Origin of the sequence: Fastidiosibacter lacustris (assembly GCF_003428155.1) — a bacterium.
GTDB lineage: Bacteria > Pseudomonadota > Gammaproteobacteria > Francisellales > Francisellaceae > Caedibacter > Caedibacter lacustris.
In genome coordinates, this window is record NZ_QLIR01000004.1 from 1 (window position 1) to 115343 (window position 115343).

A 115343-nucleotide genomic window follows, 5' to 3' on the forward strand; every position below is an offset into this window, starting at 1 on the left:
TTCATTGGTTATTTTGTGCAAATAACCGTGTTTATCATATTGATACCTCATCACAGTATCACTGCTGTTGTAAGGCGCTTGAACCGTAGCGGGAATAAAATGCTGATCATTCAGATACGTATAACGCGATTGTCTTGTATTGCTTTTATCAGCAGCGTTTACGGTGCTTATGTTTAACAGTCTGTTATGATTGTCATACTCAAACGAGGTGACTAAGCCATTGACTTCATTAGTGATCAATTGAGGCAGTTCAGCTTCAGTAAACTGATAGCTGATCTTCAAAGCATTATCCTCGGTGCATTGCTGGACGAAAAAAAGGTTATTAGGGCAAGTATTCCCATAAGCGTATACTAAGGGAGACAGTAAAGACGATAGAATAAGGAGAGAGATTATTGAGCTTTTTTTAACCATTTTTAACTCTTAAAGTCAGTTTAGGCACTGTTAGCAATAATATGAGGTTATGCCTAAGTAAGGTAGTGTTTTCAAGTAAAAAAATATTGCATTATGTGTGGTGTGGAAATAACAATGCAGCTACTTTTTGTTACTACAAATACTTTGATCAGTTTGTTATCTGACCATTAGAATATAAATTGTAAATTTAGACTTAGTGCTATTCTATCGTATAGAAGCGGTAATATGGTTGATTTTAGCTTGATAAAACAACAACAAAAACTGTTGTATGCATACAAACTCAATTCGATTAAAAATATAATGTTGCCGTTTCAATCAACTTAATTATGGGGAGAGATCAGATCAAAAGCAATGTGTCGCAACGTGTCAAAAAAGAGATGAGCATTTTGAAGCATTTAGAATAAATTCTTAGAAAAAATGAAGGAATAGAATAAAACCCAGATTAATGGTAGTAGGTTAGGGGGATGGTATCAATGACTTACCGTGATTTAAAAGTTTTAAAAAATAGAAATCTTGCAGAAGAATACAATAAAATCTGCATAATAATAAGTCAATCTTCCTGGTTAAATGAATTTATTACTGTATTAAGAGCAGAAGGATGGCAAATTAAAGCAGTTTATACAGACGTTTATGCTTCAATAATGCATAACGATAAGGAAATACTATGTTATCCACTACATAAAGCACTGTGTGACATTGATAAAACACAGGTAAATTATGTTTTTAGTATTGTGAATCCAATTATCTTGCCTCAACGTATTTTACAAAAATCAATTTGTGTGAACTTTCATCCTGCATTGTTACCAAAATATGCTGGAGTATGTCCTGTAAATTGGGCAATTTTTCAGTCTGAAAAAACACATGGTTATACATGGCACTTTTGCAGTGAGAAAATCGATCAAGGTGCAATATTATTTCAATCAAAAATACCTGTATTGCCAAATGATAATGCAAAAAAACTTATGTTAAGGTGCTACAAAAAAGCTGTTGATGAGTTTTCTCACGTTTTGGAAATACTACTAGATTCTAAGTTTTGTCTTAGAGAAACAGATTCGATTGAGTATTATGGATATAATAGAAAGCCAAATTTTTTATTAACAGATTTTGAAGATTATGCAAGTTGCAAAAGACTATTAAATGCATCTGAATCAATGGATTCCTATAACGATTTTGGTGTTGTCAAAATACTTTTGGGCAAACACTTTTATATTCTTGATGTGCTGAATAAGGCTTTCAATACATCCAAGCAAGCCGATGATAGTATAATTTATTGGAATGGACAGAAATATTATGCGCAACTGCGGTCCCTCTATGGTGATTCTGTGATTGAAAATGCGGTCTTGTCTCACATAGAAAGCATATATATACAAAATTATTTTACCCATGTTGATAAGCTTGGAAAATACGAATATTATTGGCTGGGTCTTTTAAGAAATTTTATGAGCCCTAAGTTGTTTTCGTATGTTAATTATGCCTATAAGAATGTCAATAATCGATTATCTTTTCAATGTGATTTCTTGAATGAAATTGATTTACCTTATAATAAAAAAGAACTTATTTTTGCTTTATGGTGTTGTATTATTTTAAAAATCACAAATTACCAAACAAGCACAATTTGGTTAACCCATAACTATGCAATAAATGAAAAGTTACAACCATTGTTTTACCCTTATATTCCTTTTTTGTTAAAGGAGGTTGAACACACTAGTATCTTGGAATTTATTCAGTTTTTTATAGAGAAAAAAAATAAAATACGAGATAAATATTTTTTTCTGACAGATTTATTCGCAAGAGATTTTGTACTAAAAGAGGAAAAGGAGCAGTTTTCAAGCTTTTCATTTAGCTTTTCGTATGCAAATAGCATTGCATGTCAAAATCATCCTGTAATTTTTTATTATGACCAAAATAATAATATGATGTACGTTGATTGTTTTTTACCTGAGAATAGCTTTCTAATAAAAGCTTTAGCACAGTTTGAAACATACTTTAACATACTAACTTCATATCATTTGAATTCGAAGTTAAATGAAATTTCGTTGAATAACAGGGTAAAAACGCAAGCTTTTGATATGAATAGGGTCTTGATGCAAAATACTAAATACCAAAAGCGACTTGAGCAATTGGTTAAAGATAATGCATATGCTCAACCAAATCATACTATTGTTGTACAAAATGATCAGCAATATACCTATAAAACGTTAGTGAACGATGTCTTACATTTGTCACAAGCTTTGTCTTTCTATATCCCAGCTTCAACAATTATTGGTTTAATTGTTCCACGAGGTTACGTTTTTATCAAAAATATGTTAGCTATTTTGGAAAATAAGTCTGCCTATTTACCGATTTTCCATGAAATGGATGAAGCTGTCATGCTTGATTTGATGCTCGAAATTGGCACGTATGGGTTTATCACGGATCGCATGGTTGAGGATGATAGAGTTGCATCCAAAATTAAAATAGATTCAAACTGCTTTTTTTATATTTTTAAGCAAAAAGAAAAAGTACGGTATTTATCTGATAACGTAGCATACGTGATGTTTACTTCTGGTTCCACAGGCAAACCAAAAGGGATTCCAATTAAACATTCTAATATTATTAATTTATGTGAAACAGATTTTATTAGAGGGATTACAAAAAATAAAAAAGTGATGCATAACAGCCAGGTTTCATTTGATGCAGCTACGTTTGAGATTTGGGGTTCTTTGTTAAACACATCAACTATTTACATTTTGGAAAACTGTTATTTAATGAGAGAAAAGGCTTACGTTTTTGATTTTTGTAAGAAGTATTCTATTAATACAATGTGGATGAGCACAAAGCTGTTTGAGTCTTATTTAACAGACATGGCATTATTATCACGGAGCGAGCTTGAATATTTGGTGTATGGCGGTGAAAGTTGTAATGTTAGCTTAATAAAAAAATTCAGTTCATCTTGCCCATTAAAGTTGATCCATGTATATGGTCCAACAGAGAATACCGTATTTAGTACTATACATGAATGGAAACATGACGATGAGAGCTTTTATAATGACTATCCAAATATAGGCAAGCCCTTGAAAAATGTTGAAGTTGAGGTTTATGATAAATATTTCAATACAATGCCTTACTACGTTCCTGAGAAGTTGTTTTTGTCTGGTTTAAGCCTTTTTGAAGGTTATCTCAACGCCCCTAATACAACGATTTCTTCCCAAGATAATAGAGCTGTTTACAACTCAGGAGACATTTGTTACCTAGATGGGAAAGGAGATTTACACATCATTGGTCGTGATGACAAACTCGTTAAATTAAATGGTTATCGTATTGAATTGCGTCATGTGGAAAGTATTTTAGCAATTAACCCTGCTGTTACATCCTGTAAAGCTGAAGTGTTCAAGATGGATAATGGTCAGCAGTACTTGGTAGCTTTTATCATTAGTGACAATATTAATCAGGATGAATATGAGAAGAGTATTCGCCATACATTACCAAAGTATATGATCCCAAGCTATTACTTATATTTGGATAAGTGGCCATTAACAAGAAATGGTAAGCTAGATAGAAAAGCATTAGTCGAACGTTTTAATACTCATATCACCCAGTATCATGAACAAAAGTTAATTTGTTCAAATACTCTTAGCTTAGATAATATAATTACATTATTTCAAAAAGTTTTACCTAGTAAACATATTGCCTTAGATGGTGATTTTTTTGACTTGGGTGGAGATTCTTTATCTTTAGTCTATTTAAAGACTGAAGTAAAAAAAAGCTTTGATTTTGATTTGTCATTAGTGCAATTTTTAGAAGCTCCAACTCCTAGGGGATTGTATGGTTTATTAACGGATGAAAACAGTACTTCAAATTACAACGTAACGGATTATATATTAAAACGGTTTAATGAATACAAAAAAGAAATTGATGAGTCTGTAGTAACCGATTCGTTTGACATGGAGGTAAGTTGCAAAAACATTCTTCTTACAGGAGCGACTGGATTTTTAGGAAGCGAGGTCTTGCGATATTTGTGTCAATATAAGAAAAATACACAAGTATATTGTTTGATAAGAGCAAAAGGTCAAGCATTTGACGTAAGAGTAAATGAATTGTTGCAAAGTTTGAAGCTTGATCAAGTAAATTTCAGTAATATTCATTTTATCAATGGTGACCTTGAAAAGTTTCAATTTGGACTTTCAGACGACGATTACCATAATTTGGCTTGCAAGGTAACCTCAATTATTCACTGTGCTTGCCACGTTCACCATTTATATAGCTATAAACAACTTGAGCAAGCCAACGTTTTTTCAACGCTAGAATTGATCAAGTTTGCATTTTTAGGGGTAAGGAAAATGATTGTTTACACATCTTCAATATCCGCAGTTGTGCCAAAAGATGTGTCGCAAACGATTTATGAAAAAGTTTATACAGACATCCATGATTTAGCTTTAGCCAATGGCTATAATCAGACAAAATACGTTAGTGAGCTGCTACTAAATTATGCTCATCAAAAAGGGATGGCATGCATTATTGTTAGACCTGGCTGGATTGTTGGTAATAGCCAAAGTGGTTATTTTATAACAGAAAACGATCATTATTCTATGATACTTCGTTCAGTATTAAGTTTTGGTTATGCGCCAGAATTGAATTTCAATATCAACTTTATACCTGTTGATACATTGTCAGAATTGCTAGTTAAACTAGCAAATCAAGGAAAAGAAAATAACAAAAAAATGCAGATTATGAACCTTAAAAATAGCAAACCTCTAGCATGGCAAAGGTTGTTGAAGTTTTTAAATATGAAAAAAAGAAAAGTTATTTATGATACAGGTCAATGGTATCAAACACTGTTAAATACAGACGAAAAATCACCGCTATTTGTTTTAAAATCACTTTATGAATCAGCAGACAAATTAAGGTTACTGTCAAAGTATCATATTATGAAAATCGATACGACTACATGTAAAGATTGGATGCGTCAATGTGGTATAACATTCCCAAGACTAGGAAGTAAAATCATGATGAATTTATTTCAGGCAATTGTTCCAGAATCAACGAATACGCCAAAACCTTTTATGTTGACAAACTGGTGGCAAATTATAGGTGATTTTTTAAATACAGCAAAAATAAAGGTGATAAAAATACTCAGGAAAAACAAAATAATTTCTATTGTTGGTCCCTTGATTCTCACGTCATTATTGATATATATTTTTGATTTTTTAAGCATAGTCATTTTAGAGTAAAAATTACTTGAATGCTAAGCTTGTAAGTTTAAAGGAGATGTGATTTGGATAAACAAGATAAAGAATTAAACGTTATAGTAAATCAATATGGAATAATAGAATGTATTGATAGCAAATGTGGAAGTAGCTCAAATTTTACTGCTTTTGTAGGTAAAAGTTATAATGAAGTTTTTAAAAAAACACATCTATTTGGTTTGGATATAGACATCAAGGATATAGTACGACTTGATTGGAAATCGAGGAATAATGATATTGAATGCAAAAGGCATTATATAGTAGTAGTTAATAACCGTGATCACGGTATCGTAAAATATAAGTTAATTAATATAGATGAAATTTTATATACAGCTGAAATGGTAATTAAAGCTAAGACTCATGAGTTAGAAAGTATTATTGATATGATACCAGGAATCCTTTATTGGAAAGATGGAAGGGGAACCTACATAAAAACAAATAACTCTATACTTGCTGGTGGCATTAAAGTTAAAGATTTGCTTGGAAAAAATGACAAAGAGATTTGGTCAGAAAAAGCAGAAGAACTCAGTCAGCATGATAATCAAATTATGATGGGCATAGTTGAAGAAAAAGTGTTAGAAGAGTCTACAGTAGAAAATGGAGAAATTAAATATTATATTGCACATAAGAAGCCATACAAAGACCATAATAACAAAATAATTGGCATTATTGGCTTATCGATAGATATAACAGAACGCAAAAAACTTGAAGCTGAGACCATCCGCCAAAAAAATCAACTTGAAAAAAAGTTAGAATATCAAAAGAACTATTTTAAAGCTTATGGATACGATTATGTGGACGCACTTAAAAAAATCTCCGATGCACTTGAGAATATTGAAAAACGACTAATGAGACTTGATATGCCAACTGGGGTACGTAGTGAACTCAATGATGAGTTTTATAATATTAATGAAAGTTTATCTGACATATACTCGCTTTATCAAAAAATAAATACATCAATATTAGATCAAGAACGCAATAATGATGATCTAGAAAAAAATCAAATGCCACTTCACTTAGAACATTTAGTTGAAACGGAAGTCGATTTAGCAAAGGCTTGCATTAGTGCTGAATTTGATGTGAATGTCTCGTTTGATATGGATGAAAAATCCAAACAAAAGCTTTATGTCGATTATAAAAAAGTCAGGCACATTATCCGCACTTTATTTGCCAATTACACAAAAGCCATAGATAGAGACAGTAGAAAAAAAGACATTCGTTTAACTATCACTGCCGAAGATGGTATGAAAGATAAATTGTATGTTACTTTTGAATTTGATGGCAATATGCCCTTTCTAGAATTAGAAGACGGTAATATTCGCGCAGAGCATCTTGTCTATAAATCTCAAAGCCATATCGCCACAGATAAACATAACTTTGCTTATGATCTTTCCTTAGCCAAGTATTATGCTGACTTGCTCTGTGATGGCGAAGAATTGAATGATTCATTATTTGAAGGACCAAGCTTTTCGTTTACCTTACCGTTTCGCAAAGTCGAAAACGATGGCAACGCTAAAGTATTTAAGCCTGTGTTGATTGAATGATGAATCTAATAACAGAAGCAGCAACAAATTATTTTACTCTCTGAACTTCTAACTAAAATCAAATGCACTCTTGACCGCAAATTTAAAGGCGGTGATGATGACATAACAAAGAAAGAGCGACTGTTTTTTGGTTAGTCGTTTTCTCTAAATTGGGATTTAGCTAGTATTAAGCACTAGCTTCTATAGCGGCTTTTAGCTATGATGCACACGTTTTCATCATCAAAAAGGTATAGAATATGTTTAAAAAGCTTGCTGTTTTTTTCTCACTACTTATGGTTGCTTTAAGCGGCTTTCAACTTGCAGAGGCCAAACGCTTTGGAGGTGGATCAAGCCACGGCTATAGTCGTTCAGCACCAACGCAAACACATAATAATGCGACTCATACCAATGCAACTCAGAAACAAACAGGTATGGGCACTTTTGGTAAAATCCTAACAGCACTTGGGCTTGGCGCTTTATTTGCTTGGTTGTTTAGCGCGCATGGTATGACAGGTTTACTCATTGTTATTGCACTTATTGCATTAGTTGTTTTCATCATGCGCAGAAAAGCGATGCAGCACCAAATTAATCATAAATCCAATAGTAATTTTCAATATCAGCAGCCTTCCTCACTGCATTCAGTAGCAAATGCTTTTACCCAGCATGAAAATGTAACAACTCAAAGCGCAATGTCATCGAATACGATTCAAAATGGTCAACTTCCTGATGGCACACCTGAAACGGTGTTTAACCATCAAGCTTTAAATTTATTTAACCAGCTACAATCATTAAACAATAAGACTGGGCTTGAAAAGATTAAAAGCTACATCACTGAAGACTTATATAAAAGTGTAATTAATGATATTCAAAGCAATGAAGAGCTTGCCGAATTTAAAGATGTTAGCTGCAAAGTTATTGATTGTGACCGACAAGGCGATCAATGGATTGCAAGTGTCATGTTTGTTGGACAAGTTAAGGAAAATAGTTCAGGTGATTGGCAAAATTTTGAAGAAATATGGCACTTTACACGCGAAGATGGAGAGCACTTATGGCAAGTTGCAGGGGTGCAGCAGTTCTAAACTTGTCAGTTAGCCTTGCAATTCAAAAACAGCTTTGTATAATGCCAAAACTCTATATCCCCATTGCGAATCATTCAATTCATTCACGACAGGGATCAAAAAAATAAAATAAAAAGGATACTCAAAATGGCAATTGAAAGAACACTTTCTATTATTAAACCTGATGCTGTAGCTAAAAACGTTATCGGTGAAATATACTCTCGCTTTGAGAAAGCTGGCTTAAAAGTGATTGCAGCTAAAATGAAGCAACTATCTAGCAAAGAAGCAAGTGAGTTTTATGCCGTACACAAAGCACGACCTTTCTATAATGACTTAGTTAAATTTATGACTTCAGGTCCTGTTATGATTCAAGTGTTAGAAGGTCATAATGCAATCCTTAAAAACCGTGAATTAATGGGTGCCACGAATCCTAAAGAAGCAGCTCCTGGTACAATTCGCGCTGATTTTGCTGATAGTATTGACGCCAATGCAGTGCATGGTTCAGATGCAGCTGAAACAGCCGCTGTAGAAATTGCATTTTTCTTTAGTGGTTTAGAAGTTTATCCACGTTAACCACTTAACAGAATAAGTTATAAGATCTCAGCCAACCAAATCAGGTAAAATAAGCTTACCTTTTACAAAAGGCGGACACCATAAAAATTGAGTTGATATTATCTTTGAGAATTTAAATAAACCATCTATGATCCCGTCCTCTTCTCCTATCATTCGTGCAAATTGCACTTCAAAGGGATAAAAATCTTGTGCAAAGCAAGAAAATATCAATCCTCCATTCAATTGATCGTTAATCCAAGGCATTGACCGGCGCCACATAAAGGCTTCCGGTTCAAAACTCTCTTGTGCTGTACGCTTAATATGTGCTAATGGCTTATTGTTTTCAAACTCTCGGTTATCATCTAAGCTTCTACCAATAAGCTCTTCTTTTGCATGCTGACTTGCTTTATCTAGCCAATCGAAATCATGGAGCCACTTTTGTATCACCCAACAGCTACTACCATCAATAAATTTATCGTCTGATTGAATAATAGCCGTATTAAACTGATCATCACCTTGCGGATTTTCTGTTCCATCCTCAAAACCAGATAAATCATGATTAACCAACTTGCCATTTTGCTCATGCGTCAAATAAGTACAAGCTCTTGCAATGTCACTACATACAAAAGCATCTTGCAGTATTTTTATAAAACGCCTTGCGCTATGTGTTAGCACACCTTGATCATTATCTCTTAACCAAAGCACTAAATCGCAATCTGCTTTTGGGGTTAGCTTTTGTGCTTTTAGTGTTGGCGTATATGGGTGGTAAGGCGTATTTACTTGCAATAAAGCCATCACTTTGCCACCCAACCCTAAAATTGTTGAATCCCCATCAACAAGTTGCAGCAAGCTTTGCAGTACTTGTTTGAGTTTATTTTTATGGGTTAACCTGAAAAACAAATAAATCGCTGACTTTGGTAGCTCTTTTAAAATGCCAGATTGGTACTTTATTGTATTCACTTTTTACTCACTCCATCTTTTAGCACGTTCAACTGCTTTATGCCAATCATATAAATAGTGACTACGCTTTTGTTCATCTAGCTTATTGTTAAACTCCTGATCAACTGACCATAAGCTTTTAAGCTCATCAATCCCTGACCAATAACCAACAGCAAGTCCAGCCAGATAGGCTACACCTAACGCTGTTGTTTCCAGTACTTTTGGTCGGATCACTTTAGCATTCATCATATCTGCTTGAAATTGCATTAAGAAACTATTCGCTACTGCACCACCATCAACACGCATTTCAGTAATATTCATTCCTGTATCTGCCATTTTTGCATTAGCAATATCTGTGACTTGATAAACAATGCTCTCTAACGCTGCTCTTGTAATATGTGCTTTTGAACTGCCTCGCGTTAAGCCTAGTATACTGCCACGAGCAAATTGATCCCAATGTGGCGCACCTAAGCCCACCATTGCTGGAACAAGATATACCCCACCATTATCTTCAACAGATAGTGCTAATTTCTCGCTATCACTGGCGTGTTGCAAAATGCCTAGTTCATCTCTTAACCACTGAATGACTGCACCTCCCATAAACACACTACCCTCTAAGGCATAAGTTGTCTGTCCATTTAGCTGCCATGCAATTGTAGTTAGTAAATTGTTATTTGAAATAGCAGGTTTACTGCCTGTATTCATCATCATAAAGCAACCTGTGCCATATGTGGTTTTAAGCATTCCTGGATCGGTACACATCTGACCGAAAAGTGCAGCTTGTTGGTCACCTGCTACCCCTGCAATCGGAATCTTAGTCGCAAAAAGTGTCGTTGCAGTTTGTGAATAAATTTCGCTAGATGATCTTACCTCTGGCAACATACTTCTAGGAACATCAAATAAAGCTAATAAATCATCATCCCAGTCATTGCTATGAATGTTATATAACATCGTTCTACTGGCATTAGTGGCATCGGTTGCATGGACCCTTAAATTGGTAAATTTTGCCATCAGCCAACTATCCACCGTACCAAAGCAAAGCTTGCCTTGCTTGGCTTTCTCGCGCGCACCTTCTACATTATCTAAAATCCATTTCACTTTGGATGCGCTAAAATAAGCATCAACAACCAGTCCTGTTTTTTCTTGTATCATTTTTGCAAACCCATCTGTCTTGAGCTTATTACAAAATTCTGACGTGCGGCGATCTTGCCAGACAATAGCGTTATATATTGGCTTGCCTGTCTCACGTTCCCAAACAACGGTTGTCTCACGCTGATTTGTAATCCCGATTGCTGCAATATTTTTACCATTTATTCCTGCATTGGCGATTGCTGTTGCAGCTACTGCTGCTTGTGTACTCCAAATCTCCCTTGGATCATGTTCAACCCAGCTTGGCTTTGGGTAAATCTGTCTAAACTCTTGTTGTGCTATTTCAACAACTTGTCCCATTTGATCGAAAATAATTGCTCTTGAACTAGTTGTTCCTTGATCTAGAGTTAGAATATATTGTGACATTTCGCCTCCTTAGTGATATACATCCCGACATTATCATATACTTGATAACCATCGTTTTACAAATTTTATTGCTTGAAACTGTATGTGCTTGTAGGAGGTAGCTATCTCTGTTCTTCTTTAATAAAAAGTAAAATAATCAAAGCTAGAACAATACTGCCAGGCAACATACTAAATGCGATTTCATAGCTTTGAATACTATAGTTTGCACCAGAAACACCCGGCTGTGTGTAATCTAAAATCATACCGACCAATCCTTCAAATGTACCACCAAATATTGGTTCACCTGTGTTGATCAATGCCACTGCGGTTGCCATTACCCATAACGGATTGACCTTACGCCCTACGACAAACACCAACGTAAAAGCACTAGTGACAACTCCATACAAAATACAGCACACAATTAGCTGCCATACGCTTAAATGTAAATATAAAATTGCTAACAATGACAACAATCCAAGCACGGTACACCACATCATGATTGGTACACAGCGTATTTTAACTGAAAGCTTTCCCATGATTGGCGCACCGATCCCCATACCAATAAAAATACAGGATATAAAATAACTTGCCTGAGTTATCGTTAAATCATACTTTTGAACAAAAAAGCTATTCCCCCATAAACTACCAAACGCATCAATCGTCGTAAAAATAAGTCCTGAATATGTCATTAATAATCAATTATTATGCGACATGATCACACGTTTAATCATGTGTATAATACTTTTTTGCTCTGCTTTTGACTGAATTTCCTCTTCAACGTTCACAGGTCCCTGCTTAGAATCATCACGTACAACAAACCAATAGATAATTGCAAATATAACACCAATAATAGCACAACAGTACAACCCTTGTTGCCATCCAACGGCATTAAATAACGCAGATAATGGCGCTTGTCCTACTACCGCACCTGTCATTGCCGCCGTTAATAACAAACTACTGGCAACTGAAAACCCTTTTTCATCAAACCATGTAGCCGCAGCTTTCATGTAACTTACTGTAGCAAACGCGACTCCAATTCCCATCATCGTACGTCCTATAAAGGCAAAAACGATGTGAGTTGAGGCTGCAAACAATAAAATACCAAATGCACTTACGAGCAATGACACAGTACTAATGCTTCTACAGCCAAAGCGATCTAATAACAAACCTGCAAAAGGTTGTACCAGCAAAACACAATACAAAAACATGGCTGACAAGAAACCCATTTGCGCCGAGTTAAGGTCAAAATGAATTTTAATGTCACCTGCAATCAAGCTCGGAAAGACTAAAGCAATGTACTTATAGAACAACAAAAATGAACTCAAAACAATAACAATCCACGCATATCCTTTCATTTTTTTGACATTTCTGGCTACTAAATATGATTTTAACTGGCATCATAGCAGTCATACTTAATGAGTACAGTTTGTTTTTATAATTGTTATTAACTTTTTATGTTTTTACACTACGCTTTTTGGCAAGGCAAACGATAAATGAAGTGTTTAAATGAAAAAAATAAACTTCTTTCTCTAAAATAAACTCCTTGGTTTAGCATGAGGCGTTGTTTCTTAAACCGAACATATAAGTCACATTTAAACGGCTTTAATATGCCAATATGGGCAAAAATCATGCTTGACAATAACAATCATTCGTTCAATAGTTGCATGAAATTAATAATATTTAAGGGTAATTAATGAAAGAGATAATTCAAACCAATCAAGCGCCACAAGCGATTGGCCCATATGTTCAAGCAGTGAAAATCAAAGATTTTATCTATACATCAGGTCAAATTCCGTTAAAGGCTAATGGTACATTGGTTGAGGGTGATATAAAAGTACAAACTCAACAGGCGATGCAAAACTTAAAAGCGATACTTGAGGCTTCAGGAAGTAGCATGACTAAGATTATTAAGACGACGTGTTTTATCGCTGATATGAATGATTTTGCTGCATTTAACGAAGTGTATGCCACTTTTTTTGCAGGCATAACTCCACCTGCACGCTCTTGTGTTGAAGTAGCCAGATTACCGAAAGATGTGTTGATTGAGGTTGAAGCGATCGCAATAAGTTGACAAAAATAAACTTGATTAAAATATAAACAAAACTTATAAGAATGGTAAATTTCTCACAAAGATTTAGTTAAAATCCTACAGAAATTCTTTTTGTTTTAAAACATAATGACATCCAAGCAATGGATGGCTGTCTTAATGGATGAAGAAAGAAAAGGATAGCCCCCCCCGCACGGATGAATTAATTAGGATAAGGATATCCTGAAAAGAAAGCCCGTGATTTTGATTGTTCACTGATTGCCCAATTGATATGTTCGATGAGTAGTTTGTTTTCAGAATATTTATTTTTTGCGCTAATTAAAATCCTTAAAATTTCTTCGCTAAAAGGGGCATTACCAAGGGCTGTGTAAATATTTCTAAGCCATGCTTGATAACCAATTCTATGAATAGCAGAACCTTTAGTTTTGTTAAAAAAAGTTGTTTCTGACCAATTTGCAAGATCAAGGAGTTTACTATTATCCAGTTGATGTCTAGGTTGAAAGTCTGCTTCGGTTGTTACAGCTGCCTTTTTATTGATTGGGCATACCAGTTGACAATCATCACAGCCATAAATACGGTTGCCTATGGCTTTGCGAAATTGTATTGGGATTATCCCTTTATTTTCAATTGTTAAATAGGAGATACATTTTTTTGCATCAATTATCCGTCCATCAATTATGGCATGAGTTGGGCAAGCTTTAATACAAGCTTGGCATTTCCCGCATTGATCATATGCTTTAGGATAAGAAAAAGAACTAAAATCTAAATTAGAATAGATGCAGCCTAAAAAAAAGAACGAGCCATCTTTCTCATTCAATAGGTTGCTGTTTTTACCAATCCAGCCAAGTCCTGCCTTTTCAGCTAAAGGTTTTTCCAATACTGGAGCACTATCTGTAAACACGCGAGCATGATGTGAAGGAAACAAATTTGTGATAAACTCACTAAGCTTATCGAGTTTTTTACGTAATACTTTATGATAGTCGCGACCATGAGCATAGACAGAGATAGCAGCAACTTCATTGGCAGTTATGAATTTTTGACGAATATTCTTAAAATGATAAGGGGCTGGCAGATAATTTAAGCGTACGGTAATGACACTCTTGGTGCCTTCAACGAGTTCTTGTGGTGTGTAGCGTTTGCTACCATGCTTTACCATATAGTCAAGGTCAGCATGGAAACCTTTTTCAACCCATTCTTGATATTTAGGAATGTAGTCTGATAGATCACAATTTGTAGCACTAATATCAGAAAAGCCAAGTTCATCAAGTGCGTGGTGCTTAATCTTATTCCACTCTTTCAAGCTTAGTTTTTGTACGTTCAATTTTTAGCACTCAAATTTTGCCCGCTATGGCAACGCACGTTCTATTTTAAGACAGATTTTCAAGCGCTTTAAACTACGAATGACGCGCGCAAGATGGACACGATCCGTTATTTCAATAATAGTTTCAACAATACCACATTGTTGATCGGATTCTAGGATGTTAAAGTTTAGGATATGTGCATTTTGATGAGCAATATTGGCAGTGACTTTAGCAATAGCGCCATGTACGTTTTGGATGTTAATAAAAAGTTTGGCAGAAAAATTATGTTTAATTCCCTTCCTCCAATCGGTTTCGATTAACTCATGAGTCTTAGTAGCTTTGTTGAGCTCGGAACATTTGTTTCTATGTATAGCTAACCCCTTATCCAAAGTAAGTAGACCAGTAATAGGGTCATCTGGAATGGGAGTACAGCAGGTGGCAAGCTGGCAGATATTTTTCTCATCAATAAGCATCTTGCACGAGATATCCTTATTAATGCCAATTCCATCGAGGTTAATTTTTTCCTCAATAAGGTCAATAAAGGTATTGGCAGAGAAATGCACTTGCCCAATAGCAACGTAAAGTTCAGTAGTGCTTGGAAAATTAAATTTGGTCAAAGCTTCTTGCATTAACTCTCCAGAGATACTGTTTAAGTTAATGTGCCTTTTTAATAAAGCTTGGCTGAGAATTTGTTGACCAATGCGTACAAGTTCATCATGTTCATAGCGTTTGAGTGCATGTTTAATCGCATGTTTTGCGCGTGCTGTGGTGATGAAAGTTAGCCATGAGGGATTGGGGTGTGCTGCTGGTGAAGTAATGATTTCCACCGTATCACCATGCGTCAATACATAGCTTAAAGGTGTAAGACGGCGATTAACTTTAGCTGCAATGCAATGATTACCAATATCGGTATGAATATGATAAGCAAAGTCGATACAAGTTGCGTTTATTGGCAGTTCTATGATTTCACCATTTGGCGTAAAAACATATACTTCGTCAGGAAATAAATCAAGTTTAACACTTTCAATAAAATCAGTTGATTTAGTGACATGTTGTTGAAGATCAGAAAGCTTATCTAGCCATTTTTGAGCGCTATCATGACTTAATGATTTTGCTTTATAAATCCAATGCGCAGCAACCCCTTTTTCAGCTGTATCGTCCATTATTTTGGTTTTGATTTGCACCTCAATCGGTACCCCATAAGGTCCAAATACAGTAGTGTGAAGCGATTGGTAACCATTAGCTTTTGGGGTAGCAATGTAATCTTTAAAGCGTCCAGGAATAGGACGAAAGATTTCATGGATGGCACCAAGGATCGAATAACATTCGCGGCGACTAGGTGCAATAACTTTATAGGCATAGATGTCCATAATTTCTGAGAAAGACATTTCACGATCACGCATTTTTCGATAAATGCTGTATAAGCGTTTTTTGCGTCCATTTACTAAGTTTTCATTTTCAATTAAGCCTACTAAGTGGTGTTGAAGTCGTTCTAGGATTTTACGAAACAAGCGGTCACGATGCTTTTGTGCTTGGAGTACTTTTGCTTTTAGTGTTTTATAGCGATAGGGGTAGGTGGCTTCAAATGCAAGTTCTTCAAAACTGTTTTTGAAGTGATGCATACCAAGTCTATGTGCGATAGGAGCGTATATCTCTAGAGTTTCTAAAGCAATGCGTCGGCGTTTGTCAGGTCTAAGTGGCGCAAGAGTGGTCATATTATGTAAGCGATCAGCAAGCTTGATTAAGATAACACGAATATCTTTTACCATTGCCAATATCATCTTGCGGAAATTCTCAGCTTGCTGCTCAGCTTTAGAGGTAAATTCAATTTTGCTTAATTTAGTAACGCCTTCAATAAGCTGTGCGGTCTTATCACCATAGCGTATGGCAATATCTTTTGCCTGAATTTCAGTATCTTCAATTACATCGTGTAGAAGAGAGGCGATGATGGTTTCACAATCAAGGCGCATTCCAGCAAGCACACATGCAACTGCCAACGGATGGGTAAAATAAGGTTCGCCAGAGTTTCTAACCTGTGATTCATGTGCATCCGCGCCAAATAAAAAGGCATCAACAACAAGCGCACGCTGTTTTGGTGTTAAATAACTGTGTATGACTTTATTGAGTTTATAAAACAAAAACATGTTACTCATCGTGCAGCTGTTTTTAATATGTTCAGTATATCGGTAATTTAAAGAAAGCCCTACACTTGCCTTTGCAAATTCGAGGGAATTTGATTTTATAGCATAAAAAACCTGGTAAAATTTATCAATTTGTATAGAATTACTCAGTTTTCAATGCAGATAACTATTTTAAGTCTATACTCACTAGCAAAGATTAAAGTGTTTTTATATTTTGGGGTTAATGCAATGGTTTTTGCACAAAGGTGAGATGTGGGGTTAATCAGCTTTGGAAGATAAAGCTACACAATTAAGGAGTAACTAACAAATGTTAATTTTAACAAGAAAAATAGGCGAGACGGTCATGATTGGGGACGAGGTGACGGTGACTGTTCTTGGTATAAAAGGCAATCAGGTTCGTTTGGGCATCAATGCACCTAAAGATGTCTCTGTTCATAGAGAAGAAATTTTTGTTCGTATAAAAGGAGAACATTCTTTTGGAGACTCAGAAAACTGAGTTTTAGCTTATGAAAAATATCTAAATTAAGCGCTTGACATCAAAGGGTCAAGCCGCTAAATTGTTGCAGTACCGCGGAGAGATGGCCGAGAGGCTGAAGGCGCTCCCCTGCTAAGGGAGTATGGGGACCAAAAACTCCATCGGGGGTTCGAATCCCCCTCTCTCCGCCATATTAAATTTTTTAAATATCTTTCAATTCCTTTCCTTTTAAATTAAAGCGATACAGTAACAAAATAACAGAAAAATTCAAATCCCTATACCGTTAAAATACCGTAGAATGTTTTATGCCCTATTACACACTATAGAACACTAAATGACCCTTGGCTTTCAGAGTATGTATACCTTTCCAGTTGAAAGTTCATGTTTTCATGGCACCAAACAGTGTTTCAATCTCCAAACGTCTGCGGTATTGATTAATTGGTGCTTTGCTAGAGCTGTTAGAAACTAATGATAAGTAACCTCTCCAGGGGCTAATTTACGTGCACAAACATGTGCCTTACAGTCAGGATAAATAATCCTAAAACAATGTACGATGGGCATTCTAAAGTGTGACAAATATCGCTAAAACATTGTTTCAGTAGCTCTTAAAGTTCCTTTGTGTATTTCATGTTCATTTTCATTTAAGTTTTAGCGAAACAAAAATGATATGAACGTGCCTTAAAATAAAGACTTTTAGCAACTATTGTCTTGTAGTGTAAATAAAAACGTACCAGTATTTGTTCTTTCCTCTTAAATACGGTATATTGCCACACAGTAAATAAGTTGATATTTAAGTCTAAAAAATCATGGTTCCTGTTATTGCAATTGTTGGACGCCCAAACGTCGGGAAGTCTACACTTTTTAACGCCTTAACGCACACTCGCGATGCCCTTGTTTATGACATGCCAGGGGTAACTCGTGACCGCCAATATGGTCAAGCAGTGTTTGATGATCATCCTTATATTGTAATCGACACAGGTGGTCTTTCGGATAATGATAGTGGCGTTGATGGCTCTATGGCTGAACAATCTATACGAGCAATAGAAGAAGCCGATCTTGTGTATTTTATTGTGGATGCGCAAGCAGGTTTAACAGCAGGTGACTTATATATCGCTAAACTGTTGCGTACGCGTGGAAAACCAAGTGTGTTGGTAGTTAACAAAACAGATGGTTTGCAAGAAGAGGTTGCAGCAAGCGAGTTTTACAGTCTTGGCTTTGAGCAACTTTTTACAATTGCCGCAAGTCATCGCCGAGGAGTCTCTCAACTTCTCACCGAAACACTGCTACCACTATGCCAAACTACTTTAAACGACTCAACCCATGCCGAAGGTGAAGCCAACAAGCGTGGCATCCGTTTTGCTTTGATTGGACGCCCAAACGTTGGCAAATCTACTCTAACAAATAGAATGTTAGGCGAGGATCGAGTAATTGTTTATGACATGCCAGGAACCACTATCGATAGTGTTTACATCCCTTTCTCTCGTCATGACGAAGACTATACCATTATTGACACAGCGGGTATTCGTCGCAAGGGAAGAGTACATAAAACGTTAGAGAAATTCTCCGTAGTCAAAACCTTACAAGCAATTAAAGATTCAAACGTTATTATTCTTCTTATTGATGCCAAAGAAGGATTAACTGATCAGGACATGCACTTGATGGGTTTTACATTAAATGCTGGAAGAGCTATGGTCATTGCAGTCAATAAATGGGACGGGATGAGTCAAATCGAGAAGGATAGTCTCAAAGAAGAAATCAATCGTCGTTTGATTTTTCTCAAAGACTATGTAGATATTCATTTCATTTCTGCTTTGCATGGGACAAACGTTGGACATTTATTTACTTCTCTTAAAAATGCTTATAAAAGTGCTACCAAGAAAATCTCCACACCAGAGCTAACCCAAGTACTTAAGCTTGCCACTCAAGATCATGTGCCACCAATATCAGGGAAGTCTCGCATTAAACTCAAATATGCACACATGGGTGGGCACAACCCCCCGGTTATTGTTATTCATGGGAATCAAGTTGATCATCTACCCAATTCATACAAACGTTATTTAGAAAAGTTTTTCCGCGAGGCATGTTCACTTGTTGGCACACCAATTACATTTGAGTTTAAGCAGTCTGAAAATCCTTTTGAACCGACTAAGCACATAAAATTAACACCACTTCAGCGCTATAAAGAAAAGCAAAGCTATAAAAAGAAAGCACAAGGAAAGCGTGCTAACAAAACCAGTAAAACTCAACCAAGAAAGTAAGATTCATGCAACTAAAAGTTAGTAAAAGGCATAATTTAAATAATGATGTGACCATTCAGTTAAATGGTGCTAAAAATGCTTTACTGCATCTATTGTTTGCAAGCCTTTTGCCAAATGCTAAAACAGTTTTTAATAATGTCCCAACCAGTCTAAATGACTATCTTGCAGTTTGTGATATTTTAAAGGTTATTGGTGCTAAAGTTTACGAACAAAGTAATACTTCAGTGGAAATTACTCCACCAGAAAAGCTCAGTGAAATTAAGGTTTCTACGGATTACACCAGACGTACTAGAACTTCACTGATGTTGTTAGGTGCTCTTGCCAAAAAAGTAAGTAAGCTCATTATCGGTTACCCTGGTGGATGCTCATTTAGCGATCAGCGTCCATTTGACATTCACTTACAAGGTTTTGAAGCATTAGGTGCAAAAGTCTATCATGACGAGTACCATATTGCGATTGAGTATGACACAGACAAAAACACTGAATATAAACTTCGTTACCCATCAGTTGGAGCAAGCATAAACCTTATGTTATATGCAGCAATAGGGAGTGCTGAAGTTATTTTACACAATATTGCTTTAGAGCCAGAAGTCATTGAAGTAGCAAGTTTTATAAACCAATGTGGTGGCTGGGTTAGAATTGATCACAATACAAGATCAATGCATATCAAGGGCGTTGTAGAATTAATTGGTGTTAATTTTCGCATTATGTATGATCGCATCCAAACCATGACCTATGCAGCTTTGGCTTATTTACATGAGGTTGACGTTTGTATTGAAGGCATTGATACCAAAGAATATATTGATAAGCCACTTAGAATCTTAAATGAAATGGGAGCGCATTGGCGTTTTGACCCTGCCAAACAACAGATTTACTTTTGTGGGAAAATTAGTAAACTCAAGCCTATTAAAGTTACTGCCATGCCTTATCCTGAATTCCCAACAGATATGCAGCCAATCTTCTCAGTCATGTGCATTAAAGCCAATGGCCCATCCGAAATCACTGATACTGTATATCCGGAGCGCGTTAAGTACGTACAAGAATTAGAGCGACTTGGTTTTCCCATTAGCTGTTACAACAACACTATTCAAATTAATCCCAACAAAAGCTATCGATTGCATGCTACAACCATGAAGAGTTATGATCTTAGAGCTGGTATGGCAGTGATCATGGCTGCATCTCTTCTAGATCAAGTGTGTACTATTACGTCAGCCCAACAAGTTTTCAGGGGATATCAAAACTTATTGGAAAACATGACCAACTTCATGCACATTAGCATCGATGATAACTAAGCTAAGGACATCATGATTTCGTTGAAGCCATACAATACTTATCATATTGATTCTCGTGCTAAATATGTCTATTTCCCAAATACTATTGATGAGATTATTCAAATTTATCAACAACACTTAAAGGTAATTGTTCTTGGCAATGGTAGCAACGTTATTCTTAGCCAATCCAATTACTTTGATATTGCTTTTATTATCTTGCAAAACAATTTCAATGGCATTAAAACAACAAGTGATGGGATTTATGCCAAAGCAGGCAATTTACTCAAAGAGTTATCAATATATGCTTACGAACATAACTTAGGCGGGATGGAAACTTTCTTTGACATACCTGCAAGTGTGGGTGGGGCTATGATTATGAATACTGGCGCCTATGGTGATGAAATATATGATCATCTGGTTTACGTTGACGTTTTGGATATTAGCACAACACAAATAAAACGCTATTACAAGCCTGATATTCATTATGGCTATCGTTTTTCTATGTTTAGATCTTTAAATGTCGTGATTTTGGGTGCATGTTTTAAACTACTTACCAAAGATTCTTCTGCAATCAAAGCTAAAATGGATGATATTCTTAAGCAGCGTCAAGCGAAACTGCCAATAGAACCTAGTGCTGGTAGTGTTTTTAAGCGCCCACCATATCACATTACGGTTGGTGAAATGGTCGAAAAAATTGGCTTAAAAGGCTACCAAATCGGTGGTGCACAGATTTCCAATAAGCACGGCGGTGTGATTATTAATGTAGGAGAAGCGACTGGTATGGACATCCTCAAACTTATTAATGCAATTAAATATGCCGTTTCTACACACTACAATATTAAATTAGAACTAGAGCAAGTTGTGATTTAGACATAAAACCTCATTACAATAAATTATAACTAAATTTTGCTCTCTTATATCGAACTGTCGCTATTCTACACAAAATGTCAACAGTTGGCATGTTAAATGACAGGTAACAACGGTAAAAACAATGCTTAAAAATAAGCAACATTTTGTCCTTTTTCAATTTCTCACCTTTAAATTTAGATAGAATACAATAATAATTCTGCATGAAAATTCAAAATAATTATTTGAAATAAATAAAGGTTAATCATATGAATGATATTAAAAAAATACAAGATGAAATCAATCAAGTAGTGCACTTTCACCATAAAAAGACATACAGCAAGGATGAGGTCATCACCGGTAGTGCCTTGGTGCAGTTTAATACTTTGTGTGATAATTTAATCAAAGCAGAAAATGACTTAGAGAAAATTAAAGCGTTATACAAGGAATATTATAATAAAACAAAAGGTACCTCATCCTTTTTGACTGTGAATCCCGAATCAGAAATTAGTAAGGCTATTTTAAAAATTACGGTTGATATTGCCGACAAATTTAAGGTTTCGCCTTTATCGTTACTTTTGCCTAATACGCAAATACACTTTGTTTCTGACGATCTGTATAATATAGAGGATAAAAAGAATTGGGATGAATATGTTTCTTATAAAGGATATAAAAATTCTTTACAAACACTTATCGCATTTTATCAACAGCATTTTTATGGTGCGGACAATTTAGTAGACGTTGACAACATAATAAGTTTCCCTATTAAGAATTTGAAACAAGTATATGAGTATAAAGAAACCTATGATCCGAAAAGGATTACAGTTAATTCAGATTTTCTTGAGCGTATTTTGAACTCGAACTCTTTAATCAGAGAAGCGTATAATTTAGAAAACGAGATAAAAGAAGTAGAGGAAAGTGGGCATTCTTTAAAAGCAGAGCTTATTAAACTTGCAAATGCTTTATTTGATAATGGTGTAAATGGTAGATATGGTTCAGAAGGGTATGCAGGAGTTGGTGCATCGATTGCAATTGGCGAATTTAGAGGAAAGTGGGAGAGTTATTATAAGGACGATTTTTTAAATTTAATAAGCATTGGAACTGGTGAAAATAGGCAGGCGATGGAAAAACTTGTAACGCAAATACGCCAACTTGATGATGGTAGTTGTGTTGATTTAAAATCAAAAGCGCTCAAGGCAGTTATTAAAGAATTAGAATCTATTTTAGATAAAGAGTTTATAGAAACAAAAGATTCTAAAAGGAATGAGGAGACGTTAAAAAAAATTAATAATCGATATAAAGAAATAACAGCGGAAATAGGAAAACTACAAAATGAAGGAAAAATAAAAACAATAGACGCCCTTCCCTTGGATCTTACATGCTTTTTCCAAAATGGAAAATTAATAATGAAGTCTGTTTATGACAATGCGGAAAGTATTAATATTTCTGACTTAGAAACTATATTGCAGCAAGTTTCTGATATATCTGTTGATGAAATGAATCAAGAAGATATATTTGGCAATATATTGTTGTACCCAAAACATTTTTTAGCTATTTGGAATAGGTTGAGTGATGAGTCGAAACAGGCAATCCAGAAGCATATAAAAGAAGATGAAAATATATATAAAGCGATTGCTAATCAAATAAACGATCCACATACCACTGATGACCTAAAAGAAAGATTATTAAATATAACTATAAACGTTCTTACTAAAGATGGAGATAGTTTTTACAAGATTTATAGCAATTTAGATGGTAGTAATAAAAACAATTATTTCGAAGCTGTCAAGACCAAACTACCTTCCATAACTAATACTGGAGATGACTTTAAAAATATTTATAAACTTTTAGATACTTTCTTTTGGAAATCAGAACGAAACAGCTATTTTGAGGCTGTTAAGACCAAACTACCTTCCATAACTAATACTGGAGATGACTTTAAAAATATTTATGATCTTTTAGATACTTTCTTTTGGAAATCAGAGCGAAACAGCTATTTTGAGGCTGCTAAGACCAAACTACCCTCCATAACTAATACTGGGGATGACTTTAAAAAAATTTATGATCTTTTAGATACTTTCTTCTCGAAATCAGAGCTGATTAGTTATTTTCAAACTACTAAATGTAGGTTACTTTCTATAACCAATACTGGAGACGACTTTAAAAAAATTTATAATACCTTATCTGAGGGTATAGATTTATCTAATATCTTTAATGGTCAGCTGCCTACCAGTGATAGAAATCGTTATTTTAATGCTGTTAACAATAACTTAGCATCTATAACTAATACAAGAAATGACTTTGAGGATATTTATAAACTTTTAGATAGCTTTCTTTTCCATAGCTATAGAAACAACTATGTCGATGCCATTAAAGATAAACTGCCATCGCTAACTAAGACAAGGTTTGACTTTTGCCGCTTTTATGAAACATTGGATATTAGGTATAGGAACAACTATGTCAACGCTATTAAAGATAAATTGCCATCGCTAACTAAGACCAGGATCGACTGTTATAACATTTATAGTACTTTAGAGGCTGAGTATAGGAAAGAGTATCTTCGCACCTTAACCTTAACTACACTGAAAGATAGTAATTGGTTTGAAAGTGTTCTACAGGATATAGAGTTGCTAGATAAGAAAACAGCTTTATTGGAGTCTTTGTGTAATAAGTCGTCTCAAAATGTGAAGAAAGTATTTGGCTATGGTGGTACAAATATTCAGTTTAATGGTCAGGTTTATAAAGTTACAGATGAAGTTGCAGAAACATTAAATCAAGATTTTTTAAACCTTGTTAAAAACAAAGACGTCAGTTATGAGGCATTTCAGGGTTGTCTAAGGGTTCGTTTAAAGGAGTGCGCAAGCAATCAATGTACACTTAAGTCATACGTTTTGAGATCCTCGGCAGATGAAATGCTGTATCAGGCTCTTGAAAGAGACGAAAATCAACATAATCCAATGAATAGCTATCTTCGTGTAAGCTAAGAGAATTAGTTTGCGTTTGGGTTCCGTGAACCAATTTTTTTACCGTAACTATATCAAACTTCCAGCAATTTCGTACCCTGCTCCAGGAAAATAAAGCTTAAGGTGATCTAGAAAACATTATCGTAGTGTGGTAGACATTATTACTCAAACCTATCAGGAATTTATAATCAAGGAAAAAATTATGAAACTGTATTTAGTTCAGTTAGGTTTTTATGATGACAGATATAGTGTATAAAATTCATATTAATAAATTTGACAATAATATTAGTCAATATTATTGTTGCCCTCCAATAGAGTTAAATCAGAAGGTTCAAAAAAATGCCTATTAGGCATAGTTTTTTTTATCTTCCAACATTTAATGGCGGTTGCTTTACTCCTATCAGGATATGCATTAAAAAAATCACGAATATAAGTCATGTATTTAAACTGAGGAGAAATGTTTTCATTTTTCATATTTACCAATTGATGATACATAGCAATCGCTTCTTTATAGGTTTTAATCCCCTTATTTTCTTTCATCCAAGCATTAAAACGAATATTGTATTTAAAAGCTGGAATATATTTTGCAAAAAAACCTCTTTCCCGGAAACCTATTTTAAAATTAGGAGAAATGATTGCTTCTAATTTTAAAGGAAAATCACCGGCTATTTTATTTGTCTTTCGTCTTATATCTAGTACCTTCCCTGTTTGTGCAAAATGTTTTAAAACATATTCTAATTCAAGTTTGGAAAGATTCGTATAAGGAATATTTGCCTGCTTACAAAATTCAATCAATTCCACTTTATGATAATAAATTCCTTCTTGAAACATTTTATTCCTTCCAATTACCACATTCTACTTGTATTTCCATTCTAATTTATACAATTTTAATTTTCAAGGAAAAAGCTCTGAAGGAAAAAGCTCTGTTTGATAGGCATTAGCAATCATGTCGAAGCCATAACGAAAATAGCTAAACTCTTTTTACACTATCTTGGCGTCTTTGTATTCACCAACTTTATGAACCGACACAACGCCGACAGTAAGCAGTGCCATTAACTTTGAAATCTTATTGAAGTCGTTCAAATGCGTATCTTCAAAATTAAAACCTCTGCCTTTAAGTGCCTGAAAAAGATTCTCGATTTTTCAGTGCATTTAGAGTTACTTTTATACGGTAGCATTTCCCAAAACAGTGGGATAGCCAAGGCAAGAAAAACTATCTATTTCTCAAAAAGTGAACTAATGCATAATACTGTAATTGGTCTTTATCTCAACCGAATTGAATGGGGTCGGACATATAAAATGATAAAGTAAAACACTACCTAGATTTCTTTTTCAGATGATTGTTATGCACATACAGTATTATTGGATTTGAGAAGAAGGTTTCATTACTTTGCGTTTTGCCAAAAATAGTGATCTTGTTTTTGCCTGGGTATTCTGGTCGTGGTATGTTCCATGTGTTGTTTTGATAGATTGCATAAAATTGGTTGTCATTAATGGTGACATAAACTTGATCGTTTTTAGATAAAGTTGGAGTGGTAGTTAAAGGGATAATGGGATTAAAGTTATGAATGTGAGCATTATCTTCTGGGGATATGACAGTAATGTTGATGGTTTTAAGGCTTTCATGATCTTCTTGTTTTGGTTTATCTATTAATATAGAGCTTGTCCTAAGCTCAATATCATTCATTTTATTTTTATTGTCACCTTTGCTACTGTTTTTTGAGGGCTTTTGGGGAGAGATAATGTTTAAATCATCAGTAAAAACCGTATGGTGTGGTTGGTCTTCAGTAGGCGGGGAGTTTGAGAAAACAACATTGCCACCGCTGTCGTGCCATTGATAGATTTCACCATGACTTAAAATGCTGAAAAAAAGCAAAAATAGCATAAAAAAATACTGGTAAAATCTGTGTTTCTTCGTATATACTTGCACCCGTCTTAACTGCTTAAGTTATTCAAATCCGGTGCATACAATTATAGGAAAAAAAATCGATGAAAAAAAGTTGATTTTTAAAAACTAAACCCCTATGATTGGTCCCAGCACGCTGGAGGGGTTCCCGAGCGGCCAAAGGGATCAGACTGTAAATCTGACGGCTCAGCCTTCGCAGGTTCGAATCCTGCCCCCTCCACCACGAATTTCTTCCCATTTGCGGGTGTAGTTCAATGGTAGAACTTCGGCCTTCCAAGCCGATAGTGTGGGTTCGATTCCCATCACCCGCTCCAAAGGGATTTGTAAGGTGTATAGTTAATTAAATTAAAAAATATTGAAGCTCGCATAGCTCAGTCGGTAGAGCACTCCCTTGGTAAGGGAGAGGTCACCAGTTCAAGTCTGGTTGTGAGCACCATGTTGGGTTTGTTAATAAAACGTTGGAGTAAATAATGGCTAAAGAAAAATTTGAACGTAAAAAGCCGCACTTGAATGTTGGTACAATTGGTCATGTTGATCATGGTAAAACAACATTGACCGCTGCGATCACAAAAGTGCTTGCAGATGCTTATGGTGGTCAAGCTAAAGCATTTGATGAAATCGATAATGCTCCAGAAGAAAAAGCACGTGGTATTACTATTTCAACTTCTCACGTTGAATACGAAACACCAAACCGTCACTATGCACACGTAGACTGTCCAGGTCACGCAGACTATGTTAAAAACATGATCACTGGTGCCGCTCAGATGGACGGTGCAATTTTAGTATGTTCAGCTGCTGATGGTCCAATGCCACAAACACGTGAGCACATTTTGTTATCACGCCAAGTAGGTGTGCCATACATCGTTGTATTTTTGAATAAGTGCGATATGGTCGATGACGAAGAATTGCTTGAGCTAGTTGAGATGGAAGTGCGTGAGCTTTTAGATCAATATGAATTTCCAGGTGATGCGACGCCAATCATTAAAGGTTCTGCAACGGGTGCTTTGGCTGGTGAGAAGAAGTGGGTTGATGCTATTCTTGAGTTAGGCAAAACACTTGATGAATACATTCCTGAGCCTCAACGTGAAACAGATAAGCCATTCTTGTTACCGATTGAAGATGTGTTCTCGATTTCTGGTCGTGGTACCGTGGTGACTGGTCGTGTTGAGCGCGGTATTGTTAAGGTTGGTGATGCGGTAGAAATCGTTGGTATTAAGTCAACTCAAACTACTACTGTAACTGGTGTTGAAATGTTCCGTAAGCTTCTTGATGAAGGTAAAGCGGGTGAAAACGTTGGTATCTTGATTCGTGGGATCAAGCGTGAAGAAGTTGAGCGTGGTCAAGTTTTATGTAAACCAGGTTCAATTACACCGCATACTAAATTTGAAGCTGAAGTGTATGTTCTATCTAAGGAAGAAGGTGGGCGTCATACGCCATTCTTCAAGGGTTATAGACCACAGTTCTATTTCCGTACAACTGATGTAACGGGTTCTTGTGAATTGCCAGAAGGAGTTGAGATGGTCATGCCTGGTGATAACATCAAGATGACTGTTACGTTGATCAATTCTATCGCGATGGAAGAAGGCTTGCGCTTTGCTATCCGTGAAGGTGGTCGTACAGTAGGTGCGGGTGTTGTGGCTAAAATTCTTGCCTAATATCAACACTTCAAAGGTCTTGTAGGTCAGTAGTTCAATTGGTAGAGCAGCGGTCTCCAAAACCGCAAGTTGGGGGTTCGAGTCCCTCCTGGCCTGCCAAATAAATTGACTTGAACGGCGTGTTAATCTGTGTTAAGATTGCACGCCGTTTTTGTTTGTAGTAAAAGATGAGACGATTAAATGAAGGATCCCGTAACGAAAAAAGTGTGGACAACCACGACAAAAAAAGCTGGTTTGCGTGAGATTAGCAGTACTGCAAATAAGTTATTGTGGTTGATAATGATTGTTATTGCCGCAATCATCGTTTTTTCGAGTATGTATTTCTCGCTATTCAAGGATTCATCAGCGTTGATGGCAGTGCTTATTATCGTTGGTATAGTCGTGCTGTTGGTGATTGCTAAGCAGACAAATCAAGGTGCAAAGGGTTGGCAATTTTTGCTTGAAGCACGCTTAGAGATGCGAAAAGTTGTGTGGCCAACGCGTCAAGAGACAATTAACTCGACGTTGGTGGTGCTGGTTATTGTTGCCATTGCTTCCATTATTATTTATTTTGTTGGGTTGCTGTTTATGCGCCTGATCCAAACAGTTTTAAGTTAAGAGGTTATTATGTCTGCTGATGATAAAGATTTTCACAGTGAAAATGCCGAGATGAATAAATCGCAAGCGATTAACGAAACTTCAGCAAAAAATGCTATTGACTCAAAAAAAAGATGGTATGTGATTCAGGCGTATTCAGGATATGAAAAGCGTGTTAAAGCTCAGATTGAAGAACGTATTAAATTGGAAGGTTTAGATCATTTTTTTGGCAAGATATTAGTGCCAACTGAAGAAGTGGTTGAGATGAAAGCTGGCCAAAAGCGCAAAAGTGAGCGTAAGTTTTTCCCAGGTTATGTCTTGATTCAGATGGAAATGAGTGAACAAGCATGGCAGTTGGTGCGTAGAACTCCAAGAGTCAGTGGCTTTATAGGAGGTACAAGTGAGCGTCCAATGCCAATTAGTGATAAAGAAGCAGAAAGAATCTTGGGTTCACTTAAGGTAGGTGCAGATAAGACAGCGCCAAAACCAAGGACAACTTTTCAAGTTGGTCAGGTTGTGCGTGTGCTTGAAGGCCCATTTGCTGATTTTACAGGTGTTGTCGAGGAAATTAATTACGAGAAATCGCGTGTACACGTTGCAGTTTCTATTTTTGGGCGTCCAACGCCTGTTGAGCTTGAGTTTTCTCAAGTAGAGAAAGATGCTTAAACGGTTTGCTGTTTAAGTTTTAGGTGTCTAGCAGTTAGTTAGATGTGAGTAACGGGGAGCTATTAAAAATAGCGTTATACCCAAAAAGGAGTAAATAATGGCTAAGAAAGTGCAGGCTTATATTAAGCTTCAAGTTAAAGCTGGACAGGCAAACCCAAGTCCACCGATTGGACCGGCGTTAGGTCAGCATGGTGTTAACATTATGGAGTTTTGTAAGGCGTTTAATGCGCAAACACAGAAGATGGAGCAAGGTGCGCCAGTGCCTGTTGTTATTACTGTATATAGCGATAGAAGTTTTACATTCACTATGAAAACACCCCCTGCTTCATTCTTGCTGAAGAAAGCAGCAAAAATTAAATCTGGCAGCTCTAAGCCCTCTAAAGAAGTTGTTGGTACAGTGACTCGTGAACAATTAGAAGAAATTGCTAAAACAAAAGAACCCGACTTAACGGCAGCAAATATGGATGCTGCTGTTAGAACGATCGCAGGATCTGCGCGCAGTATGGGGCTTAAAGTTGAGGGGGTTGTGAGTAATGGCTAAGTTATCAAAAAGAATGAAAGGTTTATCTGAAAAAGTAAATAGATTACAGGTTTATCCTGTAACTGAAGCCTTTAAGCTTTTGAAAGACCTTTCAAAAGTTAAATTTAGAGAGTCAATTGATGTTGCTGTTAATTTAGGTGTTGATCCACGTAAATCAGATCAAGTTGTGCGCGGTGCTTCTGTGTTACCAAACGGTACTGGTAAGGTTGTGCGTGTTGCGGTATTTACTCAAGGTGATAACGTAACAAAAGCAACTGAAGTAGGTGCTGATGTTGTTGGCATGGATGATTTGGCAGCTGAAGTTAAAAAAGGCAATATAGATTTTGACGTTGTAATCGCTACCCCTGATGCGATGCGTGTTGTTGGTCAGTTGGGTCAAATCTTGGGACCTAAGGGTTTAATGCCTAACCCTAAGGTTGGCACTGTAACAACTGATGTAGCGCAAGCGGTTAAAGATGCAAAAGCAGGTCAGGTACGTTACCGCGTTGATAAAGCTGGTATTATTCACACCACCATTGGTAAGGCTGACTTTGCACCACAAGCGTTACAGCAAAACTTAGAAACGCTTTTAACTGACTTGAAAAAGCTAAAGCCAGCAAATGCAAAAGGCGTGTACATCAAAAAAGTGACAGTTTCTAGTACAATGGGTCCTGGTCTTATGCTTGACATGAGCACAATTGAGGTTTAAGATAAGCAGCCTTTTTCTCATCAGGCAGAATGTATGCGTGTGCAGAAGCTTTGCTTGAATATTAAGTTTCTTTGGGTCAACTGCTTAATATCTATTGAGTTAGTGATGTCAAAGACCGTAGGTGTAACTGAAAGGTTGCTTAATTTCCTACGCAGACGGTGAATGTGACCTAAAAGAGAAATTTTTATTTGGTTTCAAACATCGTATTAAATAACGTAGACAAAAACAAGAGGATTAGCTAATGGCGCTAAAGCTTGAAGATAAGAAAGCGATTGTGGCAGAAGTTGCTGAACAAGCATCCTTGGCATTGTCTGCAGCGGTGGCTGATTACCGTGGTTTGACTGTGAATCAAATGAGTGATTTACGTAAGCAAGCTCGTGAATCAGGTGTTTATTTAAAAGTTGTTCGCAATAATTTAGCAAGAATCGCGATCAAAGGAACTGAGTTTGAGTGCATGAGCAATGCACTTGTGGGTCCTTTGGTTTTGGCTTTCTCGAAAGAAGAGCCAGGTGCGGCTGCTAAATTATTCAAAAATTTTATGAAGAACAATAAAACTTTTGAAGTGAAGAACTTAGCAATGGGTGGCGAATTATTCGGCGCCAACAAGTTGGAAGAAATGTCTAAGCTTCCAAGTCGCAACGATGCACTTGCATTGTTGTGCAATGTATTGCAAGCACCTGTTACCAAGTTTGTGCGTACGCTTAATGAAATTCCAGCGCAAGCTGTTCGCGTATTTGCTGCTGTTGGTGATGCAAAATAACCACTTTTCGTTTTTGAAATAAATTATTTAATAGGAGTTATATAATGGCTATTACTAAAGAAGACATTCTAAATGCAGTTGCTGAAATGAGCGTTATGGATGTTTGTGAGTTAGTTAAAATGATGGAAGAGAAATTTGGTGTTTCTGCTCAAGCTGCTATTGCAGTTGCAGCTCCAGTTGCAGGCGAAGCTGCTGCTGTTGAAGAGAAAACTGAGTTTGACGTTGTTTTAGTTGATGCAGGTGCTAATAAAGTTGGTGCGATTAAAGCAGTTCGCGCAGCAACTGGTTTAGGCTTGAAAGAAGCAAAAGACGCAGTTGAAGGCGTTCCTTTTACAATCAAAGAAGGTGCTTCTAAGGCAGATGCTGAAGCACTTAAAAAGCAGCTTGAAGAAGCTGGTGCTAAGGTTGAGCTTAAGTAATTTTTCGATTACATTAAGTTAAAGCAAAAGGCTAACAGGTATATTTTACTTGTTGGCCTTTTCTGCTATGTGATAAATATGATTTGTGGCTGAATCTGTGGTCGCAGATAAATAAAGTTTTTTCAAACTTTTGGCATGGTTTAGTGGTTAAAATGAATGTGATCAGAGGAAGTGCCTGATGCCGTACTCATACGCTGAGAAGAAAAGAATCCGTAAAGAATTTGGGAATCTTCCTAATATTCTAGATGTTCCATATTTGCTTGCCATTCAAGTAAATTCATACAAAGAATTTTTACAACAAGAAGTTAAGCCGCAAGTGCGTAAAAATATTGGCTTAGAAGCAGCGTTTAAATCTGTTTTTCCGATTGCTAGCGCTTCTGGCTATTCCGAACTTCATTATGTAAGCTACCGTTTAGGTGAATCTACATTTGATGAAAATGAGTGTAGCATTCGAGGGGTAACTTATGCTGCACCCTTGCGTGTAAAATTACGATTGGTTGTTTACGATAAAGATGCACCGGTAGATAGTAAGGCGGTGAAAGATGTTCGTGAACAGGAAGTTTACATGGGTGAAATTCCGCTTATGACGGAAAATGGGACCTTTATCATCAATGGTACTGAGCGTGTTGTGGTGTCTCAGTTGCACCGCTCACCAGGGGTATTTTTTGATCACGATAAAGGCAAGACCCATTCCTCAGGTAAGATATTGCATTCAGCACGTGTTATTCCATATCGTGGTTCATGGCTAGACTTTGAGTTTGACCCAAAAGACTTGCTTTATGTGCGTATAGATAGACGTCGTAAGTTACCAGCAACAGTTTTGTTAAAGGCTTTGGGTTATACTAACGAAGCATTATTAAAGATTTTTTATGAGCCAGTTGACTTTGAAGTCCAGGATGGTGTGTTAATGATGACGTTTGACCCTAATTCATTAAAAGGCACAACGGCATCGTTTGATATTTTAGACCAAGACAATAAGGTGCTCGTTTCTGAAGGCAAGCGCATCACAGCGCGTCATACTAAGGTCATGAAAGAGCAAGGGCTTGACCGAATGGAAGTCCCTGTTTCTTACGTAATTGGCAAAGTATTATATGGTCGTATTGTAGATGAAACTTCAGGTGAGTTGTTGGCTGAAGCAAACGAAGAAATTACTCCGGTATTGTTAGACAAATTGTCTGATCGTGGTGTTAATAAATTCCAAACGCTCAACACCAATGATTTAGATCGTGGGGCTTATATTGCCGATACATTGCGTAGTGATATTTGTCGCAATCGTGATGAAGCGCTTGTTGAAATTTACCGTATGATGCGCCCAGGTGAACCCCCAACAAAAGAATCTGCTGAAAACTTATTTCAAGGTTTATTCTTTTCTGAAGAGCGTTATGATTTATCAGCAGTTGGTCGGATGAAATTTAACAATCGTTTGGGACGTAAATCCGACAAAGGTGAAGGGATATTAAGCAAAGAAGATATTATCGACGTTGTAAAAACCTTGATTGATATTCGAGATGGTCGTGGTGAAGTTGATGATATCGACCACCTAGGTAATCGTCGTATTCGTGCGGTAGGTGAGATGACTGAAAATCAATTTAGGGTAGGCTTGGTGCGTGTTGAGCGTTCCGTGCGTGAGCGTTTATCTTTAGTTGATCGTGAGAGTGCAATGCCACAAGATCTGGTCAATGCTAAACCAATTACCGCCGCGATTAAAGAATTCTTTGGTTCGGGTGCGTTATCACAATTTATGGATCAAGATAACCCGCTATCAGAAGTTACGCATAAACGTCGTATATCTGCATTGGGCCCTGGTGGTTTATCAAGAGATCGCGCTGGTTTTGAAGTGCGTGACGTACACACTACACATTATGGTCGTTTGTGTCCAATTGAAACGCCAGAAGGTCCAAACATTGGTTTGATTAATTCTTTAGCGTGTTATGCGCGTACCAACCATTATGGTTTCTTAGAAGCCCCATATCGTAAAGTAATGGATGGTGTTGCAACGGATGAAATTGAATACTTGTCTGCAATTGATGAAGGCAATTATGTGATTGCGCAAGCATCTGCTTCAATGGATGACAAAGGCCGTTTAACAGATGAGCTTATTCAATGTCGCTCAAAAGGTGAGGCAATTTTTACAACAGCAGATCAAGTACAATATATGGATGTATCTGCCAAACAAATGGTATCCGTGGCGGCAGCGCTTATCCCATTTTTAGAACACGATGATGCTAACCGTGCACTCATGGGATCAAACATGCAACGCCAAGCTGTACCTACATTAAAAGCTGAAAAGCCACTCGTTGGTACTGGAATGGAGCGTATCGTTGCAAGTGATTCAGGTACTTGTATTGTTGCTAAACGCTCAGGTGTTGTTGATTCAGTAGATGGTGGTCGTATCGTTGTTTGTGTGAACAATGATGAAATTGGTGAAAGTGATTCTGTCGTTGATATTTATAATTTGACCAAATTCCGTCGTTCTAATAAAAATACGTGTATTAACCAGCGCCCAATTGTAGAACCTGGTGATGTAATCAGAAAAGGTGATATCTTAGCAGATGGTTCTTCAACGGATATGGGCGAATTAGCACTAGGTCAAAACCTACTCGTTGCATTTATGCCTTGGAATGGTTTTAACTTTGAAGATTCTATTCTTTTATCTGAGCGTGTTGTAGAGGATGATCGTTATACTTCTATTCATATCGAAGAGTTAACTTGTATTGCACGTGACACTAAGCTTGGGGCAGAAGAAATTACAGCCGATATTCCAAATGTAAGTGAGTATGCACTTAATAAACTTGATGCCTCAGGTATTATTCATATTGGTGCAAACGTTGTTCCAGGGGATATTTTGGTTGCTAAAATTACACCCAAAGCAGAGCAACAGTTAACTCCTGAAGAGAAGTTATTACGCGCTATTTTTGGTGAGAAGGCTTCTGATGTTAAAGATAGTTCATTGAGAATGCCAACTGGCATGTACGGTACGATTATTAATGTGCAAGTCTTCACTCGTGATGGTGTCGAAAAAGATGCACGTTCAGTTGAAATTGAAAAAGAGGAACTGGTACGCATTCGTAAAGACTTGCGTGACGAATATCGTATTGTTGAAGGTGCTGTACGCTCTTATCTATTTGAACAGTTAAGTGGTAAAAAAGCATTAGCTGGTCCAAATAACTTAAGGCGTGGTCAAGAAATCACAAAAGAATATTTGAAAACCATTGAGTTTATGCAATGGTTAGATCTTCGTGTTGAAGATGAAGCGACAACCGAAGCTATCGCTCGTTGTAAAGCGCAAATTGAACAGGCTCGCAAAGATTTTGAGGTAAAGTTTGAAGTTAAGCGGAAAAAGCTAACTCAAGGAGATGATCTATCGCCTGGAGTACTTAAAATTGTTAAGGTGTTTGTTGCCGTTAAACGTCGTATTCAGCCAGGTGACAAGATGGCAGGGCGTCATGGTAACAAAGGTGTAGTATCTCGTATTCTACCTATTGAAGATATGCCATACCTTGCAGATGGCACGCCAATGGATATCGTTCTAAATCCGTTAGGTGTTCCTTCTCGTATGAATATTGGTCAGGTGCTGGAAACACATATGGGGTTAGCTGCACGTTCTCTAGGACACAAAATAAGTGATGCGTTAGAAGCTAGCCAAAAAGTACAAGATATCCGCAAAGTTTTAGAGGAAGTCTACAACACCATTGGTCATAAAAAAGTGGATTTCAAGCAATTAGATGATGATCAAATCGTTGAGATGGCATATAACTTAAAAGCAGGTGTACCTATTGCAACGCCTGTGTTTGATGGTGCAAAAGAGAAAGACATCAAAGATCTTTTAAAACTTTGCGATATCAACGAAAGCGGTCAGATGCAGCTATTTGACGGTCGTACTGGTTTGGCATTTGATCGACCTGTAACCGTGGGATACATGTACATGCTGAAACTAGATCACTTAGTAGACGATAAGATGCACGCACGTTCGACAGGTTCGTATAGTCTGGTAACACAACAGCCGCTAGGTGGTAAAGCCCAGTTTGGTGGTCAGCGTTTTGGTGAGATGGAGGTGTGGGCGCTACAAGCGTATGGTGCAGCATATACATTGCGTGAAATGTTAACCGTGAAGTCAGATGATGTGAATGGTCGTACCAAGATGTATAAGAACATCGTTGATGGTAATTTCAGGATGGATGCAAGTATTCCAGAATCGTTTAACGTACTAATGAAAGAAGTACGTGCATTAGCTATCGATATTGATCTTGAGTCTGACTTGAATAATTAATCTTATTGAGTCGCAATTCATTAAATCGTTGCAGAAAGCATCTCTGTAACATGTAATCAAACTTTGCAAAGAATAGGAGTAGAAGCCTTGAAAAACTTACTAGGCGGTATGAAACAGCAAGGTAAAGATTTAGAGTTTGACCGTATTCGAGTCGCTCTTGCTTCCCCTGAAATGATCCATTCATGGTCATATGGTGAAGTGAAAAAGCCAGAAACAATTAATTATCGTACTTTTAAGCCAGAAAGAGATGGTTTATTTTGTGCTAAAATTTTTGGTCCAATTAAGGATTATGAATGTTTGTGTGGCAAATATAAGCGTTTAAAGCATCGCGGGATTATCTGTGAAAAGTGTGGCGTTGAAGTAACGCAAGCGCGTGTACGACGTGACAGAATGGGGCATATTGACCTTGCTTGTCCAGTGGCACACATATGGTATTTGAAGTCATTACCATCTCGTATAGGGTTACTGTTGGATATGACCTTGCGTGATATTGAGCGCATTTTATATTTTGAAGCCTATGCCGTAACAGATCCTGGGATGACACCATTTGAAAAAGGTCAGCTGCTAAATGAAGAAACGTATTTGGATGCCTTAGAAGAGTACGGTGATGAATTTGAAGCACAAATGGGTGCCGAAGCGATTCAAAAACTATTGATGGATACAGACTTAAATCATGAGATTGAAGTGATTCGAGAAGAGATTCCAACAACAAACTCAGAAACCAAGCTTAAGAAACTCACTAAGCGTTTAAAATTATTAGAATCATTCCGTGATTCGGGTAATAAGCCTGAGTGGATGATTATGACGGTTTTACCAGTATTACCCCCTGATTTACGTCCATTGGTGCCACTTGATGGTGGACGTTTTGCAACCTCAGACTTAAACGACTTATATCGTCGTGTCATTAACCGTAACAATCGTTTAAAACGTTTATTAGAGTTAAGTGCACCTGATATTATCGTTAGAAACGAAAAACGTATGTTACAAGAAGCGGTGGACGCGCTATTAGATAATGGGCGCAGAGGGCGCGCAGTTACCGGTTCAAATAAGCGTGCGCTTAAATCACTTGCTGATATGATTAAAGGTAAGCAAGGCCGTTTCCGTCAAAACCTTCTTGGTAAACGTGTAGACTACTCTGGTCGCTCTGTGATTACAGTGGGACCAACTTTGCGGTTGCACCAATGTGGTTTGCCAAAGAAAATGGCATTAGAATTATTTAAGCCATTTATTTATTCTAAACTTGAACACTATGGTCATGCGTCAACAATTAAAGCAGCCAAAAAAATGGTTGAGCGGGAAGAAGCTTTAGTTTGGGATATTTTGGAAGAAGTGATTCGTGAGCATCCGGTGCTTCTAAACCGTGCGCCAACTTTGCATAGATTAGGTATTCAAGCATTTGAACCGACACTGATCGAGGGTAAAGCAATTCAGTTACATCCATTAGTGTGTACGGCATTTAATGCAGACTTTGACGGGGATCAAATGGCAGTTCACGTGCCATTAACGTTAGAAGCTCAGCTTGAAGCGCGTGTGCTGATGATGTCAACCAATAACATTTTGTCTCCTGCTAGTGGTACGCCTGTGATTGCACCAACACAAGATATTGTGCTTGGTCTTTATTACATCACACGTGAGCGGGTAAATGCCAAAGGTGAAGGTAAATTATTTGCTGATCTATTGCACGTTCAGCGTGCATATGATGCGGCAGTGGTTGATGTGCATGCTAAAATAAAGGTGCGTTTGAATCATAAAGTATTGCTTGAATCTGGCAAATATATCGATGAAAAGGGTGTCGTGGAAACAACCGTAGGACGTGCACTATTATCCAGTATTTTACCAGAAGGTTTGCCATTTTCGTTGATTAATCAATCTTTAACTAAGAAGGTAATTGCCAAAATTATTGATCAGTGTTATCGTCGTTTAGGCACAAAGGCAACAGTTATTTTTGCTGACCAGCTAATGTATGCTGGTTATAAGTACTCAACGAAATCAGGCATTTCGATTGGGATCGATGATATGATCATTCCTGATGCCAAAGAAATGATCCTCACTGAAGCAGAAAGTCAAGTCAAAGAAATTTCTGAGCAGTATGCCAGTGGTTTAGTGACTGCGGGTGAGCGTTATAATAAGGTTATCGATATTTGGTCGCGTGCTAATGAAAAAGTTGCTAAGTCGATGATGGAAGTGATCGCAAAAGAAAAAGTCCAGGATAAAGTAGGAAATGAAGTTGAACAAGAGTCTTTCAACTCTGTATATATGATGGCAGATTCAGGTGCAAGGGGCTCTGCAGCTCAAATTAGACAGCTTGCAGGGATGCGTGGGCTCATGGCAAAACCAGATGGTTCCATTATTGAAACGCCAATTACTGCAAACTTCCGTGAAGGTTTGTCAGTATTGCAATACTTTACTTCAACCCACGGTGCGCGTAAAGGGCTTGCCGATACAGCATTAAAAACAGCAAACTCAGGGTACTTGACACGTCGTTTGGTTGATGTCGCTCAAGATTTGGTTATCGTTGAAGAAGATTGTGGTACAAACAAGGGTCTGACAGTATCAGCGCTGATTGAAGGAGGAGACGTTGTTGTTCCATTGGGGGAACGTTTATTAGGTCGAGTCAATGCAGAGGATATTTATAACCCAGGTGAAGATGAAGTCTTGGTTGAAGCTGGCACCTTGCTTGATGAAAAAACTGTAGAATTGATTGAGCAACATGGCGTCGATCAAGTCGTTATTCGCTCATCTATTACTTGTGAAACTCGTCGTGGTTTATGTGCTAAATGCTATGGTAGAGATTTGGCAAGAGGTCACTTGGTCAATATGGGTGAATCTGTTGGTGTTGTAGCGGCACAATCCATCGGTGAACCAGGAACGCAGTTGACGATGCGTACCTTCCATATTGGAGGTGCGGCATCTCAAGATACGGCTGAAAATAATGTTCAGATCAAGAATGGTGGCAGAATCAAGTTCAACAACATTAAAACAGTTAAGAATCGTGAAGGTAACCATGTGGTGGTGTCACGCTCAGGTGAAATCGGTATTATCGATAAGTTTGGTCGTGAGCGCGAAAAATATAAAGTGCCATACGGTGCAGTGTTACCAGTCAATGATGACACTCAAGTAAAAGCTGGTGCTATCGTTGCAACCTGGGATCCACATACCCATCCCGTTGTTGCCGAGGTTGCAGGTCATATCAATTTCGTTGACTTTATTGATGGTGTGACCATGAAGCATCAAGCGGATGAAATGACTGGTTTGTCTAGTATTGTTATTACATCTGATTCACAGAAGAGTGGTAATAGAGATATAAGACCACTTGTACGCTTGATCAATGAGGTTGGTGAGGAGCTATGCTTTCCTAATACCAATATTCCTGCAAGTTATTTTATGCCGATTGGTGCGATTTTAAATATTGAAAATGGCACGCAAATTGAAGTGGGTGATGTTATTGCACGTATTCCACAAGAAGGCTCAAAAAACAAGGATATTACCGGAGGTCTTCCACGCGTAGCTGACTTGTTTGAAGCTCGCCGTCCAAAAGATGCCGCTATTTTGGCAGAAGTTTCTGGAGTGGTGAGTTTTGGTAAAGAAACAAAAGGCAAGCGTCGCTTGATTATTTTGCCTGAAGAAGGTGAGCCAATTGAGATTATGATTCCTAAATGGCGTCATATTAACGTATTTGAAGGTGAGCATGTTTCACAAGGGGAAATTATCTGTGATGGTCCGTTTGATCCGCATGAAATCCTACGCTTGAAAGGTGTACATGCGCTTGCTGAATATATTATCAATGAAATTCAAGAAGTTTATCGCTTACAAGGTGTGGGCATTAATGATAAGCATATTGAAACCGTTACCCGTCAAATGTTGCGTAAGGTAAACATCCTCGCCTCAGGAGATAGTAAATTTGTTGATGGTGAACCGGTTGAGCTTGTGCAAGTACTGGAAGAAAATGATAAGCTTCTTGCAGAAGGCAAGCTTGTAGCAGTTTATGAGCCTATTTTATTAGGCATCACGAAAGCTTCATTGTCAACGGAGTCATTCTTATCAGCAGCATCTTTCCAAGAAACAACACGTGTCTTAACAGAAGCTTCGGTGAGTGGTCAGCAAGACTATTTACGTGGCTTAAAAGAAAATGTTCTCATCGGTCGTTTGATTCCATCTGGAACAGGACTTGCTTATCACCAAGAGCGTAAGCGTAAGCACATCGAAGAAATGGAAACATTGGAATCAGGACCATCTATGGATGAGTTGGAAATGGCACTAAGTGCTGCGTTAAATGCAGATAACGAGGAAAACAGCGTTGACTTGGAGGATCTGTTTGTCATAAGTGACGATGATTTTAATGTAGCCGAGTCAGAAGATGATGAAGATGATGAATAAGTGGGTACATTAAAATAACTGTGTAAATTTTTTCGTAGGTTATAATGGGTACAATGTATAATCTACGAATGAAAGATGAAACAGGAACAACAAACTGAAGTACTAGGATAAGGACTTGATTTTACTATCAAATCAAATGCTGATTTATCAAACTTGTTTAAATCTGCTTTTCTATTAAAGCAATTAACAAAAGGATTAGTTTAACCTGCTTTACAGGCTGAAATAAAAGATTATCTAATCTGAATTAAATGCTTACATTTTAATATGGGATAGATAATAGTAAAGAAAGGACAAATAGGGATGTGGAAAAAATTATTTTTGGACAACGTTAGCGTTTTTAAGTAGCCCCTAAAAAGGGAGAGCCGCGGTAATGTAGCTCTCTTATCCAACTAACATTTAATTTCAAGGAGAAAAAATGAATACGATTACTCATTTTGTAACGAGCATAAGTATTTTTAATCAGTCACAACCTATTGAAATTCACAAGGAGTAGTGTCCCATGATTCGTAAGTTCTTATTCAACTGTCTTTTGGTCCTGACTGGCATCATAGTCCTGCTGGGAGGTATTTTCTCACTATATGCTCATAATACTGACGAGGTTGACGCTGATCCTGCCTTGGTTTTGACCAATAAGGGTGCTGTACGGGGCGTCATCCGCAATGGTGTGCGGGAGTTTAAGGGTATCCCCTATGCCAGACCTCCAGTTGGTGATTTGCGTTGGGCTATGCCGCAACCTGCAGAGGCGTGGAGTGGCGTACTGGATGTCTCTCAATATAAGAGCATCTGTCCGCAGGTTGAGCGCTATGGCATCCCCGAATCCAGTGAGAATGAGGATTGCTTATATATCAATGTCACAGCGCCTTACAAGGAAGCATCGGATCTGTCCCGTAAGCGCCCAGTAATCGTCTGGCTGCATGGCGGGGCGTTTGTGGGCGGATCAAGTACCCTCTATCCGCTGGATTATATGTCTAAGAGCGGTGACGTGGTCATGGTTTCGATGAACTACCGGATCGGCGTGTTCGGATTTATGGCTCATCCCTCCTTAGAGGCGGATCACAACGGCGGTTACGGTCTAGAGGATCAGCGCGCTGCGCTGCGCTGGGTGAAGGCGAATATCGCTGCCTTCGGAGGAGACCCTGATAACGTGACAATCGCCGGCGAATCGGCCGGCGGTGCTGGCGTCTGTATGCACATCCTAGCGCCAGATGAAACCTCCGGCTTATTCCACAAGGCTATTATTGAGAGTGCCGGCTGCGCTACCCCACTGCCGAGTGTCGAGGACGCCAACAAGATTGGTCTGCAGGTAGCCCAACAGGTTGGCTGTACGGATGAGGCAACAGCACTGTCTTGTTTGCGCAACAAGCCGGTCAAGGATCTTCTCAACGGGGCGGTGAAAGTTTCGGGCTCGAATATCCTTACTTATATGCCGATCATCGGTACCAAAACGAACCCGCTACCAGGGGCGGAGGCATTCCCTGCAGGCAAGTTCGTCAAGGTGCCTGTGATGTATGGTGGCACGCGTGATGAGTTGCGTCTGTACGTTGCCTATGCCATGCAGGCTGGGCAAAGCATTACGGCAGATAACTACGCCGAACTATTGAAACAGACCTATGGCGACAAAACCGACGCTATTGTGAAACAGTATCCGGCAAGCAATTATTCCTCGGTTGCTTCTGCGCTGGGCACTGTTTGGTCAGATTTCCGCCCGGATGTTGGTATCAATCACTGTATCTACCTGGAAAGTGCTAAGTTGATGCGCAAGTTCGTACCAGTTTATCAGTTCGTGTTTGCCGATCGCACCGCACCGCCGGTAACAACCAATCCCGGTTTCGAGATGGGCGCGGTCCACTCTTCCGAACTGATCTATCAATTCCCTCATTACGATAACACTCGTATGCTTGCAGGTCCCAATCTCTCACCCACCTCGCAAAAGCTCTCTGAACAGATGGTAGCCTACTTCACGAGCTTTGCCAGAACTGGTAAACCAAGCGCACAGGACGCACCGGTCTGGGGTATTTTTGATCGAGAAGACAGGGTCATGAACTTCGAACCGGGCAAGCTTGGTTATTTCAATTCAGGTGTTTCGCACCACTGTGAGTTTTGGAAGACTCAGTATCCGTCTATCCTAACCCAGTGATATTCTGTACGGGGTGGAATTGGAGGCATCGTCTGTCTGTACGCATAAGGATGAGCGATTTATCAGGTTTTAAAGAATTGGAAAACTCCTAATGAACAAATCAATTACGAGTTTTTTTGGATTTGAATTTGCTTTATCCTCATTTCTAGCCATGCTCAACAAAATAATATGTTATGACAGAAAAGTAGTGATTAGATTTTGCTTAATGACAACATATAGCTCAAAATAAGCATACTTTAAACGAAAAAAATAAGTGATTTTATGCTTGTAACAAATGAAGATATAGCTATGAAAAAGCATAAGGACTTGTATTCAAGACGTGAAGAATTATTGAACACGTTAACTCATGCGATTGGAGCAGGATTTAGTATCATTGCACTTATTTTGATGATCTTGCGTGCAGCAGATACGGGGTACATGGTCAATGTCATAGCAGTTACTATTTTTGGCTTAACGCTTATTTCAATGTATGCTGCATCAAGCTTATATCATGGTATTACTCATCCAAAATGGAAAAAAGTGTTACGAAAAGTTGATCATTTAAATATTTATTTACTTATTGCTGGTACTTATACTCCTATTGCACTTATCGCTTTATCAGGCGTTAATAGTTGGTTGATTCTTGCTATTTTATGGGGATCTGTGATTGCTGGTTTTATTTATAAAATATTATTTTTTGGTGATGGTTGGTTATCTACTGCGTTATATGTCATTATGGGCTGGACGGCACTAGGATTTATTGTGCAGATTGTAGAAGCATTACCAGGCGGTTGTCTCATGTGGATTGTGCTAGGAGGGGCGTTATATACCAGTGGCGTTGTCTTTTATATGCTGGATGAAAAAATTGAGTTTTGTCACTTCTTGTGGCATTTATTCGTTTTTGCTGGCAGTCTAGCCCATTTTTTTGCAATCTATTTATACGTTGCTAGGATGGACTAGAAATCGGAAATAAAGTACTTTTATCTGCGTAAGTGATATCAAAAATGAACAACATTAATCTAAAAAACAATATGAAAAAACAGGATAACAAGCATAATATCAGTGCGATGATTTTAGCAGCAGGGCGTGGGCGTAGAATGCAATCACTTACGGATCATACCCCTAAGCCCTTAATAGAAGTAAATGGCAAGGCATTGATTGAGCATCAAATAGAAAATTTGGCTGATACGGGTATAAGCCGTATCATTATCAACGTTGCGTATCTTTCTGAACTGATTGTTAAGCGCATTGGCTTTGGTGAGCGTTGGGGTATTACAATTCGGTATTTGTATGAACCACTGGGTGCTTATGATACAGGTGGTGGGATTATACGGGCATTACCTTGGTTAAGCGATCCTTTTATCGTTGTAAATGCAGATATAATAAGCAATTACAACTTTCATTCAATAGTGGAACATAGTAAATTGATGAGTGAATTAGCACATTTAGTGCTTGTGCCTAATCCAGTGCATAATCTAAAAGGAGATTTTTGTTTAACAAGCGACAAGAAAATTATAGTGATTAATGATAATTGCCAAAGTTACACTTATACGGGTATTAGTGTGTATAAAAAAGCATTATTTAAAGGTATCCCTGTCGGTTCTAAAATTTCTTTACCACGGATTTGGCAATCTTTTATTAAACAAAAGCTAATTAGTGGGGAATTATTTCATGCGAATTGGTGTGACGTAGGAACTCCTGAGCGTTGGCAAGAAATCAACCGTGCCTAGATCTTGGTGCTTGTAAAGATTGTGTTTTTCAAGCCGATAAAAAGGGTGATAACAATAAACAATAAGCTCAGGAATAAAATTGGCAAAAGACCATATTTCATCCAGGGGGTATTGCCTTGTATGGCTTCGATATTACCCTTTAATACTGCTTGCTTGTTTCTTGGTAAGCTTACAATAGTTTGACCTTTTGGGTTAATGATTGAAGTGACACCATTGTTGGTTGCTTGAATAACAAAGCGACCTGTTTCAATAGCGCGCATTTGTGAAATCTCTTCATGTTGCCAAGGTGCCAGCGAATCACCAAACCAAGCGTCATCACTGATAACGGTGATTAAGTCAGCATTTTGTAATTGTGCACGTACTTCAGAGGGATAAGCGATTTCATAACAGATAAACAAAGCAATGCTGACGCCATTCATATTTAATAGCGGTTGTACTTTAGCACCTTTAGTAAAACTAGACATAGGAATGTTGAAATAAGCCATAAATGGCTCAAGAAAATAAGAAAAAGGATAATATTCTCCAAAGGGAACCAAATGACGTTTATGGTAGTAACCAGAACCTAAACCATAAACAAATGCTGAGTTAAAGTATTGATCTTTGTGATTAAGTGCCACGGTTCCAACTAAGATTGCACTTTCTTGATTTTTTCCTAAATCATTAATTTGTGCTAAAAAAGGCTCAATAAAAGGTTTGAAGGTTGGAATAGCGTTTTCTGGCCAAAAGACTAAGTCTGCAGGGTTGTTACGAGTTATTTTGTAGTAATGATCGATAATTGTTTGTAACATGCTTGGATCCCATTTTTGATCCTGAATATAATTGCCTTGAATAATGGTGACAGTTTTATCAATGCCATCACTATGTGTCCATTTTATTTGCCTGAAACCCAAGGCACTAATAAAGCACAGCGTAATAAGCAACAACATGCTGATAACGGTTTTAAAATGACGTAGATTTAACAAAATTTCTGTTAAACAAAGTGACATAAAACATACAATAAATCCTACTAAGAAGACACTTCCAACTGGTGCAAAAGCTGAAAAAATGGTATGGGTTTGTGAGTAGCCTAATAAGACCCAAGGGAAGCCAGTAAATAAGTAGGTACGTAACAACTCAAGTAGAAACCAGCAAACTGGGAGAATCAACAGGCGATAACTCAAGTGTTTATTATTTAGTTTGCCAAAACAATAGCCAAAAATAAGGAAAAAAGTGCTTAAAAATAGAATAAATATCGTCGTTAAGCTGATACTCAAGAAAATCGATTGACTAAAGGCATAAATGCTCACATAGACCCAAGATATACTGGTACTAAAAAATCCCACACCATAGCAGTAACCTAACCATAACTGTTTTTTTATTGTTTTCTCTTGAGCAATGAGATAAAAAAAACCTACGAGTGAGACGAATGCAAGGCTGGCAATTCCAATAGGTGAAAAGGATAAGGTTAGAATTGCGCCACACAAAAGAGCTGAGAAATTAATCAGAAATAAGCGCATGTGAATTAAGCATTGTTTTTGCGTATAACATGCAAGGTACGTACACGACGTTTATCAGCAGCAGTAACACGGAAGGTAAAATCACCAAATACGATTTCTTCGCCAACATCAGGTAAATGCTCAAGTTGATTGATTACTAAACCACCGATTGTGTCAACTTCATTATCATCAATCGCACAGTCAAAATAATCATTGAAATCTTCGATTTCAGTAAGTGCATCAACACTAAATTCATTATCATTAATTCGCGTGATTTGTGTATTTTCTTCATCAAATTCATCTTCAATGTTGCCAACGATTTCTTCAAGAATATCCTCAATAGTGACTAGCCCCGAAATAACGCCATATTCATCAACAACGATTGCAAGGTGATTATGGCTTGATTTAAACTCTCGCAATAGTGAATCCAATTTTTTGCTTTCAGGTACAAAGATAGCAGGGCGCAGTGCTGATTTTAATTGCTCAAGGCTTAAGTCTGTGTATTGAACGACAATTTTTAATAAATCTTTTGTATGTAGGATCCCCAAGACATCTTCACGATTTTCCGAAAAAAGTGGTAAGCGTGTGTGGCTTGAATTAATGACAGTTTGGATAATTTCTTTACTTGTCATCCCCGCATGAATTGTTGCCATTTGCGTGCGTGGAATCATAATATTACCCACTGAAGAGGAAGCAACATTTAAAACCCCTTTAATCATATCGCGTGAATCTGTATCAATCGTACCTTTTTTAACAGCAAGATTAACAAGACCAAGAAAATCGGAAGGGCTATGTGGCATTAAGATAGTAGCAGCAATTTTTTCTAACCAGGTTTGCCCCTGTCCTAAGTTTTCATTCTTTGTCTGTTTTTCGTCCATTGTCCATTATTTCTCAACATAAGGATTATCAATACCAAGCTGTGCTAACAAAGAAATTTCAAGGTTCTCCATTTTGTCAGCATCGGCCTTTTCAATGTGGTCATAGCCGAGTAAATGCAGTATGCCATGTATTAATATATGACACCAGTGATGATCGAGCAATTTACTCTGCTGTGTTGCTTCACTTTCTAAAACAATAGGGCAAATAATTAAATCCCCTAGAAAACTCTCCATATCTGCCTCTTGTGGTAAGCCTGGTGGCTGTTCAAAAGGAAAAGATAAGATATTCGTAGGCTTATCTTTATGGCGATAGGTACGATTGAAATACTGCATATCGTCCGTATTGACAATCTGTATGCTGATCATAGCTTGTTTAATATCAAGTGTATTAAGTACAACTTTGCACCAAACAGATAGTGTTCTTTCATCTGGGACGTTTAAACTATCAGGGTTATTAATATCCAGTATCAGCATTGTTCTAGTAATCTTGGCTATGGCTTTGCTCATAGAAATCATATGCAGCAACAACCCGTTGCACAATTGGGTGACGCACAACGTCCGCAGTTTCAAAGAAGGTCATACTAATCCCTTCAACTCCTGCTAAGACTTCAATTGCATGACGAAGCCCTGTAGTAATCCCCTTGGGCAAGTCTACTTGCGTGATGTCGCCTGTGACGATTGCAGTTGAGTTAAATCCAATGCGTGTTAGGAACATTTTCATTTGTTCTTTGGTCGTGTTTTGGCTTTCATCTAAAATGATGAATGAATCATTGATTGTGCGCCCACGCATGTAGGCTAAAGGTGCAATTTCAATAACTTGTTTTTCGATTAATTTGGTTACCCGCTCAACACCCATCAAATCATATAAAGCATCATACATAGGACGCAAATAAGGGTCTACTTTTTGTGCCAAATCGCCTGGTAGAAACCCAAGCTTTTCCCCAGCTTCAACTGCAGGGCGAACAAGTACCAAGCGCTTAACTAGTCCTTTTTCAAAAGCAGCAACAGCACAAGCCATTGCAAGGTAGGTTTTACCGGTTCCAGCCGGTCCTATGCCAAAATTAATATCATTTTCATGAATACGCTTTAAATAACGTTCTTGATTTATTGTGCGAGGATTGATCGGACGTGGACCAATCATAACAATAAACTCAGGAATAAATTTTTCTTTTTTGTCGTTTGGATTGCTCTTTGACATTTCATTTAATGCAATATTAAGTTCTTTGTTATTAAGTTCAAAATTTAGATCGTTAACCAGCTTTTGATATATCTCTTCTAAAAATGCTTTAGCGTCTTTAACGGCTGTTTTGGGTCCGACGATGCGAAAATTATTGCCTCGTTGGATAATTTCAACTGCTAAGTATTTTTCAATTAAATGTAAATTTTCATTTAGATTGCCACAAAGCTTTACCAGCATTTGGGCGCTATCTGGCTCAAGTTCGAATTGTATGGTTCTCATGAAGTTAAATTATCTCTCCGCGTAGTGAGTGTGGCAGGGCTTCAACGATTTTAACATCAATTAATTGTCCAATTAAACTAGAATCACCAGCAAAGTTAACGATACGATTATTCTCTGTGCGCCCGGCAAGGATGTGTCGATCTTTCTTAGATATCCCTTCAACTAAAATGCGCTGAGTTGCCCCAACCATTTGACGGCTGATAATCATTGCATTGTGATTTAATTGATCTTGTAAACGCTTTAGACGTCCTTTTTTAATTTCCAGTGGAGTATCGTCTAACAAGTTAGCAGCGGGTGTGCCAGGGCGTTTGCTATAAATAAAGCTAAATGACTGATCAAAGTGAACATCTTTAACCAAATCCATTAATTTTTCAAAATCTTCTTCAGTTTCACCAGGAAAGCCAACAATAAAATCAGATGAAATCGTGATATCTGGACGCACTTTTCTAAGCTTACGGATTTTTTGTTTAAACTCTAGAATCGTATGATTACGTTTCATAGCGGCTAAGATACGATCAGAACCATGCTGAACTGGCAGATGTAAATGGTTGGCAAGTTGTGGTACTTCAGCATAAGCATTGATGAGATTATCCGAAAATTCAACAGGATGAGAAGTTGTGAAACGAATGCGTTCAACACCATCAATATCGGCAATAAAATGAATAAGAAGTGCAAGATCTGCGGTGTCACCCGAGGACATTTTACCAAGGTAATGATTCACATTTTGACCTAAAAGTGTAATTTCTTTAACCCCTTGTTCGGCAAGAATGGCGCATTCAGCTAATACATCTTCAAACGGGCGGTTTACCTCAGGACCACGTGTATAAGGTACAACACAATATGAACAGTACTTGTCACAGCCTTCCATTATTGAAACAAAGGCCTTAGCACCTTCTGCTCTAGGTGCAGGAAGGTGATCAAACTTTTCAATTTCAGGAAAGGAAATATCAACTTGTGCAGTTTGCGTGATTTGTTTTTGTTTAATGAGCTCAGGCAAACGGTGAATGGTTTGTGGCCCAAAAACAATATCAACAAATGGTGCCCGCTTAATAATATTTTCACCTTCTTGTGAAGCAACACAGCCGCCTACGCCAATCACAAGGTTAGGATTTTTGTTTTTCAGGTATTTCCAGCGACCTAGTTCGTGAAAAACCTTTTCCTGTGCTTTTTCGCGAATTGAACAAGTGTTGATCAAGATAATATCTGCTTTACTGTAATCATCTGTTTTTGTTGTATTAAAGTGTTCACTTAGTACTTCATTCATGCGTGATGAATCATATTCATTCATCTGGCAACCCAGTGTTTTAATAAAAACTTTTTTATTCTGCTTTATTTCAAGTGCAGGTGTTTCAATCACAGTTGCTGTCATAGTTATTACCTAAGGTTTATTGAATTTCTTTTTTTTTGCGTATGTATCTTTATCTTTTCAATGGTAAGTAAGCATATGGAGATAACCTACGTCATACCATCTATTAAGAATAAAGAATACCAAGGCTAAAAACTGGCATTAGGGTAACGGGTTTTACAAAAAAATGCTAGTAAAATGTACAGCCATTCATAGGCTGTGTGCAATGCAATAAGTTAGTGAAAAATATTTTTTCTTAGTGCTTGACAAGGGTATCAAAGACCAATAGAATGCGCTCCAGTTTTGAGATGAAATTCAAAAAACAGTAAAATTTTCCTTGTCCCCATCGTCTAGAGGCCTAGGACATCGCCCTTTCACGGCGGTAACAGGGGTTCGAATCCCCTTGGGGACGCCAAATTTACTCTCGACCAATCACTTCAAATTATCCTTTCTCTTGTTAAGAGAGAAGTTCACAGAGTCTAGGTGGAAAAATTGGTTTTGAAAGTATAGTTGGGCATGGCACAAAGTTTTGGGTAATATTACCGTTTCATAAATATGAATATTTAATCTGACACTCAGTTATATTCCATTTGATATCTACTACCAACCCTCTTTTGTCAGGATGGTTATAAATTTCTAAGTGAGCATTATTATGCTCTACAATTTCTTTAACGATAGATAAACCTAAGCCAAATCCTGGTAAATTATGACTTCTTGCTTGATCCATACGAAAAAATGGATCACATAGTTTCTCTATGAATTGTGGATCTACACCTGGTCCTTCATCTGTAAACCTTACACAAAGCACATTTTCGTTTGGTATCTTTGTTACTATAACTGTTACACCATTTGCATACTTAATTGCATTGTCAATAAGGTTTTGAACAGCTCGCTTAAATGCTTTTCTTTGTAAAGGAAGTACGACAGAAGTAAATTCAGACTCAAATTTAACGTTAAAAAAATTAATTTGATACTCATGACAAGTTGCATCGATAAAATTGACTAACTCAACAAGTTGAGTTTTTTCAATTTTATGTGCCTTTTCATTGTACACATTCATTTGGTTAAGCAAATATTCCATATCCGCATAATATTTCAGTAATTCTTGATGATAGACTTCCGGAATAGAGTTTTGCATATAAAGTTTTGCTTTTGTCAGTGGAGTTTTTAAATCATGTGACAACGCTGCTAAAGTATGAACAGCTTCATCTAACATCGTTTGTACTTTATCACTTACTTGTACCATAAGATCTGCTGTATCTTGCATAAAGAAAGGAGTAAATAGTGAATGTTTCTTTACTTTTAAACCTAAATTTTCAGCTAATTTTTGCATTTTGATATATGGTTTTAATAGCTTTTGAGTATAAGCAAAATAAATTGGAATCATGAAAGCGATAAATAATAATGAAACAACAAGTAGAAGATATAAGTAAATTCTATTTGTGTTTTCAACAACAAAATCAACGCAAAAGTCTATATCTTGATAACAAATCGACACCCCATTTTTTCCATATCCATATTCTGACTTTGGTAAAAGTTCTTGTATCCTTTTACGAACTTCTCGATAAGTTTGTGACTTATAGCCTTGCTGTAGCTCAGCTATGTTAAGCATTAGTTTTTTACTAAATATACCATTATCGGATAAATTATATTTTATGTAATCTGGCCAGGTATTAAGATATGATGATTGCTTATTTTCTGCATTAGGTAAGGCATTATAATGTAAATTGAATACGGCATTCGTTAATGAATAAATCGTTTGAGAATATCTGTTATCGTAGTAGTTAAAATATGAAATAATAATAAAAGTCGCATTGAGCAATAAAAAAACAATAAATAACTTGGGGATAATCCAGAAGTAAATCTTTGTTTTAACTTTTATTTTCATCGTAGGTATTTTGCCTTAAAATTGTGTCTGAGTAATGCACATCAGCAACCATAATATATCCAACTCCATGAATTGTTTTTATGATTTTGGGGTTAGCCGTGTCTTTTTCTACCTTTTTCCTGAGTCTACCAATAACAACGTCAACTGCGCGATCACAACCGTCATACTCACGATTATAAATTGCTCTTGTCACGTCATCCCGGGAAATAATATTTCGATTATTTTCTATTAGTATTTTAAGTAAGTCATACTCAGAATTCGACAGTTCAATACTAATGCCATTTTGATCTATTAATACGCGGTCAAAGAAGTCTAAAACTAAATTTTCAAAGTGTATATATCTTTTGTTAGAAGCATCTTTATAGTCAACAGAATATGTTCTCAATGCGCTTTTAATTTGCGCAAGTAACACCTCTGCATTAAACGGCTTAGTAATATATTGACACGCTCCAAATTCATATGAAAGTATCTTTTTCGTATCGCTATCAATCGCTGTGAGCATTATGATTGGGATATTGTGTTGACTGCGAATTTGACGGCAGATATCAATTCCATTACCATCAGGCAACATTACATCAAGAATAATAATATCAGGTATTTTTTTTAATAAAATTGATAATGCTTCTGATAAACTCTTTGCTGTATCAACAAGGTAGGCGTTGTTGATCAGTAAATTTTTTAATAACGTTATCATTTCATTATCATCATCAACTATAAGCACATTTTTTTTAGCAATTTTTGTTAACTCATTTAACTTATCTAGCATAGTAATTTGCCTTCTTTTTTCCAAATCTTATTTACATCTGATACCTATTGCAAATCGTTTTATGGGTTTTATAACACAGAAATTTATACTGATTTTGAGCGAATTGAATTGCAAACGATAGTATTCCTCTTATCAAAATTTAATCGGTGAAAAACATATAAAACTCAATGTCAGCAAGTTTGCAAAATGATTCACAATATTTATATAACATATCTATGACAGCAAACTCAATATTGCTAGTCACTTTAATACAATTGGATACATATTAATAAATAATGCCAGAATAATTATTCTTGATGTTCTAATATTACATTCCCTAACTTAGGCTTGTATGTTTTCATAAGAAACACGTACAGGCTTTAAATCATGTTGCTTAAGAAGTTGTTTAATTTCTTTAAGTAGTTTTTCCTTTTGTTCTTCTTTTGAAATATCAAGACGAATTTCACCTGTTTTATGATTAATACTGGTGTTATATGCATGTAACTCATTAGCAATTTCAGGTGTACTAAAAAGAACTTTACCTAGCGCAACATAGGCTTTATGTGAAACGTTTTCACTGGTTGCCGAAGTAAAAACAATGTTGAGTTGATTCTTAGCTGAGCACGCTAAAGTGAAACTAGCTGCCAACATAAGCGATGTGAACGTAATAGTTTTTTTCATAATGGATTTCCTTTTGGTGAGATAAAGGCATAATTCGGTAGAATTATAAATGCATAATTATCTAATAGCATCCATTTTTGGTATTCAAGATATAAGGTGATTAAATATATAGGTATGGATTTACATAACACAGCTAACTGTATTTTTGCTTAATATCATCAAGGTGTCTGAAAGTCTGCCAAAAGATTGTAGTCTTGAAATTAATCTAATAAAGTAAATTTTAGAAAATCACAAGAGATACAAATATCGAGTTTTAAAGGTTAATAGGTGAAGAATATGCCAGATGTTTATATTCAGAATTTAACAAAACGGAAAGAGACACAAGAAGTAGCATTAAAGACTTTACGGAAAAATGGTATAGATGTTCAACTAAATGGTAGCGAAGTAACGTCTATAAGCGTTATTAATAAAGCTAAAATGAAAAATCATTGCTTTGTTTTTGAGGAAAGTTTATTGCAAGATTCATTTTTTATTAGACTTTTAAAGGAGTTGATCAACTGTGGTATTAATTGTGCATTACAAGTGGGAGACTTTATTTACGAATACGTTTTGAAGCCATTTAGGCGTGAGGAAAACAATAAGGTAAGTGACCCTGTTGAGAATAAAAACAATCAAAATGAATGGGAAACTTTGTCTAAAGCTAATTCAATAATCAACTTAGAAGAAATTGAAGCAAGTGAGGTCAATAGTAAGATTGAAGTAAATAAGGTGAATAACGAAGACGATGAGTTTTGCATTATTAATAAAACTGATTGCGAAGGTATGAATAAAGAATTCTCAATTAAAAAATCTGAAGTGAATAGCTTTGAAGATACGTTAACAAGTAAAGTAAATCTTGCTAAATTTATTAAAGATAAAATATTAGGGCATTTACCTCAAACTGTTCGTAATGGAGGTCTTGGTGGTGGATTTGAAAGAGGAACAATATTAATAAAGGGGTTAACTCAGCAAGAAGCTTGTGCAATATATGAGTTTCTTAAGCCTAATGGAGCAGCAGCTTCATACCAACGTTTATCGACACATGGCGATTTGGTTTGGGGGGTGGACTTAGATCAAAATCAGTATATCTTAACCAAAGATGGTCGTAAGTTTAGACATCTCTTATTTTCTATGCCACAACCATATGAAGGAGAGATTCATGATGCCAGTGAAGCACCTATACTAGAAAAAGTTCAACATTATGTCACAGATTCAGAGTATAAAGATAAGCCTTTTTATATTCGGCTTAAACCAGAGTCCTATGGAATGAATGATGTATTGAGCATAATAGGACATTCTGTAGGTTACCTTCATACCAGAATATTTTCAGGTTATAAGCAAAAGCCTGGTTATTATGGTGAAGGTGAAAAGAGTAAAAATGGTGAGTTTGTAATTGACCTTAGAAACCCAGCAAAACAGGAAATGATTGAGCCTATATTTAATAAAAATAAAAGTAATTTAAAAGTACAGAATCTAGATATAAAAAATAGTTAAATCATTTAGGAATTAATTTATAAAGTGTGATGAAAGCCACACTACAGAACATTAGTGCCTCATTATAATAATTAAAAGGGGTGGAGCTATGCCAGATCATCAAGAATTACTAAATCAGCTAGAAGAGATAAAAAGTAAGACACTACTTATCGAGATTTCAAAGGATAGAGGGAATCTTAGCTTATTGCAACGTTATGTTGATTCCCGACGTTTAGAAAAAGATCGTGATGCACGAGGTAATTTTAATGACTATCTTCAAACGAAAATAGCAAAAGGGGAATTACAGCTATATAAAGAAAATGGTAGTTTGGTCGTTAAAGAGAAAAATGCTCAGCCCTCTTCTTTAGAAGCTTATCCATACCAAAACGGTGAACTTGTTGTTGCTAATATTTGTAATGTACAGATAGGTTTAGATCCTGAACACCCTTCTTCAGAGTATGATGAGGAAAACATAGACATTGCCGATGGAGATTTTTCTGGTAGTACATTTTCAAGTGTTTATTTTTATCCTGGTTGGAAACAAGAGTGGCAAGTAGATAAAAACGAATATCGTATTGATACTCAAACTCAAAGTAGCCTTCAAAATGTAGTATTACGTGATTGCCTTTTTGATAAGGTTACCTTTAAAAATGTAGATTTGAGTAAAGTTGATTTTCGTGGTACAAAATTGAAAAATTGTTCTTTTTATGGTTATGAACGAAATAGCCGATTATTAGATCATTTATATCTAGATTATTATGATCCACAATTTGTACATAAGCTTGGTATATTTACAATCAAACAGGAAGCATCACTAAAATGGTATAGTGAGCATGAGCAAATTGAAAATAAGTTCAAAAAAGAGCTAAATCAGAAAGTTCAAACCTTAGAAAGTGAACAGGCAAAAAATAAGAGCTTTTGGGATAAGGCTGCCAATAAATTCGTAGGTATATTTTGGGAAACTGAAGAAAACCGAAAATTCAAGGAGAAAATAAAACACGAAACACAAGAAATTGAAAAACAAAAACAAATAGCATTGCACGCACATGAGCAAAAGTTACTAATTAATTTAAAGGAGAGAGTACAGTCTGATCCATGTTATATCCCTATGGACACTAAAGTTGTTAACAGTAAAAAGGTGTTATTAAAAGCGACAAAAGAAGATTTGCAATCTTATGTAAATGCTTGTAAACATTCTGAATCAGTTATCCCTTTAAACAATTTTATTTTGGAGCAGCACAAAGAGAAGTCTAACGGTAATCCTTTAGGTGGTTCGCAGGAAAAGTTGACTTATCACGCTAATTTTAGTGATGAAAACTTGGTTATTGAAAATATGGACTTTTCTGGTCTTGATCTTTCTGGTGTGATTTTCGCTAAAGTGACATTTAAAAATTGCAAGTTTGATCATGCTAATTTAAGTGCAAGTTGTTTTGAAGGGGTAAAATTTGATGGTGATAATTCATTTAAAGATGCCACATTGAATGATGCTAATTTAATTGGAGCTCGAGCTATCAATGGTGCAAAAGTCGATTTTGAAAATGTCAAAATGATTAGAGCACGTATGATGAAAAGTGAATTCCAGGGTAGTAATTTTAATGGCGCTATAGCTTATGCTGCTGATTTCACCCATGCGAATATTGATAAAGCAACTTTAGATAAAATAAATTTGAATTATGGTGATCTTGAGCATGCTAATTTAAGAGCTGTGACAGCTCGTTTACAAGCACAATTTAAAAACGCAAATTTGACTCATGCGATATTAGATCGTGGTAAGTTTGATCGTGCTAACTTTAAAAATGCAGTTATGCGATATACGCATGCTGTTCATACTGTGTTTGATGGTGCAAACATGCCAAACGTCAATGCAGAAAACGGTAATTTTTCTTATGCTCACCTAAACAAAATAAAGGGCAAGAATATCAACTTTATGGATACGAAGTTGATTTATGCCTCTCTGCATGATAGCGATCTAGAAAATGTCAAATTTAATAAAAACACTCTTCTGTTAGGAGTAGATCTAAAAGATGCAATAGGTGCAGAAGGTTTACGTGAGTTGCTAAGGGAACAAGAAAAGATTCAAAAGCGATTTTTGGGTAGAAGTCGTTATGCAATATGCCAAAATAATGAAGATGGGAGCAATGATCGTTATACATGCCAAAAGCTTGGTGCAGCAGTATTATCTACTGTTTTGGCAGGGGGGAGTGCTTATTCATTTGCAGGAATATTTGCAGGTCTATCAGCAGGAGCACTTGCTGGCTATATTAGTCAAACTGGTTTAGAGCGGATTAAAGAATCTTATTTCAAAGAAAGAGGGTACATCGACAATATTTTGGGTGATAAATTGGCAGAGCTAGGTGCAATTGCCTGTGCAGCAGGTGTGAATAGTTTAGATAAGGCGGTGATCACGTTGCCTTTGGCCGTTGCATTGTGTACTGGTATAAGTATATTGTCACCAGGTGCGAATATGGCTTGGCTTGTAGGAGGGGGTGCTGCTCTGTATACAGGTGCAAACTTATATACAGGGCAACAAGAAGGAAATCGGTTTAAGTATCTTATCAGTAAAGGGTTAACTTGGTTAGGAGGTGCTGCAACCTTTGTTGGGCTAAGCTCAATGGGTAATTGGTTTAACCAAGTGTCAAATATGATATATTATGGGGCAATTTATGGCGCTGTGAGTGGAGCATATAAGGCTTATCAACGATTGTTTAATGAAGAAAACATCACCCCTGAACAGATATATTGTGAATCTCGGGATCAGTTAGAACAAGTTAAAGGAAAGATTCAAGGAACAGGGCAAATATGGTCTAATACACGTGAATTTGTGCTGCAAAAGTTCTATGAATGGAAGCGCACGTTAATCATTGGATTGGCTGCGTTGTTAGCAATTTTAGCAACACCATTACTTGGAGAGTTGATAGGTGTAGCTATTGCAACTAATGTCTTAATTGGTTTGGCATTAGTAACAGCAACATTGGCGATAGGATATTTATTTTTTTATGATTCATTGTTTTTCTCAAACTTAAAAACAAAATTGATAAATCTTACAACAGATAAGCCAGATAATGAAAAGCATTTTGATATTGAGCAAGAGCAAGATACAAAAGATAAAAATCCTGGGAAAAATAATTCCTTAGAGATTCAAAATTCAAGTGAAAAAGGGAATAGTTTAAACGTTATACAATTACCAAAAACATCTAACCTGCCAGTTCAAGAAACAAAACAAAATATAAGTTTTACTGAAGGAAACTTGATATTTAATAATGAAAATACTCAGTCAGCAGGATTAAATAAAGAGCTTTAGCTAGGCTGAATTTGTATTGTTCAAAACTAACTAAAATTTACTATTCGTAAAGTCTATTTATTTAAGGCATAAATATTAAGCAGATTGTGTCATTTGAGTGTGTTTGATTTGAACATAAATAGTACTTAACTAGACATCTATTAACATTTCAGTACATTTTATACAGTGATAAGAATTTTTTTTATTTAGATAATGTCATCCAAGCTTAATTTTGAGTCCAATGAGTTAGTTCAGTAAAGATTTCTCTAGCTAAATTCTTGATTAATAATCTATCAAGCTAAAGATGAGAAGAGATAGAAAGAAAATAAGGAGTACTGAGCGGAGCATTGTAAGTTTTCTATTGTTTGTCTTACTGATCAGCTATTGCAGCTCAAATTCTTCTTAAGGAATTATCTTGCAGCAGACCATATCGATGTCTAGCTCATGGGGGATAGAGAGTTGGTTAAAAATAATATCTTAATAGTGGGGGTTGATAAATATTATGTTAATCAATTAAGTCATCATTTAAAAAATTGCCAAATTATTAAATGTAACAATGTTTTACAACTAGATAAGTTTTTGATAACTCAAAAAGTTGATCTATTAGTTGTTTCAAGTGTTATCAATGGAGCATTGACTAATACATTATGCTATGAAGTTTACCAAAGCCGATCTGAGCTGCCTATTATTGTGATTAGCGATAAGTCAGATATTCAGTTAGAGGTAATGTTTTACCAATCTGGTATTATAGATTACGTTGACAAGGGAACAGATATAAAGATTGTATCAGCAAAAATAAGTGCAATATTGAGAATCCTCAACAACAAAGATGAAAAATATAAGCATATTTTTTTTAATGATATTTGTTTGGATATAGATCAAAAATGCCTAATTGATGTGAGAAAACATCCTCATAAACTTTCTTTGTCTGAGTTTTTAGCATTAAGTTTTTTTCTAAAACAGTCAAATAAAATTGTCTCAAGAGATGAGCTTTCTTGGTGTGTATATGATCGACCATATGATGGTATGGATCGAACGATTGATGTATTAATTAGCAAGCTTAGAAAAAAGTTGAGTATAGCAACAACTAATGGTTCGTTGATTAAAACGGTTAATAGAGCGGGTTATATGTTTTGTGCAGATAATCATTCTGATCGGTAATCCAATTTCTGTATTAATAAACAATAAGTTATATTAAAACATAAATTGTAAGCTTGACATACAGACTGTTACCTTATAAAGAATGACATGAATTACTTCCTATGGTTTAATTTTGGACATCTTTAAGTTAAAGATGTTTTGCAAAAATGGGGAATAAATTGAAAATGTTCATATTGAGCGTTCCATAGCTCATATTTGTTAATCTATCAGCATGTTGATAAATTTAAAAGCATAAGAAGTTGATGCAGGTTGTGCGCTTCTGATGTGTAAGGTCATGCAAAGTTTTAGAAATCTTTTTTGCCACTAATAATATAAGCCTTATACAGGCTTATGGATGGGTTTGTCTATGTCAAAAAGATTAAATGGGGAGTGTCTACATGGAATAATATTAAAGAGTTTTTATGGGGTAATCGCCAATCAATTTGTCCGATAAAAGTGCTAAATATTGTGACCTAAAATTAAATCCTGTAATTTTGTCTCAAAGCATCAGGTTAAATACTTAATGCTGTAGTAAACAATAAAAAAGCAATAAACAACAAAAAATCAAACCAACGTAATAAACAACAAAAAAGGAGAAAAAATATGAAGAAAATAAATACATCAGCAAAACAAAAAGGGTTTTCATTAATTGAGTTGATGGTAGTGCTCGTTATTATTGGGGTGTTAACAGCGATTGTGATTTCACAGTTTGCTAAAGCCGCGCAAAAAAACCGTATTCAAGAAACCACAGCTTTAATAGGTACCATTCAATCAACTATCCATGATGTGACTCAAATGAATTTGGGTATGGCGATCGATGACACCCTTCTTATCCGTAGTGATCGGATTGCCAAGAAATATATTAATAAAGCTGGAAACGAGATCGTTACCCCATTTGGAGGGCGACTCGAAGTTAATGGTGTTGCTGGAGGAACACAGTACACTATTGTATTTAATAGCATGTCTAAGCAATCATGTGATTCATTAGCAACTGCAGCAAGTATGTCTGATGCGCTTAGTGTTCAAGTTGGAAGTCAAACACCTTTAATGACACCGATTGCAGCTACTGCTATTGCTACTGATTGCGACCATGAGACTGGTCCGGATTATCCGTTGACACTGACATTCAAACGCTAATGTAGTTCCACATGAGTGTGTTTACTAAATAACTATTAAAAAATAACTTTAATAACACTATGTGTAACACCCTCTTTGACCTTGTTTTGTCAAAGGGAAGGTAAAAAACAAAAAATCAACTTAATATTTTTGTGTTTATTGCTAAAAAAATAATAGAAATTATAAGTTAGGAAAAACCAAATGTATATATTCTCAAAAAAACTAAATTGCGTCCGCGTAAGGCATAAAGAGCAAGGCTATATCTTAATTTCATTAATGGCATCATTAGTAATTTTGGGTCTTATTGCAATTAGTGAATATATGCAATTGGTCAAAAAGCAACAGCTTGAGAGAGCCGAGACTGCTGCCAACAATATTATACACATTGCTTACACAATTGGTGATGCGATTTATGAGCCAATGGCGATGATTCAAATGTCTTCAACAACTTCAGAGCAAGATAATTACAAGAAACAGGCAAATGATATTAAGGAAGCATGGAAAAAGGAGAGTCGAATGATAAATGGTGAAATAACTTTAAAACAATTTTATCAGACAGATAACTTATCCGCTGTATGCGGGATAACACATCCCCCTGTCTCATCAAACATAACATTTCCATCTTGTCTTGAAGCGAATAAGCCTCATAATAGATTTAGCCAAAATAATGGTAATTTCTTTTGTCAATGTACAAGTCAACAGATTGAAAAATTTCCATTCCTTAACATGGATGGAAATGTTTTCATGCAGCCAATAGGTCTGGCTAATAATGAAACACCGAAATCCGTGTTATTACGTGTGCCTTATCCTGAGCGTGGCGGTAAAGTGGACACAGGACTCGCTCTAAGAATGATAGCGTATTTAAAGAAAAACCTAATTCACACGCCAGGGTCTAAGTTTGCAATTTGTGCAGGGAAATTAAAAAAAACAGGGATGACGCGTACTGAGTTTAGGTGTAAGGATGATATTGAATCAAATGATGTACTTGATCCTAGTGTTGTCGATCAGTTTATTTATATCGATATTGCAAGAAGGTAAAAACAATATGAATAAGAAAATTAATTATAAGCTAAAGTGTTTTATTAGCTTCCCAGTACTTTTATGCACGGCTATGTTGCCTTATCAACTTGCTGTGGCAAATAAATTAGCAGTAGATGATCACTTTAAGCTGTTAAACCCTTATTGTATTTCAGATAAAGCTTGTGCTGATGCTGATCTTACGAAAACACATGGTATGGCTAAGATTTCTTCTGATGATGAATATAATGGTTTTGCACTCATTGTGGCTGACAATTTATTAGATCAGACGTTTTCTAGCAAACAGGTATATCAGATTTTTAGCCAAGAAAACAATGATTATGCCATAAGTATTAATCTAGACGATAAAACAGTTGCGATTGCTAAAACACAAAAAGAAGCTGATTTACTAGCAATGTGCCCAAGACAATTATTTTATGCCGAACAAGGGCAAACTTTAAAACAGACAGTTGAACGATGGGCCTCTTATCAAGGTATTAAAGTGATATGGGAAGCATCTGTTGATTATAAGCTTGCCGCTTCGGCACAGTTTGAGGGACAACTGTTAGCAAAAAATGGAGCATTAAACAATTTGCTAAAAGCATTTGAAGATGCTGATCATCCACTGGAAGCACAGTTAAAGACAAATAACGTTTTGCTAATTAAAGCAAAATCATATTCTGCAAACATGGTCGTCATGCAAAAGTAGTTAAGGTTGTGGATAATGAAAAACAATAAAAAGATATTACGTGTGTTGCTGTTGAGTAGCTTGATGCTATCGATGGCTGGTTGTAGCACTGCTATATATAAAACTGTTGATGAAAATGCAGATGCGAATATTGAGAAAACTAAGGCAATGATGTCAAACTTGAAAAAGCCAAAATCAGAGAGTTTTGTGACGATTAGTGATGAGCCTTACGTTCAAGGAGATTTAATTGATATTCAAGCACAAAACGCCTTGCCTGAAATATTTCAACGGTCATTTGCTTATAACAATACAGCAACAGGAGTAACACTTGAAACGCTGATAGCAAAAATACAGCGAATTACTCAATCTAAGGTTGTTTTTTCGGAAGGTGCTATTGAGTATATTTCTCAGCGAGAACATCTAGCGATGCCAGAGTCTGATATGCTAAAAAAAGAGCAGGTAGCGTATGAGATGTCGGATATTCATGATGTGATGATTCATTGTGACTATGATGGCAATATTGCCGGATTTTTAGATTACTTTGCTTTTAAGCTTGGCATTTTTTGGAAGTATGATCAAAGTAGAAATACAGTTGAATTTTTTAGAATGGAAACAAAGACATTCCATGTTGATATTTTGACTGACAAGATTAAGACAACAGCGAAAGTCGGTAGTAACTCCAATACAGGGGTTAATCAATCTGCATCACTTCAAACTGAAAACCAAGCAGAATATGACAATCCTTGGGCAGCAGTGATTAAAACTATTAAATCTATTATTGGTAAATTGGGTACTGTGGATGAAAACTCGACACTTAACCTAATCACGGTAAAGACAACGCCACTATTAATGCGTCAAGTATCTCAGTATTTAGAAGAAATTAACCGTACAGCCAGAAAGAAAGTAGTGATTAGACTAGATGTCTATGATGTAGATCAGAAAAATTCTTCTGGTTATGGTTTTAATTGGGATGCTGTATATAAAGCAACAAGTGGTAAAATTTCTTGGAACACTCCGACATTAACTGATAACATTACTGGAATTAGTAATTATGGTACCCTAACAGGTGCTATTTCTTCAGGACCTTGGAGTGATTCGAAATTAATTATCAACGCTTTGCAAACGATTGGTAAAACAACACACGTGACAGGAACAACGCTTTATACGGTTAGTGGTCGTCCTGTGCCTATTCAAGTATCAACGACAACGGCTTATATTAAAAAAGTGGATGTTGTGGTCACGGCAAGTGGCAGTGGACCAGGAGCTGTGCAACGATCAGTAACGCCTGGTGAATACACTGAAGGTTATGAAATCAAAGTCTTGCCGATTGTTGTCAAAGGCAATGAAGTACTGGTTGATTTAAGTGTTAATTTAACGAATTTGGTACGTATGGATGAATCACAAGTTCCTGTGGATGGTAGTACACAGCCACAGACGATTAAATTGCCGTCAATACGTAATAAAAGTTTTATGCAATCTGTGCCGCTAAAGTCCGGACAAACCGTGATTTTGGCTGGTTTTGAAGACACTAAAGATAACGCACAAACCGATAGCATTGGACCTAAAAGTACTTGGATGTTAGGTGGTTCACAAGCAGCTATAAACAACTCGACGATTACCGTTATTGTTGTAACGCCTTATTTAATACGTTAGGGGCTATGGAGAAGTTAATATGATCATTCATATAAATAATAACCATTATTTGATAGGACTGACGTGGCTGATGCTTGAAACAGAAAGTGCAATGATGCAAGAGTTTGAGCGTATGCATTGTGATGGCTTTCTTGTCGATACTAAGCGCGGAATTGCTGCGGGGGTGTCGCCTGATTTATCTTTAAACAAAAATGATGTAATTGGTGCTATATCACTTGCTGCTGTGGTAAGTGAGTTATCAAAAGATGCTATTTATGTTTTCCCTTTGGCGAGTAAAAGTGGCGAATATACAGGAAAATATTGGTTGTGTTCTATTAAAAATGGCATTGTTTTGCCAACAGCATTACTTCCCGTTACTAAAGAAATAGAGTCTAAGATCTCTACTGTTAACCAATCACACGACCATATTCAACTATCAGGGGATATGATCGTTGATGAGGGGTCTTTGCATAGATTTTTGTTATATTTAGAGAAAGTTTTTTCATCAAATATATTTAGGCAAGTTTTACATTGTGATAAGGATAGTAGTGCCTTTTTTATCAATAAAATAGAATCAGATTTTGGAATTGACAGAACAGCTATTAAAAAAAGCTCTTTAACTGAACTGCTTCTTAATGTGCCAGATCAACAACGATTTTGTATTAAACCATTGCTTAAAAATATTAAAAAGATAGCGCCAAAAAAAGGCACTGCTAATAAAAAAAGTCTTCCTATGTCACGGCGTAAGCTGATTGGATATGGAGTTTTATTATTATCATTGATGGTAGGTGGTTACATGTATTTTTTTAATGATTCGCCTTCCCAGCTTTCAGCTATAAAAGGAGAAGATAAGATTAAAAAGCAGCAAGAAAAAGAAGAATTTTTTAACAAAATAAATAGTGAAATTAACAATAAGAATGCATATCCACTTATTATTAAATTTATTAATGCTATTAGCAATTTGCCTGTTTCTATTTTACAGTGGCATATCCAGAAAGTTTATTATGATGCTAGTGTATCGGATACTGTTGATGCTACTTATGTTTTATCTAGTAAAGATCATATTGTTTCACTGACTCAAGCGTCATTTAACAGTATTCAATCATTGCAAGTAGCCTCAGTAACCGCTATAGCTGATAATATAACCAGTGCTCGTTTTAAGTTTATTTCTGATAAAAATACTTCAAAAGATCAATCAACGTTTAACTTAAACAGTGCGGGACCCAAAGGTCATTATCGTTTTGATAAATTTATTGAAGAACTAAAACTCAGGGGGATGAACTTTAACTTGGCAAAAGCTCAGGTGTTGTCTTATGAGCTTCGCAAACACCCATTAACCATTTTAGGTCAGGGAATGCGGGAGCTTTTGTCGATAGCAGCAATGGCAAAAGAGCTTAATACATTTGTTTTAGTAAGTGTTGAAATACAAAATCATCAAAATACACCCATATCATGGGTTGTTAAAGGAGAGGTATATGAAGCATAGAATGATACGCTGTGCGTTGTTTTTTGTTGCACTAAACTCGGCAGTAGCAATGGCTTATACACAAACAAATTCATCGCAAACGTATGCAATTGATTCAACACAGGAATATTATAAGAGTATTCAAGCGCAAGATCATTTGCATGCACAGATTGAACAGCAAGCACTTGAGAATAAAGCCATGCAGCAAAAGATAGATAGTTATAAATTGCAAAGGCAGCTTGCTGCCATTGGCAAATCGAAAGCATCATTAAGTGGAGCTTCGGCTAAGCAAGGTGACTATAGTATTGAAGTTGCTGAAGTATCAAAAGAAGATGGCATTTGGGAAGCAGTGATTTGGTATCATGCCAAAAAACATGAGCTTAAGGTTGGTGATATGCTGGAGGGTCGTTATAAAGTCGCTTCAATTAATGCCAATAAAGTGATACTCCTTGATGCTACAAGTCTTGATAAAGAGAGATACTTGACGATTGATGTTGGCTAAATTTAGTTAGGATGTAAAAGTATTTATGAGTAGCAAATATCAAACAGTAGGCGATATTTACGGCAATATCTATCAGCCACAAAGTACCGGTGCGTATAAGCATATTGGTTCACTAAATGAGTTAGACTTTAGTATTCAAAAAGTAATTAGTGAGTCGATTAGAAAAGAACAATACGTTTTTGCTAAGGCACTCAAAGATGGTCGTCAAGAGATTATCGTAGCCTTTATTTCAACAGACGTACCTGAAGCACGCTATGAACATATTAAAAAACAAGTAAAGAGTTACGTTAAAGGCGATATACCGATTGTTGTCCAGCCAGTTTCCCCCCTATTGTTAGATGATGTTATTGCGTTAGCATCAGAAGATGAAATTGATACAGGCATTTTAAGTGAATTTTATAACATTGTGAAAGAGGCGGTAGACAACCATGCCTCAGATATCCATATTGAAGCAACTGCCACAAAGGTTGAATTAAAGCATCGCATTAATGGTTTGGTATATTTACATAAAGAATATGATGCGGATGTGATGCTTAAGGTGCTTCGTGCTATTTATAACACCAAAGGACATTATGGTACAGTTGATAAACAACTAGATTTATACAATAAAGCACAGCAAGCAGTAATTGATCAAAATATTGCTGGCATGGTATATCGACTAAGGTTCCAAAGTACTCCTTTATATCCTTATGGTTATAATGTTGTTATGCGTGTATTATCGATGGGTAAAAAACAAAGCCAAACGATAAATTCATTAGGTTATTCCTCTCAACAAGTTGAATTAATAGATAAAGCCTTGACTGCACCGGAAGGAGTGATTATTTTTTCTGGTGAAACTGGTTCGGGGAAAAGTACCTCTTTGTCAGTGGTATTGAAATTAATGGTTGATCGCAGTCGTCGACAGAAAAAAATCCTTACAATCGAGTCACCTCCTGAGTATATTATTGATGGTGCTTGCCAAATTCCTGTTCATGAAACGGCAGATGATACAAGTCAGATGACATTAGAAAAGTTTAATCATACTTTTAAAGCAGCAATGCGGCTTGATCCTGATGTTATTATGGCAGGAGAAATTCGTGATCGCTCATCTGCGGCATTGTTGCAACAGGCAGTGCAATCGGGGCATAAGGTGCTAACAACATTACATGCGCAAAATGCTTTTTTATGTATTGATCGTTTAATGGGAATTGGTATTGATAGAGATGTTTTATTATCACCTAAATTTTTATCGCTGATTGTTCACCAAACCCTTATTCCAATTGTATGTCCTCGGTGTGCTTGGAGTTATGATAAATATCAATCCATATATCCTGATTGTCAGATATTGCAAAGGTTGCAAAATATTAATCGCTATTATGGTAATGATGACCATCGGTTAGCCGATGTGCATTTTGCCAACCCAGATGGATGTATTCACTGTGATCATAAAGCGGCGATTGGTCGCGAGGTGGTGGCTGAAATATTAGCACCAACGGAGAAAATATTAGAAAAAATTAATTTAGGTAAGCATCAACAAGCAAGAGAAATATGGCATCAAAATGGTGGTAAAACGATTAGCTACCATGCCTTTGAAAAAGTGTTATCAGGTTTGCTTTGCCCTGTTATTTATGAGTATAAAATGGGTCGCTTAGATCAGTTGGAGGGGGTTTTATGATAATATCTTCATTAAAATCAATGATTTTACGCTTGCGTGGAGTGCGTGAAAGTAAAAAGCAGGATACCTCCAAAAAGTACAATATGTTAATGGTTTTTGTTTTACGTCTATTTTTTTCTAACCGTGTGCGTGCATCATTGTATCAAAATATTATTTTGGTGATGAGTAACAGCAGCTTGAGTATCTATGGAACACTGGTGGCATTAAAGGAAAAATATCAATATTATCGATCATTTAACAATAAAGTTTTGGCAACAATTTTACAAGATTGGATTACTAAAATTGAATACGATGGTATGACGTTTGATGAAGCGATTAAGCCTTATATTCCAGAAAATGAACATATGATGATTAAGGCAAACTTTGATAATCCGATCAATGCGCTTGATTATGCTAGCTCACTCACTCAAAAGTTTGCCTTGTTAGCCAAGAAAATTGCCATCGGTATGATTATGCCAACAATTTCAATATTAGTTTTAATTGGTGTTATTGTTGGTTGTTCATTAAAGGTAATTCCGATGTTATTGGAATCGTTACCAAAAGAGAACTTATCAGGAAACATAGCAGATTTTATTGCGTTAAACGATTATATTACAGGTCATACTTGGCATATTATTTTGCTTGCTATTGTACTTTTTATTATGCTTCCTATTATTGTTAAGCGTTGGACTTTTAATATACGTTACCATTTGTTTGATAAATTATGGGGATTTGCTGAGTATAAAAGAATACAGGCAACAAGTGTCCTTATTTCCTTAGCATCATTACTTAGCTCAGGAAAGAGCTTTAACATGGCATTTATGTTAATTGAAAATAACTGCTCTCATTACTTAAAGCAATATATTAGCAAGATTAGATTGATGATGTCACAAGATGGAGTTTCTGCTGGACGTGCTTTAGCAAGTGTTAACCTTTTTAACAACAATACATCATTGCTTTTGGATATTTACACCGATACAGGTGCAATTGAACAAGGGTTACTTGCATTAAGTGAGCGTGTATTGGAAACGGAGATTGAAGCAATTGTAACAAAAATGAAGATGATTGGTTTTATTATCTTAAGTTTATCAATGAGCTATATTGGCTTTTTTTATTTCTCAGTTGCTACTTTGTCAGACAGCATGAAATAAATTAGATTTTGGATACAAAACGGAATGCACGCTAACGCTTGGTCTAGGCATTAAATTGACTGTTTAGAGGGTATACAAATAACAAATTTGTTGTCCTTTCTAAGGAGTTTCATTTTTTGCATAATTGTACATTTTACCGACTTTCGTTTGCATGATGGTACTATAGTCTGAAGCATATATTCCATCTTTTCGCTCATTCTTACTCCATTGACCGATAATTGTCTTTAATTGTTGTTGTCCATTTGGCGTGTTTGTCCATATTTCAGCAATAGGAGTATCAAACCACTTGATTGCATAGTTTTTAAATATCCAAGAATTTTTAAGGTTATCCTTTAACCACTCTTGCCACCGTGAGTGTTTTATCCATCGTTGTCCCTCTATTGTGGTAATCCAGATACTACCAGCTTTTGAAGATAGAAAATTAGCAAACTCTGAATCGAAATACCAGTTTGAGAAGTCATGGTTATCCATGATGATAACATAATCAAAAATTAAACGCTGTAATTCCGCACTTTGCTTTATTGCTTGTAAACCTACATCTTTATTTAACCAATTGATGAAAATTGGTTTCATTCTACCATTCCTATCCGATTGCCATAGTTTGCCTTGTGGAGTTTGTAGCCACTTAATTCCAGTTTCAGTGGCTAACCAGACACCCCCCACATAAGATGATAAAAACTGATCTAAGTCGGAATCGTACCACCAGCCAGATATGTGATTAGCATTTTCTACTTTTTGAAGAAAAACTTTCTCCATTTTGTTTGCTATATCATGTGCTTGATTGAGATTCTCTTTATGAATAAGAGATTTTGCAATGGTATAACCATTTTTGTTTCCTTGGAAAAAATGTAAGTAATCCTGACCTTCAGAAAACTCTAACCACTTAAGTCCAGATGGCGTTAATAACCATTTAATTCCAGATTCTGTATACAGCCAGGTATTTCCTGCTTTGGTGCTTAATAGTTTATCTATAGGGGATTGAAAACTGGTAAAAGAATAAGCAATACCTTGAAGGATATTTGCCGCCATAACAGAAATAGTCAGTACAGCAGGTATTGTTAATACATATTTAAATCCATTTTCATTAGTGGGAGTGCTTTTCTCTGGGAGCGGTTCTTTCGCCTTTGGGTTATTATTGGCTCCGGCATTAGCAACCGTCTCTTCTGTCTTCACGGAATCAATGTTGCGACCAAGAACAATAACGATCGCAGTTAGTGTTGTATAGGCAAAAAGACTCGATATGCCGGGCCAGCTAAAATTATTTGTTAAGGTTAGTATTTTGTTATCTGAAAGGGAATTTGCTGCAAGTAACATTGCTTGCTCACCTTGAGGACTAAGCACCCAAGCTTGTGCATTGTCTGTGCTCAACCATTGACGAACAATGGATGAATCCGACTGAAGCCAATTTTTCCCTTCATTTGATGCTAACCAGGTTTTACCTTTATTTGACTTTAACCATAATAAACCTTGATCACTTGATAGCAACTCACTCACGTTTTCTTCACGGTAAATGGCATTTTGGATTTTGTCGTAAAATTTTTTATCTATGATTTGTTCATACGGATCATTAAATTGACTTGTAATATTTAGGTTATTTTCAATGTCAGCTTGTTGTAAGTTTTTAGGATTGGCTATTACAACTTCAATAACCGTTTGCTGTGAATGTATAGAAGGAATGGTTATGATATTTTCAGTAACTTGTTGTGGATTTGTAGATTGAGAGGTTCTGATATCTTCAGAGTCTATGTGCTGTGGAGTTAGAGGTGAGACGTTTAGCTCGTTTTCAGCCACTGGTTGCTCTAGATTAATAGAGTTCTCTAACTCGTTTTCAATTTGAATATTGGGTTGTTCCTCTGTTTGTGCATAGCTTAGGTTAACGTTACTTATGAATACAGCAAGAAGATAAACGATAATTTTTTTAGAAATCACTTTTGATTGAGTTTTATTGATTTGAACATTACTTCGTCGTGTAATATTTTCTAATTCCATATTTATTTACTCCTTAAGTTTAATCAACCAATTCCTTTCCGATAGTATTCAAAACATGTTATTACTCATCGCAAATCTGTAAAACTATCTGGGACAAGTTAGTTAACTTCATTATGAACACAAGTTGATTATCAAAACCAAATGATAAAAAATCACTGGTTTTTGTTGTATAAGAGTATAAATATGAAACAACTATTGAATGTTTTTAAAGATCTTGATTTATATGTGAAACAGACAGCATGACGTAGAGAATGCACGAAATGTTATTGTTGAACATTAACATAGGCAATCCATTGCCTATGTTAAATGTATTTTTTTACTGTTTACTTTATTGCAGCTGAGTATTATAGGTTTTTCCTGCTAGAGTACGCTGCAACACAACACAATCAGAACTGTAAACTTTCTGTATGAAGTGACGATTATCTTCTTGTCCACACCCTTTACTGTTCAACAAATCTTGAAATTGTTTTTTGCCAGCATCCTTTTGCACCCATTCTTTAGCAGCACTGCTATTAAGCCATGTTATAGCAGTGTTTTCCCATAGCCACGTATTATAAGCATTCTGGGTTAGCCATTCTCCCCATTTACTTGTTTTCATCCATTGTTGACCTACTTCTGTTGCTAGCCATACACCACCTGCTTTTGAGAGTATAAACTTAGAAAAGTCTGAGTGAGCATACCAGTTTTTAGAATCGCTATTATCCATTATATTCACATAACCAAGGATAAAATCTTGCAAGATACTTTCATTTTTAATCGATTGTAAGCCTGCATTTGTATTGAGCCAATTGATAAAAACTTTACGCATTTCACCTTGCTCATTAACTTGCCATTCTTTACCTTCATAACTTTTTAGCCACTCTATACCTGTATCACTAGCTAGCCATAAACCACCTAAATAAGATGATAAGAATTGATCTAAATCAGAAGCATACCAATACCCTGCTATCGTATTTGCATTTTTGACCTTTTCAAGTAACACTTTTTCCATTTTTTTTGCTACTTGATCGATTGCATTAAGGTTTTTGCTATGAATAATATCCCTTGCAATACTATGGCCATTTTTATTTCCTTCCAAAAAGCTAAGCCTGTCTTGCCCTTCTGAAGATTCTAACCATTTAAGACCGCTAGGACTTAATAGCCATTGAACACCTGATTCTGTATACAGCCAAGCTTGCCCTGCTTTGGTAATTAATACTTTATCTAAAGGAGATTGAAAACTAGTAGAAGAGTTAATAGCCCATTGCCCTATATTTGCAGTTGCCAGCCCAACAATAGCTAGAGCTGTTGTAGTGACAGCTCTGTTTGCTACGTTTTTGTAACCGACTATGCCTGCGCCTATAACTACTGCATGTACACCAATATTTGTAAAACTTGGCCATTCAAGACGATTGTGATAGGTCAATTGTTTATTGTCTGAAAGAGACTGGACTTTTAAAAAGAGTGTTTCTTCTCCTTCAGGAGTTAATGCCCAGCTTTTTGCATCTTCAGTATTAAGCCACTCATTTACAATAGACGAGTCTGATCGAAACCAGTTTTGTCCAACGTGACTTGTTAGCCAGTTTTTTCCTTCTGTTGACCTTAACCATAAAAAGCCTTTATCGCTTGATAATAAGTTATCCAATGTGTTCTTATGGTAAGACTCTTGTGTTATTTTTTTATCAAGATCGCGATCTAACGCTGTATTATGCAACGTATAATTTGTTGGGATCTGGATATCTGTATTGTCAGTTATATTTTCCGCATAGCTTACATTGGTAACACCTACCAGCCCTGCTAGCAAACAAATAAACGAGGTTTTTATAGAATATTTCAATTGATTTTTCTCCTTTTTAGTTTCAAGGCTTTGTTTTATACATTTTATTGTCATGTGATTAACTCCTTATTATTGTTGGTTGATTAATTGAATAAGAATTTACTTAAAAATATATTTCCGCACGATTAAAATTTAAGGTTTCTATATTTTATTTTTAATATATCGATGCAATTTGATGATCATAAATTATACAAAACATAGATCACTTTAAAAAATTAAAAAGAGGCAGTAAAGGTTATGCTAAAACTTCCATTAAACTTTTCATTCTGACTGCTTGGTATAATAGAGTCATTACCATCACCTTTGATATAAACCTCAAAACCTATAACACCTTTATTCTGACTAATTGTGATATCACGACCAACACCATCATTTTCACATATTGGTTGTTGTAAATTGACCTCTATACACATTTTATATTGGATAGTACATGCAGGGCACGCCCCACCTGTATTTACAGCAGATAGAATACAATTTCCTTGTTGATCTTTATTATTACATTGAAGTGAAGCTGTAAGCTTATCAGTATTATCCCAATTGACCTTTCCTGATAGTTTGTCAGACTCAAATCTTGGAAGACGATTATTTTTATCAAGCTTAAGTTGTGGGACTGTCAAATTTGTATTTAGCATATCAAGTTTGACTGTTGGGCTGTTAGTTATATCAAGCTGTAAGTCAAACTGAAGGTTTTGTGGTGTAGGTGTTGTGGCAAAACAAGAAAGTGTTACCAGTAAACCCATTAAAAAAGTTGTTACTTGTCTTATCATTACTTTCACCTAAATTAGGACTAAAAATTAACCGAAACTGTGCAAATAAGTTGACCACGATATTGACCCTGTGGATACGCAGTGCCGCTTTTTTGCTTGACCAAAAGCAAGAGATTAAACTTTTGGTTTGGTACTTGAGGGGGGAGGCGTACAGGTGCAGTACCTAATGCTTGTGCCGTGCCATTTATACAAAGATAACTTTCTGGGATAATTTGTTGTGAAGTTGTAGAACCACTTAATGTCATCATGCCTTTATTACATTTTATTGTGTACTGTGGGTTAGCAATGTTACTCAAGAATCCTACTTCTTGAGATTTCCCTGCATATATATAATCATGATTATTATTAATCCCTGTTATGCCTGAGAGCACCGAACTAACGTCATTCCTAAATACGATATCATTAGCATTAACCTCAATAGAAAACCAAGGCTTTACCACAAGGGTGGCGTCAATTTCAACCTCGACATTTTCTCCGGTACTTGAGGCAAAGCTGATCACACTATATAAAGCAAGTAGTAAGGAGGACAAAAATTTTAACATAACTATTCCTTCTCTAATTAAAAGATGCCGTTAACAAAAGGATAACCTTACTCTTATAAGTGCCCGGTTTTGCGTGTTTGACTGTATTTTCATCTGCACTTAAATTAACGTTAATCTCATTGGACTGTTGTGTTATAGCAATAGGTTGTTCTTGTCCGATTGTTGTAACCAATTGTTGATTTATTTTTAACTGAAACGGAATTGTGTTACTTCCATCTCTTTCATCTTGTAAAACACAAGAACTATTCGATTGTGTACAGCTTTTAAGTTTTACTTTAATATTATTTGCATTGGTAGCATAGGGAATGGTTACTATTGCGCCATAATCATTACCAAAATGATTATTCTTAGTTAGTGTGGCTTGGTAATTTGCTTGTCCTGTTAGTTTGATATAAGGGTCAAAGTTAAGTGTTATATTCAAGTTATTATTAATGGGAATATCTATATCATTTCTTATTGACCGCGGTGTTTTTGGATCATATTGAGTAAGCCAATATACCCCCTGTATATTAACACTACCTGTACAATTTGAAATACCAATTGTATCAGCAAGATTAATGCTATCAAATGTGAAACTCAACTGCCTAATACGATATCTATCAGAAGATTTGATATTAAAACGAAAAGGACTGCTTGTTGATGAAGGAATGGAGGAATTGTTAAGATGGAAATTATTTCTATCCCCTGCCACAGTAACAGAGCCTTTCAAGCTAATACTATTAGTGCACTGTAAAGTAAAAGGCGATACAATATAGTTTACATTATCTCTGTTACAGTAGTAGTTGAAATAGCCACAATAGTAAGTGAAGTTACCAGTTAATGTTTTTCCTATCGCTCCAGTTAAATCAATTCCACTAACATTAAAATTTAATTTATTGTTAGCGATCAAATTATTTGTAAAGTCAATGTTGTTAATCAATCCCCTTGATGATTTAATCGTTTTATTAGCTAAATCTACCTTAAAAGTTAAATCAGTTGTCTCTGCATAACTAAGTGTAATTGAGATATATCCAATTAAAATTGTTAACCATTTTTTCATTTTATACCCCTTCACATTTTAGCGTGCCAACCCAATACCCAGGCTGTGCATTTTTAATTTCTGTTGCATCAAAGTTATAAATACAGCTTTGATCGTTTGTTGTAATTTTTAATGTGGGTTTTGTTTTACTAATACTTACAACAAAAAAGCCAGACTCATCGCTATAGCTTGTAGTTTCCACATGGTTTTGCACTTTGGCATGTGCAATAGGATTGCCCTTACTATCAATAATTTGTCCAATGACATCAATGATTGGGAAAGCTTCGCGTGTCATATAGTAAACAGAGCCAGGATATAGGCTTACGAATTCACTTTTATCTGAGTATTGCAATAACTGTGCTTCATCGGGATGATCGCTTAAAGAAACGCTATATTGCTTGTAATGAGGTAATGAGATAAAGTTATCCCCTTTGTAAATCGGATAACGTACCCCATTGATTTGTGTGGACATTTTATGCTTTTTATCTTCCGTATCTAAATGAATAACCACACCTGATTTGCTACGGTGATCGTTATGAGCTGTGATGCTTTGAGGTGTTAAGCTTATGCCACCATATAAGCTACCAGAAGCACCATAATTTTCTTGATTGTTTTGACTAACCACTGATGTTGATAAATCACCTTGCATGTAATCCGATTTAACACTAGTCGAGAATAGACCATTAACATAGTCTTTACGATAATCTACATTGGCATTTACATACCGTATATAAGGATGATCTAAGTTTGGTCTAAAGCTTAGACCATTAGAGACTTGCTTATCTGTTGGTGAATAGCGTAGATAATCACTTAATGTATTACCATTGCCAAAAGTATAAGAAATATTGAGCATAAAGGCGTAGTTGTTTTGTTTATCTTCATTGCCTGAGAAAGTTTTGTTGTAACTAACAGAAGCACTAACATTCCAGTTGTTCCGATAATACAAATTATGAAAATAAGATGTACTTAGGCTATCTCTGCTGTTATGAAAACTATAGCTATAAGTGGCAGAAATTGAACCAAGTTTAATTGGGCTTAAGTTTAAGTAAGATGAAATACCTATCCTATTATAACGTGATTTAAATGGGCTATATGGGTTGTCACTTTTACTGTTGGTGTTATACCAAACGTTGGTAGAAAAATAGTTAAACCACATATTGGATAGCTGCAAGTTATAGCCATAATTTAAGCGTGAATCTAGCGCAACAGTTTGAGTAATTTGTGTATTTAACGGTAAATAAACTTCCGTATCCCATTCACCAAGGGCTAAATTATCAACACCATAGCCCCCAAAATTCATGACTGTTTGTTTGTTTATTACGCTAGCAAAGTTACCACCAAGGTAAGGAGCTTTAATTGCTGAATTTTGATCTTTAGCAACCATTCCTAACCAAAGTCGGTAATTCCTATTATTATCGTGCAACTTTCCTAATGATGAAGGTTTATTAATCATGGCGGTTTCTGTATTAACCACTTGACCACCTTGGGTAATTTCAATTTGAATCGGATAAATACCATCAGGAAAGCTCTCAGTTTGTAATATATGATTACCCGCACTAAAATTTTGTACCGAAATTAACCGCCCATCTTTATAAACGTTGACAACTGAATTTGCGTTAATAAATAAAGGAATAGGAATCAGGGATGCTTTTTGCGAAGATAAAGATAGGTTATCTGAACTACCTAATTCCGCAATAATACCTTTTCCATTAAAAGCATAATTTAAATTATAAGTATTCTGTCCACTGTAAAAATTGGCATTATTAAAATAGCCTAACCGTGAATATAGCTTTTCTTGATCATATTGCCAATAAACGTTATTAATACGAATATCTTTTTGGTAACGACTTTGTTGTAAAAAAACACTACTATTTAGGTGATTTCGTCCAAAACCAGTCACATTATCCAACTCTAAATAGTAGTTTGTATCTCGTCGATCTGCATAATCAAAGTTAAATCGATAGCCTAAAAAAGAGCTAATATGACTAACATTTGGTGCACTGAGATATTTATAACTTTGTTGAGATTGATAGTTAAATGCTTCACTGGGTAACCATAATTTTAAGCGCATACTGTTTAAATCTAATTGGATCATAAAAAAAGGCACATCAGCTTGGCAAAGCCCATTTTTTTCCCACTCTGGCAGACACTCAATAATTTGATTTGGATCAACGCCTTGACTAAATAGTTCATTTAGAATCTTTCGAGCGTTGTCTTTTAATTCAATTTTACTATGTTGAAATACCTCGACAACATCTAAAAAAACCTTACTACCACGCAAACTAATGATATGTTGCCCTAATTCAATACCCAAAAGAGAGACTTCAACTTCAATGGCATCAGATAATTGTGGTATAAAATCTTCAGGAATACTCTCTAACCCTTCAACACCTGGTTTAAGTTTTGGATCAGTTGCAATGGATGAAATAGCTTCTATTGGCATACAGAGCAAATTCATCCACAAAAGTGGTAAAAGCTTTTTTAGCTTTTTTGATTTCATAAATAATACCTAAATTTCATCGTAGCATTTAACTGGAATAATTTGACTTTGTCTGATCTTTATATAACTAAATTCTTCGTGATCTCATTCTCGATATGACAAGAATGAGATTAAAAACTTACTTTAATTTAACTGGACGGTTGAGTTATCAAGACCGACCATACTTGAGATGCTGGCACTTTTCTTCATGTTAAGAAAAGTTTTCTTTCTAAACGGATTCCCATGAAGTGTTTAGACTTATCGTGAAAATCCCGCCAGCGGCAGTATTCAGCTTCGCATGGCAAGTGATTTGCCATAATAATTCTTAGCGTAGGATAAAGTTCTACACTTTAATTATTAATTAAACTAAAAGGTTGCTTCAATCTTAAAGTCAAAGTTGCCTTCATACTTTCCTTCTTGGTATTTATTAGTTCCATCACCGTAAATTACTTTTAAGTCTTTCGCCCCCCCCCCTGGTGTTAAGGATTTAAAATTTATTTTTGAAGTAGGGCTCTTAATTTCATTGCCACCTATTTCGAACGTTACTGGCATTTCTTCACCGTGACCACTCGTAGTATTTTTGATTACATATTCATTACTACTACTATTTGTTGGTCCAGAAGTAATAGAAATGCCAATCTCCCCTGTACTGCTATCAGTCCACTCTAAGAAGTCAGTAATAATAGACTCTTGTTTGTTGGTTGACATAGCCGCTCTTTTTGGTGCACTTGTAGACTTAGTTGTTGAAAGTTTTAAAACGTCTTGTAGTGTTTTCGGACCTACTTCTGTGCTAACTATAATTTGTACTGTATCAGTTACAGTAGCAGCATAGGAAGCCACAATACCGCCCAATAAGCTTGCCATTACGGTTGTAGCTAAAATTTTTTTACTTTTTATCATTACATACTCCTTTTTTGGTTGTTGACTTGAGTTTCAATTACTAATTGGCTTAAATTTGTGTCGAAATAGGTTCTTAGAAGTAAATAATTTGTAACCTTTCCTAGCTCAATCTAAACAAGAAATAATTAAATCATTTAGCTATTCGCATTTTTATTTTTGTCTTTTTTTGTAAATTTAGGTTTAACTTTTTACTTTTTGGTTACGCAAGGAAATAGCGCTGTTTTTGGGTATTCTTACCATTTTCAAAAACTTGAATTTCAATGTTCTCTTTAAGAAAGGATGTATCTATGACACGATTTTTTTGTGGATAAACTTTATATTTTTGTTCAAACACACCTTGTTGGTTACAATATGAATGATTGACAGTAACACCGCCTGTTTTCAATGAGTCATTTGTTTTACATTTTGCTTTAACTTCTGTTTCAATAACGGCATTACCATTGTTATAAATATAAATAGCCTCATCTTTTTGCGAAACGGTTGTTTTGTAAAAGGCGTTTTGTGGTTGAACGGCTAAAATACTGGAAAAACCTATCGTAATTCCTACACCTGCGGATATTCCGTCATTATCTGCAAGTTCTTTATCTGAAAGCGCAAAACCATCTTCTTTTTTTGGTGCAACAGGTGTCATATTGACACGATAATAAGAAACCTCATCTTTATTTCTGCCTTTTGGATAGTAAAAACGAATATTTTTTGACTGTCCAGGTGGAATAATTAACCTACTTGGTGTCACGAATAATGATTCTGACATTTCTTTTGGCAGAAGTGTTTTTTCAGTTTTATTATCAGATAGTGGATTTTTTACTTCCACTAGTTCAATTTTGACATAAGCTGTTTTATTGGGATCATCATTATGAATTGTTTTAGAAAAAGTGACTTTATCTTCAGACCAAATATCATAAAGATCATCAATAGCAATATTTGCCATTGATAAGCTGTAAAAACCACATAACATCGTAATTGTTAGTGTTATAACACCCTTCACTTTGTTCTCCTTCTTCAATCTCACCCCAACAAGTAAATCATACGAGTTTATTGATGTCATGGTTTATAATGTACCCATTTGTTAACATTAGAAATAATCTTCTTTATGGATTGATGTCTCCCTTGTTAAAGATGTCAATGCAGGAGTGTTATAGATCTGGCTAAATATGAAATCAAAGTATACAGCAGACTTAACTTGACTTAGCGGGAACTGCTAATGTTGTTTTGATATTCGTGAGTACGTATGAAACAATTTTCTAGTTCTTTAGCATTAATCTTACAAGGAATATGCCCATTTACTGCGTCATGTAATTCCTTAGGATTAAGGTTTTTTAGATTTTTAAGCTGATGGGTGTTTAGATTATTGTAATACTCCTGTCCATCGTCATTTAAATGTAAATTTTTTTCTTTAAGATATTTGTCAATATAAGAAGCTCTATTTTCAGGATTATTAATTGGCATGTCTTTAATCATAGTAAATAATATATCTTCATTTTTATTTGCTGGAGAATTAAAAACTTCTTTTTTGCTTTCCAAAAGGGTATTCATTTGATTAAGCATTTTTGAAGAATTAGTTTCCATTGAAAACGCTGCTTTGAAATTGCCATTTAAAACGTTTCTAAAAAATTTAATAATTTGATAATGTGAATCAACAGTATTCCTGTGCTTGATAAATTCCTTATTATTACTTAAGACGTCTAATTCTTTTATTGCATTTTCTCTAAAATTTGAGAGTATATATTCGATTTGATATTTAGGTTCAGCTTTAAACTGGGATAATTCGCCCTCTGTTCTAGTTACTATCTTTTTTAGATTATCTATAGTATTGAGTTTGTTATTTGCAAGTAATGAATTTTGAGATTTTAAATTCTGTATATATGATTTTAATAGATTTTCGAATAAATAAAATTTTTCTATTTCAATAAGATAATGAGGATGCGTCTTTAAATAATTTTGATTACTACATAAATAATTAGGTAGTTCATCCATGGAACGATTTAAGAAAGTAGACTTCGACATGTAAATATTCTCTTTTTTAGCTTTCTTACAATTATGCTGGTCAAATTATAACAATCCAGTCCAACATAAAATTTAGGACAAATAGGCTGATTTATTGTCAAAAATTGGGTTTTATCGCAAACTTTACAATAATTAATGAAACTAATATTGTTTTTGCATTCAAACTCAAACATTTGATCAAATGTTGAATTTTATCGGTTGCGATTATTCAAAAGAGATCATTATGCAAGCTTTACAATTGTACCTATCCTATCCATTAAGCTATAGGCATGTATAAAAGAACTTACTAAAACTGTTGAAAGTATCTATGCCAATCTCTTTACAAACGGCGATATTTACTTTTTGATAAGGTGGAGAGCATACCGACTCATACTGCTTTGATTTTAGTGATTTTTAAAATCTCTAACTCGTATCCCAAGCAGAAAAATAGACATAAAATAACAGGCAATCCCTAGTATGATAAGCCAAACTAAACGGGTGACGCGTTGCATAAAATCGGCATGAAGCCAAAGTGAGGACTCTCCTTTAACAAGGTAAAGTACAGCTGACATAATAAGGCTTGCTAGTAGAACTTTAACAATAAGCGCGAAAAAAGCTGGCTCAAGTTGGAAATGGCTATAGCGATATAAGGCATAAAATAGTAAAGCTGCATTAATAACTGCAGTTAGTGTAGTTGAAATGGCAAGTGCTAAATAGCCAAGCTCATGTGTATTTAAAATAGAAATTAAAATGATATTGCTGATAACATTGAATAAAATGCAAAACACTCCAATTTTTAATGCAACTTTTGTGTGATGTTTGGCATATAAAGCCGAAATAAGTACTTTAATTAACACAAAGGTAATGAGTCCAATGCCAAAAGAAATAAAAGCCCTTTGAGATTGGATGACATCAAAAGCTGTAAATTTACCATATTGAAAGAGGGTAGTAAGGACGGGATAGGATAAAACGCACATTCCACATGCTGCTGGAATGGTGATAACTAAGCTTAGCTTAATTCCCCAGTTGACAATTTGCTTAAATTGAACATGAGTAATGGAGCGATTACTCAGTTTAGGTAGGATAGCAATAGCTAAAGCAATCCCCAAAATTCCTAATGGGAATTGATTCAAGCGGTCTGGATAATAAAGCCATGAAAGGCTACCGGTTTTTAAAAATGACGCAAATATCGTATCCAATAGTAAACTTATTTGTACAACGGAAGCCCCAATAATGCCTGGCAATAAGCGTTTGAGAATACGTTTAATGCAGTAAGAAGGTTTGCGAATAAGAGGGATGAGACTTATTTTTAAATACAAAATAGCTGGAATAAATAGTAACGTTTGGAGGATGCCAGCAATGAGCACACTCCAAGCAATTGCATAAATGGGTGAATTAAAGTAAGAAGTGTAGAGTATAAAAAGAATCATACAAAGGTTGAGCACTATTGGCATAAACGCTGGCAGGAAAAAACGCTCGAATCGGTTTAAAAGCGCAGAAAATAGAGCGCTTAACGATATAAAGAACACATAAGGAAACATCACTTGCAATAATGATTTTGATAGTGCAAATTTGCTGGGGTCGTTGTAAAAACCAGGTGCGAATATGCTGATCCAAATGCTGGCAAAAATAAAGCCTAAAAACGCAACAACAAGGCTTATGCCACCAATAAGGGTAATCAGTTGACGAAATAAATAATTTAAACGTTGATGTGTACTTTGCTTACTTAAACTAGGTACAAGCACTTGGCTTATTGAACCCTCAATAAAAAGTCTACGCATGAAATTAGGGACACGAAAAGCAACAATAAAAGCTTCCATTGCGCTAGTAGTACCAAAATATTTGGCAAATAACATATCGCGAGCAAATCCAAGTATGCGTGATAAAAAAGTGATGAATCCAAGTATTAAGGTTGATTTAAAGAGATCTTTTTTGTCTAATTGCGCAGACATTTATGCGCTTAAAATTTAGCGTTGCCAGGTGTGCGTGGAAAAGGGATTAAATCACGAATATTTGGCACACCTGTAATATAGCCTAACAAACGTTCAAATCCTAAGCCAAAACCACTATGTGGCACACTACCATAACGGCGAAGATCACGATACCAATATAAACCTTCTGCATCAACACCCGTTTCGGCAATGCGCTTATCCAGGATTTCAAGTCGATCTTCACGTTGACTGCCACCAATGATTTCACCGATGCCAGGGACGAGTATATCCATTGCGGCAACTGTTTTTTGATCATCGTTTAAACGCATATAAAATGCTTTAATATCCTTAGGGTAGTTCATGAGTACTACTGGGCTTTTGAAATGTTCTTCACATAAATAACGTTCATGCTCTGATTGTAGATCCAAACCCCATTCCACAGGATACTCAAATTTCTTGCCACAGGTTTTTAGAATCTTGATTGCATCAGTGTATTGGACACGGACAAAATCGTTATTAATGACGGAATTTAATTTATTGATTAGATTTTTTTCGATAAACTGCTCAAAGAACGCAATATCGTCTTTGCGCTCATCAATAACGGTTTTAATAACAGATTTTAAGAGTTTTTCAGCAAGGTGTGCGTCATCATTTAAATCAGCAAATGCAATCTCTGGTTCTACCATCCAAAATTCAGCCAAATGTCTAGAAGTATTCGAATTTTCGGCTCTAAAAGTAGGACCAAAAGTATATACTTTGGATAGTGCCATACAGTAAGTTTCAACGTTTAACTGTCCTGATACGGTTAAAAAGGTTTCACCACCAAAAAAATCTTGACTGTAATCTATGTCCCCTTTGTCCGTTTTAGGTAAATTCAATTGATCCAAAGTGGAAACACGGAAGAGCTCGCCTGCACCTTCGCAATCGTTAGAGGTTAAGATAGGGGTGTTAACCCAGAAAAAACCTTCATGGTGAAAGAAATTATGAATTGCATTGGCAAGGCTGTGACGCATACGTGCAACTGCTCCGATAAGGTTGGTGCGCACACGCAGATGAGCATGCTCACGAAGATACTCCATCGTATGGCGTTTGGGTGAAACAGGATAAGTCTCAGGATTATCGATCCAGCCGTGAACAATCACTTTATTGGCTTGGATTTCAACGCTTTGCCCCTTGCCCGCTGAGGCAACAAGTTTTCCACAGACTTCAACTGCACAATCTTTGGTAAGACTTAAAATTTCATTTTGATAATTGGGAAGAGTGTTTTCGACAATCGCTTGGATGGGATCAAAGCACGAACCATCATGAATGGTTAGGAATGAAATCCCAGCTTTTGAGTCACGACGGCTTCGAATCCAGCCTTTAACGGTAATCTGTTGATCAATTAAATCAGCACGTGAAAAAAGTTCTTTTGCCGTATACGTTTGTGACATAGTGATACTTACCTATTTGTTTTATAGTTTTTGGGGGGTATTGATATAGGTGAGAGATTATAACGAGATTTATAAATAAGCGATAGAATAAGATTGCAAGTTAGATTAACTGTGTTTTTTGTGCGCCATATAAATTTGAGGTATTCTAAATTGACTCTATATAATCAAAAGCGCGTGAACTTATCCAAAAAAATGGTCTGCAAAGTTTTGAAAAGCCTATGTGAATCTTGCTGAAAGAAAATAAGATGTTAACCGTTCACCCTAAACTTTTTGTTTCAGTACTTACTTTTTGTTTCAGTACTTCAAGTGTGTTATACAAAGAAAAGGCAAATGTCAAAAATATTGATTAATTATTTAAAAACTTGAACTTAAGACTTGCAATTTAAAAAAGAATTGTTAATATGTCTCGCAGTTGACGCGGGGTGGAGCAGCCTGGTAGCTCGTCGGGCTCATAACCCGAAGGTCGTTGGTTCGAACCCAGCCCCCGCTACCAACCAAATAAATATCGAGATTTTCGGGCCCTGTTGGGCCTTTTTGTTTTGTAGATAAAAAGGACTCGTAGTGGTCCTTTTTTTATATCCAAGGAGTATATTGGGGAATGTTAATCGATCAATTAAAGAACCTTGTAGAGCCAGAAGTACAAGCGCTAGGTTTTATTCTGTGGGGAATCGAGATGGATGCGTATTCTGTTGATACAGGTGCGGTGACTTTGCGTATATTTATTGATCATGAGGAAGGTATTTCAATAGATGATTGCCAAGAGGTTAGCCAAGCAGTAAGTGCGATTTTGGATGTTGAAGATCCAATCAGTGGAACCTATTCTTTAGAGGTGTCTTCTCCTGGTATGAATCGCCGAGTGTTTAACGCCAAACAGGCAGGAGCATTAGAAGGGTTTAAGGTAAAAGTACAGTTGCACCAGCCAACTGAAAATAATCGCCGCCGTTTTGAAGGTGCTATTACTGAAGTAAATGGTGAGTTGGTGACGATTAAAACAGAAGAGGGTGAAGTGATTGGCTTCGATTTTGCTAACGTTGACAAAATGCGTGTTGTGCCAAAGTTTTAAATTGAAAGTGAAAAGGTGGACGTGATGAGTAAAGAATTACTGTTAGTAATTGAAACCGTAGCCAACGAAAAAGAGGTTTCAAGAGATTTGCTTTTTTCAGCAATGGAAGAAGCTTTGGCAATGGCGACAAAAAAACGCTTTGAAGAAGGTGCTGAAATCATTGTTAGAATAGATAAAAAAACAGGTAATTATGAAACTTTCCGCCAATGGCAAATCGTTGATGAAGATCATGAAATTGAGAATTATGCCGCAGAGCTTTATGTAGATGTGGCATGTGAAAAAGGTCATAATGTTAAAGTTGGTGATATATTAGAAGAAGCTGTTGAATCAGTTGAATTTGGACGTATTGCTGCAATGACAGCAAAACAGATCATCATGCAGAAAGTGCGTGATGAAGAACGTAGACAAATGGTTTCGAAGTTCCGTGATAAAGTTGGTAGAATTGTTTACGGTGAAGTTAAACGTGTGACACGTGATTTTTTAATTGTTGATTTGGGTGATGATGCTGAAGGTGTATTACCACGTAAAGAGTTGGTATCTAAAGAAAATTATCGTTTAAATGATAAGTTAAGAGCTTGTATTTTAAGGATCGATGAAGATGTCAAGGGTCAACAAATCATTTTAACACGTGCGCACAAAAAAATGCTACATGCGTTATTGATATTAGAAGTACCTGAAGTAGCAGAAGAACTAATGGATATTGTCGGTATTGCCCGGGATCCTGGTTCGCGTGCTAAAGTTGCGGTAAAGTCAAATGATAAACGGATTGATCCTGTCGGTGCATGTGTTGGTATGCGTGGTTCACGTATTCAAGCTATTACCAATGAGTTGCAAGGTGAGCGAGTGGACATTGTGTTATGGGATGAGAATCCTGCACAATTTGTGATTAACGCATTGGCTCCTGCTGAGGTAACTTCTATTGTGCAAGATGAAGATAGGCAATCGATGCAAGTAGCAGTCAAAGAAGATCAATTATCACAAGCAATTGGTAAAAGTGGTCAGAATGTGCGCTTAGCAACGGCATTAACAGGTTGGCATATCAATGTGATTGCCGATACAGTTGCGGAAAAAACACATCAGGCAGAGTTGCAAAAAAGCATGCAATTATTTATCGAAGCACTTGATATTGATCAAGATGTTGCTGAAGCTTTGGTTGAAGAAGGATTTTCAACATTGGAAGAAGTCGCCTATGTTGCACGCGATGAAATGTTAGCGATAGAGGGCTTTGATAATGAAATTTGTGAAGAGTTGCAAGAGCGTGCTAAAACCGCGCTTATTTCACAAGCACTTGCCGGCAATAAGCCAGCAGAAGATTTGTTAAAAATGGAAGGAATGACACCAGAGTGGGCGCAAGTTTTAGCAGATAATAATGTGATCACAATGGAAGACTTAGCAGAGTTGGCAGTAGATGATCTAAGAGAGTTTATTACTATATCGGAAGATCAGGCTGCAGCTTTGATTATGACTGCACGTGCGCCTTGGTTTGATGAAGATAAGAAAAAGTAGGGGGTAGTCATGGCAGAAATTACAGTGGCTCAGTTAGCCAAGCTAATCAAAATTGATGAAAAAGTGCTGCTAGAAAAATTGGAGCAATCTGGGGTGCACAAAAAAAGTGTAAGCGACGTAGTTAGTGATGCAGAAAAAAATCAGTTACTTGTGTTTATTCAAAGCGGCAGTGCAGTTCAAGCCAAATCAGTTACTTTACAACGCAAAACCACCAAGCAGTTAAAAGTTTCAGGTAATCGCAAGGTGAATATTGAAGTCCGCAAAAAGAAAACATTTGCAGCCCCCACTTTGGATGGGCATGAGTCCCATAAAAGTAAGCATGATGAGGAGATTGAGTTAGAAAAAGTCACTCAAGATGATCATCAGCCAGATTCAGGGCTTGAAAGTTATGCTGAAACAGCTAAAACTGAGTACCAAAATATGGATGCTAGTGAAGTGAAATTTGAACACGATGCTGTAGCGCATCAAGTTAAACGGCAAGCTCAAAAAGAAAATAAAGCAAAAGAATCGATTGAAGATAAGCGACAAGAATTAAAGTCAAGTGTTGAAAAGGCTATTCCTAAACCTAAGATGCCTGCTAAAGTTGATAAAAAAACAGTCATGCCAGGAGCTGCTGACCAAATTTTCGACGAGGAGTTAGCTACTCTTTTACCCGCTGCTAAAGTAGAGAAAGTAGAAAAACCTAGCAGTGGTGGCTTTAAAATTACATCAAGACCAGAGTCCGTTACTCCTATAGTGGAAAATGAGGATGAGTCTAAAGTTAAAACCCCTCCCAAGAAGCAAGTAGAAAAACCTAAACGTAAGCAAAGTGAAGAAGAGGATGAAGCGGTACACAAGCTAAACAAAAAATCAAAGGTTAGTAAAAAGTCGTCAAGAAGTATTTATGACGAAGAAGAAGACTATGAAACATTTGTACGTAAATCCTCTAAACCTAAGAAGTTACAAGTTAATAAAGTCAAAACTCAGCAATTTACAAAACCTGTCGAGAAGGTAACAAAGCAGGTTGTGATTTTTGAAGGTATGACAGTTAATGAGTTAGCACAAAAGATGGCGGTTAAGGCTGCTGAGCTTATTAAGATACTGTTTAAAATGGGTCTAATGGCAACTATTAATCAGCCATTAGATCAAGAAACAGCAATCTTCATTGTTGAAGAGTTGGGGCATGAGTATACTTTGCACAAAGGAGACGTGATTGAGGATACTGTGTTAATTGACTCATCCGATCAAGAGGCATTACCAAGAGCGCCAGTTGTTACAATCATGGGGCATGTGGATCACGGTAAAACCTCTCTTTTAGACTATATTCGCAAAACACGGGTTGCTATTGGCGAAGCAGGTGGCATTACTCAACACATTGGTGCTTATGCAGTAAAAACACTAAAAGGTCAAATTACTTTCTTAGATACACCTGGACACGAAGCCTTTACAGCTATGCGTGCACGTGGTGCAAGCAGTACCGATATCGTTATTCTTGTTGTCGCAGCAGATGATGGTGTGATGCCACAGACAAAAGAAGCAATCCAGCATGCGCGTGCAGCTGGAGTGCCAATCGTTGTAGCCGTTAATAAAATGGATAAACCTGAGGCTGATCCAGATCGTATTAAAACAGAGTTATCTCAGTTGGATGTTATTGCTGAAGACTGGGGTGGCGATGTCATGTTTGCCTATGTTTCAGCAAAGTCTGGTCAAGGTATTGATGATTTATTAGATGCGGTGTTATTGCAAGCTGAAGTGCTTGAACTTAAAGCTGTTCAAAAAGGTTTTGCTAAAGGTATAGTCATTGAGTCACGCTTAGATAAAGGGCATGGTGCAGTTGCTTCTGTGCTTGTTCAAAGTGGGGAATTAAATCAGGGTGATATTGTGCTTTGTGGAACGGAATATGGTCGCATTCGCATGATGATGAATGATTTAGGGCAAAAAATTGATCGAGCCACGCCATCGATGCCTGTTGAAATTTTAGGGCTCTCAAACGTGACAAATGCAGGGGATGAGATGGTTGCGGTTAAAGATGAGAAAACAGCGCGTGAAGTAGCAGAATTTAGGGCTCATAAGAAAAAGGATGAACGTTTAAAACAACAACAAGCAAGCAAACTTTCAAGCTTATTTGATCGCATGGGCGAGTCCAGTGGCGAACGTCAAACGCTCAATGTAATTGTAAAAGCAGACGTTCAAGGTTCAGTTGAAGCGATTCGAGAATCACTTGTGAAGTTATCAAATGATGATATCAAGGTAGAGGTTATTGCTTCAGGCATAGGTGGAATCACGATTTCAGATGTTTCACTTGCAGTTGCTTCACAAGCTGTTTTGTTTGGTTTTAATGTTCGTGCTGATGCAGTAGCACGAAAGCAAGCTGAGATAGATGGTATTGAGCTTCGTTATTACGGTATCATTTATGATTTGATTGATGATGTGAGGCAAGCAATGTCTGGGATGTTGTCGCCTGAGCTTCGTGAACAAATCATTGGCATTGCTGAAGTGCGTGATGTCTTTAGGTCATCTAAGTATGGTGCGATTGCAGGATGTATGGTTGTTGATGGTGTGATTAAGCGCCATAACCCAATTCGTGTGTTGCGTGATCAAGTGGTGATTTATGAAGGCTCTCTTGAGTCGTTAAAGCGCTTTAAAGATGATGCGTCTGAAGTCAAAAAAGGTTTTGAATGTGGTATTGGTGTTAGAAATTATAATGATGTTAAAGTTGGCGACCAAATCGAAGTATTTGAGACAGTTGAAGTCAAAAGAGAGCTTTAATTATGGCAAGTAGTTCGCGTGTGGCACGTGTCGCTGATGAAATTCAAAAAATTATTGTTTCTCTTTTGGTGACAAAAGTTAGAGATCCTCGTTTAAAATGGGTTTCAATAACAGCTGTTGACGTTTCCAAAGACTTATCTTATGCCAAGGTTTTTTTCTCATCTTTAAATAAAGAAGTAAAACCTGAAGATATCGTTAAGGCATTTAAATCAGCAACAGGTTTTTTTCGCACAAGTTTGGCTAAAGAGTTACACTTACGCGTAGCACCTGCGCTATGCTTTTTCTATGACGATTCATTGATTTATGGTAACAAAATGAATGAATTGATTGAAAAAGCACGCAAAGAAGATGCTGATTTTATCAAGGAGGAAGATGATGGTGTGAGGGATGAGAAAAAAACTGATCAGAATGACAGTAGTCCAAGAGAGCGGTTGCGTTAAAAGAATATTTTTTCGCTTGCACCTTCGGCTGTCGCTCTATATACTTCATGGCGTAAAATTAAGGGATAGAAACAAAATATGCTTGCAAATAGAAAACTTTACAAAAGACACTTTTTTGCTTTCCAGATCTTATTGGTGATTGTTGGGAGCTTAATGTGTTTTTTGTGGGGTAAGAGCTATGCCTTTGGTTTTTTATTAGGCTCGCTTTTGATGTTTTTTGCGAACGTTATCTTTCTCTTGCGTCTTTTTTTACGCAAGGCGCAATACCATCCATTTAAGGAGGTTTGCATTTTATATGCATGTGAGTTTGCCAAACTGATGATGGTGGCAGTGGGCACGATATTGATTGCTATTTATGTCCAGCCAAAGTTTTTGCCATATATTGTAGGACTTTTGGTATTACAGCTGGCGATGTGGGTTATGCCACTTTTTATGAAATTAACCCACCTTAATAACTTAAAAACGAAAGAGTAAGAGAAGAGAATATGGCAGGAGAATCTTTAACTTCTTCAGAATATGTGCAGCATCATTTGCAGAATTGGCAGTTAAGTCTGGGTAAGGGTTCTTTTTGGACGCTTAATTTAGATACTTTACTTATTAGTATTGTGTTGGGCATTATTTTTTTGGCTTTGATGTACCTTACAGCAAGGAAAGCAACTTCTGATGTGCCTGGTGCCTTTCAGAATTTTATTGAGCTTTTTTGCGAATGGATTGATAATTCGGTTGCTGAAAATTATCATCATAAGCGTAGTTTTGTAACACCACTTGCGATTACTATCTTTGTTTGGGTGTTATTAATGAATTTCATGGATCTAATTCCTGTAGACTTGGCTGGATCAGTTATCAGCTTGTTTACTGGTCATTACGATGCTTATTTTAGACTTGTTCCTACAACAGATCCTAACTTAACCTTTGGATTGTCAATTACCGTCTTTCTTTTGATTATTGTTTTTAATTTCAAGTCAAAAGGTGGTTTAGGGGTTGTAAAGGAAATTTTTACTGCTCCTTTTGGTATTTGGCTGTTCCCAGTCAATGTTGCACTAAGAATAATTGATGAGTTTGTAAAGCCGCTTTCGCTTTCGTTGCGATTATACGGTAACCTTTTTGCCGGAGAATTAATATTTATCCTAATTGCATTACTGCCATGGTGGATTCAGTGGACGCTGGGCGGTATATGGGCAATATTTCATATTTTAATCATTTTTATTCAGGCATTTGTTTTTATGATGTTAACCGTCGTCTATTTGAATATGGCGCAAGACAAGCATTAAAGACAAAGCGTTTGTTTAAACCCACTTCACATTCAAACATAAAAAAATAGAGGAGAAAAAAATGGAAATGTCACTACAAGTACTTGGTCAGTTGAATGGTTTAGCGCTTATTGCAGTAGCAATGATGATCGCAATTCCAGCATTTGGAACTGCAATTGGTTTTGGTATGCTTGGAGGGAAGTTTTTAGAAGGTGTTGCGCGTCAGCCTGAGCTAAGTGGTATGTTGTTGGGTCGTATGTTTATTGTGGCCGCTTTTGTGGATGCGTTTGCTGCAATTTCAATTGCTATTGGTTTCTTGGTACTTTATGCAAATCCATTGGCAATAAATGGTTTGGCAGAAGCTGCGGCAAAAGCATTAGGTGCTTAATTCAAAATAGGTCCTGAACATATCCACAAAGGAGAACTCATGGATATAAATATTACTCTAATTGGGCAGATGATTACTTTTATCATCTTTGTCAGCTTTACAATGAAATTCGTTTGGCCACCGCTTAAAAAAGCGATGGATGATCGTAGAGCAAAAATTGCTGACGGTTTGGCTTCAGTTGATCGTGCTGAAAAAGAGCTAGAAGTTGCTCGTAGAAAAGCAAATGAGTTGGTTAAAGAAGCGAAAGCACAAGCAACGAAAATTATTGAGCAAGCAAATATGCGTGCGATAAAAATTGATGAAGAAGCAAAAGAAACAGCAAGGTTTGATGCTGAACGTATTCGCAAAGCAGCACATGATGAAGCAGAGGCTCATATGCGTGCAATGAAGCAAAAGCTCCGTAAAGAAGTTGTTGGCATCGCTGTTGCAGGTGCTGAAAAACTCATTGGTAAGAACATTGATATGGTCGCCAATAATCACTTATTGGAAGAGATGGCGGCAGAGCTTTAAACAATTAAGAGGTGACAAATGGCAGACTTAATCCCTATTGCAAGACCTTACGCGCAAGCTGCATATGAATATGCTAAGGCGCATAATTCACTTGCAAAGTGGAACAGCATGCTCTTGAACTTGTCTGAGTGCATAGTGAATGATGAGATTGTATTGCTACTGGATAATCCTGCCTACTCTCAAAAAGAAGTTTCAACGCTGATATTGGATGTTCTTGCAAGTGGGTTAGACGAGCATGGTAAAAATTTTGTTATGATCGCTGCTGAACATAATCGTTTGGCGATTATTCCAACCATCTATAATTTGTTTTTGTTATATAAAGCAGAAGATGAAAAGGCAAAGAAAGCAAAGTTTACGACTGCGTTTCCAGTCTTAGAAGTGGAAATAGAGAAACTAAAAAAGAGGCTTGAGCAAAAATATCAGTGTGCAATTGAGGTAGAAATGGCAGTTGACTCAAGCTTGATTGGTGGCGCCATAATTGTAATTGGCGATCAAGTGATCGATGGTTCGATTAAAGGCAAACTGCAAAAGCTGAAGTATGAACTACAAGCTTAATAAAAGATTAATAGGAAGATAGTGTATGCAACTTACTCCAGCAGAAATTAGTGAATTAATAAAAGAACGAATTGCGAAATTTAACAATGCTCCACAGACAAAAACAGAAGGAACAATTGTCTCTGTTTCAGATGGCATTATTCGCATTCATGGTTTAAATGAAGTTGCCGCAGGCGAAATGATAGAGTTACCAGGAAGTGTTTATGGTTTGGCGCTTAACCTGGAGCAAGACTCAGTTGGTGCTGTTGTGCTTGGTGACTATGAACATATTCAAGAAGGGCAAAAAGCGTATTGTACAGGTCGTATTTTAGAGGTCCCAGTCGGTGAAGCACTCTTAGGACGTGTAGTGGACGCGCTTGGCAACCCAATTGATGGTAAAGGTGATATCAAAACAACAGCCACTTCACCTGTTGAAAAAGTTGCTCCTGGTGTGATTTGGCGTCAATCAGTTGATCAACCAGTGCAAACAGGTATTAAAGCGATTGATGCAATGGTACCAATTGGGCGTGGTCAGCGTGAACTTATTATTGGAGATAGACAAACAGGTAAAACAGCTGTTGCAATTGATACTATCATTAATCAAAAAAGTACAGGCGTTAAATGCGTTTATGTAGCGATTGGTCAAAAAGCCTCTTCTGTTGCAGATGTTGTGCGTAAACTAGAAGAGCATGAGGCACTAGCACATACGATTGTTGTTGCTGCTAATGCTGCAGATTCAGCAGCACTTCAATATTTAGCACCATATGCAGGATGCGCAATGGGAGAGTATTTCCGTGATCGTGGTGAAGATGCGCTTATTATTTATGATGATTTAACCAAACAAGCTTGGGCATATCGTCAAATTTCATTGTTATTGCGTCGTCCACCTGGACGCGAAGCTTATCCAGGGGATGTATTCTATCTACATTCACGTCTATTGGAGCGTGCAGCGCGCGTTAATGCTGAATACGTTAGAAAAGCAACAAATGATGAGGTACACGGTAAAACGGGTTCATTGACGGCATTGCCAATTATTGAAACTCAAGCAGGTGATATTTCTGCATTTGTCCCTACTAACGTCATCTCAATTACTGATGGTCAGATCTTTTTGGAAACCGACTTATTCAATGCGGGTATGCGTCCTGCAATTAATGCTGGAAATTCAGTGTCTCGTGTTGGAGGTTCAGCGCAAACAAAAATTATTAAGAAATTAGGTGGTGGTGTACGTTTGGCATTGGCTCAATACCGTGAACTTGAGGCCTTTTCGCAATTTGCATCTGATCTGGATGATGCCACGCGTGCACAGTTAAAACGTGGTCAGCGAGTAATGGAGTTGATGAAGCAAAAGCAGTTTTCCCCGCTTAGCATTGCTAAAATGGCATTGTCCTTATATGCAGCTGAAAAAGGTCATTTGGATGAGCTTGAATTGAATAAAGTGGGTTCATTTGAAGCAGTTTTACATGCGTTTGCTGAAAGCCAGTATAAGCCTTTAATGGATGAAATTAATACCCATTGTAATTACAATGATGAGATTGCTGCTCAACTTGAAAAAGTGATCACAGAGTGTAAGCAAACGCAGTCTTGGTAATAGGAGAGTGTCATGTCTGGTAGTCGTGAAATACGCACCAAAATCAATAGCGTTAAGAATACCCAAAAGATTACCCGTGCAATGGAACTTGTTGCTGCCAGTAAAATGCGTAAAGCACGTGATCGTATGGAGCATGCTCGCCCTTATGCTCATTATGCTTTAAATATTATTCATCATGTTGTTCGTGCGAGTATGGAATATATGCATCCATATTTTCAAACGCGTGAAGTTAAAAGTGTTGGTATGGTGATTATTGCGACTGATCGTGGATTGTGCGGTGGGCTAAATATCAATTTATTTAAAGAAGTCCTAAAATCAATTAAACACTATCAACAACAAAAAATTGAAATGGATCTTTGTTTAATTGGGTTAAAAGCAGAGAGTTTTTTTAAACGCTTGAAAGGCGTAAATGTTGTGTCTGTCGCTAATTTTCACGGTGGCGATACATTCGCATCTATCACGGGTGCAGTATCTGTTATGATTAAAGCATTTGATGAAAATAAAATTGATAGTTTGTTGTTATTTAGTAATAAGTTTGTCAACACAATTAAGCAAAAACCTACTCGCAACCAATTGTTGCCTATTGTAAAACCTGAAAAAGTATCACAAGTAGATGAAGGATCTGTTTCAGGTCATTGGGATTACTTATATGAACCAGACGCTAAATATGTGTTAGATGTGCTTTTGGTGCGCTATATTGAATCACAAGTCTATCGTGGTGTAGTTGAGAATTTGGCTTGTGAGCAAGCAGCAAGGATGCTTGCAATGAAGAACGCTACTGATAATGCTGGTGAGATTATTGACTCATTGAAGCTTCAATATAATAAAGCACGTCAAGCAATGATTACTCAAGAATTGGCAGAAATTGTTTCAGGTGCGGCAGCTGTATAGTGATGGGTAAAAGTATTGAGAATGTAAAAGAGGACATAAAAATGAGTATGGGCAAAATTAGCCAGATTATTGGTGCGGTGATCGATGTTACGTTCCCACGTGATAATGTACCAAAAGTTTATGATGCGCTAATTGTTAAACAAACAGATTTAACGTTAGAAGTTCAGCAAGAAATTGGTGATGGTGTGGTACGCTGTATCGCTATGGGCTCATCTGATGGCTTAAAGCGTGGATTAGAAGTAAAAAACGCCAATGCTCCGATTTCTGTGCCTGTCGGTCATGGTACATTGGGTCGCATTATGGATGTATTGGGTAATCCAATTGATGAATGTGGTCCAATTCAGTGTGATGAAAAACATCCGATTCACAAAAAAGCACCAGCTTTTGAAGATCAAGCATTAAGCGCAGAGATTTTAGAAACGGGTATTAAAGTCATCGATCTGATTTGTCCATTTGCTAAAGGTGGTAAAGTTGGTTTGTTCGGTGGTGCGGGTGTCGGTAAAACCGTGACGATGATGGAACTTATTAACAATATTGCAAAAGAGCATAGTGGTTTTTCTGTGTTTGCTGGTGTGGGTGAGCGTACGCGTGAGGGCAATGACTTTTATCATGAAATGAAAGATTCTAACGTGTTGGATAAGGTATCTCTCGTATATGGTCAGATGAATGAGCCTCCAGGGAACCGTTTACGCGTAGCGTTGACAGGATTGACAATCGCTGAGAATTTCCGTGATGAAAATCGTGATGTACTGATGTTTATCGATAATATCTACCGCTATACGTTAGCAGGTACGGAAGTATCAGCACTATTAGGTCGTATGCCTTCGGCAGTGGGTTATCAGCCAACGTTAGCTTATGAAATGGGGGTGCTTCAAGAGCGCATTACATCGACTAAAACAGGCTCAATTACTTCTGTGCAAGCAGTATATGTACCAGCAGACGACTTAACAGATCCATCACCTGCAACAACCTTTTCACATTTGGATGCAACAATTGTATTATCTCGTCAAATTGCAGAGTTAGGTATTTATCCTGCGGTTGATCCACTTGATTCAACTTCACGTCAGCTTGATCCGCTTGTAGTTGGTCAAGAACACTATGATGTTGCACGTAAAGTACAACAAACGTTGCAGCGTTATAAAGAGTTAAAGGATATTATTGCAATTCTTGGTATGGATGAGCTTTCAGAAGATGATAAGCTTGTTGTGACGCGTGCGCGTAAGATTCAGCGCTTTCTATCCCAGCCTTTTCATGTGGCAGAAGTCTTTACTGGGAATCCCGGTAAATACGTACCATTAAAGGACACAATCGCAAGCTTTAAAGCGATTGTGGATGGTGAATATGATCATTTGCCTGAACAAGCTTTCTATATGGTTGGTACGATTGAAGAAGCGATTGAAAAAGCTAAATCTATCTAAAGGTGGATGCTATGAATAATAAACTCATCCATGTTAATGTGGTTAGTCAAGAAGGCTCTGTTTATAAAGCCGAGGCTAAAATGGTTAGCTTACGTGGTTCAGAGGGTGAAATGGGTATTGCTTATGGACATACTCAGCTTTTGTCGACTCTACCACCAGGTGTCGTCCGCATTGAACGTGAAAATGATGAAAGAGACACACTTTACATTTCTGGTGGTGTGCTTGAAGTTCAGCCTCACCAGGTCATCATTCTTGCTGATGTGATGGAGCGTGCTAAAGATTTAAATGAAGCAGCTGCTGAGAAAGCACGTCAACAAGCACAAGAAGTATTAAATAAAGCCAAAGATATGGATAAGCTTGAAGTGGAGGAGGCACGTCAAATGCTAGCTGAAGCGGAAGCACGTTTAAAAGCACTTAAAATCTTGAAAGGTGTTAATGCTTACTACAACGACTCTGATCGTTAATGTTGTGAGAGTATTTATAAGGTAGTAGGTATTAAAACGCTTTATCTAAAAAGCGTCGATGTGTTAAGAGAGTCTGCAAAATCTTGAAACGAATGCTAATAAACCGAGCTTATTAGCATGATGCCTGCTGTAATATCAAGATGTCGAGCAAGGTGTTTGGTTGCGGTCTATCTGCAAACTGCGTATGCAAAGTGCCGACACTTGTGTAATTATCACTGTTGAGTTTACCAATCTGAAAGGTCAGACAATGTGCTTTTGCCCATAGGATTGCTTGCGTTTGAATGACTTGAGTAGCTTTATCTTTTGCACAATCATAAGTAAGACTTTCAAAACGTATTGCCTTAGGATGTTTATTAGGATCAAGATCATATACTCCATCGACATCTTTTAATAAAATACAACATTTAGCTTTAAGCTTATGAGCAATAAAAAGTGCGCTTAAATCAGAGCCGCCGCGACCCAGTAAACATGGTTCGTTTTTATCGTTATTTGCAATAAAACCAGGAACGACAATGACTTGTTGTAAAGCCAAAAGTGTGTTGAATGCTTTGGAATTTATGAACTTTGGTGTGGCATCGTTGTAGTCACCTTCAGCGATAATAGGGTTAGTAATGAAATCTGCTGGAATTGTTTGTTGTTGAAGTTTCTGAGTCAGATAAGCAACAGATTGCAATTCTCCAGTTGAGAGCAAAAGAGCATGTGCTTTGGTACTTACTTGAGTTTTTGTGCATACAAAAGTTTGCTCGGATCTAATCAGGTTGTCAGTGGTATTGCCGATAGCAGAAACAACGGCAATAACTTTATATTTTCTATCGAGAAAACGTTTAATTTCTGTTACTGCATTACAAAAACAGTCAAGTGATTTTAAAATAGAGCTGCCAAACTTTAAAACGACGATTTCAGGTGGGAAACTGCTACAGCGATATTGAGTCATGTCTTTAAACCTTTTGTTTGTATGTTGCAACTGCCAAAACTTGATCTAAATTCTGAATGATATTAAAAGGATCTTCAAGCCCAACAGACAAATGAGCAAGTCAGTAATCAATATCAAGTTTTTTGTGTCCTTTCTCGAAATGGGTTCATGTATCATTGTGGCAGCTAAAGTTCAAAACTAGAAAGTCTTGAAAATGGTTCAAGTTGGGTATATTAAAATATAGGCATATGATAACATGCCGTGGATGAATTTAATTAAACCTAAAGGTGAAATATGGCTAAAGGTACAATCAATAAAGTAATATTATTAGGGCGTTTAGGAGCGGACCCAGAAATTCGTTATATGCCAAGTGGGATGTCGGTTGCAAATTTACGCTTAGCAACAAATGATGGCTATAAGGATCGCCAAACAGGTCAGTTTATTGAAAACACTGAATGGCATCGTGTTGTTGTATTTGGTAAGCAAGCAGAAGTAATTTCGCAGTATACACAAAAAGGCTCAATCATTTATATTGAAGGTCGAATTCGCACTAACAAGTGGCAAGATCAAAATGGTCAAGATCGTTATACAACTGAAATTGTTGCAACTGAAATACAATTAATTGGTGGTCGTGGAGATGGTCAAATTCAAGATTCAGCACCTGCTCAACCACAGCAGTCTCAAGCACAATTTGCTCAGCCATCAGCGCAACCAGCAGCACCTGCATATAACCAACAGGCAGCTCAGAATCAAACGCCACCAGATATCAATCAATTAAATGATTTTGATGATGACGAGATCCCATTTTAATTATGCTAAATGAATTTATCACGCTAACAGCAACAGATTCCATTTATTGGGATATTAAATATAGTCATAATGGGAATATTGTTGGACGCAAAATTAGCGGTTATTATGCAAATAAGTGTATGATGACGAAAAGTTGCTTTAGTGCACTGCAAAAAGTCACGGCTTCAGCTAAACGCTTAGGATATAGTTTATTAATTTGGGATGCCTATCGCCCTAAAAAAGCGGTAATCGATTTTTGGCACTGGTCTCAGAATTTAAGTGATAATGGTACTAAAGCACAATATTATCCTAATTTGTCTAAGGGTGAGTTATTTGCCAAAGGCTATTTCAATAAAACCTCAAACCATTGTAGTGGTAGCACAGTCGATTTAACATTAATAAACAAAAGTGGTAAAGAGCTTGATATGGGAACGTGCTTTGATTTTATGGATCCATTGTCACATCCACATAACTTGTGTGTTTCTAAAGTTGTGCAAGGTAATCGTAAACTTTTGCAAGGCATGATGATAGATGCAGGTTTTGAGCCAATAGACACTGAATGGTGGCATTTTCGCTTATCTGATGAGCCTTTTGAAAATCAAATGTTTGATTTTGATATTATTTAAATTAGTATTGATCCATTAATTTGCTGATCAAAATAAGGATGTGAATCAGGATGGGTAACAATGTTGAAATTAAAAAAAGCAAAGATTATCTGGAAGCGGTGTTGATGGACCAAGACAATTCAGCACTAGCTGAATTTTTGTTGCCAAATTGTTTGGCGTTAACCGACTATGGCATTGCCTTTGGTCAAGAAGAAATTGCAATGGATTTGAATTTTTTCTTCCAATCAATAGATGTTAAATCGATTAAATTCTCCGAACAGATGCATTGTGCTGATACTACTATCATTACATTTTCGGAGCGCTGTCAACACATTGGTGAATTTTGCGGAGTGGAAGCCACAGGTAAAGATTTTATTTTTAATGCAACGATTGCACTTCGTTGGCAAGAAGGCAAGATTCGAGAATATTCATTAACTCCAGATGTGAATGGTATGCTCAATCAATTAACGGACAATAATACAGCCACTAAAATTATGTTAGCTTTATCTGAATCAAATAATCGCTGTTACACCTTGTTGACCAAGTTGTATGCCTTAGTGCATGAAAAAGGACTGTGCTTAACCAAACAGCAACTCAAGTGCTTAGCATTACATTTTGAGGGCTATAGTGCTGTGGTCAGTGCACGTATTTTAAATTGTTCGATTGAGACGGTTAGAACGCACATGAAAAATATTCGTGAGTTGTATCGAAACGGCTTTTTAGGTAATATTGAAAATTGGTTTAAACAGCAAGGTTTGTACAGCTATATGCGCCGCTACGCTAAGCTTATGCGTTAATTGTAAGAAGTTTCTTACTCTGAATGAAGTATGCCGCCAAACTAGGTAAAAACTTGCATCTTCGACACTTTAGTCCTGAGTGTAAACTCCTTTTAGGAAAAGCAGGTAATATGGTTGAAGCTAATGTTTTAGAGGATCCAGATTATCATGTCGCTTCTAATAAATTGGGATAAAATATTTTGTAAATAACTTTAACATTACTTTAACATAAACATTATTTTTTTTAGGGACTCTGCTTTATATTCCTTATAAGATAAATCTCGGGTTAACAAAAATAAGGAACTTTTATATGCTGATCAAAAATAAACCGGTCACACTCACTTTCTTCATAACTCTCTTTCAAACTATGAGTACAGGAGTGATGTTTAGCTTAACTGTTTTGTATTTAACTTTATCACTTAATGTCAGTGAGGCAGAGGCATATATGCTTAACACTGCTTTATTCTCGCTATTTTACTGCTTACCGCTTATCTCTGGGATGGTTGCTGACAAGTTTTTAGATGCCAAACGTACACTTATTATTGGACAACTTTTTAGTATCGTTGGTTTTTTCACTTTAGCGAGCATGGGCACCAATATGCTTGTTGTGAGTTTAAGCTGTATTGCCATTGGTGGGGCTTTTTACTTACCTAGCATCTGGAAGCTTTTGCATAGCTGCTTTCCTGAACACAATAGTAAGCGATCATATTATTTTACCGTTGCCTACATCAGCCTTGCAACAGGAGGGATGATTTCAACTTTTAGCTCTGGATTTATTGCGGATCATTTTGGTTATCATACCGCTTTTTATATTGGTGGAATTTATAATGTCATCGCTTTAGTTTTGTTTATTTTATTTCACCGAATTTACCCACGCTCGTCCTATCAGTTTTCTTTAGCTAAAATCGGCTATAGCGTTTGTATACTTATCCTTACCTTTGCGGCTGTTCATTACCTTATTCAAAGACCAAACACTGCTGCGATGGTTATTTACATTGCTGCAATTGCACTATTTTTTTACTTTTTATATCTTGCCAAAACTGCCGATAATGCCAATCAAACAAAGGGGATTCTTAAGTTTGTAATTTTATGTTTAATCTGTGTGACTTACTGGAGCATTGCCACACTGTCGCAAACTAACATTACCTTATTCTCTCAATATAACCTTAATCGTTATATTTTTGGAATTATTTATCCAGCTGGTTCTGTTATTACTTTTTGGTATATCAGTATGTTTATCTGTGCCATTGCGGTCAGTACGCTATGGTATCGCAATATCAAGCACAATGCCTTTGATTTGAAATTTTTTATTGGACTTGTTGTCACTGCTATAGCAGGTATCACCATTCCTATCTCGATTGGCTTATCAGCCTCAGGCGCACAGGTTGCATTTTTCTGGATCATTATATTTTTCTTTTTCTTGGGTTTTGGAGAAATTCTTATTCATCCAAATGGCAGTGCTGCCGCTGGAGAATATATCACAGAAAAAAACAGGGGATTTGCACTTGGTGCTTGGGAGTTTTCAAGTGGTTTAGGTGTTGCTATTTCAGGGAAGCTCTCAATACTTACTATTACTGATGATAAGCAAACAAATCTCTTGCTGAGTAATCAAGCTTATAGTCGCACTTTCCTGTATATCGCGATTATTTGCTTTGCTTTTGGGGTTGTGACATATCTTGTTAATCGGCTACTCAAAACGCACTAAGCGATACTTTATACGGATTTTTTATCAGCAGGAATCCCCTTCCTTTAGGGAGGGAGGATGTCAAATCTGAGTATTGCGCGATTTTTACTAATATCCACCAATATCCCCCGATATCCCCCAATATTTTGGTATTACATTATATTTATGTTTTGTTATCATAGACCCAATAGCAGATGCTAGTAAATGTTGTTTTTGCGATGGGGGTCGACAAAGTACAGCGTTTCTGAGAATATGCAATAGCATGTTTTCAGAAGCTGTCTGTGCTTTATGTATATGTTTGTAGATTATACGTATTTTTAAAGATAAAATTATAAGAATATGTTATACAATTTTATAAAAATTAAAAATACAGATGGAGTGACTAAATGGCCACGATTCACACACCTAAACAATATGCCGAAATTTATAAAATCTTGCAAAAACATGACAACTCCAAGCAAATTATAACCCATATCCAAAACACTATTTTGCCCTATATTGAAAAGCAGTATTTTCTTGATATTGGTGCAGGAGAAGGCAAAATAACTCAGCATTTTATTTCACAATTTCAAAATAATACAGCGATTGAACCTAACTCTAACTATACAAAAATACTACAAAATTTTCCCCAATTGACTGTCATCAACGATATCTTTCAAAACACTTTTCTGTCACACAAGTATAACTTTATTTTATGTTCTCACGTTATGTACCACGTTGCAGAGCAAGAATGGGAAAGGTTTGTTTTAAAAGCCTATGATCAACTTGAAGAAAAAGGTAGATTGATGTTTGTAGTACCCTCTGACCAAGGTGTGCATTATGATAAATGTATCAGCTATAACCCATATTACAAATGCTATAAATTATTGAAAAATATTGCACACAAATATGAGATCCCCTATCAGGTTACAATTGATAAAGCATTTTATAATACAGAAACCTTGGAAGAAATGTATCAAATTTGTCGCTTTTCTATCGTTGAAGATAGCTTTAATTATGACATGTACCAACAGTTGCTTAACAATGGCATAGCTGAATTTGATAGAGATGTGCTAAATTATGCAAAAAGTACAAAAATTAACGATACACTTTATTCACTTGTCATTCATCCTGCTTTTGTTACCTTATACAAAAGTTAGCCCATCAATATTGAGAGTCGTTACAAGTCAATTTTCGTTATATTTTACTCTTGTTTTCAACTACCTTGTTAATCCCTATTGAAATCAAAACCTCTTGTCTCACACCGTTAACCACGTTAGCCAACAAAACCGTTAGAATGACCCGTTTTAATGACTTGTTGATAGTAAATTTAGTGCAAAGGCTGTTATGGCTTGTAAAAGGAGAGCAAATAGAAACCAGTAATTTTAGTTAAATTATTACGGTTACTAAGGTGTATAAAATTAATTTATACTATCGCTGGATTAAATTTTAACATGGATTATGGAAATGGTTATAAAAAAGTATTTTGCATATTTATTGGGGTGGGTTTTTCTTTTATCAGGCTGCGGTGGTAGCGGTGGCGGCAGTGAGGATGTATCTGCAATTAAAATAAAGCAAGGTATAGCTTTGCCAGATGTGATAAAACAAGATAGTGAAGCAATTGGTATTGTTGAGATAGGTTATGAAACAAATCGTGATCAATTTACGATTGCAACCAAGAGTGACAGTCAGCGTCTTATGATTGATAAGGATAAGATTAAACTGGAAGGCGAAGGAGTCAGAATAGCTTGGGACTTGGTTAATGATTCATCCTGTGTTAACAAGGAAAGGCAGTATGTTGAGCGCAATGGTAGTTGTAATTTACCTATTCAGATTAACAGTCAAAAGCTCGGTGTTCATTCGATTAACTTACAGGTGACCACGCGTGATGGCAAGACAGCAGAGCAATCATTTAAGATAGAGGTGGTAGAGCCATTTTCACCTAAGCTTGGTAGCAGTGCTATGATAGTCAATTATCTTGATCCTGTCCTAAATGGTATATATGGTCATAGTGATAGATCCGTTTTGCTATACAATGCGGGGAATAAATTAAACAATGTGCGCGTTCTGGATAAAAAAACTAAATTAGTGTTACATAGGGCAGTTGAATTAAAAGCCGGTGAATTAAGTAAATTACGATTTGATGGACAACTGGAGTTACCTTTTGGTCTGTCTCCTTCATTAGATATTATGGCAGCAAACTTGCGTGAGAATTTCAAAGTGAATTATTTGCCGCATGATTGGCTAGCAACGCGTGTTAATCACCTTGCAATTACCAAACCTGGGCAAAGTAAACTTGCATTTGAGGTTTTGCAACCAGGTTTTGAAGTGGTGGAAATAAGTTTTGACTTTGAAGGTAAGGGTGTAGCGTTAACTGATAAGCCATTCACCGAAGACGACACATTAGAGTCCAAATTATATAATTTTACTTTCTCAGTAGCAGATGATGCTTATGGAGCGGGGGACTTGACAGTTACATTGCGTCGTGATGGGCACGATGTGGAATATAAAAGTAAAGTTACTGTTCAACCGATTAGTTTAAAAGTTGAAGCAGCAGATGAAGTATTACGCGAAGCTGGACAACTTTATACAATAAAGGTTACCAATCAATCGGCATTTAACTGGTCAATTTCACAGGATAAATTTGAGCTTGGTGGATTAGCACCTCATGCAATGTGGGATAATACAGTTCTTGATAATTGTCGTGATCTATCTTACTTGGCAGCAGGTGGAAGTTGTAATTTACAACTAAAATATACTCCTGATGTTAATAACTTGCGTACAGGCAATTATGCGTTGAAGATAAAAGATGATATAAGACTTCCGAAAACGCAAAGTGTAGATATCAAGGTGATTCAAGGGAATCAGAAGTTGCATGTCTATGCACCTGTAAAGCTGTCTGAAAATGATTATAAACTGGAGATTTTTAATAATGACAGTAAGAATGTTGATGTCACATTAATTGGTAATAATCTTGATTTTATCACGGCTCAAAATTGTGGTCTTATAAAACAAGATGATAGTATTAAGGTAACAGTGTCTCAAACAAGCTTATGTACAGTTGAGCTTAGAAAGTCAGATGTCAACACTGAAGCAACATTAGAGTATGACAGTGAAAATGGTAGAGGTAAGTACTATTTCTTACAATCAGAGCAGTTATTGTATATCGATGGTAAGGCAGTTGTTGTTTATGATGTCAATAAATATGGAGAATTTATAAGGATTGATGAAAATCAATATCCTGTGAAAATTCAGAAAGTACAAGATATTGTGGCAAAAGAAGATGAGCTATATATTGCAACAGATGTTCCGGGTGTGTTGTATCGCTATAAGGATAATACGATAACTGAGTTTATCCATATTCCAGACAATAGTTTTATTCAGCATATTGAAAAGGGTGCAGCAGATGATGTTTTAGTGGCAGTATCTTTTAACCCGTTTGAGGAGCAAAACAATTTCTGGCAGATTAATTTGCAGACTCGAAACGTTGAGCTAATTGCCAGCTTTTCAGGATATATCAATCGTATTAAAGGAATTGAAGCAAATGAGTTTCATATTGTTGGTACGGATCTTATCTATAACAATCAGACATCAAATATACTGGTTTTAAAGGTTGATAAAGACAGTAGTAAAAGTGGTGTAATGATTCCTCCGCTTCCGGTTATTATGCAGAGCGGACCGATATTTGATGTTGCTCACACGAAGGATACTTATTATGCAGCCAGTATTTTTGGTGAGCATTCTGGATTGATCGAGCTTCCTTATCCTTTGGATGCCAGTAATACTGTGAAAGCGCAAACGGTGGTGATGGACGATACATTTTATAAGGAAGGAGGATATGTATCACAAGTAGATGCAAGTATTGAAGGAGATGCTGTTTATGCCTATGGCTGGCTGAAAGACAATCAATACGTTTTGATGCAAAAGAAACAAGGTCAAGTTAAGCCTATCCCATTGAGTAGCTATATAAGATACATTGTGCCTATGTCAGATGGGCTATATTACAGTGCAACTGAAAGTAGTGGGAATAATCATTTTATTTCTCGCTGGAAGAATAAGGAAGAAGAACAAAAAATTATGAGTCAAAACTTTACTATTTCAACAACAGAAAATGTGTTGAAATTGAAAAGACACCATCAGGAAGTTGTTTCTTCGAATGCATTTTCGGTATTATTGCCTGCGTCGTTGGAGATAACAGAGCGTAAAGAGCATCTATTACAAGCAAAAGAATTTGTATCTAGAAATATGGATAGTCATGCAATAGATTATGTTTGGTCAGGAGAGGTGGGGGTGTTTAACCCAGATGCAACAAATCAAGCAAGCATTAACTTGACTGCACCAGCTTTTAACCCAAGAGAGAACAATCAATATAATGTTAAGCTTTTAGCAACTTTGGATAATGAACAGCAAGCGCTAGAGACAATAGTAGAAGTACTTGTGGATCCAAATCTTAAAGGCAGTGTAGCGATTAGTGGAGATACTGAGGTTACAGAGAATAACGAAGTGACATTGAGCGCAAGCTATAGTGCCCCGAGTGATTCACCTGTACGTTTACCGAAAGCGGATGGATATAGCTGGACTGTACCAGCGGGTTGGAGCGTGGTAGGCGCAAGCAATCAAGCGACGCTTACAGTAAAAGCGCCGAACTGGAGTGCGACTCTTACAGCGGGATCGTTTAGTGTGACTGCGACGGATGATGCGAATATTACAACGGATAGCTCAGTAGCGCATGGTGTAACGGTTAAGCATGATACGAACTTAAAAGGCAGTGTAGCGATTAGTGGAGATACTGAGGTTACAGAGAATAACGAAGTGACATTGAGCGCAAGCTATAGTGCCCCGAGTGATTCACCTGCACGTTTACCGAAAGCGGATGGATATAGCTGGACTGTACCAGCGGGTTGGAGCGTGGTAGGCGCAAGCAATCAAGCGACGCTTACAGTAAAAGCGCCGAACTGGAGTGCGACTCTTACAGCGGGATCGTTTAGTGTGACTGCGACGGATGATGCGAATATTACAACGGATAGCTCAGTAGCGCATGGTGTAACGGTTAAGCATGATACGAACTTAAAAGGCAGTGTAGCGATTAGTGGCGCGGCTGAGGTGATTGAAAATAACACGGTGACATTAACCGCGAATGTAACAAATCTTCCTGCTGGTAGAGAGATTCAAGTGGATGGATATGACTGGAACTTACCAAGTACCTGGAGTGTTGTGGGAGATAAGAATAAAAAGGACATTACTATAAAAGCTCCACGCATGACTTTAGATCAAAATATAAGCAATATAAATGTTGTAGTAGACGCAACGGATAATGCAGGTGTAAGAACATCTTTGGCTGTGAAGCGAATGACTATCAAGCCAGATCACAACCTTTTGACGGTAGATGCAGGTTTTGGTGATAATGCAATAGAAGGAAGTACGAAGAATTTGGCTGCAACGGTGAGTGGAAGCGGTACTGCGCCGTATAGCTATCTTTGGACAAACAATCAAGGTATTACTATTACAAATGCAAATCGAGCGTTCTTTGCGATGTTTACAGTGCCTATCCTTACAGCTCCCAATGAAGACTACACCTTTACGGTGACGGTAACAGATGCGGTAGGTAGACAAAAGAGTGCAAATGTAACTTACATAGTAACGCCAGATAACAACCGCTTGCAGGTAAGTGCAGGTACTAATGGTTTTGTACAGGAAGAAATCGAACAAGCGTTGAGTGCAAGCGCAAGTAATGGTACTGCACCGTATCAATACAAGTGGACGACAACAGATGGGGTTAGCATTACAAATCAGAACGCCCAAAATGCGACATTTAAGGCACCTACATATAATGCAACTGGTAATAATCGCTACACATTTAATGTGGAAGTGACTGATGGAGTTGGTAGGAAAAGAACCGCTGTGGTGACTTATGATGTTGAGAAAGTCACAATTAATATCACCAAGGTAGTAGCGCTTCCAAGCGTTATGATGAAGGGTGTTAGCTATCCTTTTACTTATGAATTTAAAAATACCTCAAAGGTTGCTATAAAAGGAGTCCACGTAGAGTATGATGGTAGTTCGGGCGCTGTTACTAATACTGTTTCACATGGCTGTAGAGGGGAGATGGCTATAGGTGGATATTGTGAAGTAACTGGTGTATTCACACCACGAAATTTACGTACAGCGATGACACGTTTTAGATTGGGATACAATCAAGGTATGGGTAGAAAGTTTGTTTCTTCACTTGATCTAAGTGCTGTCTACGGTTTAACCACCCCAGTTGCCCCTGTATCAGGCAGTGTCACTTCATCCAGTCAGCAATGGCCGGCTAGACGATTTGAAGAGGCGACTAACAGTATTGGTCAAGCTTGTAATGATGCGGTATATGATAAATTAACAGGATTGATGTGGAGAAAAGATGGTCGCAATGGCTCGACATCATGGAATGCAACTTGGCCTACTGGGACAAGTGAAGGATCCACGTGTGGTTATACTGACTGGCGTCAACCTAATCTAAATGAACTGCGTAGTTTGGTGAATTATGGTCATCCAGGAACCCCCGCATCATGGTTAAATGCCAATGGGTTTAATAATATTCAAAGTGAGTATTGGACAACTACGGAATATGGTCCTGACAATACTAAAGTGTGGTGGATAGATATGACTAACGGTCAATTAAGTGTAGCCGCTAAGAGCAATAGATCTTATGTGATAGCTGTTCGTGAAGAGCGCCCTCCGGTTACAGTTACGACAGTAACGCCAATTCCAGAGCAAACGGTTGTGGGTGAGAGCTATCCTTTTAGGTATGTTGTTACTAACTCTGGTGTATCTTTTGCAGTTGGTGCACCTGTATCAGCTTTAAGTATAACAGGGCAGCATACTGATAATGGGACTGTACAATTAAATTCTGGCAATCGAACATGTGAAGATAATATGGTATTAAACTTCAATCAATCTTGTGAGGTAAGTGGTGTATTTACGCCATCCACCCCGGGTGTGCAGAATGTCGGCTTTTTAGTAAAATATAATTTAGGTCTAGGTGGTAGGTATAAAAAGACGACTAGTACAGTCACCACGGCTAAATCTAAAACCTCCCCAATTGCGCCTCAACCAGATGCAGCTACTTTCCCGAATCATCAATGGCCTGAGGGAAGGATTAAATACTTGGGTTTCTGTACTATGATGGGCTCTGGAGGAATCCCTGTATATAGATGGTATGATAACTTAACAGGTTTAACGTGGCACGTGAGTTTTAGGTCGATTATGTGGCAGGAGAGCAATAATATTAGTAGTATTAGTACTGAGAATAATTGTGGTGCGATGACAGGTTTGCGGTTACCTACCGTAAATGAGCTACAAAGTTTAGGGAACTTTGGTTATGCGGGAACTCCTTTTGTATGGTTAACTGATGTCGGGGGCAGTGGTTTGGTTGGGACTTATTGGACAAGTAGCCCTGTTGCGCTCTCAAATACTCATGTGTGGGCAGTTGATATGACGAATGGTAAAGTAGTTGAGAAGCTAAAAACTGATTCTGCTTACGTGATACTTGTTAAGGCTTAATAAAAATTAATAAATGCTAGGAATATAATATGAAAAACATTCAGCATAGAATAATAAAAAAAATTGGCTTGCTTTCAACCCTGCTTATTTTCTTGGGAGTGGCAAGTCAAAGCTTCGCTTATGATGTTGTGATCCAAGCGGATGATGCAGCATTTCGCGGTGATGGACAATGGCCAACCCCTAGGTTTGTAGAGGCAATTGGAGCAGATGGTGTGCCTTGCTCTAGTTTACTACGTGATAAATTAACGGGTTTGACATGGCGAAAGAATGCTTATGAGGGTCGCACAAATTGGCAGGGTGCAATGAATTTTGCAGCGAACTTTGCAAAGGATCATCCTATTTCTGCGTGTGGTTATACGGACTGGCGCGTGCCTAATATTAATGAGCTTCGAAGCCTAGTGAATTATGGCGCTCAAGAGCCAAACATATGGTTAAATGCCAATGGGTTTAATAACTTTCAAGATACTGCTGGTTATTGGACAAGTACGGAATATGGACCTGACAAAGATCAAGCCTGGCTCGTGGATATGGGAGAGGGTGGCACTTTTTTCGCTCCTAAGCGCAATGGACGAGCTTATGTAGTGATTATTCGTTGATTAACAACGGTCATTGAGTCATTTGATGATTTATTTTAATTGCTTTGTAAGTAAAAATTGAAACAGAATAAATAGGTACAAAAATCGATAGAGTTTTTAAGGAATATGCGATGAAAAGCATTCAGCACAAAATAATAAAAAAAATCGGGATTGTTATGACCTTGTCCATGACCTTAGGCATTGGTGAGTATAGCTTTGCGGCGGCTATCGTTCAAGATGTCAAGCCAGGTGGTATGGGTTTTGGAGGATGGCCAAATCCCAGATTTGAAGATGCAGTTAAGGCAGATAGTACACGTTGTGCTGACGCAAAAATAGATAACTTAACGGGGTTGATGTGGCAACATAATGCTAGAAATGGTGGACATACTTGGCATCATTTAACGAACGCTGCTACAGGTGCCAAAACATGTGGTTATACTGATTGGCGTTTACCTGACTTAGGTGAAATGTTAAGTTTAGTGAATTATGGAAGCGCTGGTACACCAAGAGATTGGTTATTGGGTCAAGGATTTTTTTATGACATTCCAGGGGATGCTTATTATTGGACAAGTACAGCAAATTCGCAAAACAGTAATCAGGCGTGGCTTGTTGATATCATGAATGGCAGTACACGAGTACACAATAAGGGTAGTTATGAAGTCGCTACTTCTCCAACAACAAGGTACACCTTTGCCTGGTATGTTCGTGGACCCAAGAATCCGCATTTGATTTTGTAATTATGTTTATGACGTTTTTTGTATTTAAAGAAGGGGAATATGATCGATAAATGCACACTAGTGATTTGTTTTGCATACTTTTTACACAACTATAAACATTTAACAGCATTATTTAGCATAAGCCACCTGATTTACCTAAAATGAACCGCGTATTTACCGATATTGGTCATTATAGGAACTTTATAAAGGACAGCTGACATGACAGATAAAATACCAACAGAAATAAATGCTTCAAAATCTGATATGCTTTCATCAGAAGGCACAATTGATTTATTTCATGACGTTACCAAACTTATTGAAGAAGCTCGTAATCATGTTGCCAGAGAGTATAATTCAGCTCAAGTGCTACTTTGCTGGCTGATTGGCGAGCGCATCAATGATCGTTTACTACAGTCCGATCGAGCTGACTATGGTGAAATGGTAGTAAGTTCTTTAGCCGACCAACTTAAAGTGAAGTATGGTAAAGGTTATAGTCGAGCAAACTTATTTCGTATGATCAAATTTGCTAAGTTATATCCTGATCGCAAGATTGTCTCAACGCTGTCGCGACAATTATCCTGGTCTCACTTTGTGCTTATTTGCGGTATTGATGATTACTTAAAACGAGACTTTTTTGCTGAAATGTGCCGTGTACAGAAATGGAGCGTTCGAGCATTGCAAAAGCAGATTAATGGAATGCTTTATGAGCGTGTTGGTTTAAGCAAGCAACCAGAGGGGGTAATTAAAGCTCAAATTAGCCAACTTAAAAATAACGATGAAATGACGCCAGAGATGACATTTAAAGAACCTTACTTTTTGGATTTCATTGGTGCTCATTCTTATGCTTCAGAGCAAGAACTCGAAGATTTGATTTTGCAAAATATCACTGAATTCCTGCAAGAGATTGGAACTGATTTTTGCTTTGTTTCTAGACAAAAACGTATGAGTACTGGCAAAAAGGATCGGTATCTGGATTTATTATTTTTTAATCGTCGACTGCGCCGCCTTATTGCCATCGATCTTAAACTCGGTGATTTTGATCCAGCTTATAAAGGGCAGATGGAATGGTATTTGAACTGGCTGGATAAAAATGAACGTCTTGACTACGAAGAAAAGCCTATGGGCATTATTTTATGTGCAGGCAAAGATCATGATGATATTGAATATCTTGAAATGGATAAAACCGGCATTCATGTTGCTCAATACCTAACAGAATTACCACCTAAAGAAATCTTAGAAGAGAGTCTACGCAAAGCGATTTCAACCGCAAGAGAAACCCATATTAAGCGTCTATTACTAGAGGATAGGCGTGATGATTAAATTAAACTCTTACCTTAGTGTGTAATAAGTCTCAAATTCTTGACTATCCATTTTCTCCTCAATATGAGAATTAATGCTTTGACCAATGTATTTATTGCTCATTTAAAACCTCCATCATACGTTTCTCGCTGATTCCACGATCATTGTTTTTTGTATTTTGAGTTGGGTAGGGATTATTGCTTCAGCGAGTGTTTAACACATCCTGTATTACTTCCTCTGCACCGAGTCTAACCCTTTAAGCAGCGATGATTCAGATAGAGAGTTTACTATTGTTAGATTAAGGGGTATTACGACAATATTACCTTAGAAATTTTGAGGATCTCATCAAGGCATGTTTTGGGGCACGTTTCTATTTTTTCAGCATTTCTTGATTTAAAATCCATTGAGCGAATCTGAAATGTTAAAATACTGCCTTTTGTTTTACATTTTCCGGGAAGTGTAACTTCAAATTTATTGCTCCGTTGCACACTTGTAATTGGAGCAACAAAGGTAAACCCCGTGTGATCGTTAAAAACAGCTTTTGTTAAAACAAGTGCTGGTCTGCGTTTCATTATTTCACGACCAAGGCTTGGATCAAAATCAAGCCAGATAATATCTCCTTGGTCTGGAATATATTTTTTCAAATCTCTTTTCCTTTTGGCTTGGCTTGAACCCACTCTTTATCTTCGTCAAGAAGCTTAAAACTATCTTTTGGGCTTTCAGCAAGCATTTTTTCTAGACTTAATTCTTCTTTTTTAGGTATCAAAATGATTTTATTATCTTCAACATGGATATCAAGCTTATCACCCGTATGCAAGTTGAGAATTTGAAGTATTTTTTTAGGGATGCTCACAATACTCGCACCACCTGATTGTCTAAGTGATAGTGATGACATTGTATTTATTCTCCAAGTTTTTTTGTTATATAAAAGTATAACTCAGATTCATACTACTTTCATTCGTTATTTTATAAAACACTGCCGACATTGTTTGAATATCCAATGCGATAAGTTTAGAATAAGCCGCAGGAAAAAAAGCTACGTTAAGCTACTAGGCGCGTGTAAACGGTATCCTAAACAATAGATGCGACATAGTGGCAATAAAGGTCTCTAATATGAATATTGAGCTTGCAAAAGAAAACATGATAAAACAGCAAATCCGTCCCTTGGGTGTGCCATATGGGGATTTATTGAGCACAATTATCGATACGCCAAGAGAAATATTTGTACCAAAAAGTTTTAAAGAATTGGCTTATTCTGAGGTCGAAATTTTGCTTAATCACGGTCAAAAAGAGCTTACGCCTCAAACGGTAATTAAGATGTTGCAACAACTTGCCCCTAAAAGGCATGAAAGGGCTTTGGAACTAGGTTGTGGTTGTGGCTATTTAACCGCTTTATTGGCTAAACTCACTAAGCTTATCGATGTGGTAAGTGAACACGAAGATATGTTAAATCACGTTAAAAATGCTTTAAAGACGATTGGGGTATACAATGCAAAATATCACCTTGGTGTGACAAAAGATGCTAAAACATTGACTGAACTTGTTGGATTGGATGTAAAATTTGATGTTATAGTGGTGCATAAATATCTTACTGTATCGCCTGAGAATTATCTAAAATACTTAGCAGGAAATGGGCGAATGCTATACTTTTTAGCCAAAGGTGGCTATGCTAAGGCGGTTTTGATTCATAAAAACGTAGATGGTTCATATCATCAAACATCAACGTTTGATGTTTATGAAAATGTAGATAAGAAAATGCAAGCAAAAAAAGCAGTATTTAAATTTTAATAATGGATCACGATAGGTTAGCGGATGAAAAGAATTACAATACTATTAAGTGGATTATTAATGACTGGATTAGCGTTAGCTAAGATAGACACGATGGATGCTGATGTAGAAAAAACAGCTTCTCTACCACAAAATTTGTCACAGATTTATGCACTTGCACAACAACATAATGCACAATATTTAGCAGCAGAAGCGACATTTAAATCAACTGAGCAAAACGTACCACAAGCTTTAGGTAAGCTATTGCCAAATATTACCGCAAGCTATAATGCACAGAGTAACTACAGCCAAACTGTGGATGAGTCAACGGGTGCTAAAAACAAATATTTTACTCAAGCGCCTAGCTTAACAGCAACACAAGCACTCTTTAATTGGGGAGCGTGGGGAGGATATAACTATGCAAGTTATCAAGCTAAAGCAGATGCGATTACTTTTGTGATTGCGCAAGCAAATTTAATTATTTTTGTTACAAGTGCATATTTTGCGGTATTACAAGCAGAAGACAACCTTGCTTATGCACAAGCAAATGAATCTTGGAATAAAGAATTGCTCAATCAAACGCAAGAAAAATATAAAGTGGGATTATCGGCTATTACCGATGTCCAAGCAATTAAAGCACAATATGAACAATCAGTAGCGGTAACTGTGCAAGCTAAAAACAACTTAGCGACAGCGTTTTCGCAAATCAGTCAAATTATCGGTGAACAGGTGACATCGATTGAAAATTTAAGTGACAAATTCCCATTCGACAAACCACAGCCAGACAATATGGATAAGTGGCTGCAAATTGCATTAAAGCAAAATAATAATATTGTACAAAATCAATTTTTAGTGGAGGCAGCTCAAGCGGGTGTAAGTGGTTTATGGGGAGCATTTTTGCCTGCGGCAGAGTTAAATGCTTCTTTGTCACGTAACTTAAATTACCAAAATAAAAACTATACGTCAGGGAGCACAACTTCAGCAGCTGGTGTTGGGGTGAGCTGGAATCTTGTCAATGGTGGCAGTGACTATGCGGCATTAAAATCTCAACAATATACAGCAACAGCGACCAAATATACTTTGCAAGAAACACAGCGTGCAACGGAAAGTAAGCTAAAAACAGCTTACCTAACCGTGTTATCCGACATTGCTCAAGTAGAGGCCTACAAGCAAGCAGTTATTGCAGCAGAAGCTTCTGTTAAAGCGATGAAAGCAGGTTATGATGTAGGAACGCACACTATTGTCGATCTGTTACAACAACAGCAACAACTCTTCCAAGCCCAAAGGCAATATGCTCAGGCAAAATATGCTTATATCAATGATTTATTGACTTTGAAAAATACAGCTGGGGTATTGAGCTATAAAGACGTTGATGCAATCAACAAATGGTTAACTGCTGAGAAAGTATCAACACAAAGTAGCAGTATGATTTAATGACAAAGAGAGTATATAAAGAAAAGAGAAATAAATGTTAAAACGAAGTGCTGATAAACTCAGTAAGCTTGAAGTTTTTCTTGAGCGTGCCATTTTTGCAAGTCGCTGGATTCAAGCGCCAATTTACCTTATTTTAGTATTGGTTTTGCTTGCTTTTGTTTATCAAATGGCAAGCGAAGTTTTACACCTTTTTATGACGATAAAGAGCTTAGCACCGCATGAGCTGATTGTGCTTGGTTTGACTTTGTGTGATACCGTTTTGGTGGCAAACTTAATCGTGATTGTAATTATCAGTGGCTATGAGAATTTTGTCTCAAAAATCGACGTTGAACACAAATCAGGTGAACCTATTTGGATTAAACGCTTGTCACATACGGGTGTTAAGCTTAAAATTGCAGGATCAATTGTGGCAATTTCCTCTATTTCATTACTTAAGCAATTTTTGGATATTCCACAGTTATCGAACCGTGATTTGATGTGGTATGTATTATTGCACTTAACTTTTTTAGTTTCAGCGTTAATATTGGTATTTGTAGGTCTGTTAGAGAAAAAAATAAAAGAATAGTTTAGACGGTTAATAAACCCTCTATCACCTAAAGAAAATAAAAAGCATTCCGTTTGTGCTTTGACCGCTATCATTCTATAAGCTATAAGCATAGCTTTATATGAAGTCACTATAAGTAACATTGATTAAATGATTAAGCGTACATAATAAGTAAACGTTATTGCCAATGTGCCTTACATAATAAACACGAGTGAAAATATGAATATAATGGAACGACAACAGGCTTTGATTGATGACTTTAATTTTTTTGACGATTGGAGTGATAAATATGCCTATTTGATTGGTTTAGGCAAGAATTTAGAACCTTTCCCAGAGAGTAAAAAAGATGAAGCACACATGGTTAAAGGTTGTCAGTCACAAGTGTGGTTTGATGCGCAGTTGCAACAAGGCAAGCTTATGTTTCATGGTATCAGTGATGCCGCAATTGTATCGGGTTTAATTGGATTGCTATTGCAAGTTTATAGCGATGCCTTTCCTCATGAAATTCTTGATTCTACTACTGATTTTATGACAGAAATTGGATTGGCTAAACACCTAAGTCCAACACGTAATAATGGATTATATGCCATGATCAACTATATCTATAGTACGGCACAAAAATATGTCGATGCAACAACCCCCTAAAGTTATTGTCTGCCGACCTGAGCCCAAAGCAACTGAACTTGTGGAGCAATTAAATAAATGTGATATAAGTGCAGTTGTTATTGAGCCTTTTATAATCAATTATTTGCCTTTTGAGCTTAATGCAATTGATAGGGTGACAGATATGATCTTTACGAGTACCTTTGCTGTTGAAGCTTTCTTCCACCAAATGGTGCCTATTGATATGCTTGACGACAAAAAAATATGGGCGATTGGTGAGGCGACCAAGGCTAAGCTTAAAGCGTTTGGGTTAAGTGCAATCGCGCCGCAACATGCTGACTCAGAGGGACTACTTGAAGTGATGGATTATAGCGCAGATGTATTATCTAAAGGGCACTTTTTGATTGTGAAAGGCGAAGGAGGACGCGAGTATTTAGCATATGCTTTAGCAAACAAAGTCAAAAAATTAACAATGGTGGACTGTTATCGGCGCGTATTCGTGAGTAAGCATGATTTAGTGCAACAATTGCAATCTATCGACTCTCAAACAGCGCCTTGCGTTATTCTCTATACTAGCTTTGATGCCATGCAAGCAACGATGGCGATGTTTGATCTGTACCCTAGTTGGCGCAATGAATCTATCGTTACTGTAACAAATACCCGAATGTTAAGCTGGGCTAAATGCCAAGGTTTTGTTAAAT

Annotated in this window: 91 protein-coding genes, 7 tRNA genes and 1 pseudogene (1 of these 99 running past the window's edge); 67 read left to right on the forward strand and 32 right to left on the reverse strand. The window is 36.7% G+C overall.

Features of this window, described 5'->3' with window-relative positions; genetic code table 11:
• Nucleotides 1-282: hypothetical protein (locus DNJ77_RS03050; RefSeq protein ID WP_157966574.1), on the reverse strand; the 282-nt coding region annotated here is incomplete at its 3' end.
• 602 nt (nt 283-884) lie between these two features.
• Here DNJ77_RS03050 and DNJ77_RS03055 point away from each other — a divergent pair.
• The 4 genes from DNJ77_RS03055 (at nt 885) to ndk (ending at nt 8790) form a co-directional block, all read left to right on the forward strand.
• Complete coding sequence (locus DNJ77_RS03055; protein WP_192877932.1) at nt 885-5621, forward strand: thioester reductase domain-containing protein; 4737 nt, start codon at nt 885-887, stop codon at nt 5619-5621.
• Between the two features lie 44 nt (nt 5622-5665).
• Entirely contained in the window at nt 5666-7180 is a 1515-nt protein-coding gene (locus tag DNJ77_RS03060) for a PAS domain-containing protein (protein WP_116963540.1), read from the forward strand.
• A gap of 236 nt (nt 7181-7416) precedes the next feature.
• Nucleotides 7417-8238: a hypothetical protein gene (locus DNJ77_RS03065; protein ID WP_116963541.1), complete on the forward strand. Its 822-nt coding sequence runs from the start codon at nt 7417-7419 to the stop codon at nt 8236-8238.
• A gap of 126 nt (nt 8239-8364) precedes the next feature.
• Nucleotides 8365-8790: a nucleoside-diphosphate kinase gene (ndk, locus tag DNJ77_RS03070; protein ID WP_116963542.1), complete on the forward strand. Its 426-nt coding sequence runs from the start codon at nt 8365-8367 to the stop codon at nt 8788-8790.
• Nucleotides 8791-8817: 27 nt separating this feature from the next.
• Here ndk and DNJ77_RS03075 read toward each other — a convergent pair whose 3' ends face one another.
• From DNJ77_RS03075 to DNJ77_RS03090, 4 genes are all read right to left on the reverse strand, one after another.
• Nucleotides 8818-9729 (reverse strand): Dyp-type peroxidase, encoded by a 912-nt coding sequence (locus tag DNJ77_RS03075; protein ID WP_116963543.1) that lies wholly within the window; start codon nt 9727-9729, stop codon nt 8818-8820.
• A gap of 3 nt (nt 9730-9732) precedes the next feature.
• On the reverse strand, nt 9733-11223 hold the full coding sequence (glpK, locus tag DNJ77_RS03080) for a glycerol kinase GlpK (protein WP_116963544.1): 1491 nt from the start codon (nt 11221-11223) through the stop codon (nt 9733-9735).
• Nucleotides 11224-11324: 101 nt separating this feature from the next.
• Nucleotides 11325-11891 carry an MFS transporter gene (locus DNJ77_RS03085; protein ID WP_116963545.1) on the reverse strand — a complete coding sequence of 189 codons (567 nt, stop codon included), beginning with the start codon at nt 11889-11891 and terminating at the stop codon, nt 11325-11327.
• Nucleotides 11892-11897: 6 nt separating this feature from the next.
• Nucleotides 11898-12557: an MFS transporter gene (locus DNJ77_RS03090; RefSeq protein WP_116963546.1), complete on the reverse strand. Its 660-nt coding sequence runs from the start codon at nt 12555-12557 to the stop codon at nt 11898-11900.
• A 338-nt stretch (nt 12558-12895) separates the two neighbouring features.
• Here DNJ77_RS03090 and DNJ77_RS03095 point away from each other — a divergent pair, with 338 nt between their 5' ends.
• Nucleotides 12896-13273: a RidA family protein gene (locus tag DNJ77_RS03095; protein WP_116963547.1), complete on the forward strand. Its 378-nt coding sequence runs from the start codon at nt 12896-12898 to the stop codon at nt 13271-13273.
• Between the two features lie 178 nt (nt 13274-13451).
• Here the strand turns inward: DNJ77_RS03095 and queG are convergent, their stop codons facing one another.
• Together queG and DNJ77_RS03105 are read right to left on the reverse strand one after the other, a co-directional pair.
• On the reverse strand, nt 13452-14570 hold the full coding sequence (gene queG / locus DNJ77_RS03100; RefSeq protein ID WP_116963548.1) for a tRNA epoxyqueuosine(34) reductase QueG: 1119 nt from the start codon (nt 14568-14570) through the stop codon (nt 13452-13454).
• Nucleotides 14571-14594: 24 nt separating this feature from the next.
• Entirely contained in the window at nt 14595-16703 is a 2109-nt protein-coding gene (locus tag DNJ77_RS03105) for a RelA/SpoT family protein (RefSeq protein ID WP_239986738.1), read from the reverse strand.
• 295 nt (nt 16704-16998) lie between these two features.
• Here DNJ77_RS03105 and csrA point away from each other — a divergent pair, with 295 nt between their 5' ends.
• The 6 genes from csrA (at nt 16999) to DNJ77_RS03135 (ending at nt 24525) form a co-directional block, all read left to right on the forward strand.
• Complete coding sequence (csrA, locus tag DNJ77_RS03110) at nt 16999-17187, forward strand: carbon storage regulator CsrA (RefSeq protein ID WP_116963549.1); 189 nt, start codon at nt 16999-17001, stop codon at nt 17185-17187.
• Between the two features lie 76 nt (nt 17188-17263).
• Nucleotides 17264-17357 (forward strand) — tRNA-Ser (locus DNJ77_RS03115).
• Between the two features lie 615 nt (nt 17358-17972).
• Complete coding sequence (gene der, locus DNJ77_RS03120; protein WP_116963550.1) at nt 17973-19424, forward strand: ribosome biogenesis GTPase Der; 1452 nt, start codon at nt 17973-17975, stop codon at nt 19422-19424.
• A gap of 5 nt (nt 19425-19429) precedes the next feature.
• On the forward strand, nt 19430-20716 hold the full coding sequence (locus DNJ77_RS03125; RefSeq protein ID WP_116963551.1) for a UDP-N-acetylglucosamine 1-carboxyvinyltransferase: 1287 nt from the start codon (nt 19430-19432) through the stop codon (nt 20714-20716).
• A 12-nt stretch (nt 20717-20728) separates the two neighbouring features.
• Nucleotides 20729-21565: a UDP-N-acetylmuramate dehydrogenase gene (murB, locus tag DNJ77_RS03130; RefSeq protein WP_116963552.1), complete on the forward strand. Its 837-nt coding sequence runs from the start codon at nt 20729-20731 to the stop codon at nt 21563-21565.
• A 245-nt stretch (nt 21566-21810) separates the two neighbouring features.
• On the forward strand, nt 21811-24525 hold the full coding sequence (locus DNJ77_RS03135) for a hypothetical protein (RefSeq protein ID WP_116963553.1): 2715 nt from the start codon (nt 21811-21813) through the stop codon (nt 24523-24525).
• Between the two features lie 264 nt (nt 24526-24789).
• Here the strand turns inward: DNJ77_RS03135 and DNJ77_RS03140 are convergent, their stop codons facing one another.
• From DNJ77_RS03140 to DNJ77_RS03145, 3 genes and pseudogenes are all read right to left on the reverse strand, one after another.
• Entirely contained in the window at nt 24790-25335 is a 546-nt protein-coding gene (locus DNJ77_RS03140; protein ID WP_116963554.1) for a DUF6434 domain-containing protein, read from the reverse strand.
• A 168-nt stretch (nt 25336-25503) separates the two neighbouring features.
• Nucleotides 25504-25647, reverse strand: a pseudogene (locus DNJ77_RS10075) (IS4-like element ISLpn9 family transposase); the annotation flags it as partial.
• A gap of 172 nt (nt 25648-25819) precedes the next feature.
• Nucleotides 25820-26389, reverse strand: a complete 570-nt coding sequence (locus DNJ77_RS03145) for a DUF4124 domain-containing protein (protein WP_157966575.1) — start codon at nt 26387-26389, stop codon at nt 25820-25822.
• 159 nt (nt 26390-26548) lie between these two features.
• Between DNJ77_RS03145 and DNJ77_RS03150 the strand changes: the two genes are divergently transcribed.
• The 16 genes from DNJ77_RS03150 (at nt 26549) to DNJ77_RS03225 (ending at nt 44208) form a co-directional block, all read left to right on the forward strand.
• Nucleotides 26549-26633: transfer RNA gene (locus DNJ77_RS03150), tRNA-Tyr, on the forward strand.
• 17 nt (nt 26634-26650) lie between these two features.
• Nucleotides 26651-26724: transfer RNA gene (locus DNJ77_RS03155), tRNA-Gly, on the forward strand.
• A gap of 46 nt (nt 26725-26770) precedes the next feature.
• Nucleotides 26771-26846, forward strand: a tRNA-Thr gene (locus tag DNJ77_RS03160).
• Between the two features lie 34 nt (nt 26847-26880).
• A complete protein-coding gene (gene tuf, locus DNJ77_RS03165) occupies nt 26881-28065 on the forward strand; it encodes an elongation factor Tu (RefSeq protein WP_116963556.1) in 1185 nt (394 codons plus the stop codon).
• Between the two features lie 23 nt (nt 28066-28088).
• Nucleotides 28089-28164, forward strand: a tRNA-Trp gene (locus DNJ77_RS03170).
• An 81-nt stretch (nt 28165-28245) separates the two neighbouring features.
• Nucleotides 28246-28662, forward strand: coding sequence for a preprotein translocase subunit SecE (gene secE / locus DNJ77_RS03175; protein WP_116963557.1), 417 nt, complete (start codon nt 28246-28248; stop codon nt 28660-28662).
• Nucleotides 28663-28713: 51 nt separating this feature from the next.
• Nucleotides 28714-29307, forward strand: coding sequence for a transcription termination/antitermination protein NusG (gene nusG, locus DNJ77_RS03180; protein WP_116963634.1), 594 nt, complete (start codon nt 28714-28716; stop codon nt 29305-29307).
• Nucleotides 29308-29404: 97 nt separating this feature from the next.
• Entirely contained in the window at nt 29405-29848 is a 444-nt protein-coding gene (rplK, locus tag DNJ77_RS03185; protein ID WP_116963558.1) for a 50S ribosomal protein L11, read from the forward strand.
• The gene (gene rplA / locus DNJ77_RS03190) at nt 29841-30536 is read left to right on the forward strand and encodes a 50S ribosomal protein L1 (RefSeq protein WP_116963559.1); all 696 of its coding nucleotides are present in this window, start codon (nt 29841-29843) and stop codon (nt 30534-30536) included. Before rplK ends, rplA begins: the two co-directional genes overlap by 8 nt.
• 241 nt (nt 30537-30777) lie before the next feature.
• Complete coding sequence (gene rplJ, locus DNJ77_RS03195; protein ID WP_116963560.1) at nt 30778-31296, forward strand: 50S ribosomal protein L10; 519 nt, start codon at nt 30778-30780, stop codon at nt 31294-31296.
• A 44-nt stretch (nt 31297-31340) separates the two neighbouring features.
• Complete coding sequence (gene rplL / locus DNJ77_RS03200; RefSeq protein ID WP_116963561.1) at nt 31341-31715, forward strand: 50S ribosomal protein L7/L12; 375 nt, start codon at nt 31341-31343, stop codon at nt 31713-31715.
• Between the two features lie 178 nt (nt 31716-31893).
• Nucleotides 31894-35985 carry a DNA-directed RNA polymerase subunit beta gene (rpoB, locus tag DNJ77_RS03205; protein ID WP_116963562.1) on the forward strand — a complete coding sequence of 1364 codons (4092 nt, stop codon included), beginning with the start codon at nt 31894-31896 and terminating at the stop codon, nt 35983-35985.
• 87 nt (nt 35986-36072) lie between these two features.
• Nucleotides 36073-40362: a DNA-directed RNA polymerase subunit beta' gene (rpoC, locus tag DNJ77_RS03210; RefSeq protein ID WP_204723356.1), complete on the forward strand. Its 4290-nt coding sequence runs from the start codon at nt 36073-36075 to the stop codon at nt 40360-40362.
• Nucleotides 40363-40861: 499 nt separating this feature from the next.
• Nucleotides 40862-42499, forward strand: coding sequence for a carboxylesterase/lipase family protein (locus DNJ77_RS03215; protein WP_116963564.1), 1638 nt, complete (start codon nt 40862-40864; stop codon nt 42497-42499).
• Nucleotides 42500-42760: 261 nt separating this feature from the next.
• Nucleotides 42761-43438, forward strand: coding sequence for a PAQR family membrane homeostasis protein TrhA (gene trhA, locus DNJ77_RS03220; RefSeq protein ID WP_116963565.1), 678 nt, complete (start codon nt 42761-42763; stop codon nt 43436-43438).
• A 44-nt stretch (nt 43439-43482) separates the two neighbouring features.
• The gene (locus DNJ77_RS03225) at nt 43483-44208 is read left to right on the forward strand and encodes a nucleotidyltransferase family protein (RefSeq protein ID WP_204723357.1); all 726 of its coding nucleotides are present in this window, start codon (nt 43483-43485) and stop codon (nt 44206-44208) included.
• Here the strand turns inward: DNJ77_RS03225 and lnt are convergent.
• The 5 genes from lnt to miaB are packed head-to-tail and all read right to left on the reverse strand — an operon-like array spanning nt 44205 to nt 49353.
• Nucleotides 44205-45704 (reverse strand): apolipoprotein N-acyltransferase, encoded by a 1500-nt coding sequence (gene lnt, locus DNJ77_RS03230; protein WP_116963566.1) that lies wholly within the window; start codon nt 45702-45704, stop codon nt 44205-44207. The two genes, DNJ77_RS03225 and lnt, sit on opposite strands and share 4 nt — an antisense overlap.
• A 5-nt stretch (nt 45705-45709) precedes the next feature.
• Complete coding sequence (locus tag DNJ77_RS03235) at nt 45710-46561, reverse strand: HlyC/CorC family transporter (protein ID WP_116963567.1); 852 nt, start codon at nt 46559-46561, stop codon at nt 45710-45712.
• 6 nt (nt 46562-46567) lie between these two features.
• Nucleotides 46568-47068 (reverse strand): rRNA maturation RNase YbeY, encoded by a 501-nt coding sequence (gene ybeY / locus DNJ77_RS03240; RefSeq protein WP_239986739.1) that lies wholly within the window; start codon nt 47066-47068, stop codon nt 46568-46570.
• Complete coding sequence (locus DNJ77_RS03245; RefSeq protein ID WP_116963568.1) at nt 47040-48020, reverse strand: PhoH family protein; 981 nt, start codon at nt 48018-48020, stop codon at nt 47040-47042. The genes ybeY and DNJ77_RS03245 overlap by 29 nt, the downstream gene beginning before the upstream one ends.
• A gap of 4 nt (nt 48021-48024) precedes the next feature.
• Nucleotides 48025-49353 (reverse strand): tRNA (N6-isopentenyl adenosine(37)-C2)-methylthiotransferase MiaB, encoded by a 1329-nt coding sequence (miaB, locus tag DNJ77_RS03250; RefSeq protein WP_116963637.1) that lies wholly within the window; start codon nt 49351-49353, stop codon nt 48025-48027.
• Nucleotides 49354-49704: 351 nt separating this feature from the next.
• Between miaB and DNJ77_RS03255 the strand changes: the two genes are divergently transcribed.
• Nucleotides 49705-49780 (forward strand) — tRNA-Glu (locus DNJ77_RS03255).
• A gap of 132 nt (nt 49781-49912) precedes the next feature.
• Here the strand turns inward: DNJ77_RS03255 and DNJ77_RS03260 are convergent.
• The 3 genes from DNJ77_RS03260 to DNJ77_RS03270 form a co-directional block, all read right to left on the reverse strand.
• Nucleotides 49913-51253 (reverse strand): sensor histidine kinase, encoded by a 1341-nt coding sequence (locus tag DNJ77_RS03260; protein ID WP_116963569.1) that lies wholly within the window; start codon nt 51251-51253, stop codon nt 49913-49915.
• Nucleotides 51237-52019, reverse strand: coding sequence for a response regulator transcription factor (locus DNJ77_RS03265; protein ID WP_116963570.1), 783 nt, complete (start codon nt 52017-52019; stop codon nt 51237-51239). Before DNJ77_RS03265 ends, DNJ77_RS03260 begins: the two co-directional genes overlap by 17 nt.
• A gap of 321 nt (nt 52020-52340) precedes the next feature.
• Nucleotides 52341-52679 carry a hypothetical protein gene (locus DNJ77_RS03270; protein ID WP_116963571.1) on the reverse strand — a complete coding sequence of 113 codons (339 nt, stop codon included), beginning with the start codon at nt 52677-52679 and terminating at the stop codon, nt 52341-52343.
• Between the two features lie 276 nt (nt 52680-52955).
• Between DNJ77_RS03270 and DNJ77_RS03275 the strand changes: the two genes are divergently transcribed.
• From DNJ77_RS03275 to DNJ77_RS03325, 11 genes are all read left to right on the forward strand, one after another.
• Nucleotides 52956-54152 (forward strand): hypothetical protein, encoded by a 1197-nt coding sequence (locus tag DNJ77_RS03275; RefSeq protein WP_116963572.1) that lies wholly within the window; start codon nt 52956-52958, stop codon nt 54150-54152.
• Between the two features lie 88 nt (nt 54153-54240).
• Nucleotides 54241-57432 carry a pentapeptide repeat-containing protein gene (locus DNJ77_RS03280; RefSeq protein WP_116963573.1) on the forward strand — a complete coding sequence of 1064 codons (3192 nt, stop codon included), beginning with the start codon at nt 54241-54243 and terminating at the stop codon, nt 57430-57432.
• A 423-nt stretch (nt 57433-57855) separates the two neighbouring features.
• A complete protein-coding gene (locus DNJ77_RS03285; protein WP_116963574.1) occupies nt 57856-58572 on the forward strand; it encodes a response regulator transcription factor in 717 nt (238 codons plus the stop codon).
• A 582-nt stretch (nt 58573-59154) separates the two neighbouring features.
• A complete protein-coding gene (locus tag DNJ77_RS09995) occupies nt 59155-59688 on the forward strand; it encodes a type II secretion system protein (RefSeq protein WP_192877933.1) in 534 nt (177 codons plus the stop codon).
• 180 nt (nt 59689-59868) lie between these two features.
• Nucleotides 59869-60705: a pilus assembly FimT family protein gene (locus DNJ77_RS03295; RefSeq protein ID WP_116963575.1), complete on the forward strand. Its 837-nt coding sequence runs from the start codon at nt 59869-59871 to the stop codon at nt 60703-60705.
• Between the two features lie 7 nt (nt 60706-60712).
• Nucleotides 60713-61393, forward strand: coding sequence for a TcpQ domain-containing protein (locus DNJ77_RS03300; protein WP_157966576.1), 681 nt, complete (start codon nt 60713-60715; stop codon nt 61391-61393).
• Nucleotides 61394-61408: 15 nt separating this feature from the next.
• Nucleotides 61409-63025 (forward strand): hypothetical protein, encoded by a 1617-nt coding sequence (locus DNJ77_RS03305; RefSeq protein WP_116963577.1) that lies wholly within the window; start codon nt 61409-61411, stop codon nt 63023-63025.
• A gap of 19 nt (nt 63026-63044) precedes the next feature.
• Entirely contained in the window at nt 63045-64490 is a 1446-nt protein-coding gene (locus DNJ77_RS03310) for a hypothetical protein (RefSeq protein ID WP_116963578.1), read from the forward strand.
• Nucleotides 64480-64971 carry a hypothetical protein gene (locus DNJ77_RS03315; protein WP_116963579.1) on the forward strand — a complete coding sequence of 164 codons (492 nt, stop codon included), beginning with the start codon at nt 64480-64482 and terminating at the stop codon, nt 64969-64971. Before DNJ77_RS03310 ends, DNJ77_RS03315 begins: the two co-directional genes overlap by 11 nt.
• Nucleotides 64972-64996: 25 nt before the next feature.
• Nucleotides 64997-66625 carry a GspE/PulE family protein gene (locus tag DNJ77_RS03320; protein ID WP_116963580.1) on the forward strand — a complete coding sequence of 543 codons (1629 nt, stop codon included), beginning with the start codon at nt 64997-64999 and terminating at the stop codon, nt 66623-66625.
• Nucleotides 66622-67755 carry a type II secretion system F family protein gene (locus DNJ77_RS03325; protein WP_116963581.1) on the forward strand — a complete coding sequence of 378 codons (1134 nt, stop codon included), beginning with the start codon at nt 66622-66624 and terminating at the stop codon, nt 67753-67755. The genes DNJ77_RS03320 and DNJ77_RS03325 overlap by 4 nt, the downstream gene beginning before the upstream one ends.
• Nucleotides 67756-67854: 99 nt before the next feature.
• Here the strand turns inward: DNJ77_RS03325 and DNJ77_RS03330 are convergent, their stop codons facing one another.
• The 11 genes from DNJ77_RS03330 to asnS form a co-directional block, all read right to left on the reverse strand.
• A complete protein-coding gene (locus tag DNJ77_RS03330; protein WP_116963582.1) occupies nt 67855-69744 on the reverse strand; it encodes a hypothetical protein in 1890 nt (629 codons plus the stop codon).
• Nucleotides 69745-70072: 328 nt separating this feature from the next.
• Nucleotides 70073-71614 carry a hypothetical protein gene (locus DNJ77_RS03335; RefSeq protein WP_116963583.1) on the reverse strand — a complete coding sequence of 514 codons (1542 nt, stop codon included), beginning with the start codon at nt 71612-71614 and terminating at the stop codon, nt 70073-70075.
• A 161-nt stretch (nt 71615-71775) separates the two neighbouring features.
• On the reverse strand, nt 71776-72327 hold the full coding sequence (locus DNJ77_RS03340; protein ID WP_116963584.1) for a hypothetical protein: 552 nt from the start codon (nt 72325-72327) through the stop codon (nt 71776-71778).
• A 20-nt stretch (nt 72328-72347) separates the two neighbouring features.
• Nucleotides 72348-72869, reverse strand: a complete 522-nt coding sequence (locus tag DNJ77_RS03345; RefSeq protein WP_116963585.1) for a hypothetical protein — start codon at nt 72867-72869, stop codon at nt 72348-72350.
• Nucleotides 72870-72882: 13 nt separating this feature from the next.
• Nucleotides 72883-73908, reverse strand: a complete 1026-nt coding sequence (locus DNJ77_RS03350) for a hypothetical protein (protein ID WP_116963586.1) — start codon at nt 73906-73908, stop codon at nt 72883-72885.
• Nucleotide 73909: 1 nt separating this feature from the next.
• The gene (locus DNJ77_RS03355; RefSeq protein WP_116963587.1) at nt 73910-76387 is read right to left on the reverse strand and encodes a TcfC E-set like domain-containing protein; all 2478 of its coding nucleotides are present in this window, start codon (nt 76385-76387) and stop codon (nt 73910-73912) included.
• A gap of 345 nt (nt 76388-76732) precedes the next feature.
• The gene (locus tag DNJ77_RS03360; protein ID WP_116963588.1) at nt 76733-77266 is read right to left on the reverse strand and encodes a hypothetical protein; all 534 of its coding nucleotides are present in this window, start codon (nt 77264-77266) and stop codon (nt 76733-76735) included.
• Nucleotides 77267-77465: 199 nt separating this feature from the next.
• The gene (locus tag DNJ77_RS03365) at nt 77466-78254 is read right to left on the reverse strand and encodes a hypothetical protein (RefSeq protein WP_116963589.1); all 789 of its coding nucleotides are present in this window, start codon (nt 78252-78254) and stop codon (nt 77466-77468) included.
• A gap of 200 nt (nt 78255-78454) precedes the next feature.
• On the reverse strand, nt 78455-79273 hold the full coding sequence (locus DNJ77_RS03370; protein WP_116963590.1) for a hypothetical protein: 819 nt from the start codon (nt 79271-79273) through the stop codon (nt 78455-78457).
• Nucleotides 79274-79656: 383 nt separating this feature from the next.
• A complete protein-coding gene (gene murJ, locus DNJ77_RS03375; protein ID WP_116963591.1) occupies nt 79657-81204 on the reverse strand; it encodes a murein biosynthesis integral membrane protein MurJ in 1548 nt (515 codons plus the stop codon).
• 8 nt (nt 81205-81212) lie between these two features.
• The gene (gene asnS / locus DNJ77_RS03380) at nt 81213-82616 is read right to left on the reverse strand and encodes an asparagine--tRNA ligase (protein ID WP_116963592.1); all 1404 of its coding nucleotides are present in this window, start codon (nt 82614-82616) and stop codon (nt 81213-81215) included.
• Nucleotides 82617-83032: 416 nt separating this feature from the next.
• Between asnS and DNJ77_RS03385 the strand changes: the two genes are divergently transcribed.
• The 14 genes from DNJ77_RS03385 to DNJ77_RS03450 all read left to right on the forward strand — a co-directional run bounded on the left by DNJ77_RS03385 (nt 83033) and on the right by DNJ77_RS03450 (nt 95416).
• Nucleotides 83033-83109: transfer RNA gene (locus tag DNJ77_RS03385), tRNA-Met, on the forward strand.
• A gap of 105 nt (nt 83110-83214) precedes the next feature.
• Nucleotides 83215-83679, forward strand: a complete 465-nt coding sequence (locus DNJ77_RS03390; protein WP_116963593.1) for a ribosome maturation factor RimP — start codon at nt 83215-83217, stop codon at nt 83677-83679.
• 24 nt (nt 83680-83703) lie between these two features.
• Entirely contained in the window at nt 83704-85185 is a 1482-nt protein-coding gene (gene nusA / locus DNJ77_RS03395) for a transcription termination factor NusA (protein WP_116963594.1), read from the forward strand.
• A 9-nt stretch (nt 85186-85194) separates the two neighbouring features.
• Nucleotides 85195-87933 carry a translation initiation factor IF-2 gene (gene infB / locus DNJ77_RS03400; RefSeq protein WP_116963595.1) on the forward strand — a complete coding sequence of 913 codons (2739 nt, stop codon included), beginning with the start codon at nt 85195-85197 and terminating at the stop codon, nt 87931-87933.
• A 2-nt stretch (nt 87934-87935) separates the two neighbouring features.
• Nucleotides 87936-88373 carry a 30S ribosome-binding factor RbfA gene (gene rbfA, locus DNJ77_RS03405; protein ID WP_116963596.1) on the forward strand — a complete coding sequence of 146 codons (438 nt, stop codon included), beginning with the start codon at nt 87936-87938 and terminating at the stop codon, nt 88371-88373.
• Nucleotides 88374-88451: 78 nt separating this feature from the next.
• Nucleotides 88452-88847, forward strand: coding sequence for an ATP synthase subunit I (locus tag DNJ77_RS03410; protein ID WP_116963597.1), 396 nt, complete (start codon nt 88452-88454; stop codon nt 88845-88847).
• Between the two features lie 11 nt (nt 88848-88858).
• Complete coding sequence (atpB, locus tag DNJ77_RS03415) at nt 88859-89644, forward strand: F0F1 ATP synthase subunit A (protein WP_116963598.1); 786 nt, start codon at nt 88859-88861, stop codon at nt 89642-89644.
• Nucleotides 89645-89705: 61 nt separating this feature from the next.
• Nucleotides 89706-90011, forward strand: coding sequence for a F0F1 ATP synthase subunit B (locus DNJ77_RS03420; protein WP_116963599.1), 306 nt, complete (start codon nt 89706-89708; stop codon nt 90009-90011).
• Nucleotides 90012-90050: 39 nt separating this feature from the next.
• A complete protein-coding gene (locus DNJ77_RS03425; RefSeq protein WP_116963600.1) occupies nt 90051-90521 on the forward strand; it encodes a F0F1 ATP synthase subunit B in 471 nt (156 codons plus the stop codon).
• Nucleotides 90522-90539: 18 nt separating this feature from the next.
• Nucleotides 90540-91076, forward strand: coding sequence for a F0F1 ATP synthase subunit delta (locus DNJ77_RS03430; protein WP_116963601.1), 537 nt, complete (start codon nt 90540-90542; stop codon nt 91074-91076).
• A gap of 25 nt (nt 91077-91101) precedes the next feature.
• Nucleotides 91102-92643 (forward strand): F0F1 ATP synthase subunit alpha, encoded by a 1542-nt coding sequence (gene atpA, locus DNJ77_RS03435; RefSeq protein WP_116963602.1) that lies wholly within the window; start codon nt 91102-91104, stop codon nt 92641-92643.
• 12 nt (nt 92644-92655) lie between these two features.
• Nucleotides 92656-93534, forward strand: a complete 879-nt coding sequence (gene atpG / locus DNJ77_RS03440) for a F0F1 ATP synthase subunit gamma (RefSeq protein WP_116963603.1) — start codon at nt 92656-92658, stop codon at nt 93532-93534.
• Nucleotides 93535-93575: 41 nt separating this feature from the next.
• A complete protein-coding gene (gene atpD, locus DNJ77_RS03445; RefSeq protein ID WP_116963638.1) occupies nt 93576-94952 on the forward strand; it encodes a F0F1 ATP synthase subunit beta in 1377 nt (458 codons plus the stop codon).
• An 11-nt stretch (nt 94953-94963) separates the two neighbouring features.
• Nucleotides 94964-95416 carry a F0F1 ATP synthase subunit epsilon gene (locus tag DNJ77_RS03450; protein ID WP_116963604.1) on the forward strand — a complete coding sequence of 151 codons (453 nt, stop codon included), beginning with the start codon at nt 94964-94966 and terminating at the stop codon, nt 95414-95416.
• Nucleotides 95417-95528: 112 nt separating this feature from the next.
• On the opposite strand, the gene DNJ77_RS03455 is transcribed toward DNJ77_RS03450, so the two are convergent.
• Nucleotides 95529-96350, reverse strand: coding sequence for an amino acid kinase family protein (locus DNJ77_RS03455; RefSeq protein ID WP_116963605.1), 822 nt, complete (start codon nt 96348-96350; stop codon nt 95529-95531).
• Nucleotides 96351-96623: 273 nt separating this feature from the next.
• On the opposite strand from DNJ77_RS03455, the gene ssb reads away from it, so the two are divergent.
• From ssb to DNJ77_RS03500, 9 genes are all read left to right on the forward strand, one after another.
• Nucleotides 96624-97139: a single-stranded DNA-binding protein gene (gene ssb / locus DNJ77_RS03460; protein ID WP_116963606.1), complete on the forward strand. Its 516-nt coding sequence runs from the start codon at nt 96624-96626 to the stop codon at nt 97137-97139.
• Nucleotides 97140-97141: 2 nt separating this feature from the next.
• Entirely contained in the window at nt 97142-97744 is a 603-nt protein-coding gene (locus tag DNJ77_RS03465) for a M15 family metallopeptidase (RefSeq protein WP_116963607.1), read from the forward strand.
• 50 nt (nt 97745-97794) lie between these two features.
• Nucleotides 97795-98520, forward strand: a complete 726-nt coding sequence (locus DNJ77_RS03470; protein WP_116963608.1) for an ester cyclase — start codon at nt 97795-97797, stop codon at nt 98518-98520.
• Between the two features lie 289 nt (nt 98521-98809).
• Complete coding sequence (locus DNJ77_RS03475) at nt 98810-100204, forward strand: MFS transporter (protein ID WP_116963609.1); 1395 nt, start codon at nt 98810-98812, stop codon at nt 100202-100204.
• A gap of 365 nt (nt 100205-100569) precedes the next feature.
• Nucleotides 100570-101322 carry a class I SAM-dependent methyltransferase gene (locus DNJ77_RS03480; protein WP_116963610.1) on the forward strand — a complete coding sequence of 251 codons (753 nt, stop codon included), beginning with the start codon at nt 100570-100572 and terminating at the stop codon, nt 101320-101322.
• 307 nt (nt 101323-101629) lie between these two features.
• A complete protein-coding gene (locus DNJ77_RS03485) occupies nt 101630-107704 on the forward strand; it encodes an Lcl domain-containing protein (protein ID WP_192877934.1) in 6075 nt (2024 codons plus the stop codon).
• 29 nt (nt 107705-107733) lie between these two features.
• Nucleotides 107734-108300: an Lcl C-terminal domain-containing protein gene (locus tag DNJ77_RS03490; protein ID WP_116963612.1), complete on the forward strand. Its 567-nt coding sequence runs from the start codon at nt 107734-107736 to the stop codon at nt 108298-108300.
• Between the two features lie 110 nt (nt 108301-108410).
• Entirely contained in the window at nt 108411-109016 is a 606-nt protein-coding gene (locus tag DNJ77_RS03495) for an Lcl C-terminal domain-containing protein (protein ID WP_116963613.1), read from the forward strand.
• 198 nt (nt 109017-109214) lie between these two features.
• The gene (locus tag DNJ77_RS03500) at nt 109215-110315 is read left to right on the forward strand and encodes a PDDEXK nuclease domain-containing protein (RefSeq protein ID WP_239986740.1); all 1101 of its coding nucleotides are present in this window, start codon (nt 109215-109217) and stop codon (nt 110313-110315) included.
• A gap of 287 nt (nt 110316-110602) precedes the next feature.
• Here DNJ77_RS03500 and DNJ77_RS03505 read toward each other — a convergent pair whose 3' ends face one another.
• Together DNJ77_RS03505 and DNJ77_RS03510 are read right to left on the reverse strand one after the other, a co-directional pair.
• Nucleotides 110603-110938 (reverse strand): type II toxin-antitoxin system PemK/MazF family toxin, encoded by a 336-nt coding sequence (locus DNJ77_RS03505; protein WP_116963614.1) that lies wholly within the window; start codon nt 110936-110938, stop codon nt 110603-110605.
• Nucleotides 110935-111189: an AbrB/MazE/SpoVT family DNA-binding domain-containing protein gene (locus tag DNJ77_RS03510; RefSeq protein ID WP_116963615.1), complete on the reverse strand. Its 255-nt coding sequence runs from the start codon at nt 111187-111189 to the stop codon at nt 110935-110937. Before DNJ77_RS03510 ends, DNJ77_RS03505 begins: the two co-directional genes overlap by 4 nt.
• Nucleotides 111190-111407: 218 nt before the next feature.
• On the opposite strand from DNJ77_RS03510, the gene DNJ77_RS03515 reads away from it, so the two are divergent.
• The 5 genes from DNJ77_RS03515 to DNJ77_RS03535 all read left to right on the forward strand — a co-directional run.
• Nucleotides 111408-112082, forward strand: coding sequence for a protein-L-isoaspartate O-methyltransferase family protein (locus DNJ77_RS03515; RefSeq protein WP_116963616.1), 675 nt, complete (start codon nt 111408-111410; stop codon nt 112080-112082).
• A 24-nt stretch (nt 112083-112106) separates the two neighbouring features.
• A complete protein-coding gene (locus DNJ77_RS03520) occupies nt 112107-113495 on the forward strand; it encodes a TolC family outer membrane protein (protein WP_116963617.1) in 1389 nt (462 codons plus the stop codon).
• 34 nt (nt 113496-113529) lie between these two features.
• The gene (locus tag DNJ77_RS03525; RefSeq protein WP_116963618.1) at nt 113530-114060 is read left to right on the forward strand and encodes a TIGR00645 family protein; all 531 of its coding nucleotides are present in this window, start codon (nt 113530-113532) and stop codon (nt 114058-114060) included.
• Nucleotides 114061-114258: 198 nt separating this feature from the next.
• On the forward strand, nt 114259-114684 hold the full coding sequence (locus DNJ77_RS03530) for a SufE family protein (protein ID WP_116963619.1): 426 nt from the start codon (nt 114259-114261) through the stop codon (nt 114682-114684).
• Nucleotides 114662-115343, forward strand: the 5' portion of a protein-coding gene (locus tag DNJ77_RS03535; protein WP_116963620.1) for a uroporphyrinogen-III synthase. Its footprint extends 83 nt past the window's final position; the window shows 682 of its 765 coding nt (coding positions 1-682); its start codon is at nt 114662-114664; the stop codon falls past the right edge of the window. Before DNJ77_RS03530 ends, DNJ77_RS03535 begins: the two co-directional genes overlap by 23 nt.

What these genes read in the sequence shown, in the direction of transcription:
- DNJ77_RS03055 (WP_192877932.1), top strand. Translation starts at nt 885, where the DNA reads ATGACTTACCGTGATTTAAAAGTTTTAAAAAATAGAAATCTTGCAGAA.
- DNJ77_RS03065 (WP_116963541.1), top strand. Translation starts at nt 7,417, where the DNA reads ATGTTTAAAAAGCTTGCTGTTTTTTTCTCACTACTTATGGTTGCTTTA.
- ndk (WP_116963542.1), top strand. Translation starts at nt 8,365, where the DNA reads ATGGCAATTGAAAGAACACTTTCTATTATTAAACCTGATGCTGTAGCT.
- glpK (WP_116963544.1), bottom strand. Translation starts at nt 11,223, where the DNA reads ATGTCACAATATATTCTAACTCTAGATCAAGGAACAACTAGTTCAAGA.
- DNJ77_RS03085 (WP_116963545.1), bottom strand. Translation starts at nt 11,891, where the DNA reads ATGACATATTCAGGACTTATTTTTACGACGATTGATGCGTTTGGTAGT.
- DNJ77_RS03090 (WP_116963546.1), bottom strand. Translation starts at nt 12,557, where the DNA reads ATGAAAGGATATGCGTGGATTGTTATTGTTTTGAGTTCATTTTTGTTG.
- DNJ77_RS03095 (WP_116963547.1), top strand. Translation starts at nt 12,896, where the DNA reads ATGAAAGAGATAATTCAAACCAATCAAGCGCCACAAGCGATTGGCCCA.
- DNJ77_RS03105 (WP_239986738.1), bottom strand. Translation starts at nt 16,703, where the DNA reads ATGAGTAACATGTTTTTGTTTTATAAACTCAATAAAGTCATACACAGT.
- csrA (WP_116963549.1), top strand. Translation starts at nt 16,999, where the DNA reads ATGTTAATTTTAACAAGAAAAATAGGCGAGACGGTCATGATTGGGGAC.
- der (WP_116963550.1), top strand. Translation starts at nt 17,973, where the DNA reads ATGGTTCCTGTTATTGCAATTGTTGGACGCCCAAACGTCGGGAAGTCT.
- DNJ77_RS03125 (WP_116963551.1), top strand. Translation starts at nt 19,430, where the DNA reads ATGCAACTAAAAGTTAGTAAAAGGCATAATTTAAATAATGATGTGACC.
- murB (WP_116963552.1), top strand. Translation starts at nt 20,729, where the DNA reads ATGATTTCGTTGAAGCCATACAATACTTATCATATTGATTCTCGTGCT.
- DNJ77_RS03135 (WP_116963553.1), top strand. Translation starts at nt 21,811, where the DNA reads ATGAATGATATTAAAAAAATACAAGATGAAATCAATCAAGTAGTGCAC.
- DNJ77_RS03140 (WP_116963554.1), bottom strand. Translation starts at nt 25,335, where the DNA reads ATGTTTCAAGAAGGAATTTATTATCATAAAGTGGAATTGATTGAATTT.
- DNJ77_RS03145 (WP_157966575.1), bottom strand. Translation starts at nt 26,389, where the DNA reads ATGCTATTTTTGCTTTTTTTCAGCATTTTAAGTCATGGTGAAATCTAT.
- tuf (WP_116963556.1), top strand. Translation starts at nt 26,881, where the DNA reads ATGGCTAAAGAAAAATTTGAACGTAAAAAGCCGCACTTGAATGTTGGT.
- secE (WP_116963557.1), top strand. Translation starts at nt 28,246, where the DNA reads ATGAAGGATCCCGTAACGAAAAAAGTGTGGACAACCACGACAAAAAAA.
- nusG (WP_116963634.1), top strand. Translation starts at nt 28,714, where the DNA reads ATGAATAAATCGCAAGCGATTAACGAAACTTCAGCAAAAAATGCTATT.
- rplK (WP_116963558.1), top strand. Translation starts at nt 29,405, where the DNA reads ATGGCTAAGAAAGTGCAGGCTTATATTAAGCTTCAAGTTAAAGCTGGA.
- rplA (WP_116963559.1), top strand. Translation starts at nt 29,841, where the DNA reads ATGGCTAAGTTATCAAAAAGAATGAAAGGTTTATCTGAAAAAGTAAAT.
- rplJ (WP_116963560.1), top strand. Translation starts at nt 30,778, where the DNA reads ATGGCGCTAAAGCTTGAAGATAAGAAAGCGATTGTGGCAGAAGTTGCT.
- rplL (WP_116963561.1), top strand. Translation starts at nt 31,341, where the DNA reads ATGGCTATTACTAAAGAAGACATTCTAAATGCAGTTGCTGAAATGAGC.
- rpoB (WP_116963562.1), top strand. Translation starts at nt 31,894, where the DNA reads ATGCCGTACTCATACGCTGAGAAGAAAAGAATCCGTAAAGAATTTGGG.
- DNJ77_RS03215 (WP_116963564.1), top strand. Translation starts at nt 40,862, where the DNA reads ATGATTCGTAAGTTCTTATTCAACTGTCTTTTGGTCCTGACTGGCATC.
- trhA (WP_116963565.1), top strand. Translation starts at nt 42,761, where the DNA reads ATGCTTGTAACAAATGAAGATATAGCTATGAAAAAGCATAAGGACTTG.
- DNJ77_RS03225 (WP_204723357.1), top strand. Translation starts at nt 43,483, where the DNA reads ATGAACAACATTAATCTAAAAAACAATATGAAAAAACAGGATAACAAG.
- lnt (WP_116963566.1), bottom strand. Translation starts at nt 45,704, where the DNA reads ATGCGCTTATTTCTGATTAATTTCTCAGCTCTTTTGTGTGGCGCAATT.
- DNJ77_RS03235 (WP_116963567.1), bottom strand. Translation starts at nt 46,561, where the DNA reads ATGGACGAAAAACAGACAAAGAATGAAAACTTAGGACAGGGGCAAACC.
- ybeY (WP_239986739.1), bottom strand. Translation starts at nt 47,068, where the DNA reads ATGAGCAAAGCCATAGCCAAGATTACTAGAACAATGCTGATACTGGAT.
- DNJ77_RS03245 (WP_116963568.1), bottom strand. Translation starts at nt 48,020, where the DNA reads ATGAGAACCATACAATTCGAACTTGAGCCAGATAGCGCCCAAATGCTG.
- DNJ77_RS03260 (WP_116963569.1), bottom strand. Translation starts at nt 51,253, where the DNA reads ATGAAAATAAAAGTTAAAACAAAGATTTACTTCTGGATTATCCCCAAG.
- DNJ77_RS03265 (WP_116963570.1), bottom strand. Translation starts at nt 52,019, where the DNA reads ATGCTAGATAAGTTAAATGAGTTAACAAAAATTGCTAAAAAAAATGTG.
- DNJ77_RS03270 (WP_116963571.1), bottom strand. Translation starts at nt 52,679, where the DNA reads ATGAAAAAAACTATTACGTTCACATCGCTTATGTTGGCAGCTAGTTTC.
- DNJ77_RS03275 (WP_116963572.1), top strand. Translation starts at nt 52,956, where the DNA reads ATGCCAGATGTTTATATTCAGAATTTAACAAAACGGAAAGAGACACAA.
- DNJ77_RS03280 (WP_116963573.1), top strand. Translation starts at nt 54,241, where the DNA reads ATGCCAGATCATCAAGAATTACTAAATCAGCTAGAAGAGATAAAAAGT.
- DNJ77_RS03285 (WP_116963574.1), top strand. Translation starts at nt 57,856, where the DNA reads ATGGGGGATAGAGAGTTGGTTAAAAATAATATCTTAATAGTGGGGGTT.
- DNJ77_RS09995 (WP_192877933.1), top strand. Translation starts at nt 59,155, where the DNA reads ATGAAGAAAATAAATACATCAGCAAAACAAAAAGGGTTTTCATTAATT.
- DNJ77_RS03295 (WP_116963575.1), top strand. Translation starts at nt 59,869, where the DNA reads ATGTATATATTCTCAAAAAAACTAAATTGCGTCCGCGTAAGGCATAAA.
- DNJ77_RS03300 (WP_157966576.1), top strand. Translation starts at nt 60,713, where the DNA reads ATGAATAAGAAAATTAATTATAAGCTAAAGTGTTTTATTAGCTTCCCA.
- DNJ77_RS03305 (WP_116963577.1), top strand. Translation starts at nt 61,409, where the DNA reads ATGAAAAACAATAAAAAGATATTACGTGTGTTGCTGTTGAGTAGCTTG.
- DNJ77_RS03310 (WP_116963578.1), top strand. Translation starts at nt 63,045, where the DNA reads ATGATCATTCATATAAATAATAACCATTATTTGATAGGACTGACGTGG.
- DNJ77_RS03315 (WP_116963579.1), top strand. Translation starts at nt 64,480, where the DNA reads ATGAAGCATAGAATGATACGCTGTGCGTTGTTTTTTGTTGCACTAAAC.
- DNJ77_RS03320 (WP_116963580.1), top strand. Translation starts at nt 64,997, where the DNA reads ATGAGTAGCAAATATCAAACAGTAGGCGATATTTACGGCAATATCTAT.
- DNJ77_RS03325 (WP_116963581.1), top strand. Translation starts at nt 66,622, where the DNA reads ATGATAATATCTTCATTAAAATCAATGATTTTACGCTTGCGTGGAGTG.
- DNJ77_RS03330 (WP_116963582.1), bottom strand. Translation starts at nt 69,744, where the DNA reads ATGGAATTAGAAAATATTACACGACGAAGTAATGTTCAAATCAATAAA.
- DNJ77_RS03335 (WP_116963583.1), bottom strand. Translation starts at nt 71,614, where the DNA reads ATGACAATAAAATGTATAAAACAAAGCCTTGAAACTAAAAAGGAGAAA.
- DNJ77_RS03340 (WP_116963584.1), bottom strand. Translation starts at nt 72,327, where the DNA reads ATGATAAGACAAGTAACAACTTTTTTAATGGGTTTACTGGTAACACTT.
- DNJ77_RS03345 (WP_116963585.1), bottom strand. Translation starts at nt 72,869, where the DNA reads ATGTTAAAATTTTTGTCCTCCTTACTACTTGCTTTATATAGTGTGATC.
- DNJ77_RS03350 (WP_116963586.1), bottom strand. Translation starts at nt 73,908, where the DNA reads ATGAAAAAATGGTTAACAATTTTAATTGGATATATCTCAATTACACTT.
- DNJ77_RS03355 (WP_116963587.1), bottom strand. Translation starts at nt 76,387, where the DNA reads ATGAAATCAAAAAAGCTAAAAAAGCTTTTACCACTTTTGTGGATGAAT.
- DNJ77_RS03360 (WP_116963588.1), bottom strand. Translation starts at nt 77,266, where the DNA reads ATGATAAAAAGTAAAAAAATTTTAGCTACAACCGTAATGGCAAGCTTA.
- DNJ77_RS03370 (WP_116963590.1), bottom strand. Translation starts at nt 79,273, where the DNA reads ATGTCGAAGTCTACTTTCTTAAATCGTTCCATGGATGAACTACCTAAT.
- murJ (WP_116963591.1), bottom strand. Translation starts at nt 81,204, where the DNA reads ATGTCTGCGCAATTAGACAAAAAAGATCTCTTTAAATCAACCTTAATA.
- asnS (WP_116963592.1), bottom strand. Translation starts at nt 82,616, where the DNA reads ATGTCACAAACGTATACGGCAAAAGAACTTTTTTCACGTGCTGATTTA.
- DNJ77_RS03390 (WP_116963593.1), top strand. Translation starts at nt 83,215, where the DNA reads ATGTTAATCGATCAATTAAAGAACCTTGTAGAGCCAGAAGTACAAGCG.
- nusA (WP_116963594.1), top strand. Translation starts at nt 83,704, where the DNA reads ATGAGTAAAGAATTACTGTTAGTAATTGAAACCGTAGCCAACGAAAAA.
- infB (WP_116963595.1), top strand. Translation starts at nt 85,195, where the DNA reads ATGGCAGAAATTACAGTGGCTCAGTTAGCCAAGCTAATCAAAATTGAT.
- rbfA (WP_116963596.1), top strand. Translation starts at nt 87,936, where the DNA reads ATGGCAAGTAGTTCGCGTGTGGCACGTGTCGCTGATGAAATTCAAAAA.
- DNJ77_RS03410 (WP_116963597.1), top strand. Translation starts at nt 88,452, where the DNA reads ATGCTTGCAAATAGAAAACTTTACAAAAGACACTTTTTTGCTTTCCAG.
- atpB (WP_116963598.1), top strand. Translation starts at nt 88,859, where the DNA reads ATGGCAGGAGAATCTTTAACTTCTTCAGAATATGTGCAGCATCATTTG.
- DNJ77_RS03420 (WP_116963599.1), top strand. Translation starts at nt 89,706, where the DNA reads ATGGAAATGTCACTACAAGTACTTGGTCAGTTGAATGGTTTAGCGCTT.
- DNJ77_RS03425 (WP_116963600.1), top strand. Translation starts at nt 90,051, where the DNA reads ATGGATATAAATATTACTCTAATTGGGCAGATGATTACTTTTATCATC.
- DNJ77_RS03430 (WP_116963601.1), top strand. Translation starts at nt 90,540, where the DNA reads ATGGCAGACTTAATCCCTATTGCAAGACCTTACGCGCAAGCTGCATAT.
- atpA (WP_116963602.1), top strand. Translation starts at nt 91,102, where the DNA reads ATGCAACTTACTCCAGCAGAAATTAGTGAATTAATAAAAGAACGAATT.
- atpG (WP_116963603.1), top strand. Translation starts at nt 92,656, where the DNA reads ATGTCTGGTAGTCGTGAAATACGCACCAAAATCAATAGCGTTAAGAAT.
- atpD (WP_116963638.1), top strand. Translation starts at nt 93,576, where the DNA reads ATGAGTATGGGCAAAATTAGCCAGATTATTGGTGCGGTGATCGATGTT.
- DNJ77_RS03450 (WP_116963604.1), top strand. Translation starts at nt 94,964, where the DNA reads ATGAATAATAAACTCATCCATGTTAATGTGGTTAGTCAAGAAGGCTCT.
- DNJ77_RS03455 (WP_116963605.1), bottom strand. Translation starts at nt 96,350, where the DNA reads ATGACTCAATATCGCTGTAGCAGTTTCCCACCTGAAATCGTCGTTTTA.
- ssb (WP_116963606.1), top strand. Translation starts at nt 96,624, where the DNA reads ATGGCTAAAGGTACAATCAATAAAGTAATATTATTAGGGCGTTTAGGA.
- DNJ77_RS03465 (WP_116963607.1), top strand. Translation starts at nt 97,142, where the DNA reads ATGCTAAATGAATTTATCACGCTAACAGCAACAGATTCCATTTATTGG.
- DNJ77_RS03470 (WP_116963608.1), top strand. Translation starts at nt 97,795, where the DNA reads ATGGGTAACAATGTTGAAATTAAAAAAAGCAAAGATTATCTGGAAGCG.
- DNJ77_RS03475 (WP_116963609.1), top strand. Translation starts at nt 98,810, where the DNA reads ATGCTGATCAAAAATAAACCGGTCACACTCACTTTCTTCATAACTCTC.
- DNJ77_RS03480 (WP_116963610.1), top strand. Translation starts at nt 100,570, where the DNA reads ATGGCCACGATTCACACACCTAAACAATATGCCGAAATTTATAAAATC.
- DNJ77_RS03485 (WP_192877934.1), top strand. Translation starts at nt 101,630, where the DNA reads ATGGTTATAAAAAAGTATTTTGCATATTTATTGGGGTGGGTTTTTCTT.
- DNJ77_RS03490 (WP_116963612.1), top strand. Translation starts at nt 107,734, where the DNA reads ATGAAAAACATTCAGCATAGAATAATAAAAAAAATTGGCTTGCTTTCA.
- DNJ77_RS03495 (WP_116963613.1), top strand. Translation starts at nt 108,411, where the DNA reads ATGAAAAGCATTCAGCACAAAATAATAAAAAAAATCGGGATTGTTATG.
- DNJ77_RS03500 (WP_239986740.1), top strand. Translation starts at nt 109,215, where the DNA reads ATGACAGATAAAATACCAACAGAAATAAATGCTTCAAAATCTGATATG.
- DNJ77_RS03510 (WP_116963615.1), bottom strand. Translation starts at nt 111,189, where the DNA reads ATGTCATCACTATCACTTAGACAATCAGGTGGTGCGAGTATTGTGAGC.
- DNJ77_RS03515 (WP_116963616.1), top strand. Translation starts at nt 111,408, where the DNA reads ATGAATATTGAGCTTGCAAAAGAAAACATGATAAAACAGCAAATCCGT.
- DNJ77_RS03520 (WP_116963617.1), top strand. Translation starts at nt 112,107, where the DNA reads ATGAAAAGAATTACAATACTATTAAGTGGATTATTAATGACTGGATTA.
- DNJ77_RS03525 (WP_116963618.1), top strand. Translation starts at nt 113,530, where the DNA reads ATGTTAAAACGAAGTGCTGATAAACTCAGTAAGCTTGAAGTTTTTCTT.
- DNJ77_RS03530 (WP_116963619.1), top strand. Translation starts at nt 114,259, where the DNA reads ATGAATATAATGGAACGACAACAGGCTTTGATTGATGACTTTAATTTT.